General features: G+C 70.4%; 107 protein-coding genes, 1 tRNA gene and 1 other RNA gene (2 of these 109 cut by a window edge). 53 read left to right on the top strand and 56 right to left on the bottom strand.

The annotated features are described in order from the left end of the window. A protein-coding gene (locus V4F39_RS14080) for a hypothetical protein (protein ID WP_332290146.1) crosses the window boundary here: on the top strand, positions 1–401 show its 3' portion. 52 nt of this gene lie to the left of the window's left edge; the window shows 401 of its 453 coding nt (coding positions 53–453); its start codon lies beyond the left edge, outside the window; its stop codon occupies positions 399–401. 456 nt (positions 402–857) lie between these two features. On the opposite strand, the gene V4F39_RS14075 is transcribed toward V4F39_RS14080, so the two are convergent. From V4F39_RS14075 to V4F39_RS14050, 6 genes are all read right to left on the bottom strand, one after another. Then, on the bottom strand, positions 858–1,904 hold the full coding sequence (locus tag V4F39_RS14075; RefSeq protein ID WP_332290145.1) for a transporter: 1,047 nt from the start codon (positions 1,902–1,904) through the stop codon (positions 858–860). Between the two features lie 9 nt (positions 1,905–1,913). Beyond that, positions 1,914–2,405 carry a hypothetical protein gene (locus V4F39_RS14070; RefSeq protein ID WP_332290144.1) on the bottom strand — a complete coding sequence of 164 codons (492 nt, stop codon included), beginning with the start codon at positions 2,403–2,405 and terminating at the stop codon, positions 1,914–1,916. Positions 2,406–2,478: 73 nt separating this feature from the next. Continuing rightward, complete coding sequence (locus tag V4F39_RS14065; protein ID WP_332290143.1) at positions 2,479–3,102, bottom strand: esterase-like activity of phytase family protein; 624 nt, start codon at positions 3,100–3,102, stop codon at positions 2,479–2,481. Beyond that, positions 3,048–3,899 carry an esterase-like activity of phytase family protein gene (locus V4F39_RS14060; RefSeq protein ID WP_332290142.1) on the bottom strand — a complete coding sequence of 284 codons (852 nt, stop codon included), beginning with the start codon at positions 3,897–3,899 and terminating at the stop codon, positions 3,048–3,050. The genes V4F39_RS14065 and V4F39_RS14060 overlap by 55 nt, the downstream gene beginning before the upstream one ends. A gap of 110 nt (positions 3,900–4,009) precedes the next feature. Next, complete coding sequence (gene cphA, locus V4F39_RS14055) at positions 4,010–6,571, bottom strand: cyanophycin synthetase (RefSeq protein WP_332290141.1); 2,562 nt, start codon at positions 6,569–6,571, stop codon at positions 4,010–4,012. Between the two features lie 18 nt (positions 6,572–6,589). Next, positions 6,590–8,794 (bottom strand): cyanophycin synthetase, encoded by a 2,205-nt coding sequence (locus V4F39_RS14050; protein WP_332290140.1) that lies wholly within the window; start codon positions 8,792–8,794, stop codon positions 6,590–6,592. Between the two features lie 150 nt (positions 8,795–8,944). On the opposite strand from V4F39_RS14050, the gene V4F39_RS14045 reads away from it, so the two are divergent. The 3 genes from V4F39_RS14045 (at position 8,945) to htpG (ending at position 13,654) form a co-directional block, all read left to right on the top strand. Next, on the top strand, positions 8,945–11,203 hold the full coding sequence (locus tag V4F39_RS14045) for a cyanophycin metabolism-associated ABC transporter (RefSeq protein ID WP_332290139.1): 2,259 nt from the start codon (positions 8,945–8,947) through the stop codon (positions 11,201–11,203). Further along, entirely contained in the window at positions 11,200–11,676 is a 477-nt protein-coding gene (locus tag V4F39_RS14040; RefSeq protein ID WP_378234959.1) for a cyanophycin metabolism-associated DUF1854 family protein, read from the top strand. Before V4F39_RS14045 ends, V4F39_RS14040 begins: the two co-directional genes overlap by 4 nt. Positions 11,677–11,770: 94 nt before the next feature. Beyond that, positions 11,771–13,654, top strand: a complete 1,884-nt coding sequence (htpG, locus tag V4F39_RS14035) for a molecular chaperone HtpG (RefSeq protein ID WP_332290137.1) — start codon at positions 11,771–11,773, stop codon at positions 13,652–13,654. A gap of 10 nt (positions 13,655–13,664) precedes the next feature. Here the strand turns inward: htpG and V4F39_RS14030 are convergent, their stop codons facing one another. The 3 genes from V4F39_RS14030 to V4F39_RS14020 all read right to left on the bottom strand — a co-directional run bounded on the left by V4F39_RS14030 (position 13,665) and on the right by V4F39_RS14020 (position 16,141). After that, entirely contained in the window at positions 13,665–14,705 is a 1,041-nt protein-coding gene (locus tag V4F39_RS14030) for a serine/threonine protein kinase (protein ID WP_332290136.1), read from the bottom strand. A 3-nt stretch (positions 14,706–14,708) separates the two neighbouring features. Continuing rightward, on the bottom strand, positions 14,709–15,368 hold the full coding sequence (locus tag V4F39_RS14025) for a DUF2726 domain-containing protein (protein ID WP_332290135.1): 660 nt from the start codon (positions 15,366–15,368) through the stop codon (positions 14,709–14,711). Between the two features lie 83 nt (positions 15,369–15,451). Further along, a complete protein-coding gene (locus tag V4F39_RS14020; RefSeq protein ID WP_332290134.1) occupies positions 15,452–16,141 on the bottom strand; it encodes a GNAT family N-acetyltransferase in 690 nt (229 codons plus the stop codon). Between the two features lie 275 nt (positions 16,142–16,416). Here V4F39_RS14020 and rplM point away from each other — a divergent pair, with 275 nt between their 5' ends. The 3 genes from rplM to erpA all read left to right on the top strand — a co-directional run bounded on the left by rplM (position 16,417) and on the right by erpA (position 17,781). Beyond that, positions 16,417–16,845, top strand: coding sequence for a 50S ribosomal protein L13 (gene rplM / locus V4F39_RS14015; protein ID WP_257799581.1), 429 nt, complete (start codon positions 16,417–16,419; stop codon positions 16,843–16,845). 9 nt (positions 16,846–16,854) lie between these two features. Next, positions 16,855–17,247, top strand: a complete 393-nt coding sequence (gene rpsI / locus V4F39_RS14010; RefSeq protein WP_250198710.1) for a 30S ribosomal protein S9 — start codon at positions 16,855–16,857, stop codon at positions 17,245–17,247. A gap of 159 nt (positions 17,248–17,406) precedes the next feature. Continuing rightward, the gene (erpA, locus tag V4F39_RS14005) at positions 17,407–17,781 is read left to right on the top strand and encodes an iron-sulfur cluster insertion protein ErpA (protein WP_332290132.1); all 375 of its coding nucleotides are present in this window, start codon (positions 17,407–17,409) and stop codon (positions 17,779–17,781) included. Positions 17,782–17,791: 10 nt separating this feature from the next. On the opposite strand, the gene V4F39_RS14000 is transcribed toward erpA, so the two are convergent. Together V4F39_RS14000 and V4F39_RS13995 are read right to left on the bottom strand one after the other, a co-directional pair. Beyond that, on the bottom strand, positions 17,792–18,895 hold the full coding sequence (locus V4F39_RS14000; protein ID WP_332290571.1) for an anhydro-N-acetylmuramic acid kinase: 1,104 nt from the start codon (positions 18,893–18,895) through the stop codon (positions 17,792–17,794). A 25-nt stretch (positions 18,896–18,920) separates the two neighbouring features. Then, positions 18,921–20,297 (bottom strand): M23 family metallopeptidase, encoded by a 1,377-nt coding sequence (locus V4F39_RS13995; protein WP_332290131.1) that lies wholly within the window; start codon positions 20,295–20,297, stop codon positions 18,921–18,923. A 220-nt stretch (positions 20,298–20,517) separates the two neighbouring features. On the opposite strand from V4F39_RS13995, the gene tyrS reads away from it, so the two are divergent. Together tyrS and dtd are read left to right on the top strand one after the other, a co-directional pair. Next, positions 20,518–21,738 (top strand): tyrosine--tRNA ligase, encoded by a 1,221-nt coding sequence (gene tyrS, locus V4F39_RS13990; RefSeq protein WP_378234958.1) that lies wholly within the window; start codon positions 20,518–20,520, stop codon positions 21,736–21,738. A 16-nt stretch (positions 21,739–21,754) separates the two neighbouring features. Continuing rightward, positions 21,755–22,198 carry a D-aminoacyl-tRNA deacylase gene (gene dtd / locus V4F39_RS13985; protein ID WP_332290129.1) on the top strand — a complete coding sequence of 148 codons (444 nt, stop codon included), beginning with the start codon at positions 21,755–21,757 and terminating at the stop codon, positions 22,196–22,198. Between the two features lie 59 nt (positions 22,199–22,257). On the opposite strand, the gene V4F39_RS13980 is transcribed toward dtd, so the two are convergent. Together V4F39_RS13980 and V4F39_RS13975 are read right to left on the bottom strand one after the other, a co-directional pair. Beyond that, the gene (locus tag V4F39_RS13980; RefSeq protein ID WP_332290128.1) at positions 22,258–23,184 is read right to left on the bottom strand and encodes an MBL fold metallo-hydrolase; all 927 of its coding nucleotides are present in this window, start codon (positions 23,182–23,184) and stop codon (positions 22,258–22,260) included. Next, positions 23,181–24,851, bottom strand: coding sequence for a long-chain-fatty-acid--CoA ligase (locus V4F39_RS13975; protein WP_332290570.1), 1,671 nt, complete (start codon positions 24,849–24,851; stop codon positions 23,181–23,183). Before V4F39_RS13975 ends, V4F39_RS13980 begins: the two co-directional genes overlap by 4 nt. Before the next feature lie 215 nt (positions 24,852–25,066). On the opposite strand from V4F39_RS13975, the gene V4F39_RS13970 reads away from it, so the two are divergent. Continuing rightward, the gene (locus V4F39_RS13970; RefSeq protein ID WP_332290127.1) at positions 25,067–26,011 is read left to right on the top strand and encodes an esterase/lipase family protein; all 945 of its coding nucleotides are present in this window, start codon (positions 25,067–25,069) and stop codon (positions 26,009–26,011) included. 42 nt (positions 26,012–26,053) lie between these two features. On the opposite strand, the gene hppD is transcribed toward V4F39_RS13970, so the two are convergent. Continuing rightward, on the bottom strand, positions 26,054–27,175 hold the full coding sequence (hppD, locus tag V4F39_RS13965; protein ID WP_332290126.1) for a 4-hydroxyphenylpyruvate dioxygenase: 1,122 nt from the start codon (positions 27,173–27,175) through the stop codon (positions 26,054–26,056). Between the two features lie 138 nt (positions 27,176–27,313). Here hppD and V4F39_RS13960 point away from each other — a divergent pair, with 138 nt between their 5' ends. Continuing rightward, a complete protein-coding gene (locus V4F39_RS13960; RefSeq protein WP_332290124.1) occupies positions 27,314–27,796 on the top strand; it encodes an Lrp/AsnC family transcriptional regulator in 483 nt (160 codons plus the stop codon). Between the two features lie 3 nt (positions 27,797–27,799). Here the strand turns inward: V4F39_RS13960 and V4F39_RS13955 are convergent, their stop codons facing one another. The 4 genes from V4F39_RS13955 to V4F39_RS13940 all read right to left on the bottom strand — a co-directional run bounded on the left by V4F39_RS13955 (position 27,800) and on the right by V4F39_RS13940 (position 30,198). Continuing rightward, the gene (locus V4F39_RS13955; RefSeq protein WP_332290123.1) at positions 27,800–28,624 is read right to left on the bottom strand and encodes an HDOD domain-containing protein; all 825 of its coding nucleotides are present in this window, start codon (positions 28,622–28,624) and stop codon (positions 27,800–27,802) included. 226 nt (positions 28,625–28,850) lie between these two features. Further along, on the bottom strand, positions 28,851–29,114 hold the full coding sequence (locus V4F39_RS13950) for a hypothetical protein (protein ID WP_332290122.1): 264 nt from the start codon (positions 29,112–29,114) through the stop codon (positions 28,851–28,853). Between the two features lie 48 nt (positions 29,115–29,162). Next, entirely contained in the window at positions 29,163–29,324 is a 162-nt protein-coding gene (locus tag V4F39_RS13945; protein WP_332290120.1) for a hypothetical protein, read from the bottom strand. Positions 29,325–29,634: 310 nt separating this feature from the next. Further along, entirely contained in the window at positions 29,635–30,198 is a 564-nt protein-coding gene (locus V4F39_RS13940; RefSeq protein WP_332290119.1) for a hypothetical protein, read from the bottom strand. A gap of 75 nt (positions 30,199–30,273) precedes the next feature. On the opposite strand from V4F39_RS13940, the gene V4F39_RS13935 reads away from it, so the two are divergent. Next, a complete protein-coding gene (locus tag V4F39_RS13935; protein WP_332290118.1) occupies positions 30,274–31,128 on the top strand; it encodes an aldo/keto reductase in 855 nt (284 codons plus the stop codon). 25 nt (positions 31,129–31,153) lie between these two features. Further along, complete coding sequence (gene purT, locus V4F39_RS13930; protein ID WP_332290117.1) at positions 31,154–32,377, top strand: formate-dependent phosphoribosylglycinamide formyltransferase; 1,224 nt, start codon at positions 31,154–31,156, stop codon at positions 32,375–32,377. Here the strand turns inward: purT and fusA are convergent. Next, positions 32,355–34,430, bottom strand: a complete 2,076-nt coding sequence (gene fusA / locus V4F39_RS13925; RefSeq protein WP_332290116.1) for an elongation factor G — start codon at positions 34,428–34,430, stop codon at positions 32,355–32,357. The genes purT and fusA overlap by 23 nt on opposite strands. A gap of 296 nt (positions 34,431–34,726) precedes the next feature. Here fusA and V4F39_RS13920 point away from each other — a divergent pair, with 296 nt between their 5' ends. Together V4F39_RS13920 and V4F39_RS13915 are read left to right on the top strand one after the other, a co-directional pair. Further along, a complete protein-coding gene (locus V4F39_RS13920) occupies positions 34,727–35,416 on the top strand; it encodes a hypothetical protein (protein WP_332290115.1) in 690 nt (229 codons plus the stop codon). Positions 35,417–35,418: 2 nt separating this feature from the next. After that, on the top strand, positions 35,419–35,676 hold the full coding sequence (locus V4F39_RS13915; protein WP_332290113.1) for a hypothetical protein: 258 nt from the start codon (positions 35,419–35,421) through the stop codon (positions 35,674–35,676). 13 nt (positions 35,677–35,689) lie between these two features. Here the strand turns inward: V4F39_RS13915 and V4F39_RS13910 are convergent, their stop codons facing one another. Together V4F39_RS13910 and V4F39_RS13905 are read right to left on the bottom strand one after the other, a co-directional pair. After that, positions 35,690–37,234, bottom strand: coding sequence for an AMP nucleosidase (locus V4F39_RS13910; protein ID WP_332290112.1), 1,545 nt, complete (start codon positions 37,232–37,234; stop codon positions 35,690–35,692). A gap of 139 nt (positions 37,235–37,373) precedes the next feature. Then, on the bottom strand, positions 37,374–37,571 hold the full coding sequence (locus V4F39_RS13905) for a hypothetical protein (protein WP_332290111.1): 198 nt from the start codon (positions 37,569–37,571) through the stop codon (positions 37,374–37,376). A gap of 119 nt (positions 37,572–37,690) precedes the next feature. On the opposite strand from V4F39_RS13905, the gene V4F39_RS13900 reads away from it, so the two are divergent. After that, positions 37,691–38,500: a DUF72 domain-containing protein gene (locus tag V4F39_RS13900; protein ID WP_332290110.1), complete on the top strand. Its 810-nt coding sequence runs from the start codon at positions 37,691–37,693 to the stop codon at positions 38,498–38,500. A 70-nt stretch (positions 38,501–38,570) separates the two neighbouring features. Then, positions 38,571–40,253, top strand: coding sequence for an MBL fold metallo-hydrolase (locus tag V4F39_RS13895; RefSeq protein WP_332290109.1), 1,683 nt, complete (start codon positions 38,571–38,573; stop codon positions 40,251–40,253). A 30-nt stretch (positions 40,254–40,283) separates the two neighbouring features. Here the strand turns inward: V4F39_RS13895 and V4F39_RS13890 are convergent, their stop codons facing one another. Both V4F39_RS13890 and V4F39_RS13885 read right to left on the bottom strand, forming a co-directional pair. Continuing rightward, positions 40,284–41,216, bottom strand: coding sequence for a transglutaminase family protein (locus V4F39_RS13890; protein WP_332290108.1), 933 nt, complete (start codon positions 41,214–41,216; stop codon positions 40,284–40,286). Positions 41,217–41,278: 62 nt separating this feature from the next. Next, a complete protein-coding gene (locus V4F39_RS13885; protein ID WP_332290107.1) occupies positions 41,279–41,983 on the bottom strand; it encodes a PEP-CTERM sorting domain-containing protein in 705 nt (234 codons plus the stop codon). A gap of 208 nt (positions 41,984–42,191) precedes the next feature. Between V4F39_RS13885 and V4F39_RS13880 the strand changes: the two genes are divergently transcribed. The 6 genes from V4F39_RS13880 (at position 42,192) to pyrC (ending at position 47,559) form a co-directional block, all read left to right on the top strand. After that, positions 42,192–43,106, top strand: a complete 915-nt coding sequence (locus V4F39_RS13880; protein WP_332290106.1) for a LysR substrate-binding domain-containing protein — start codon at positions 42,192–42,194, stop codon at positions 43,104–43,106. A gap of 231 nt (positions 43,107–43,337) precedes the next feature. After that, complete coding sequence (locus V4F39_RS13875) at positions 43,338–44,234, top strand: amino acid ABC transporter substrate-binding protein (protein ID WP_332290105.1); 897 nt, start codon at positions 43,338–43,340, stop codon at positions 44,232–44,234. Positions 44,235–44,335: 101 nt separating this feature from the next. Beyond that, a complete protein-coding gene (locus V4F39_RS13870) occupies positions 44,336–45,040 on the top strand; it encodes an amino acid ABC transporter permease (RefSeq protein ID WP_332290104.1) in 705 nt (234 codons plus the stop codon). Between the two features lies 1 nt (position 45,041). Further along, the gene (locus V4F39_RS13865) at positions 45,042–45,710 is read left to right on the top strand and encodes an amino acid ABC transporter permease (protein WP_332290103.1); all 669 of its coding nucleotides are present in this window, start codon (positions 45,042–45,044) and stop codon (positions 45,708–45,710) included. A gap of 18 nt (positions 45,711–45,728) precedes the next feature. Next, a complete protein-coding gene (locus V4F39_RS13860) occupies positions 45,729–46,463 on the top strand; it encodes an amino acid ABC transporter ATP-binding protein (protein WP_332290102.1) in 735 nt (244 codons plus the stop codon). Positions 46,464–46,491: 28 nt separating this feature from the next. Next, positions 46,492–47,559, top strand: coding sequence for a dihydroorotase (pyrC, locus tag V4F39_RS13855; protein ID WP_332290101.1), 1,068 nt, complete (start codon positions 46,492–46,494; stop codon positions 47,557–47,559). Here pyrC and V4F39_RS13850 read toward each other — a convergent pair. Both V4F39_RS13850 and cysK read right to left on the bottom strand, forming a co-directional pair. Further along, the gene (locus V4F39_RS13850) at positions 47,504–49,465 is read right to left on the bottom strand and encodes a serine/threonine protein kinase (protein ID WP_332290100.1); all 1,962 of its coding nucleotides are present in this window, start codon (positions 49,463–49,465) and stop codon (positions 47,504–47,506) included. The genes pyrC and V4F39_RS13850 overlap by 56 nt on opposite strands. Before the next feature lie 8 nt (positions 49,466–49,473). Further along, complete coding sequence (cysK, locus tag V4F39_RS13845; RefSeq protein WP_332290099.1) at positions 49,474–50,394, bottom strand: cysteine synthase A; 921 nt, start codon at positions 50,392–50,394, stop codon at positions 49,474–49,476. A gap of 51 nt (positions 50,395–50,445) precedes the next feature. On the opposite strand from cysK, the gene rnpB reads away from it, so the two are divergent. The 6 genes from rnpB to V4F39_RS13815 all read left to right on the top strand — a co-directional run bounded on the left by rnpB (position 50,446) and on the right by V4F39_RS13815 (position 55,486). Beyond that, an RNA gene (rnpB, locus tag V4F39_RS13840) (RNase P RNA component class A) lies at positions 50,446–50,774 on the top strand. A 45-nt stretch (positions 50,775–50,819) separates the two neighbouring features. Next, positions 50,820–52,025, top strand: coding sequence for a multidrug effflux MFS transporter (locus V4F39_RS13835; protein WP_332290098.1), 1,206 nt, complete (start codon positions 50,820–50,822; stop codon positions 52,023–52,025). Positions 52,026–52,096: 71 nt separating this feature from the next. Beyond that, positions 52,097–53,797, top strand: coding sequence for a response regulator (locus tag V4F39_RS13830; protein ID WP_332290096.1), 1,701 nt, complete (start codon positions 52,097–52,099; stop codon positions 53,795–53,797). A 25-nt stretch (positions 53,798–53,822) separates the two neighbouring features. After that, the gene (gene lhpI, locus V4F39_RS13825) at positions 53,823–54,797 is read left to right on the top strand and encodes a bifunctional Delta(1)-pyrroline-2-carboxylate/Delta(1)-piperideine-2-carboxylate reductase (RefSeq protein WP_332290094.1); all 975 of its coding nucleotides are present in this window, start codon (positions 53,823–53,825) and stop codon (positions 54,795–54,797) included. Next, on the top strand, positions 54,794–55,108 hold the full coding sequence (locus V4F39_RS13820) for a hypothetical protein (RefSeq protein ID WP_332290093.1): 315 nt from the start codon (positions 54,794–54,796) through the stop codon (positions 55,106–55,108). Before lhpI ends, V4F39_RS13820 begins: the two co-directional genes overlap by 4 nt. Before the next feature lie 15 nt (positions 55,109–55,123). Further along, complete coding sequence (locus tag V4F39_RS13815; protein WP_332290092.1) at positions 55,124–55,486, top strand: hypothetical protein; 363 nt, start codon at positions 55,124–55,126, stop codon at positions 55,484–55,486. A 30-nt stretch (positions 55,487–55,516) separates the two neighbouring features. On the opposite strand, the gene V4F39_RS13810 is transcribed toward V4F39_RS13815, so the two are convergent. From V4F39_RS13810 to V4F39_RS13800, 3 genes are all read right to left on the bottom strand, one after another. Further along, positions 55,517–55,918: a VOC family protein gene (locus V4F39_RS13810; protein WP_332290091.1), complete on the bottom strand. Its 402-nt coding sequence runs from the start codon at positions 55,916–55,918 to the stop codon at positions 55,517–55,519. A gap of 28 nt (positions 55,919–55,946) precedes the next feature. Next, positions 55,947–57,065: a M14 family metallopeptidase gene (locus V4F39_RS13805; RefSeq protein ID WP_332290090.1), complete on the bottom strand. Its 1,119-nt coding sequence runs from the start codon at positions 57,063–57,065 to the stop codon at positions 55,947–55,949. A gap of 158 nt (positions 57,066–57,223) precedes the next feature. Then, the gene (locus V4F39_RS13800) at positions 57,224–58,408 is read right to left on the bottom strand and encodes a M20 aminoacylase family protein (protein ID WP_332290089.1); all 1,185 of its coding nucleotides are present in this window, start codon (positions 58,406–58,408) and stop codon (positions 57,224–57,226) included. Between the two features lie 81 nt (positions 58,409–58,489). Between V4F39_RS13800 and V4F39_RS13795 the strand changes: the two genes are divergently transcribed. From V4F39_RS13795 to V4F39_RS13785, 3 genes are read left to right on the top strand one after another with little or no spacing between them, the layout of a single operon-like run. Beyond that, the gene (locus V4F39_RS13795) at positions 58,490–60,577 is read left to right on the top strand and encodes a molybdopterin-containing oxidoreductase family protein (protein ID WP_332290088.1); all 2,088 of its coding nucleotides are present in this window, start codon (positions 58,490–58,492) and stop codon (positions 60,575–60,577) included. Beyond that, entirely contained in the window at positions 60,574–61,656 is a 1,083-nt protein-coding gene (locus V4F39_RS13790) for an aminopeptidase (RefSeq protein ID WP_332290087.1), read from the top strand. The genes V4F39_RS13795 and V4F39_RS13790 overlap by 4 nt, the downstream gene beginning before the upstream one ends. 18 nt (positions 61,657–61,674) lie before the next feature. After that, entirely contained in the window at positions 61,675–61,980 is a 306-nt protein-coding gene (locus V4F39_RS13785; protein ID WP_332290086.1) for a polyhydroxyalkanoic acid system family protein, read from the top strand. 6 nt (positions 61,981–61,986) lie between these two features. On the opposite strand, the gene V4F39_RS13780 is transcribed toward V4F39_RS13785, so the two are convergent. From V4F39_RS13780 to V4F39_RS13710, 15 genes are all read right to left on the bottom strand, one after another. Further along, a complete protein-coding gene (locus V4F39_RS13780) occupies positions 61,987–62,241 on the bottom strand; it encodes an acyl-CoA-binding protein (RefSeq protein ID WP_332290085.1) in 255 nt (84 codons plus the stop codon). A 45-nt stretch (positions 62,242–62,286) separates the two neighbouring features. Next, positions 62,287–63,483 carry a nicotinate phosphoribosyltransferase gene (pncB, locus tag V4F39_RS13775; protein WP_332290084.1) on the bottom strand — a complete coding sequence of 399 codons (1,197 nt, stop codon included), beginning with the start codon at positions 63,481–63,483 and terminating at the stop codon, positions 62,287–62,289. Positions 63,484–63,576: 93 nt separating this feature from the next. After that, a complete protein-coding gene (locus tag V4F39_RS13770) occupies positions 63,577–65,094 on the bottom strand; it encodes a BCCT family transporter (RefSeq protein ID WP_332290083.1) in 1,518 nt (505 codons plus the stop codon). Positions 65,095–65,425: 331 nt separating this feature from the next. Beyond that, positions 65,426–67,165 (bottom strand): tannase/feruloyl esterase family alpha/beta hydrolase, encoded by a 1,740-nt coding sequence (locus V4F39_RS13765; RefSeq protein ID WP_332290082.1) that lies wholly within the window; start codon positions 67,163–67,165, stop codon positions 65,426–65,428. Positions 67,166–67,321: 156 nt separating this feature from the next. Next, positions 67,322–70,945: a molybdopterin cofactor-binding domain-containing protein gene (locus V4F39_RS13760; protein WP_332290081.1), complete on the bottom strand. Its 3,624-nt coding sequence runs from the start codon at positions 70,943–70,945 to the stop codon at positions 67,322–67,324. Further along, a complete protein-coding gene (locus V4F39_RS13755; RefSeq protein WP_332290079.1) occupies positions 70,942–71,487 on the bottom strand; it encodes a (2Fe-2S)-binding protein in 546 nt (181 codons plus the stop codon). Before V4F39_RS13755 ends, V4F39_RS13760 begins: the two co-directional genes overlap by 4 nt. Before the next feature lie 17 nt (positions 71,488–71,504). Next, positions 71,505–72,296, bottom strand: coding sequence for a bifunctional nicotinamidase/pyrazinamidase (gene pncA / locus V4F39_RS13750; protein WP_332290078.1), 792 nt, complete (start codon positions 72,294–72,296; stop codon positions 71,505–71,507). A 31-nt stretch (positions 72,297–72,327) separates the two neighbouring features. Continuing rightward, positions 72,328–73,056, bottom strand: a complete 729-nt coding sequence (locus V4F39_RS13745) for an ABC transporter ATP-binding protein (RefSeq protein ID WP_332290077.1) — start codon at positions 73,054–73,056, stop codon at positions 72,328–72,330. A gap of 349 nt (positions 73,057–73,405) precedes the next feature. After that, complete coding sequence (locus V4F39_RS13740) at positions 73,406–74,170, bottom strand: ABC transporter ATP-binding protein (protein WP_332290076.1); 765 nt, start codon at positions 74,168–74,170, stop codon at positions 73,406–73,408. Next, entirely contained in the window at positions 74,167–76,056 is a 1,890-nt protein-coding gene (locus V4F39_RS13735) for an ABC transporter permease (RefSeq protein WP_332290075.1), read from the bottom strand. The genes V4F39_RS13740 and V4F39_RS13735 overlap by 4 nt, the downstream gene beginning before the upstream one ends. Before the next feature lie 110 nt (positions 76,057–76,166). Beyond that, entirely contained in the window at positions 76,167–77,384 is a 1,218-nt protein-coding gene (locus V4F39_RS13730; RefSeq protein ID WP_332290074.1) for an ABC transporter substrate-binding protein, read from the bottom strand. 61 nt (positions 77,385–77,445) lie between these two features. Then, positions 77,446–78,030 carry an amino acid synthesis family protein gene (locus tag V4F39_RS13725; protein WP_332290073.1) on the bottom strand — a complete coding sequence of 195 codons (585 nt, stop codon included), beginning with the start codon at positions 78,028–78,030 and terminating at the stop codon, positions 77,446–77,448. Positions 78,031–78,050: 20 nt separating this feature from the next. Further along, positions 78,051–78,695: an amino acid synthesis family protein gene (locus tag V4F39_RS13720; RefSeq protein WP_332290569.1), complete on the bottom strand. Its 645-nt coding sequence runs from the start codon at positions 78,693–78,695 to the stop codon at positions 78,051–78,053. A gap of 21 nt (positions 78,696–78,716) precedes the next feature. Beyond that, entirely contained in the window at positions 78,717–79,619 is a 903-nt protein-coding gene (locus V4F39_RS13715; RefSeq protein ID WP_332290071.1) for a UPF0280 family protein, read from the bottom strand. Positions 79,620–79,621: 2 nt separating this feature from the next. After that, positions 79,622–81,226 carry a 6-hydroxynicotinate reductase gene (locus tag V4F39_RS13710; protein ID WP_332290070.1) on the bottom strand — a complete coding sequence of 535 codons (1,605 nt, stop codon included), beginning with the start codon at positions 81,224–81,226 and terminating at the stop codon, positions 79,622–79,624. A gap of 260 nt (positions 81,227–81,486) precedes the next feature. Between V4F39_RS13710 and V4F39_RS13705 the strand changes: the two genes are divergently transcribed. Genes V4F39_RS13705 through V4F39_RS13695 form a run of 3 tightly spaced genes read left to right on the top strand, consistent with a single transcriptional unit; the run spans position 81,487 to position 84,287 of the window. Beyond that, the gene (locus V4F39_RS13705; protein WP_332290069.1) at positions 81,487–82,260 is read left to right on the top strand and encodes a ferredoxin--NADP reductase; all 774 of its coding nucleotides are present in this window, start codon (positions 81,487–81,489) and stop codon (positions 82,258–82,260) included. A 44-nt stretch (positions 82,261–82,304) separates the two neighbouring features. After that, positions 82,305–83,060, top strand: coding sequence for a TetR family transcriptional regulator (locus tag V4F39_RS13700; protein WP_378234956.1), 756 nt, complete (start codon positions 82,305–82,307; stop codon positions 83,058–83,060). Between the two features lie 33 nt (positions 83,061–83,093). Further along, on the top strand, positions 83,094–84,287 hold the full coding sequence (locus tag V4F39_RS13695; RefSeq protein WP_332290068.1) for an amidohydrolase family protein: 1,194 nt from the start codon (positions 83,094–83,096) through the stop codon (positions 84,285–84,287). 14 nt (positions 84,288–84,301) lie between these two features. On the opposite strand, the gene V4F39_RS13690 is transcribed toward V4F39_RS13695, so the two are convergent. Continuing rightward, complete coding sequence (locus V4F39_RS13690; RefSeq protein WP_332290067.1) at positions 84,302–85,069, bottom strand: tetratricopeptide repeat protein; 768 nt, start codon at positions 85,067–85,069, stop codon at positions 84,302–84,304. A 13-nt stretch (positions 85,070–85,082) separates the two neighbouring features. Continuing rightward, a complete protein-coding gene (locus V4F39_RS13685) occupies positions 85,083–85,754 on the bottom strand; it encodes a TetR/AcrR family transcriptional regulator (protein ID WP_332290066.1) in 672 nt (223 codons plus the stop codon). A 119-nt stretch (positions 85,755–85,873) separates the two neighbouring features. On the opposite strand from V4F39_RS13685, the gene V4F39_RS13680 reads away from it, so the two are divergent. The 15 genes from V4F39_RS13680 to V4F39_RS13610 all read left to right on the top strand — a co-directional run bounded on the left by V4F39_RS13680 (position 85,874) and on the right by V4F39_RS13610 (position 97,826). After that, on the top strand, positions 85,874–86,809 hold the full coding sequence (locus V4F39_RS13680) for an ABC transporter ATP-binding protein (protein WP_332290065.1): 936 nt from the start codon (positions 85,874–85,876) through the stop codon (positions 86,807–86,809). After that, positions 86,806–87,576, top strand: a complete 771-nt coding sequence (locus V4F39_RS13675) for an ABC transporter permease (protein ID WP_332290064.1) — start codon at positions 86,806–86,808, stop codon at positions 87,574–87,576. Before V4F39_RS13680 ends, V4F39_RS13675 begins: the two co-directional genes overlap by 4 nt. Then, on the top strand, positions 87,573–88,772 hold the full coding sequence (locus V4F39_RS13670) for a patatin-like phospholipase family protein (protein WP_332290063.1): 1,200 nt from the start codon (positions 87,573–87,575) through the stop codon (positions 88,770–88,772). The genes V4F39_RS13675 and V4F39_RS13670 overlap by 4 nt, the downstream gene beginning before the upstream one ends. Before the next feature lie 11 nt (positions 88,773–88,783). Continuing rightward, on the top strand, positions 88,784–89,059 hold the full coding sequence (locus V4F39_RS13665) for a BolA family protein (protein ID WP_332290062.1): 276 nt from the start codon (positions 88,784–88,786) through the stop codon (positions 89,057–89,059). A gap of 91 nt (positions 89,060–89,150) precedes the next feature. Then, a complete protein-coding gene (gene murA / locus V4F39_RS13660) occupies positions 89,151–90,443 on the top strand; it encodes a UDP-N-acetylglucosamine 1-carboxyvinyltransferase (RefSeq protein ID WP_332290060.1) in 1,293 nt (430 codons plus the stop codon). Continuing rightward, positions 90,440–91,078, top strand: coding sequence for an ATP phosphoribosyltransferase (gene hisG, locus V4F39_RS13655; protein ID WP_332290059.1), 639 nt, complete (start codon positions 90,440–90,442; stop codon positions 91,076–91,078). The genes murA and hisG overlap by 4 nt, the downstream gene beginning before the upstream one ends. Beyond that, complete coding sequence (hisD, locus tag V4F39_RS13650) at positions 91,075–92,418, top strand: histidinol dehydrogenase (RefSeq protein ID WP_332290058.1); 1,344 nt, start codon at positions 91,075–91,077, stop codon at positions 92,416–92,418. The genes hisG and hisD overlap by 4 nt, the downstream gene beginning before the upstream one ends. Positions 92,419–92,467: 49 nt before the next feature. Beyond that, positions 92,468–93,544 carry a histidinol-phosphate transaminase gene (gene hisC / locus V4F39_RS13645; protein ID WP_332290057.1) on the top strand — a complete coding sequence of 359 codons (1,077 nt, stop codon included), beginning with the start codon at positions 92,468–92,470 and terminating at the stop codon, positions 93,542–93,544. A 2-nt stretch (positions 93,545–93,546) separates the two neighbouring features. Beyond that, the gene (gene hisB, locus V4F39_RS13640; RefSeq protein WP_332290056.1) at positions 93,547–94,152 is read left to right on the top strand and encodes an imidazoleglycerol-phosphate dehydratase HisB; all 606 of its coding nucleotides are present in this window, start codon (positions 93,547–93,549) and stop codon (positions 94,150–94,152) included. A 3-nt stretch (positions 94,153–94,155) separates the two neighbouring features. Beyond that, on the top strand, positions 94,156–94,800 hold the full coding sequence (gene hisH, locus V4F39_RS13635) for an imidazole glycerol phosphate synthase subunit HisH (protein WP_332290055.1): 645 nt from the start codon (positions 94,156–94,158) through the stop codon (positions 94,798–94,800). Between the two features lie 64 nt (positions 94,801–94,864). Then, a complete protein-coding gene (hisA, locus tag V4F39_RS13630; RefSeq protein ID WP_332290054.1) occupies positions 94,865–95,605 on the top strand; it encodes a 1-(5-phosphoribosyl)-5-[(5-phosphoribosylamino)methylideneamino]imidazole-4-carboxamide isomerase in 741 nt (246 codons plus the stop codon). A 57-nt stretch (positions 95,606–95,662) separates the two neighbouring features. Continuing rightward, entirely contained in the window at positions 95,663–96,424 is a 762-nt protein-coding gene (hisF, locus tag V4F39_RS13625; protein WP_332290053.1) for an imidazole glycerol phosphate synthase subunit HisF, read from the top strand. Further along, positions 96,421–96,993, top strand: a complete 573-nt coding sequence (gene rsmD, locus V4F39_RS13620; RefSeq protein ID WP_332290052.1) for a 16S rRNA (guanine(966)-N(2))-methyltransferase RsmD — start codon at positions 96,421–96,423, stop codon at positions 96,991–96,993. The genes hisF and rsmD overlap by 4 nt, the downstream gene beginning before the upstream one ends. Before the next feature lie 42 nt (positions 96,994–97,035). Next, complete coding sequence (gene coaD / locus V4F39_RS13615) at positions 97,036–97,539, top strand: pantetheine-phosphate adenylyltransferase (RefSeq protein WP_332290050.1); 504 nt, start codon at positions 97,036–97,038, stop codon at positions 97,537–97,539. A gap of 20 nt (positions 97,540–97,559) precedes the next feature. Next, positions 97,560–97,826 carry a YfhL family 4Fe-4S dicluster ferredoxin gene (locus V4F39_RS13610; RefSeq protein WP_332290049.1) on the top strand — a complete coding sequence of 89 codons (267 nt, stop codon included), beginning with the start codon at positions 97,560–97,562 and terminating at the stop codon, positions 97,824–97,826. A gap of 33 nt (positions 97,827–97,859) precedes the next feature. On the opposite strand, the gene V4F39_RS13605 is transcribed toward V4F39_RS13610, so the two are convergent. The 8 genes from V4F39_RS13605 to V4F39_RS13570 all read right to left on the bottom strand — a co-directional run bounded on the left by V4F39_RS13605 (position 97,860) and on the right by V4F39_RS13570 (position 104,124). After that, positions 97,860–98,300 (bottom strand): hypothetical protein, encoded by a 441-nt coding sequence (locus V4F39_RS13605; RefSeq protein WP_332290048.1) that lies wholly within the window; start codon positions 98,298–98,300, stop codon positions 97,860–97,862. Further along, positions 98,297–98,947 carry an aminoacyl-tRNA hydrolase gene (gene pth, locus V4F39_RS13600; protein ID WP_332290566.1) on the bottom strand — a complete coding sequence of 217 codons (651 nt, stop codon included), beginning with the start codon at positions 98,945–98,947 and terminating at the stop codon, positions 98,297–98,299. Before pth ends, V4F39_RS13605 begins: the two co-directional genes overlap by 4 nt. A gap of 96 nt (positions 98,948–99,043) precedes the next feature. Continuing rightward, the gene (locus tag V4F39_RS13595; RefSeq protein ID WP_332290047.1) at positions 99,044–99,685 is read right to left on the bottom strand and encodes a 50S ribosomal protein L25/general stress protein Ctc; all 642 of its coding nucleotides are present in this window, start codon (positions 99,683–99,685) and stop codon (positions 99,044–99,046) included. A gap of 81 nt (positions 99,686–99,766) precedes the next feature. Then, positions 99,767–100,714 carry a ribose-phosphate pyrophosphokinase gene (locus tag V4F39_RS13590; protein ID WP_332290045.1) on the bottom strand — a complete coding sequence of 316 codons (948 nt, stop codon included), beginning with the start codon at positions 100,712–100,714 and terminating at the stop codon, positions 99,767–99,769. A 73-nt stretch (positions 100,715–100,787) separates the two neighbouring features. Continuing rightward, a tRNA-Gln gene (locus V4F39_RS13585) sits at positions 100,788–100,864 on the bottom strand. A 34-nt stretch (positions 100,865–100,898) separates the two neighbouring features. Beyond that, entirely contained in the window at positions 100,899–101,762 is an 864-nt protein-coding gene (gene ispE, locus V4F39_RS13580; RefSeq protein ID WP_332290042.1) for a 4-(cytidine 5'-diphospho)-2-C-methyl-D-erythritol kinase, read from the bottom strand. After that, positions 101,759–102,298 (bottom strand): outer membrane lipoprotein LolB, encoded by a 540-nt coding sequence (locus tag V4F39_RS13575; protein WP_332290039.1) that lies wholly within the window; start codon positions 102,296–102,298, stop codon positions 101,759–101,761. The genes ispE and V4F39_RS13575 overlap by 4 nt, the downstream gene beginning before the upstream one ends. Further along, positions 102,295–104,124, bottom strand: a complete 1,830-nt coding sequence (locus V4F39_RS13570) for a tetratricopeptide repeat protein (RefSeq protein ID WP_332290037.1) — start codon at positions 104,122–104,124, stop codon at positions 102,295–102,297. The genes V4F39_RS13575 and V4F39_RS13570 overlap by 4 nt, the downstream gene beginning before the upstream one ends. A gap of 79 nt (positions 104,125–104,203) precedes the next feature. Between V4F39_RS13570 and mutM the strand changes: the two genes are divergently transcribed. From mutM to mutY, 3 genes are all read left to right on the top strand, one after another. Continuing rightward, positions 104,204–105,037, top strand: a complete 834-nt coding sequence (gene mutM, locus V4F39_RS13565) for a bifunctional DNA-formamidopyrimidine glycosylase/DNA-(apurinic or apyrimidinic site) lyase (protein ID WP_332290036.1) — start codon at positions 104,204–104,206, stop codon at positions 105,035–105,037. A gap of 136 nt (positions 105,038–105,173) precedes the next feature. Beyond that, positions 105,174–107,201, top strand: a complete 2,028-nt coding sequence (locus V4F39_RS13560) for a dynamin family protein (protein ID WP_332290034.1) — start codon at positions 105,174–105,176, stop codon at positions 107,199–107,201. Then, positions 107,198–108,283, top strand: a complete 1,086-nt coding sequence (gene mutY / locus V4F39_RS13555) for an A/G-specific adenine glycosylase (RefSeq protein WP_378234951.1) — start codon at positions 107,198–107,200, stop codon at positions 108,281–108,283. Before V4F39_RS13560 ends, mutY begins: the two co-directional genes overlap by 4 nt. A gap of 11 nt (positions 108,284–108,294) precedes the next feature. Here the strand turns inward: mutY and V4F39_RS13550 are convergent, their stop codons facing one another. The 3 genes in view from V4F39_RS13550 to recN are tightly spaced (at most 7 nt apart) and all read right to left on the bottom strand, a layout consistent with a single transcriptional unit that may run on beyond the window. Further along, the gene (locus V4F39_RS13550; protein WP_332290033.1) at positions 108,295–108,918 is read right to left on the bottom strand and encodes an LON peptidase substrate-binding domain-containing protein; all 624 of its coding nucleotides are present in this window, start codon (positions 108,916–108,918) and stop codon (positions 108,295–108,297) included. Then, entirely contained in the window at positions 108,915–109,853 is a 939-nt protein-coding gene (gene rapZ / locus V4F39_RS13545; protein ID WP_332290032.1) for an RNase adapter RapZ, read from the bottom strand. Before rapZ ends, V4F39_RS13550 begins: the two co-directional genes overlap by 4 nt. Before the next feature lie 7 nt (positions 109,854–109,860). Further along, positions 109,861–110,368: the 3' portion of a DNA repair protein RecN gene (recN, locus tag V4F39_RS13540; protein WP_332290030.1), read on the bottom strand. 1,250 nt of this gene lie beyond the right edge of the window; only the last 508 of its 1,758 coding nucleotides appear in the window; its start codon lies off the right edge, out of view; it ends in the stop codon at positions 109,861–109,863.

Genomic DNA, 110,368 nt, shown 5'->3' with positions numbered 1-110,368 from the left:
AGTTCGAGGCCTCGGTCAACTTCAAACCAGATGGTGGCTACACGTACAAGTACGGAGGGACTGCCGTCCACTTTCTAGCGGCTGCGGCCATCAAGGAGAAAGGCAGCCTGCCGGCGAAGGACGAGGACGGCTTGAAACGGGAGGCGGAGAAGGCCGCGAAGGCTCCAGGTGTTCGGAGGATGACTTACACGGGCAACGGCCGCTTCGATGTTCAGATCGATGAGGACGTGAAGGCGGGCCGCCAGGTCAGTACCTTGAAGATCTTCAACATCAGGCGCGACAAGGATGGTGTCTTCTTGCTTGCGGTTCCGCCCATGAAGGAGAAAGACCGTGACCAACTACGGTCCTTCGGGATCAAGGTGAACGGCAAGGCAGAGGTCTTCCTGCCTGCGAACACCTAGGTCTTGGAGCACAACGCCACCGGCACGCCTGGCCTACTGTCGAAGTCCTATTCTTGGAAGATCGGTGCCGTGGACGACCGGCCGATGATCAAATTCACGCTGGCGCAGTGAGTGGGGCGAATCGATGAAAGTGATCAAAATTCGCTCTGTCGAGGTAGCAAGCAGTGGCTGATGCACCTGAACGGCGGTGGTGCCGTGGCCGACATTCGGGCGTTCTTTGCCCCGTGAGCCGGCCGCGTCGCCTGTCAACAGGGTGTCAACGGCATAGCAGGACAACGCGCATGTACTGCGGTGGTGCCGTGCCGTAAGTTGTTGATTTGCTTGCTGATGCGGTGCCAATGCCGACCGTTGCGACGGATTGAAAATCCGCGTGTCGGTGGTGCGATTCCGCCCTTGGCCAAAACGGACTGCACAGCGATGTGCAGCCCGTTTTGCTTTTGGGACCTGAAGCCGCCGTCAGTCCCTGCGCCGCGACCGCCACGCCAGCCAGCCCGCCAGCCCGGTGAAGTCCAGCACGATCCCGACGACGATCCAGAAGCCGTGCGGCGCCTCGGCCAGCGGCACGCCACCGACGTTCATGCCCATCAGGCCGGCGATCAGGTTGATCGGCAGCGCCAGCACCGTGACGACGGTCAGCACGAAGAGGCTGCGGTTGTTGTCCTCGTTGACCCGCGCCGCGATCTCTTCCTGCAGCAGCTTGATGCGCTCCTGCAGCGCCGACATGTCGCGCAGCACAACGGAGAACTCCTCGGTCGACTGCCGCAGCGCGAGCACGCCGGCCTCGTCGATCCAGCCGGGCGGGTGCTGCAGCAGCCGGAACAGCGCCGCGGGCTCCGGCGCCAGCAGCCTTTGCAGCCGCACCAGCAGCCGCCGCATCGCGCCCAGGCGCACGCGCCGGTGGTCGAGCCGGTTGGCCAGCAGTTCGTCCTCGATGCCGTCGACGCGCGAGGTCACGTCGCGCACGATGCGCACGAGCACGTCGGCCTGGGCGCGCAGCAGGTGCTCCAGCAGTTCGATCGGCGAGCCGAAGGTGTCGCCGCGCTTGGCCGCGGTGCGCAGCTGGTCGATCGAGCGCAGCGCCTGTCGGCGGGCGGTGACGACGAGGTCGCGGTCGACGTGGATCCACAGCGTCGAGATCTCCGACGGCTCGAACGAAAACGCGAAGTGGACGTCGTTGACCACCGCGATCAGCGAGTGGTGGTCGGTGCGCTCGATGCGCGTGGAGTGCAGGTCTTCCTTCAGCGCGTCGAAGAAGTCGCCGGGCAGGCCCGCGAAGCGCTCGAGCCAGGGCTGGGATCCCGTGTGCGCCAGGTTGAAGTGCAGCCACAGGAAGCCGCCGTCGTTGCCTGCAGGCGCGGCCTGCCGGCGCACGGCGAGCCATTCGGCCGCCGCGGCGGACACCAGTGCCCGGGCGCCACGCCCGGGGCCCAGCACGTAGCCGCAGATGAGGCCGGATTCGTCGGCCCCGTAGGTGCCCGCATGGGCTGGGGTGGATGCGGGCATGCGCGGCGGTCAGCCCTGCTTCTTCGGCCGGCCGGCCTTCAGCGCGGTCAGCCCGGACAACCGGGCCTGCAGCGCCGCGTCGTCCAGCGCGGCCAGCGCCTGCAGGCCGGCGCGCAGCAGTTCGCTCTTCTTGGCCGGGTGCTTGAAGCCCAGCGCACGTTCCTTCAACAGGTCGATCAGGTCGAAGTCGGCTCGCGGCATCGTGAAGCTGTCTCGGACCAGCTTCTCCTTGCCCTTGGGGGCGGCCGCGGCGGCCGTCGGCGCAGGGACGGGCGCGGTCTTGGGTGCCTTGGGCTTGTCCTTCGCCTTGGCTTTTGGCGCGACGGCCTTTGCCGTGGCCTTCGGCGCCTTGCCCGCAGGGGCGGCCGCGCGTGGCGCAGGCCGCTTGCCCTTTGCCGCCGCCGTTGCGGCGGGGGCCGCGGATGCCGCGGGGGCGGCTGCCGCAGCGGGCGCGTCGACGGAAGAGGTGGCGGGCGCGGCCGCGTCGGGGGTGAAGCTCATCGGGCAATCTCCAGAATTGGTATAAACAATTTACACCATATTCTGGAGGGTGCCCGATGGCCGGCGGCAAGGCTCAGCGCGTGCCGCGGCGGCGTGCCACCAGGCCCATGCCGGCCAGGCCCGCGAGCATCAGTGCGTAGGTGCCGGGCTCCGGCACCGGCGACACGTCGAGGGGCGTGTCCAGCCGGATCTGGATGAACTCCGTCGCATCGGGCCCGGCCAGGTTGCGTCCGCCGTTGCCGGGGTAGTTGTTGTCGTTGATCACCAGGAGGGTGTTGGTGTCGAGGATCAGCACGTCCTCGATGGTGACGAAGGGAAAGTCGAACTTCGTCTTGCCGTCGCCGTTCAGGTCGTCCGGGTCGGCGATGTCCATCAGGTCGACGACCAGCGTCTTCTCCGCGAAGCCGTTCGCGTCGACCTTGCTCAGGTCGATCTTGAAGACCTTCTTGAAGATGCCGGGGTTGGCGGCGTCCTGCAGGCCGTTGCGCTCGATCACGAGGAACTCGTGGTCGTTGATGGCCGTCATGTCGCCGATGTTGGTGCCCAACGGATCGAGCTGGTAGCCGAAGGTCCTGCCGGTGTAGCGCTCGGTGTCGATGCTGAACTCGTTGATGATCAGCCGCTTCTGGTCGGCGTCGGGGATCAGCGGGCCTTCGAGCAGCGTGTAAAGCTTGTCGCCGGCCGGGTTGATGGCCATGCCCTCGAAGCCGTTGGAGCCGCGCAGGTTGTGGCCGGCGCCGCCCGGGAGGTAGGGTTCTGAGGCGATTGCACCAGCGGGTTGCCGCCGATGCCCAGCGAGTTGGGCAAGGCCACCTCGTGCTTCAGCACCTTGCCGGTGGCGTCGGTCTTGACGAGGAAGGGCCCGAACTCCTCGCCGAACCAGAGGTTGCCGTTCTTGTCGCGGCGCACCGACTCGATGTCCAGGTCGCCGCCGGTCAGCAGCCGGCCGTTGCGGATGTTCGGGTCGACCGGGATGCCCGCCGAACCGGCGCCGCTGCCGCCGTAGGGGTAGGCGGTGCCCGAGGCGACGATGGGGAAGCCCAGCTTGCCGTCGGGGTCGAGCAGCGTGATGTGCGTGCTGCTGTCGAAGCTGTTGCGCACGGCACCGGTGCCGTAGTCGGCGGCACGCACCAGGCCGCTGCCGCCGGTGGCGGTGCGGAAGTCGGGCGCCACGGCGTACATGCGCAGCAGCGCGTCGACCGAGTTGGTCTTGTTGCCGAAGCCGTTGTCGGGCATCACGTAGAACGTGCCCGCGGTGGGGCCGGCCAGCACGGCGGAGAAGCCCTGTACTGGCTGGAGGCCGACGTAAGGCGGCGTTACGCCGTTGGCGGGGCTCTGGAACTGGCCGGACGTCGGCCCCGGTGAGAAGGTGTCCGCCGCCAGCTGGGCGAAGCCGACGAGCGTGTTGGCCGCATGGGCCGGGGCGGCGCCGATGCCGGCGAGCATCGCGGCCGCCAGGGCGGCCTGGCGCAGGGTGAAGCGGGGCGAGCGCATGTTTTTCCTCCGGGCGTCTTGATGTCGATGGTCCTGCGGGTGCAGGACGCGCGGCATTCTTCGCAGCCCGTGTGACAGCGCGACGACGCCAGGTGGCGGCCGGCCCGGTGTCAGGCGCCCCGGATGCGCCGCTCCAGGTGGGCCAGGGCTTCCTCGACCTGGTCGACGAGCACGAGGCACAGGTCACCCGGCTGCAGGCGGGCGAGCGCGGTGTCGATCGCGAGGAACTCGCCCCGGATCTCCTCGGTGTGGCGTGTGCGGCTCGCGTTGGCCAGGCCCTCGCGCAGCAGCGCCATCACCTCGCCGTCGGCGCGCCCTCGCTGGGCCGCATCCTGGTAGAGGATGACGTCGTCGAACGCGCTGCCCAGGATGACGGTCTGGTCCCGGATGTCCTCGTCGCGGCGGTCGCCCGCCCCGCTGATCACCACGCTGCGTCGCCGGGCCGGCATCGATTCCACCGCCTGCACCAGCGCGCGCATGGCATCCGGGTTGTGGCCGTAGTCGGCGATGACGGTCGCACCGCGGTAGTCCATCACGTTGAACCGCCCCGGCGCGTTGTGCGCATCGTTGATGAAGCTCGCCAGCCCGCTGCGGATCGCCGCCAGGTCCAGCCCCAGCCCCCAGGCCGCGGCCACCGAGGCCAGGACGTTCTCGACCTGGAAGCTGATGCTGCCGTTGCGCGTGAGCGGGATGTCGCGCAGCGGGATGCTCTCGCGCCAGCTGCCTTCGGCGGCGACGAGGGCGCCGTCGTCGACGTACACGGTGCGCCCGCCCTGGGCGCGGTGCGTGGCCATCACGGGATGATGGCGGTCGGCGGTGAAGAAGATCACCTTGCCGGGCGAACTCGCCGCCATCTGCGCGACGATGGGGTCGGCGGCGTTCAGCACCGCATAGCCCGTGGGCGCGACGTTCTGGACGATCACGCGCTTGAGCACGGCCAGGTCTTCGACCGTGGTGATGTAGTTCAGGCCCAGGTGGTCGCCGGCGCCGATGTTGGTGACCACGGCCACCTGGCAGCGGTCGAAGCCCAGGCCTTCGCGCAGCACGCCGCCCCGCGCGGTCTCGAACACCGCGGCATCGACGTCCGGGTGTGCGAGCACGTTGCGGGCGCTCTTGGGGCCGCTGCAGTCGCCGGAGTCGATCTGCCGGCCTTCGACGTACACGCCGTCCGTGTTGGTCATGCCCACGCGGTAGCCGCCGCTGGCCAGCAGGTGGCCGATCAGCCGGGCCGTGGTGGTCTTGCCGTTGGTGCCGGTCACCGCGACCACCGGGATGCGCCCGTCCTGGCCGGGCTCGAACAGGTGGTTCACGATCGCCTCGCCGACCGGGCGGCCCTTGCCGTATGAGGGCGACAGGTGCATGCGCAGCCCCGGCGCGGCGTTCACCTCGACGATGCCGCCGTGCTGGGATTCCAGCGGCTCGAGCACACCCTCGCACACCACGTCGACGCCGCAGATGTCCAGCCCGATCATGCGCGCCGCGGCCACGGCCCGTGCCGCGACGTCGGGGTGCACGTCGTCCGTCACGTCGGTGGCGGTGCCGCCGGTGGAGAGGTTGGCGTTGTTGCGCAGGATCACGCGGTGGCCCTTGTCGGGCACCGATTCGGGCGTCAGCCCCTGGACGGCCAGCCGCGCCACCGCGATCTCGTCGAAGCGGATCTTGGTCAGCGACGTGGCGTGGCCTTCGCCGCGCCGCGGGTCGGCGTTCACCCGCTCGACGAGTTCGCGCACGGTGTGCTCGCCGTCGCCGATCACGTGCGGCGGGTCGCGCCGCGCGGCGGCGACCAGCTGGTCGCCCACCACGAGCATGCGGTAGTCGCTGCCCGGCAGGTACTTCTCGACCATCACCGTGCCGTATTCCTCGGCGGCGCGGTAAGCGATGTCCAGGTGCGGGCGGTCGACGATGTTCACCGTCACGCCCTTGCCCTGGTTGCCGTCCTGCGGCTTGACCACGACGGGCAGGCCGACCTCCTGGGCCACCGCCCAGGCATCGTCGGCGCTCGTCACCGGCCGGCCGATGGGCACCGGCACGCCGGCCGCGCGCAGCAGCGTCTTGGTGAGGTCCTTGTCCTGGGCGATCGCTTCCGACACCGCGCTGGTCGAGTCGACCTCGGCGGCCCAGATGCGGCGCTGCCTTGAGCCCCAGCCCAGCTGCACCAGGCTGCCTTCCGTCAACCGGCGGTACGGGATGCCGCGGGCCAGCGCCGCGTTGACGATGGAGCCGGTGCTCGGTCCCAGCCGCACGTCCTCGTCCTTCTCGCGCAGGCGCGCGATGGCGGCGTCGACGTCGAAGCCGGTGCCGTCGAGCGCGGCCTGCACGAGCAGGTGCGCCTCGTCGAGCGCCATGCGGCCGACGGCCTCCTCGCTGTACTCGACGACGACCTGGTAGACGCCTTCCTCGACCGTGGCGGAGGTGCGGCTGAAGGACACCGGGCAGCCGGCCTCCTTCTGCAGCGCCAGCGCGGCGGCTTCCAGCACGTGCGCGAGCGAGGCGGCGCCGGTGGCCGGCCGCAGTGCGCCGATGGCGGGGAAACGCTGGCGCAGCCGATCCTCGAAGTCGTCCTGCTGCGACTGCGACAGGGCGTTGGCGGAGCACTTGACGATCGCCTCGATGGCCGTGTTGCGGCTCCAGAGGTTGGGGCCGCGGAGGGCGCGAATGCGTGAGACTTGCATGGGCGATGGGGCGGAGGGTCAGGCGGCGACGAGGTCGCTGGCAAAGGTCTCGATGCCGGCGATGATCAGATCGGGGGCCACTTCGAGCGCCCAGGCCGCCGCGACGGCGGCCAGCAGCACTTCGGTGTCGATGGGGCTGTCTGCCGCGCCGCGGCCGGCCGCCAGGCGCTGCAGCGCCGCGAGCCGGGTCTCGGCGCTGCCGGTGGCGAGCACGACGCGGCCGTCGCGCACGAACACCGCGCGGCCGCCGCGGGCGCCGCTGCCGCGGTGCCTGGCGAGCGCGGGCGTCTGCGGATCGATGCCGTAGAGGATGGCCTCGCCGTCGCACAGCTCCGCCATCGCCGCCACCCGCTCGTCGGCCGCGTTCAGCACTGCCACGCCGTGCGGCAGCACCACGTCCACCTGCGTGCGCAGCACCTTGACCAGCTGGTCGGACTCGAAGAAGTCGTGCGCTGCCAGCGGCGCCCGCAGGGTCTCGGGCAGGTCGAGGTCGGTGACGATGCCGACGTCGCAGCGGTCGTAGGCGAGGCCGTCGTTGAGGATCTCGACCGGACCGTTCTCGATCACCGCGGTATCGACGTTGCGGCTCATCAGCAGGCGCTGCGCGGTGTCCCAGCGGGTGGCGTCGCCGGCCTCGACCTGCCGGCGCTCCAGGAACAGGCCCTCGCGGCAGGCGAGGCCCACGTGCCGGCCACTGAGCTGAAGCAGCCAGCCCACCAGCCTCGCCACCGCGGTGGTGTGGCGCGTGCCGGCGACGCCGACGATGGGGATGCGCCCGTCCTCGCCTTCGCGGAACAGGTGGTCGACGATCGCCCGCCCGACCGGCCGCGGCGTGCCGACGGCCGGCTTCAGGTGCATCAGCAGCCCGGGCCCGGCGTTCACCTCGACGATGGCGCCGCCCTGGGTGTGCAGCGGCTGGCGGATGTCTTCCGCCACGAGGTCGATGCCGGCGATGTCGAGCCCGACCACCCGGGCGGCCAGGCCGGCGACCCGCGCGACCTCCGGGTGGACGTCATCCGTGCAGTCGATCGCGACATTGCCGTTGCGCTGCACGAGCACCCGGCGGCCGGCCGCCGGCACCGCGTCGCCGTCGAGGCCCTGGCGCTGCAGCAGCAGGCGGATCACGGGTTCGCGGTCGAGGCGGATGGTCTCGAGCGGGAACTCCTCGGCCTCGCCGCGGCGCGGGTCGGTGTTGAGCTGGCTGTCGATCAGGGCCGCTACGGTGGCCCGGCCGTCGCCGGTGATCCAGAGGCTTTCGCCGCGGGCCGCGGCGACCACTTCGCCGCCGACCACCAGCAGCCGGTGCTCGTCGCCGCGGATGTAGCGCTCGACGATCACGCCGCTGCCCTCCGCGGCGGCGACGGGCCATGCCGCCTCCACCTCTTCGCGCGTGTTCAGGTCGAGGCTGACGCCGCGGCCATGGTTGCCGTCGATCGGCTTGACCACCACCGGCAGGCCGATGTCCTCGGCCGCTTCCCAGGCCGCGGCCGGGCTGTCGACCCTGCTGCCCTCGGGCACCGGCACGCCGCAGGCGGCGATCAGGCGCTTGGTGAGGTCCTTGTCGCCTGCGATGTTCTCGGCGATGGCGCCGGTGAAATCGGTCTCCGCCGTCCAGATGCGGCGCTGGCGTGCGCCATGGCCCATCTGCACGAGGTTGCCCTGGTTGAGCCGCACATGCGGGATGCGGCGGTCGGTGGCGGCCGCCACGATGGCCGCGGTGCTGGGGCCGAAGTAGGTGTCATCGAGCTGGTTGCGCACCTGGGCCACGGCCGCGGCGACGTCGAAGGGCTCGCCGTTGATGGCGGCCATCAGCAGCCGGTGGCCGCAGGCGAGCGCGGTGCGCGAGACGTGCTCGTCCCGGGCGCGGAAGACCATCCGGTACACGCCGGCCTGCGAGGTGCTGCGCGTCTGGCCGAACCCCGTCGGCATGCCCGCGAGGTTGAGCAGCTCGATCACCACGTGCTCCAGCACATGGCCCATCCAGGTGCCTTCGTCGAGCCGCTGCAGGAAGCCGCCCCGCTCACCGACGCCGCAGTGGTGCTCCACCAGCGCCGGCAGCAAGGCCGTCAGCCGGGCGTTGAACCCGGGCAGCAGGTGGGAGGGGTGTTCTTCGAGCTCACCCAGGTCGAGCCAGGTCTCGAGCACGGGCCGGTAGGTCCAGATGCTCGGGCCTCGCAGGTAGCTGATGCGCAGGAGCCGGATGTCTTGGAATGTGCTGCTCATGTACCGCTATCGTGTGGTGTGCCGCGGGGCAGGTGTCACCCGCGGGATTGTGCGCCCGGTCATGCCGGCGGGTGTCGGCGGGGCGCGGGTGCCGTGCGTTGCGGGCATGGTCCAGAATCCGCACCCGTGCCCTGCCGGGGCCGGCCGCCGATGCAACCCTTACACAAAGAACAACCCACCGCCTCCGGTCCTTCCCCTGCTTCCGGCCTGCAGGCCGTCCTGCGCCAGCAACTGGCGAGCGACGAGAACGTGCTGGCCGCGCTGGAGGTTGACCTCGATGCGCGCCAGCGCTTCGCGCCCGGCCTGCTCGTGCTCACCGACCGGCGCCTGCTGGCGGGCGGCGCGGACGGCTGGCGCGGCTGGCCCCTGGCGGCCGACCTGTCGCTGCGCCACACCGACCATGCCGGGGTGGGCGTCATCGAGCTGCTCGACGGCCGGCAGCGGCTCGCGCAGTGGCGCTTCACGCTGGCGGTCAATGTGCAGGCGCTGCGGTGGATGGCGCAGGCCGAGCGGCAGCTGGCGCGGCTGTACCGCGGCGGGGGCGGCGAGCCCGCGCAGGAAGAGGCCGAGGCGGACGACGAGGCGCCCGACGCCGCGCAGCCCCCGTCCACCTGGGTGCTGCTGCGCCTCGGGCGCTTCGCCCGCCCCTACCGCCGGCAGCTGATCGCCGGCTTTGCGCTGACGTTGGCCTCCACCGCCGCCACCCTGGTGCCGCCTTACCTGACGATCCCGCTGATGGACCGGGTGCTGATCCCGTTTCAGAACGGCCAGCAGATCGACCCGTGGCTGGTGGTGGGCCTGCTGGCGGGCTTGCTGGGCTCGGCGCTGCTGGCGTGGGGCCTGGGATGGGCCCGCACTTGGCTGCTGGCGCTGGTGTCCGAGCGCATCGCGGCGGACCTGCGCACCGCGGCCTTCGAACACCTGTTGCGCCTGTCGCTGGACTACTTCGGCGCCAAGCGCACCGGCGACCTGATCGCGCGCATCGGCTCCGAGACCGACCGCATCAGCGTCTTCCTGTCGCTGCACGCACTCGACTTCGCGACCGACGTGCTGATGATCGTGATGACCTCGGCCATCCTGTTCTCCATCAGCCCGTGGCTGGCACTGGTGACCTTGCTGCCCTTGCCGTTCATCGCGTGGATGATCCACATCGTGCGCGACCGCCTGCGCACCGGCTTCGAGAAGATCGACCGGGTGTGGGGCGACGTGACCAACGTGCTGGCCGACACCATTCCCGGCATCCGCGTCGTCAAGGCCTTCGCCCAGGAGCGCCGCGAGGCCGAGCGCTTCCGCGAGGCCAACCGGCAGAACCTCGTGGTCAACGACCGGCTCAACAAGACCTGGTCGCTGTTTTCCCCGACCGTCTCGCTGCTGACCGACATCGGTCTGCTGGTGGTCTGGGCCTTCGGCATCTGGCTGATCGCCGGCGGCCAGATCAGCGTGGGGGTGCTGACGGCGTTCATCGCCTACATCGGGCGCTTCTACACGCGGCTCGACTCGATGAGCCGCATCGTCTCCGTCACGCAGAAGGCGGCCGCGGGGGCCAAGCGCATCTTCGACATCCTGGACCACGTGTCGAACGTGCCGGAGCCCGCGCAGCCGGTGCGCATCGAATCGCCGCGCGGCGGCATCCGCATGCGCGGCCTGGGCTTCCGCTACGGCAGCCGCTCGGTGATCCGCGGGCTGGACCTCGACATCCGGCCCGGCGAGATGATCGGCCTGGTGGGCCACAGCGGCTCGGGCAAGAGCACGCTGGTGAACCTGATCTGCCGGTTCTACGACGTCACCGACGGTGCGATCGAGGTCGACGGCACCGACATCCGCCGCTTCGGCGTGGCCGACTACCGGCGGCACATCGGCCTCGTGCTCCAGGAGCCGTTCCTGTTCTTCGGCACCATCGCCGAGAACATCGCCTACGGCCGGCCCGACGCCACCCGCGAGGAGATCATCGCGGCCGCCCGCGCCGCGCACGCGCACGACTTCATCCTGCGGCTGCCGCACGGCTACGACTCGCTGGTCGGCGAGCGGGGCCAGGGGCTGTCCGGCGGGGAGCGGCAGCGCATCTCGATCGCGCGGGCGCTGCTCATCGATCCGCGCATCCTGATCCTCGACGAGGCGACGTCCGCGGTCGACACCGAGACCGAGGGCGAGATCCAGAAGGCGCTCGACAACCTCGTCCAGGGCCGCACCACCATCGCGATCGCGCACCGCCTCTCGACTTTGCGCAAGGCCGACCGGCTGGTGGTGATGGACCGGGGGCAGGTCGTGGAGGTCGGGCCGCACGACGAATTGATCGCCCGGCAGGGTGCCTACTGGCGCCTCTACGAGGCCCAGGCGCGCCGCGTCGACGGCGGCGATGCCGAGCCGGAGCGCGAGCCCGTGCACGCGGCCCACCCGGCGGGAGCATGACGATGGACGGTGCATTTCACCTCGAGCGCGACGCGTTCGGCCGCCTCGTGCTGACCACGGCCGACGGGCTGCGCCACGAGGGCGTGGTGCCGGTGCGGGCTTTTCCGCTGGCGGCGCCGCAGGAGGGCCTGTCCATGGTCGGCGCCGAAGGGCGCGAGGTGGCCTGGATCGCGCGGCTCGACAGCCTGCCGCCCGCGCTGCGCGCGCTGGTCGACGAGGAGTTGGCGCAGCGCGAGTTCACCCCTGAGATCCTGCGGCTGGTGTCGGTCTCGACCTTCTCGACGCCGAGCGTCTGGGAGGTAGAGACCGACCGCGGCCCGACGCGTTTCGAGCTCAAGGGCGAGGAGGATATCCGGCGCCTCGGCACCGCCGGGGCGCTGTTGGTGGCCAGCAGCCACGGGATCTTCTTCAGCATCCGTGACCGCCGCGCGCTGGACCGCGGCTCACGGCGGCTGCTCGAGCGGTTCCTCTAGGCGGCGGCGGGCGTGCCCCGTTGAAATCGCCGCGAGGTGTCCCAAAATCGCTGATCGCGCCCCGATGGCGCGTTCCGGACATCCTTCGACGACCATGGACAAACAGACCCTCTCATTCCAGGCCGAGGTGCAGCAGATCCTGCACCTGGTGACCCATTCGCTCTACTCGAACAAGGAGATCTTCCTGCGCGAGCTGGTCTCCAATGCGTCCGACGCCTGCGACAAGCTGCGCTTCGAAGCCCTGGACAACAACGCGCTCTACGAGGACGCGCCCAACCTCGAGGTGCGCGTCACCTACGACGCCGAGGCCAAGACGATCACGATCCGCGACAACGGCATCGGCATGAGCGCCGACGAGGCCGTGGCCCACCTCGGCACCATCGCCAAGAGCGGCACGCGCGAGTTCATGAGCAAGCTGCAGGGCGACCAGAAGAAGGACGCGAACCTGATCGGCCAGTTTGGCGTGGGCTTCTATTCCGGTTTCATCGTGGCGGACCGCATCACGGTCGAATCGCGCCGTGCCGGCCTGCCGCCCGACCAGGGCGTGCGCTGGAGCAGCGACGGCTCCGGCCAGTTCGAGGTCGAATCGATCGACCGCCCCGAGCGCGGCACCGACGTGATCCTGCACCTGCGCGACGGCGAGGAGGAGTTCCTCAGCAGCTGGCGCCTGAAGTCGATCATCGGCAAGTACTCCGACCACATCTCGCTGCCCATCCTGATGAAGAAGGAGGAGTGGGACGCAGAGGCGAGCAAGCAGGTGGTGAAGGACGAGTGGGAGACGGTCAACAAGGCCGCGGCGCTGTGGGCGCGTGCCAAGAGCGAGGTGACCGACGCCGAGTACCGCGAGTTCTACAAGCAGATCAGCTACGACCAGGAGGCGCCGCTCGCCTACACGCACAACCGCGTCGAGGGCCGCAGCGAATACACGCAGCTGCTGTACGTGCCGGCCAAGGCGCCGTTCGACCTGTGGAACCGCGACAAGCGCGGCGGCGTGAAGCTGTACGTCAAGCGCGTCTTCATCATGGATGACGCCGAGGCGCTGATGCCGGTGTACCTGCGCTTCGTGAAGGGCGTGATCGACTCGGCCGACCTGCCGCTGAACGTCAGCCGCGAGCTGCTGCAGGAGAGCCGCGACGTCAAGGCGATCCGCGAAGGCTCGACCAAGCGCGTGCTGTCGATGCTGGAGAGCGTTGCCAACAGCGAGGATGCCGGCGAGAAGGAGAAGTACGCGTCCTTCTGGAAGGAGTTCGGCGCGGTGCTGAAGGAAGGCGTGGGCGAGGACCATGCCAACCAGGAGCGGCTGGTGAAGCTCCTGCGCTTCGCCTCCACGCAGGCCGACGAAGGCGTCTCCTTCGCCGACTACATCGGCCGCATGAAGGAAGGCCAGGAGGCGATCTACTACATCACTGCCGACACGCTGGCTGCCGCCAAGAACAGCCCGCAGCTCGAGATCTTCCGCAAGAAGGGCATCGAGGTGCTGCTGCTGACCGACCGGGTCGACGAGTGGATGCTCTCCCACCTCTACGAGGTGGAAGGCAAGCCGCTGCAGAGCGTGGCGAAGGGCGCGGTGGACCTCGGCAAGCTGCAGGACGAGGAAGAGAAGAAGAAGGCCGAAGAGGCGGCCGAGAGCTTCAAGCCCGTGCTGGAGCGCCTGAAAGCCACGCTGAAGGACCGCGCGAAGGACGTGCGCGCCACCAGCCGCCTGGTCGATTCGCCCGCGTGCATCGTCGTGGAAGACGGCGACATGAGCGCGCACCTGGCCCGCATGCTGAAGCAGGCAGGCCAGCAGGCGCCGAAGACGCAGCCGATCCTGGAGGTGAACCCGGAGCACGCGCTGGTCAAGCGCCTGGAAGGCGACGAGGCCCGTTTCGACGACCTGGCCCACCTGCTGTTCGACCAGGCCCTGCTGGCCGAAGGCGGCCAGCTCGAGAACCCGGCCGAGCACGTCCAGCGCGTGACGCGCTTGCTGACGGCCTGAGCGGGCGCCCTCAGGCGGGCGCTTCTTGCTCGCCAGGGCCCTGCATCGCTTCGATCTGCTCGCGCAGCTGGAGCGTCTGCTGCGACCAGTAGGCCGGGGTGCCGAACCACGGGAACGCGGCCGGGAAGGCCGGGTCGGTCCAGCGTTCGGCAATCCATGCGCTGTGGTGGACCATGCGCAGCGTGCGCAGTGGCTCGATCAGCGACAGCTCCCTGCGGTCGAACGGCATGAAGCATTCGTAGCCCTCGAGCAGCGACGCGAGCTGCATGCGCATCGTCGGCCGGTCGCCGGCGAGCAGCATCCACAGGTCCTGCACGGCCGGGCCGTTGCAGGCGTCGTCGAGGTCGACGACGTGCGGGCCCTCGTCGCGCCAGAGCACGTTGCCGGGGTGGCAGTCGCCGTGCAGGCGCAGCACGCGCCGCTCGGGCAGGCGGTCGAAGGCGGCCTGCGCGAGCGAGAGCGCCTGCGTGCACGCGGCGTCCCACGCGGGCCGCTGGTCTTCCGGCACGAAGTGGCCGTCGAGCAGGCGCTGCCGGGCGGCGGTGCCGAAGGTGGCCACGTCCAGCGTGCGGCGGTGTTCGAAGCGCCGGGCGGCGCCCACCGCGTGCAGCCGGCCCAGGAACCGGCCCAGCCACTCCAACACGTCGTGGTCTTCCAGTTCGGGGGCGCGGCCTGCATGCCGGTCGCTCACCGCGAAGCGATACGGCGCCACGCTCGTCTCCGGCGGCGCCAGCGTGGCGAGCGTCGGCGGCTCCCCCTGCAGCGACACGGCGGGGCCGGAGGCCACCGGCGACAGCACGCGGGGCGCGACCACCGGGATCTCCGCGGCGGCGAGTTCCCGCGCGAACGCGTGCTCCTCCAGGATCTGCGCATCGCTCCAGCGGCCGGGCCGGTAGAACTTGGCGACCACCACGTCGCCTTCCTCGAGGAAGACCTGGAAGACGCGGTTTTCGTAGGAGTTGAGCTGCAGCAGCCGGCCGTCGCCGCGCAGGCCCACGGTGTCGAGCGCCTCCAGCACGGTGCGGGGGTCGAGTTCAGCGTAGGCGGGCATGGGTCAGCGTCCTGTGGTGCCGTTGCGTGGCGGCGGGTCGTCCTGCTCGGGCGGCCAGATCGAACGCCGGCGGCCGCAGAGGAATGAATAGGTGAACCCGTGCGACTCGGGCCAGACCGTGTGGCGGGGTTCCGTGGACGACGGACGGGGGGCCGGCGCTGCCGCCGGGGTGCCCGCGGCGGCGGGGACCATCAGCTGCAGTTCCGGGATGGTGGGCAATTCGTCGGGCGCGCAGCGCAGGTAGGGCACCTGGCAGGCCGTCAGCACCGACTCCTTGATGCGCTGCCCGCGGCGCGAGTTCGACGCCGAGGTCTCCAGGTCGATCACGGCGAGGACCCGCCCGCTGGCGCTGCAGATGGCGAACGAGACATGCAACGTCCCCAGGAGGTCGAACCAGTACCGAAGCCGCTGAGGGTCGTTCGGCTGGCAGAAGCGCAGCAGCGGCAGCTTGGACAGCACCACATGGCCGGGAAGGGCTTCGCGCAGCTGCCGGTAGACACGGCGTTCTTCGGCGCTGAAGACGGGCCGCGGCGCGAGCGGCCAATCCGTCGGCAGCGTTTCGCGACGGCGGGCGACCCGGTGCCTGTGCACCGCGACCGCCAACAGCACGATCACGGACAGCACGGCGGTCCAAGCCAAGAACCAGGGGAACGACTGCTCCATCGGTCAAACAGGGCAGGCCAGCCACCTGAACCCGGCGCGGGAAAGCAAACCGCGCATGTTAATGCCCGCTGCCTGCTCGGCGGCTATTCGGTCTCGTTGCGGGCGGTAACGCTAAAAAGCGACCGCACTGCGGAAAGGCCGCTGAGCAGGGCATCCACCTGCCGGGCGTGGACCTTGACGCGGTAGTCGATCTCAGCCGCCTGGTCATCGAACAATTGCTCGACGTTCGAGACCAGGTCTTCGGGTGGCAGCTTCAGCCGGGCTTCGGATTCCGAGCCGCTGCGAACCACCGTCGCGCCCGCATGGCTGGCGATGCGCAGCATCGCGGTGTTTTCGCTGAGGGCGTGGATCACCAGCGTGTCGATGCCCCGGTTGCGGGCGTGCAACACCGCGTGCTCGAACAGGCGCGCGCCGAAGCCGCGGCCGCGGGCCTGCACGCACACCGAGACGCCGAATTCCGCCGCTGAGGCCACCCTGCCGGGAGCGGACGATGGGGGTGTGTAGGCCAGGTGGGCCATCGCCACCAGGTCGAGGCGCCGGTTGAACACGCCGAAGACTTCGTCGCGCAGGAAGTCGATGCCATCGACGTAGCGGCCGATCTGGCTGTCGGAGGCGACATACCCGAATCGGAGATAGCGATCACTTTCGTCAAGTGCGAGCAGATGAGCCAATATCCGCGGGCGATGCCGCTGAGCGAGCGAGCGCACCGGCACCCAGCGGTAGCTCGCCGCCGGCAGAGGCTGGGCAGAGGGTGTCGTGCGGGGCGGGGGCATGGCGGGTTCCGTCAGGGAGACACGTGGATCAGTGTTTACCCTGAATTGTAGGATGACTGATTGAATGGCGCTCCGAGGCACCGGATGACTGCGCGGCGTAGAGAGACGACATTTGCCGCGCAAATCCCATATACTCTTTGGTTCCCTCCAGCGGACGGGACATGGCGCGCGCCTCTGAGAGGCCACCTCGTGAGAGTGGCACCGAAGCGGTCCAGCGCGTGATGGAAGTGCCGCCCCTGGGCGCCGCAGCGCGGCGCCTCAACCGAAAGACCCTCATGAAGACCTTCAGCGCCAAGCCGGCCGAAGTGAAGCACGAGTGGCTTGTGCTCGACGCCACCGACAAGGTGCTCGGACGTGTTGCCAGCGAAGTGGCACTCCGTTTGCGCGGCAAGCACAAGGCCATCTACACGCCTCACGTGGACACCGGCGATTTCATCATCGTCATCAACGCCGACAAGCTCCGTGTCACCGGCAACAAGGCCAACGACAAGGTGTACTACCGGCACTCGGGTTTCCCGGGCGGCATCTACGCGACCAAGTTCAAGGACATGCAGGCCAAGCACCCCGGCCGCGCCCTTGAAAAGGCCGTGAAGGGCATGCTGCCGAAGGGCCCGCTGGGCTACGCGATGGTGAAGAAGCTGAAGGTGTACGCCGGTGATACGCACCCGCACACCGCCCAGCAGCCCAAGACGCTGGAAATCTAAGGAACCGCGATGATCGGCAATTGGAATTACGGTACCGGCCGCCGCAAGTCGTCGGTGGCGCGTGTCTTCATCAAGAAGGGCACGGGTCAGATCACGGTCAACGGCAAGCCGGTGGAGCAGTACTTCGGCCGCCAGACCTCGATCATGATCGTCAAGCAGCCCCTGTTCCTGACGAACAACGTCGAAGCCTTCGACATCAAGGTCAACGTGCACGGCGGCGGCGAGTCCGGCCAGGCCGGTGCGGTGCGCCACGGTGTCACCCGCGCGCTGATCGACTACGATGCGGCGCTGAAGTCGGAATTGAGCAATGCCGGCTTCGTGACGCGTGACGCGCGTGAAGTCGAACGTAAGAAGGTCGGCCTGCACGGCGCCCGTCGCCGCAAGCAGTTCAGCAAGCGCTGATCGCTGCCTGCGAGCCGAACGAAGCCGCCTCCGGGCGGCTTTTTTCTGCTTGAAGGGGCCGGCAAGCCCGCGCTGCGACGGGGGTGAGCGCGAGCCGCGATAATTCCCCCATTGAATGCAAGCGGTTCATCCGCATTTCCTGCTGGAAGGAGTCCTCCCATGAACGCTCTCGCCGAACCGATTGCCCCCGCCGCCGACGACATGCCCGCGCCGCTGATCTTCACCGACAGCGCCGCCGGCAAGGTGAAGGAACTGGTGGACGAAGAAGGCAATCCCGACCTGAAGCTGCGCGTCTTTGTGCAGGGCGGCGGCTGCTCGGGTTTCCAGTACGGCTTCACCTTCGACGAGATCGTCAACGAGGACGACACGCAGATGACGAAGAACGGCGTCACCTTGCTGATCGATGCGATGAGCCTGCAGTACCTCGCGGGCGCAGAGATCGACTACAAGGATGATCTGCAAGGCGCACAGTTCGTCATCAAGAACCCGAACGCCACGACCACCTGTGGTTGCGGTTCGAGCTTCTCGGTCTGACGGCAGCGTTCTAGCGAGCGGGGTAGAGCGCGCCCAGCACGCGCGGCCCCTGCGCCCCGGTCACCTCGGGAAGGTTGCCGGGGCGTTTTTCCAGGAAGGCCTGGGCCAGCCAGGCAAAGGCCGCCGCTTCCACCTGCGTCACCTGCAGGCCGGCCTCATCGGTCAGCCGGATCCGGATGCCGGGCAGCAGGGCGGTGAGCCGCTGCATCACATGCGTGTTGTGCGCGCCTCCGCCACAGACCCAGAGTTGCCTTGAGGCGGGTGCATGACGGACCAGGTCGGCGGCGACGGACCGGGCCGTCAATTCGGCCAGCGTGGCCTGTACGTCGGCCGCATCACGGCTTGTCAACGTCTGGGGATCCAGCCAGTCGAGGCTGAAAAGATCCCGCCCGGTGCTCTTGGGCGGCCGGCGTGCGAAATACGGCTCGGCCAGCCACTGCGCCAGCAGCGCTTCGTCGACCCGGCCGCTCGCGGCCCAGCGGCCGCCTTCGTCGTAGGGCTGGCCGGTATGGCGTTCGCACCATCCGTCGAGCAGGGCGTTGGCGGGGCCGCAGTCAAACCCCAGGACCGGGCCCTCCGCCGGCAGCAAAGTCAGGTTGGCGATGCCGCCCAGGTTGAGGACGGCCGTGGCCATGTCCGGCTGGGCGAAGAGCGCCGCGTGGAATGCCGGCACGAGGGGCGCTCCCTGCCCGTTGGCGGCAACGTCCCGGCTGCGGAAGTCGCATACCACGTCGATCCCGCAGCGTTCAGCGAGCAGCGCGCCGTTGAGCAATTGGCATGTGTAGCCGATGCCGTCGAATGCTCCAGGGCGATGGCGCACGGTCTGCCCATGGGCGCCGATGGCGCGTACCTGCGCACGGGACGTGCCGCCGAGCACGGCCTCGATCCGCTCTTCGCACGCCAGTGCCAGCGCATTGGCGGCCAGTGCGGCGCGGTGCAGTTCGTTGTCGCCGGGCGCGTTGAGCGCCAGCAGCTCGCTGCGCAACTCCGGCGCGAACGGCGCGTGCGAGTGGGCCAGCACCGTCAGCGTCTTGCCGCCTTCGGCCAGATCCACCAGCACCGCGTCGATGCCGTCCAGCGAGGTGCCGGACATCAGGCCGATGTAAAACCCCATCGTCGATGTGCCGGACAAGCGTCTGTCAGTCGTCGACGCCGTGCGCGCCTTCCAGCGTTTCCGCCAACGCCAGCTGAGCCTTGTAGGTGAGGGCCCGGGCAGTGAAGTCCGCCCGTTGCGCGGAAGAGATCGTCACCGCCTCCGAGCCCTTGGCGATCGACAGCGGATCCTGCTGCTGCCCGTTGACCTTGAACTCGAAGTGCAGGTGCGGTCCGGTCGCCCAGCCCGTGGCGCCGACGGCACCGATCGTGTCGCCCTGGCTCACGCGTTCGCCCTTGCGCACGCCGATGCGAGACAGGTGCGCGTACAAGGTGCTGCGCTCGTTGTTGTGGCGGATCTCGATGACGTTGCCATAGCCGTTCTGCACACCGGAGAACGTCACCACGCCGTCGGCGACGCTGCGCACCGCGGTGCCGGTGGGTGCACCGTAGTCGACGCCGCGGTGGGCGCGCCAGCTGCGCTGGATCGGATGGAAGCGCATCGCGAAGCCCGAGGTGATGCGGGAGAACTCCATCGGGCTGGCGAGGAAGCTGCGCCGCTTGCTCTGGCCGTCGAACCCGAAATAGGCGCCCCGGCCACCCGCTTCGCGATACCAGACCGACTGGTACGCCTTGCCTGCGTTGACGAACTCCGCGGCCAGGACCTTGCCCGTGCCCTGGTTCCAGGTGATCGGTTCGCCGTCGGCGGTCAGGGCCTCGTAGACGATGCTGAACGTGTCGCCCTTGCGCAATTCGCGGTGGAAATCGATATCCGCCGCAAACATCTCCGCCATTTGCGCTGCAATGGCGTCGGGAATGCGGGCTTCGTCGCTGGAGGCGAAGAAAGAGGTGCGGATCGTGCCGCTGGCCAGCCGCACCTGCGACTGCAGCGGCGCCACGGCCACCTGGCTGCGCAACGTGCCGCCTTCGCGGGTGATGGACAAGCGGGTGAAGTGGCTGGCCGTCTTGTCGGTGGTCTCTGCGGGATAGCGTGCCACCAGGCTCACCAGCGAGCCGTCGGCGGCCGCGACGACCTGCACCATCTTGCCCGCGCGGCCTTCGAGCAGGCGCCGTGCGGTCGGATCGCGGCGCAGGAAGGCGGCCGCGGCGGCATCGTTCACGCCCAGTCGCTTGAGGAGCGTGTCGGCCGTGTCACTGCCGCGGGTGAGGTCGTTGCGGCTGAGCTCGAGGGCATGTTCGGCCAGCGCCTCGAGCTGCGCGGCCACCGGCTCGTGCACCACGGCCTCGGTGATGATGCGCTGCGGCAGGTCGGATGCGTCGGGCGCCAGCGGGGCGATGCCGAATGCGGTGGCCGACAGGCCTGCGAGGAAGGTGACGACGGCCGCAGCGATGCCGCGGGGGTGGTGTCGGGAGAAATCTTGGACGGCGGTACCTGCACGCGCCAGCGTTCGCAATGGATCCAATTTGCGTTGGCGGGACTCAGGCCCCGAATTCGGTGTGGCGCCGGCGCGGGCGGCGGTGCCACGGGGTCGGAAAAGACGTTCGAGGGGGCTCGCTAGAATTGCGTTCCGCGTCGGACGCCGTCGAGGGGACGTGTTCTCGTAGTCCTACAAGTATATCGGCCGACCCCCCTGAACGCGTAGGCAGATCCACTGCATTTACAAGCCTTCCATGTCAAGAAATGTGAACGACGCTCCCGTGTCCGACCGTGTGCTGGAGGCGCTTGCGATCAGCCGCAGGGGCTGCGACGAACTCCTGCCCGAGGCCGATTGGCTCAGGAAGCTGCAGCGTTCCGACGCCACCGGCCAGCCGCTGCGCATCAAGCTGGGCCTCGACCCGACCGCCCCCGACATCCACATCGGCCACACGGTGGTGCTCAACAAGATGCGCCAGTTGCAGGATCTGGGCCACCAGGTCATCTTCCTGATCGGCGACTTCACCTCGATGATCGGCGACCCGTCGGGCCGCAACGCCACGCGCCCGCCGCTGACGAAGGAGCAGATCGAGCTCAACGCGCAGACGTACTACAAGCAGGCGAGCCTGGTGCTCGACCCCGCGAAGACCGAGATCCGCTACAACTCCGAATGGAGCGACCCGCTGGGCGCGCGCGGCATGATCCAGCTCGCCGCCAAGTACACCGTCGCGCGGATGATGGAACGCGACGATTTCCACAAGCGCTTCCACGCCAACACGCCGATCAGCGTGCACGAGTTCCTGTATCCGCTGATGCAGGGCTACGACTCGGTGGCACTGAAGAGCGACCTGGAGCTCGGCGGCACCGACCAGAAGTTCAACCTGCTCGTGGGCCGCCACCTGCAGCAGGAATACGGCCAGGAGCCGCAGTGCATCCTGACCATGCCCTTGCTCGAAGGGCTCGACGGCGTCGAGAAGATGAGCAAGAGCAAGAACAACTACATCGGCATCACGGAGCCGGCGAACGCGATGTTCGCGAAGCTGCTGTCGATCAGCGACACGCTGATGTGGAAGTACTTCACCCTGCTGAGCTTCCGCTCCGAGGCCGAGATCGCGAAGTTGCGCGCCGAGGTCGAGGGCGGGCGCAACCCGAAGGACGCCAAGGTGCTGCTGGCCAAGGAGATCACCACGCGCTTCCACAACGCGGCCGCGGCCGATGCGGCGGAGCAGGATTTCCAGAACCGCGCGCGCGGCGGCGTGCCCGACGAGATCCCCGAGGTGTCGCTGGCCGGCGGCCCGCTGGCCATCGGCGCGCTGCTGAAGCAGGCCGGCCTGGTGCCCTCGACCAGCGAGGCCGCGCGCATGGTGGAGCAGGGCGGCGTGCGTGTCGACGGTGCGGCCGTCAGCGACAAGGGCCTGAAGCTCGATGCCGGCACCTACGTGGTGCAGGTCGGCAAGCGCAAGTTCGCGCGCGTCACGTTGTCGGCCTGACGGGCCCGTCCGCCGCATGCTGGCGCTGATTCAGCGGGTGGCCGAGGCGTCGGTCGACGTGGGGGGCCGCACGATCGGTGCGATCGGGCCCGGGCTGCTGGTGCTGGTGTGCGCCGAGCCGGCCGACACCGAGGCGCAGGCGGCCAGGCTGGTCGCCAAGCTGCTGAAGCTGCGCATCTTCAGCGACGAGGCCGGCAGGATGAACCGCAGCGTGCAGGACGTGGCCGGCGGGCTGCTGATCGTCTCGCAGTTCACGCTGGCCGCCGACACCCGCGGCGGCAACCGCCCCAGCTTCATGGGCGCCGCGCCGCCCGAACTGGGCCGGCGCCTCTACGAAGCCGTGCTGGCCGAAGCGCGCCGGCACCACCCGGTGGTGGCCACCGGCGAGTTCGGTGCCGACATGCAGGTGCGGCTCGTCAACGACGGGCCGGTGACGATTCCCCTGCAGATCACCGGTTGACGATTTGTCGCCGCTGATGCCGCGGCATCGCGTTTGCAACGGCTTGCCGCATGCCGACGTCAAGCGGCATGGATGTCGTCGCCGCACCCGACCAGGGTGCCGTCGCGCAGCAGCCGGTCGAGGTTCTCTGCCGCGAAGTCTTCCGGCGAGATGCCGGCCGGCAGCCGCCGGCCGAGTTCGCGCAGCAGCGGCGTGGCGGTCATCCAGCGCAGCAGCGCCGCGCGGGGCCGGCTGCGGTGCTCCAGCAGGTTGAACACCACCAGCGCGCGCAGCGCGTAGCGCAGGTGGGCAATCGGCTGTTCGGCGAACAGCGCGATGCGTTGCCGGCTGGCTGCCAGCGCTTCGGCCACGTCGGTGAACGGGGCGCCGTGTCCGGGGATCACGATGCGCGGCGCCAGCGCCTCGATGCGTTGCAGCGCCTGCAGCGCGGGTCCGATGCCGGGCTCGGCCACCAGTTCGGGGAAGAGGATGGCCACCCGCTGCTGCCACAGGGCGTCGCCGGAGATCAGCACGCCGTGCACGGGCTCGAAGAGCATCACCGCGTCCGGATCATGGCCCGGAGCCGCATGCACCTGCCAGGTGGCGCCGCCGAGCACGATGGACCGGCTGTCGTCGAGCCCGCCCGTGGCGCCAAAGCGTGCGCAGCGCTGGTCGGTGGCCTCGAAGCTCAGCGCGCCCGCGGTGTCCCAGCGGTTCACTGCGTCGACCAGCGTCGCGGGCACCCACACCTCCTCGGCGCCCGCGGCCTGCAGCGCGGCATTGCCGCCGCAGTGGTCGGAATGCAAGTGCGTGTTGACGATGCGCCGCACGCCCTGCGGCAGCACCGCGGCCACGAGCGCCTGGGTCTGTTCGGCATGCGACACGTAGCCCGTGTCGACGATCGCCGCCGGCGAGCCGGGCCGCTCGCCGAACACGACGTTGTTCGATGACAGCCAGCCGCGCTCCAGCACGTGGAGGCCGAGCGACTCGAACGCGTCGGCGATCAAGGCTTGCGAAGCTCGCGCCGCAGGATCTTGCCGACGGCGCTCTTGGGCAGGTCGTCCCGGAACTCGATGTACTTCGGCCGCTTGTAGGCGGTGAAGTTCTCCTTGCAGTAGCGCATCACCTCGTTTTCGTCGAGCGTGACCCCCTCCGCACGGACGATGAACAGCTTGACCGCCTCGCCCGACTTCTCGTCGGGCACGCCGACGGCAGCGCACTCGAGCACGCCGGGGTGCAGCCCGACCACCTGCTCGATCTCCGTCGGGTACACGTTGAAGCCGCTGACCAGGATCATGTCCTTCTTGCGATCGACGATGCGGATCTCGCCGGCCGCGTCCATCACGCCGATGTCGCCGGAGCGGAAGTAGCCGTCGCCGGTCATCACGCGCGCGGTCTCGTCGGGCCGGCGCCAGTAGCCGGCCATCACCTGCGGACCGCGGATGCAAATTTCGCCCGGCGTTCCCGGCGGCACGTCACCGCCCTCGTCGTCGCGGATCGCGATGTCGGTCGACGGCAGCGGCAGCCCGATGCTGCCGCTGAAGCCCTCGAGGTCGAAGCGGTTGCAGGTCGCCACCGGCGAAGTCTCCGACAGGCCGTAGCCTTCGACGATCACGCTGCCCGTCACCTCGCGCCAGCGCCGGGCGGTGCCCTGCTGGACGGCCATGCCGCCGCCGCTGGAGACGGCGAGCTGCGAGAAGTCGAGGCGGTGGAACTCGGGGTCGTTCAGCAGCGCATTGAACAGCGTGTTCACGCCGGGGAACATGTGCACGCGGTGCTTGGCGAGCGTCTTGACGAAACCGGGGATGTCGCGCGGGTTCGGGATCAACAGGTTGGTCATCCCGAGCCGCAGCCCGAGGAAGTTGCAGGCCGTCAGCGCATAGATGTGGTACAGCGGCAGCGCGCAGACGATCTTGAGCGGCCGGCCCGCGAAGCGCTTGAAGGCCGGCTGGAACCAGGCTTCGCTCTGCAGGATGTTGGCCACGACGTTGCGGTGCAGCAGCATCGCGCCCTTGGCGGTGCCCGTCGTGCCGCCGGTGTACTGCAGGAAGGCGATGTCGTCGGGGCCTGCGCCCGCGCGCCGCAGAGAGAGGCGGCTGCCCTGCTGCAGCGCGTCGTTGAAGCGGGTGACGCTGTGGTTGTCCTCCAGCGGCAGCCGGTATTCGGGCACCAGCCGCTTGGCGTGCCGGACCGCGAAGTTGACGAGCTGCCCCTTCCAGAAGCCGAGCATGTCGCCCATGGCCGCCAGCACCACATGGCGGACCTCGGTGCGAGCCAGCACCTCCTCGAGCGTCGCGGCGAAGTTCTCCAGCACGACGATGGCTTTGGCGCCGGAGTCCTTCAGCTGGAACTCCAGCTCGCGCGCCGTGTAGAGCGGGTTGACGTTGACGACGACGAAGCCCGCTCGCAGCACCGCGGCGATCGCCACCATGTACTGCGGCAGGTTGGGCATCATCAGCGCCACCCTGGCGCCGCGCTCGAGGCCGAGCGTCTGCAGCCAGGCGCCGAGGGCCAGCGACTGCTCGTCCAGCTCGCGGTAGCTGAGCCGGGCGTCCATGCATATCGACGCATCGCGCGATGCGTGGCGGCGGAAGCAGTCCTCCAGCAGCTCGACCAGAGAGGGATAGGCGTGCGTGGCCACTTCGGCGGGCACGCCGGCGGGGTAGTGCGCCAGCCAGGGCCTCGCTGCGCCGGCCCGGTCGGCGCTGGCGCCGGATGACGAGGCCGGCGCGGGGGCCGGATCGGACGTCACGATTGCATTCACGCTGGACTCCTGTCGTCAGGGCACGCCGGCGCATCTTCGGCGCAGCGCCCGTCCGCCACCACGGTAGTTCTCCCACGCACGCCGCGGGCGGCCCCCATCCGCAGGGCTTCTGCTAGAACCCGGGCATGCTTGCCCGATTGCAACGAGCCATGGTCTTCACGCTGCTGGCGCTGGCCGCGGCCTGGAACGCGTGGTGGCTGCCGCAGGAGCGGTGGCTGCTCGCGCTGGCGGGCAGCCTGCTCATCGCGCTGCCGCATGCGCCTGTACTGGCGCTGGAGTTCCTGCTGCTGCGCCGCGTCCACCGGGATGGCGAGGTGCCGCGTGCCTCGGGCCGGGCGCTGTTCGCGGCCTGGCGGCACGAGGTCGTGGCGGACGTGGTGGTGTTCGGCTGGCGGCAGCCCTTCCGTTCACGCGCCGAGGCCGACCACCTGCCCGCCGATGCGCAGGGCCGGCGCGCCGTGCTGCTGGTGCACGGCTTCATCTGCAACCGGGCGGCCTGGAACCCCTGGATGCGTCGGCTGCGCGCCGCGGGGTGCCCTTTCGTGGCCGTCGACCTGGAGCCTGTCTTCGCGCCGATCGAATCGTACGTGCCGATCATCGAGGCCGCCGTGCAACGCCTGACCCGTGCCACCGGGCGGCGGCCGCTGGTCGTCGCGCACAGCATGGGCGGGCTGGCGGTGCGGGCCTGGCTGGCCGGCGCGGCCCCGGCGCCCGGCGGCGAGGCCGGCGCGGCCATGGACCCGGTCGATGCGCGCACCGCCGGCGTGGTGACGATCGGCTCCCCGCACCACGGCACCTGGCTGGCCCGGTTCGGCACCACCGTGAACACGCGCCAGATGCGCCTGGGGGGCGATTGGGTGGAGGCCTTGCGCCGGCGCGAGCCCGCCGCCCGCTACCGGCGCTTCACCTGCTGGCACAGCCACTGCGACAACGTGGTGTTCCCCGCCTCGACCTCGCGGCTGCCCGGTGCCGACAACCGCCATGTGCCCGGGATGGCGCACCTGCAGATGCTGAGCCATCCGGCCGTGTTTGCCGACGTGCTGCGGCGCCTGCAGGCGCCGGGCGGCTGAGGACGCGGCCGGCAGGCATCGCCGGCGGGCCGTGCCCCGCGTTCAGGCCGCGTTCTTGTCGGCCGTGGCCGGCTCGCTCTTCAGCACGCCGCGGCGCATCTGGTCGAGTTCGATGCTTTCGAACAGCGCCTTGAAGTTGCCTTCGCCGAAGCCCTGGTCGCCCTTGCGCTGGATGAACTCGAAGAAGATCGGGCCGAGCTGGTTCTCGCTGAAGATCTGCAGCAGCAACTCGCCCGGCTTGCCGTCGATCAGGATCTTGCGCTTGTGCAGCTCGGCCACGTTCTCGCCGTGGCCGGGGATGCGCTTGTCGACCAGCTCGTAATAGGTGTCGATGGTGTCGAGCAACTTCACGCCGCTGGCGCGCAGCGCGTCCACGGTCTTGTAGAGGTCGCCCGAACCCATCGCGATGTGCTGGATGCCTTCGCCGCGGTAGCTGTCGAGGTACTCCTGGATCTGCCCCGGCGTGTCGTTGCCTTCCTCGTTGATCGGGATGCGGATCTTCAGGCAGGGGCTGGTCAGTGCCTTGCTCTTCACGCCGGTCACCTGGCCTTCGATGTCGAAGTAGCGGATCTCGCGGAAGCCGAACAGGCGCTCGTAGAACTCGGCCCATTCGTTCATGCGGCCGCGGTGCACGTTGTGCGTCAGGTGGTCGATGTACTGCAGGCCGTGGCCCACGGGGTTGAGCTCGGCGCCGGGCAGCGCTTCGAAGTCGACGTCGAAGAAGCCGATGTTGCCGATGTCGCCGTCCTTCGCGCCGTTCTTGCCGCGCCAGCGGTCGACCAGGTAGATGATCGAATCGCCGATGCCCTTGATGGCCGGGATGTTCAGCTCGCCCGGGCCGGCGTGGCCGGCGTAACCCCAGGCGCCGAGCGACAGCGCGCGCTCGTAGGCGGCCTTGGCGTCCTGCACGCGGAACGCGATAGCGCACACGCTGGGGCCGTGCAGGCGGGCGAAGCGCTGCGCGAACGAATCCGGCTCGGCGTTCAGGATGAAGTTGATCTCGCCCTGGCGATACAGCGTCACGTCCTTGTGGCGGTGCTTCGCGATGGCCTTGAAGCCCATGCGCTCGAACACCGCGCCCATCGCTGCCGGATCGGGTGCGGCGTATTCGATGAACTCGAAACCGTCGGTGCCCATCGGGTTGTCCCAGGGGGTGAACTGCATGGCTCGTCTCCGTTTGGGTGGGGTGGGTTGCCGCAGGGCGGCGCCGTACCTTCACTGTAGGAGCTCCGGCGCGCAGGTTTGCTGCAAACTCCGGCCTGTGAACGAGGATATACGCAACAACACTGCGAGTGCACCGCAATGAACACAGAAGACGCGCTCGATGCCCTGGATCGGCGCATCCTTCGCGCGCTGCAGGACCATGGGCGAACCACCTACGACGAGCTGGCCGCGGCGGTGGGCCTGTCGCCCTCGGCGGCGCTGCGGCGCGTCAAGCGGCTGGAGGAGGCGGGTGTCATCGCCGGCTACGTGGCGTTGGTGCGGCCCGAGCGCGTGGGCCTGGGGCTCACCGCTTACGTGAACGTGCGGCTCGAGAAGCAGTCCGAAAGCTCCAAGCGCAACCCGATGGACCTGTTCCGCGCCGCCGTGCAGACGTGGCCGGAGGTGGTCGAGTGCGTGTCGCTCACCGGCGAGATGGACTACCTGCTGCGCGTGCTGGTGGCCGACATGGCGCATTACGCGCGCTTCATCTCCGACGTGCTGCTGCGCCACCCCAGCGTGCAGGACTGCAAGACCAGCTTCGTGCTCGACCGCGTCAAATCGACGACCGCGGTGCCGGTGTGAGGCTTATGCGTCGATCTCGCGCAGCAGCGCCTGCGTCGCACCGGTGTTCATGCGCAGCAGCTGCGCGATGTCGCAGATGTCGTCGGGCAGCGCGGGGTTGTCCCAGCCGTTCGCCGTGTGCCGCGCCAGCCGCACGGCCAGTTGCACGTTGCGCACCGGGGTCTGGTGGGCCAGCCGGTCGTCGCCGAGGTCGAGCAGCAGCTCCGGCAGCGCCCATGCCTTCATCACGGCCTGCTGCAACTCGTGCAGCGTGATGCCCAGCACCTGCCGCTGCGCCGCCTCCGAGCGCAGCGCCGGGTCGGCCTCCTGGCGGCGGGCGATCTCCAGCGCCAAATCGGGCGCGTGGCACCACAGCAGCATCTCGGCGATGTCGTGCAGCAGCGCGGCCTCGCGGATGACCATGGCGTCGTGGTCCATGCGCTGCACCGCGAAGGCCAGCGCGAACTGGGCGGCGCGGTGGGCGCGGACCATGACCTGCTGCAGGCCGCGCAGCGCGGCGGGCCGCTGCGCCAGGCGGTCGTCGACCGTCGGCAGTCCGGAGAAGGCGCGGAAGAACGGCGGCACGCCCATCAACACCAGCGCGGCGGTGAGTGTCTCGATGCCCGTCTCGCGCCGATGATGCCGGCCCACATGCGCCAGCACCCGCAAGGTCAGCAAGGGATCGTCGCCGAGCGCCTCGGCGAGCGTGTGCGCGTCGACGGCGTCCTCGTTGGCCGACAGTGCCTCGATCGCGTCTGCCGTCTCCGCCAGCACCGGCACCGGGGCGTCACGGAAGTGCGCGACCCAGGCATCCAGGGTCGGCAGGGGGCGTTCGATCAGGGGCGGCATGTCGGGCTGTCCTCGTCCGGGGCGCGAACCACAGTGTCGCCGCCCCGGGGGCGAAGGTCTTTGACCCGTTATCGGCGTCCGGGCCGGGCTTTGAAGCCGGGCATACCCTCGGTGCACGCCGGTGGCGGCCTGCTCGCTCAGGCCAGTGACTGCAGCGCGGCGGCGAGGATGGCGGCGGCCATCACGGCCGCCGTCAGCCACAGCGCATGGCGGTCGGGTTCACCCATCACAGCCTCCTGACGCCGGCGAGCCGGCCCACCAGCTCACCGTCGACAAACAAGGCACCTTCCGGCGCGCCCGCTTCGGCGTAGAACTCGAGCTGGCGTTCGGCCGGGGCGCGCGGCGGCGCGGCCGCGAGTGCGCGGGCGGCGCGGGCGAGCCCACGACTGGCCTGCAGCAGCAGGGCGGCCAGCACACGGCTGGGCAGGGCGGGGCGTTGAAGCAGGTGGCCGGGCTCCGGGGCCGGCCAACGCAGGCTGTGCTGCGGCATGGGGTCTCTCCTTGGCGGTGGCGGCCCGCGGGCCGCTCACCGGACGATTCATGGGCTGGGGGGTCTCAAGCTGTCGAGGTCGCGCCGAAGTTCGCGGCGGGCCTGCTGGCGCACTGCGCCGGTGCCGGGGCGATGCACACCGGCTCGCCGGCGCCGGGCGGCCGTGGCAAAGGGGTTGCGCGGCGGCAGGGAGGGCAGGGTGATCTTCATGGGTCATCTCCTCGCGGGGAATGGACGGGCGCCGCACGAGGCGGCATGGCAAGCAAAACGGCCCGGATGCAGGAGCATTCCGGGCCGTGGCGGGGAGGCGCTGACGAACGCGGGTCGTCTGCTCAGTCCTCTCCAGCCCACGGCAGGGGCGATCGGGCATGCTGCTGCGCAAGGTTTGTTGCCGTTGCGCAAGGCGTCAGCTTGTCGAAAACCATGGCGCTCCTGCCGTCCGGTGGGGAAGGCTCGATGATAAACAATCGATTATCTTGCGCAAGAGTCTTCATCCCAAGATCTAGGGATGGAGCGGCCTTCAGCGCTTTTTCTGTTTCAGCGGCGCCACGCCGCGGCGGGTCTGCAGCCACAGCTTGCTGGCGTCGTCCTGCGGCGGCGGGGGTGCGGCGGGGGCGGCAGGCGGGCCGGCCGCGGGCACCAGCACCTCGCCCAGCAAGTCGAGCAGGCGCGCCCGGGCACGTTGCGGATGGCGCCGGTAGTAGGTGAGCACCAGGCCAACGATGAAGCGTTCGTCGTCGTCCTGCGGCAGCCGGCTTTCGGCGGCGGGGGCCGGCGCCGGCGCAGGGCCGCCCGTGGGGGCGGGCGGCGCGGCGTCTCCGCCATGCGGCTGGTCCATCCACCCCGCGGGCTTGTGGGATAGCTGTTCGAACTGGCGCGCCAGCCGTTCGCCGATTTGGCGCGAGCGGCTCTTGATCTGGCTCCAGTAGCTGGGCTGGATCTGGAGGCGTTCGGCGAAGCGGCGCTCCAGGCCGCGCAGCGTGGCGGCATCGGCGTGGCGCACCGTGGCTCGCACGAACTCGTCGAACAACACCATGGCGTTGTCGAGCCGGATCTGGGCGACATCGCGGGGTTGGTCTGACATGGCCGGATGATAAAGGCACGTTCAGCAGGCCGGCGGCCTACACTGACCGGCCGATTCCCACCGACCGAGAAGTCCATGCGCAAAGTGATGCTGCCGCACGGCGAGGAAGTGCCGGCCCTTGGGCTGGGCACCTGGCGCATGGGCGAGCGGGCCGACCAGCACGGCCGCGAGGTGGCTGCGCTGCGCACGGCGCTCGACCTGGGGTACCGGCTGATCGACACCGCCGAGATGTACGGCGAGGGCGGCGCCGAGCGCGTGATCGGCGAGGCCCTTGCCGGCGCGTTGCGCACCGGCGCCGTGGCGCGCGAGGCGCTTTTCCTGGTCAGCAAGGTGTACCCGCACCACGCCGACGCGCAGGGCGTGCAGGCCGCCTGCGAGCGCAGCCTGCAGCGCCTGGGCGTCGATTCGCTCGACCTCTACCTGCTGCATTGGCGCGGTGGGGTGCCGCTGGCCGAGACCGTGGCCGGCTTCGAGCGCCTGCAGCAGCGGGGGCTGATCCGCCGCTGGGGCGTCAGCAACTTCGACGGCGACGATCTCGCCGAACTGGCCTTGCTGCCCGGCGGTGCGGCTTGCAGCGCGAACCAGGTGTACTACTCGCTGAGCCAGCGGGGCGTGGAGTTCGACGTGGCGCCCTGGCAGCGGGCGCGAGGGATGCCGCTGATCGCCTATTCGCCCATCGACCAGGGTGCGCTGGCCGCCCACCCGTCGCTGCGCGTGCTGGCCGAGCGCCACGGTGCCCAGCCCGCGCAGATCGCGCTCGCGTGGCTGTTCGCCCGGCCCGGCACGATCGCGATCCCGAAGGCCGTGCGCGAGGCCCATCTGCGCGAGAACCTCGCGGCGGCCGACCTCGTGCTGGCGGCCGACGAACTGGCCATGCTCGACCGGCTGTTCCCGCCTCCGCAGCGCAAGCAGCCGCTGGCCATCCTCTGAAAACCACGCAACTTGCAGAAACGATATGACCGTCACACTTGGCACCCCGCTGTCGCCCTCCGCGACCAAAGTCATGCTGCTGGGCTCGGGCGAACTGGGCAAGGAGGTGCTCATCGCGTTGCAGCGACTGGGCGTCGAGACCATCGCGGTCGACCGCTACGACAACGCGCCCGGCCAGCAGGTGGCGCACCACGCCCGCACCATCTCGATGAGCGACCCCGCGCAGCTGCGCACGCTGATCGAGGCCGAGCGGCCGCAGCTCGTCGTGCCCGAAATCGAAGCCATCGCCACGCAGGTGCTGGAGGCGCTCGAGGCCGAGGGCCGCGTGCGGGTGATTCCCACCGCCCGCGCCGCGCGGCTCACGATGGACCGCGAGGGCATCCGCCGCCTGGCGGCCGAGACGCTGGGCCTGCCGACCAGCCCCTACAAGTTCTGCGACTCGCTGGGCGAACTGCAGGCCGCGATCGATGCGGGGATCGGCTACCCCTGCATCGTCAAGCCGGTGATGAGCAGTTCCGGCAAGGGCCAGAGCAAGATCGACGGCCCGGCGGACGTGGCCGCGGCCTGGGCCTACGCCATGGCCGGCGGCCGGGTGAGCCACGGCCGCGTGATCGTCGAGGGCTTCATCGACTTCGACTACGAGATCACGCAGCTCACCGTGCGGGCCCTCGGCGCGGACGGGCGCGTGCAGACGCACTTCTGCGACCCGATCGGGCATGTGCAGGTCGGCGGCGACTACGTCGAGAGCTGGCAGCCCCATCCGATGACGCCGGCGGCGCTCGAGCGTTCGCGGCGCATCGCCCGCGCGGTGACCGACAACCTCGGCGGCCAGGGCCTCTTCGGCGTCGAGCTGTTCGTCAAGGGCGACAACGTATGGTTCAGCGAGGTCAGCCCGCGGCCGCACGACACCGGCATGGTGACGATGATCACGCAGCAGCAGAACGAGTTCGAGTTGCACGCGCGCGCCATCCTCGGGCTGCCCGTGGATACCGCGCTGCGCACCCCGGGTGCCAGCGCGGTGATCTACGGCGGTGTCGACGCCCAGGGCATCGTCTTCGATGGCGTCGACGCCGCGCTGCGGGTGCCGAACACCGAACTGCGCCTGTTCGGCAAGCCCGAAAGCTTCGCCAAGCGGCGCATGGGCGTGGCGCTGGCCCACGACGCCGACGTCGAGCAGGCCCGATCCCGCGCCAAGGAGGCGGCCTCGCTCGTGAGGCCGCGTGCCGTCAGTCCTCGTCCTTCTGCTTGAACTGCGCCGTCAGCGCCTGCTGGGCGTTGGGCGGCACCGTGTCGTAGTGGCTCAGCGCGACGGTGTAGCGGCCCTGGCCGCTCGTCATGGCGTTCAGGCGGGACTGGTAGGCGCTGAGCTCCGACAGCGGCGCCTGCCCGCGCACCACGGCCTGCCCGGCGACACCGGGGTGGGTGCCGCTAATCAGGCCGCGGCGCGATGACAGATCGCCGGTGATGTCGCCCAGCGCCGCTTCGGGCGCCGTGATCTCCAGGTCGACGAAGGGCTCCAGCACGATCGGCCGCGCCTCGCGCACCGCCGCCATGAACGCCTTGCGGCCCGCGGTCGCGAAGGCGATCTCCTTGCTGTCGACGCTGTGCGCCTTGCCGTCGAACACCGTCACCCGCACGTCGACGACCGGGTAGCCGGCGATCACGCCCTGCGCCAGCACCTCGCGCACGCCCTTTTCGACCGCTGGGATGAACTGGCCGGGGATCGCGCCGCCCTTGACCTGGTCGACGAACTCGAAACCGGCCCCGCGGGGCAGGGGCTCGACGCGCAGGAACACCTCACCGAACTGGCCTGCGCCGCCGCTCTGCTTCTTGTGGCGGTGGTGCCCTTCGGCGGGCGCGGTGATGGTCTCCCGGTAGGCGATGCGCGGCGGGCGGGTGTTGACGTCGAACTTGTAGACCTCGCGCAGCCGGTCCAGCAGCACGCGCAGGTGCAACTCGCCCAGGCCGTAGACCACGGTCTCGTTGGTGTGCGTGACGTGCTCGACCTTCAGGCAGGGATCCTCGTCGACCAGCTTGCCGAGGATCTCCCACATGCGCTGCTCGTCGCCCGGCCGCTTCGGCTCGATCGCCAGGCCGTGCACCGGCACCGGGAACGGCAGCGGCTGCAGGTGGATGTGGTCGTCCTCCGCGGCATCGTGCAGCACCGCGTCGAAATGCAGGTCGTCGATCTTCGCGATGGCGACGATGTCGCCGGGCACCGCCTGCGCCACTTCCACGTGCTCCTTCCCCTGCAGCATGAAGAGGTGGTTCACCTTGAAGGGCTTGCGGCCGTCGCCGATGTAGAGCTGGCTGTCGCGTGTCACCGTGCCCTGGTGCACCCGCAGGTAGCCCAGCTTGCCGACGAAGGGGTCGATGCTCACCTTGAACACATGGGCCAGCACGTGCATTCCTGGATCGGGCCGGGCTTCGATCGGCTCGGCCGCGGCCCCTTCGCCCTTCAGGAAGGCGGGCGGGTTGCCCTCGGCCGGGTTCGGCAGCAGCTTGACGATGACGTCGAGCAGTTCCGCCACGCCGGCGCCGGTGCGTGCCGAGACGAAGCACACGGGGATCAGGTGGCCCTCGCGCAGCGCCTGCTCCAGCGGCGCGTGCAGCTCGGCGGGGTCGACGTCGCCGTCGTTCAGGTAGCGCTCGACGAAGTCGCCGTCCACCTCCACGACCTGCTCGACCAGCGCGCGGTGCGCGGCATCCACGCTGGAGAAATCGGCCTGGCCTTCGCGGCGGTAGAAGCAGTCCACCACCGCCGTGCCGCCCTGCGCAGGCAGGTTCAGCGGCAGGCACTCGGTGCCGAACGCGTCGCGCAGGCTGGCCAGCAGCGCCGGCAGGTCGGCGCCGGCATCGACCTTGTTGACGATCACGATGCGGTCGAGGCGCCGCTCGGCGGCGTAGGCCATCATGCGCACCGCCATTGGCTCGATGCCCGTGGCGGCATTGACGACGATCGCCGCCGTTTCCACCGCTTCGAGCGCGGGCAGTGCCTGGCCGATCAGGTCCGGCGCGCCCGGGGTGTCGAGCAGGTGGATGCGCGTGCCGTCGTGCGCCAGGTGCAGCGCCGAGGCGTTCAGCGAATGCTGCATGCGCCGCTCGAGCGGATCGTGGTCGCTGACGGTGGTGCCGCGCTCGAGGCTTCCGGGGGCACCGATCATGCCGGCGCGGTGGAGCAGGGCTTCGGCGAGGCTCGTCTTCCCACTGGCCTGCGGCCCCACCAGCGCCAGCGTTCGCAAGGCGGCGGTGGCGGCCTGGCCGGACGGGGTGCCGGGGGTGCCGTTGGAGGGGCGTGGCATGGCTGTCTCCTTGCGGCCGGGCCGTTGCACAGCCATTGAAGTCAAGGTGCCCGCGGACCGCGGGTGCGGTCCGCGGGGGCCGGAATGCCCGGCCAGCCTACGGGAAGGCCGCCCGGTGCACAAGCGGGGCAATGGCGAGGCGCCGCATGTGCGCTTCCGCTGCGCGCGACAGCGGCCACCGTCCTTGTCCTACAGGATTTGTCCCGCGTGCCCGACAGCGGGATGGGGCGGCTTGACGCAGGATTGCGCCATCGCCGGTGGCGGCGCTACGATGGATCGAAGGTGTCGAGGTTCCCATGCCGACCTGCACTTTTCCCTTGCTTGGCCTTCGGGGCTCGCGCGCGGCGTTGATGGGCCTGGCGGTCGTGGCGGCGCCGGTGTCATGGGCTGCGGACGCGCCATCGTCCGGTGCCTCGGTGGCCATCGCCAACACCCTGCTGGGCCGTGTCAGCGCCACCGGTGGCGTACTGGACGAGGCGGACCCCGCCGTGCACATCACTGCTGAGCAGTCCACCACGCCGGCCCTGGCCGACGAAGCGGGTTCCGATGCACAGGGCCGCGTGTACGGCGAGGTCTCACGCGTCACCGTCACCCGTTGGCGGACGCAGGGGCGGGCGAGCCTGGGGGTGGGCATCGGCGCTGTCGGCTACCGCAGCGTGCAGGGCACCCTCAACGCGGCAGGCGCGCCGGATGCCGCGCTGCTCCATCCTTCTCCCGCCCTCACCGTGGGCCTTCGCCTGGGGCTGTCGCCGCGAGCGACGATGTTCGCGGATGCCTCCGGCACCGTGGGCTGGCCGCCTGCTCGCGACAACGGCTGGTCGTCAGCTTACAACACACGCGTCGGCATGGAATTCAAGAGCGCGCGTGCTGCGCGGAGCTTCGGCTTCGATCGCGGCGCGATCGCCATGCAGCTCGACTCCGGGTATCGGCTCCAGATGAAGCCACGGCGCGGCGGCCTGGCCATCTACCTAAGAGGACAGTTTTGATCATGACCCCTTCACGTCCCACTCCAGACCGCGACGGCCCCCCGGCGCAGCGCAAGCCCCAGGGCACGACGCACACGGCCGACGAGGCGCGTGAGCCGGCGCCCCGCCTGCCGCACGAACACGACGAGTCGGCCGACAGCGCTGCCAAGGCCCCCGATCCCGAAATCCGCCAGGCGCATGACGACCTGGAGCGCGGCCTGGTCGACACGGACCGGGGGCGCCCGATGGACGAGGCCTACCGCAAGCAGAAGCAGCGCTAGCCCCGGCTGGCCGCTACTGGAACGCCACCTCGGCGAAGCTGCGCAGCTTGCGGCTGTGCAGTTCGTCGAGCCGCAGGCGGCGCAGGAGTTCGATGGCGCGCATCCCGATGCGCAAGTGCTGGTCGACCCGCGCGCGATAGAAGTGGTTGGCCATGCCGGGCAGCTTGATTTCCCCATGAAGGGGCTTGTCGCTCACGCACAGCAGCGTGCCGTAGGGCACGCGGAAGCGGAAGCCGTTGGCCGCGATGGTGGCTGACTCCATGTCGAGCGCGATCGCCCGGCTTTGGCTGAAGCGGCGCTCCGGCGTGGTCAGCTGGTGGTGGAACGGTAGCAACTCCCAGTTGCGGTTGTCGGTGGTGGCGACCGTTCCGGTGCGCATCACGCCTTTCAGCTCGTAGCCGGAGAGCTGCGTGATGTCGGCCACCGCAGCCTCGAGCGCCACCTGCACCTCCGCCAGCGGGGGGATGGGCACCCACAGCGGCAGCTCCTCGTCGAGCACGTGGTCCTCGCGGACATAACCGTGGGCCAGCACGTAGTCGCCCAACTGCTGCGTGGTCCGCAGGCCGGCGCAGTGGCCCAGCATGATCCAGGCGTGGGGGCGCAGCACCGCGATGTGGTCGGTGATCGTCTTTGCGTTGGAAGGGCCGACGCCGATGTTGACCATCGTGATGCCGCTGCGGTCGGGGCGCACGAGGTGGTAGGCCGGCATCTGGGGCAGCCTGGGCGGCACCGCGCCGAGCTCGTCGCCCGGCTCGTGGGCGGAGCCGTTGCGGCGCGTGACCACGTTGCCCGGTTCGACGAACATCGTGTAGCCGTCGCTGGCGGCGGGGTCTTCATGCCCGGCCTGGTCGTCGAGCAGGTCGCCCTGACCGAGCGGGGTGGACATGACCTCGTGGCCCAGCCGCACGAATTCGTCGATGTAGAACTGGTAGTTCGTGAACAGCACGAAGTTCTGGAAGTGCTCCGGCGCGGTGCCGGTGTAGTGCCGCAGGCGATGCAGCGAGTAGTCGACGCGGGGAGCCGTGAACAGCGCGAGCGGCTGCGCCTCTCCGAACGCCGCCTCGTGCGTGCCGTTGGCGATCCCGTCGTCCATGGCGCCCAGGTTCGGCAGATCGAACAGGTCGCGCAGCAGCAGCCGGCCCTGGGCCGACAGCGTGCCCTCGACATGGTCGTGCTCGGCGAACGAGAAGTGCACCGGAATGGGCTGGGTGCTCACCCCCACCTCGAGCGGAACGCCATGGTTGCGCACCAGCAGGTGGAACTGCTCGCGGTAGTAGTCGGCGAAGAGCTCGGGCCGCGTCAGGGTCGTTTCGAAAACCCCGGGCCCCGAGACGAAACCATAAGACAGGCGCGAATCGGCGCGTTGCACGGTATCCACCTGCACGCGGACGAACGGGTAGCAGGCGCGCACCCGTGAAGCCGGCACCTGGCCGGTGAGGTACGCATTGAGATGCTGGCGCAGGTGGGCGATACCGGCGTCGTACAGGCCTTTGGCGTGCTCGAACGCCTTGTCGGCATCGGTGAATTGCTGGGCAGGCGGGTTGTCGGGCTCGATCATGCTGCATTGTGGCGCCGGCGCGGTGGAGCGCCCGCTGGCCACGCTGCTTGCAAGCCCCGGGCCGGGATCACGTCGCTTGGCGCCCAGGGCCACGCTGCCTCAGACGCTCAGCGGGCGTCTGAGGCAGGCCGCGGTGTGTTCAGATATCGCCGGGGGAGGCGGTGGGCCGCCGGGCCTCGGCGGCATCGGCCAACAGCGACTGAAGCCCGGGCAGCGCAGCTTCGTATCCGACGTCGTAGTCGTCCGCCGAAGGCGTTTCCGCGGGAGCCGCCGACGCTGCCGACGAAAAATCCCAGCGCCGACCGCTTGACTCCATCCAATCCTGTTCGCTTGACATGGCCTACTCCCTAACGACGAGTGTGATAGTGCGGGCTGGCGGAGGCGGGGGCCATCCGTCAAATGGGGGAACTGGTGTAGTCGGTTTCCTACAAGCCCAACTTGAAGGGAATCTGGACCATGACCCCTCGAATTCGTGTCGGCATCGGCGGCTGGAATTTCGCCCCCTGGCGGAGCAATTTCTATCCCGAGGGCCTGCCTCAGACGCGTGAATTGGGCTATGCCGCCGAGCGGCTGACGGCGATCGAAGTCAACAGCACCTATTACAGCTCTCAGAAGCCTGCGACCTTCGCGAAGTGGCGCGATGCCGCTCCGGAAGGATTCGTGTTTTCCCTCAAGGCGTCGCGCTATGCGACGCAGCGGCGCCACTTGGCCGAAGCGGGCGAATCCGTCGAGCGGTTCGTCGGCAGCGGTATCGCGGAACTGGGCAACAAGCTCGGCCCGATCGTGTGGCAGCTGCCGCCGACAAAGGCCTTCGACCCGGACGACCTGGCGGCGTTTCTGGCGCTGCTGCCCTCGAAGGTGGCCGGCTTGGCGCTGCGGCACGTGCTGGAGGTCCGGCACCCGAGCTTTGCCGTGCCGGCCTACGTCGAGTTGGCGCGCCGGCACCACGTTGCGACCGTGTTCACCGATGCCGCAGACCGTTACCCCTCCCTCGCCGACGCGACGGGCGGCCTGGTCTATGCACGCCTGATGTGCGCGCAAGCGGCGCAGCCGACGGGGTACAGCGCCGCGGCGCTGGCCGCCTGGGCGGACCGGGCCCGGCAGTGGGCGCAGGGAAAGACACCACCGGACCTGCCCGTCGTGTCCGCCGCCGCGCCTGCCAAGGCGAAGCCGCAGGACGTCTTCGTGTTCTTCATCAACGGCGCGAAGGAGCGGGCGCCGGCGGCGGCGATGGCGCTGATCGATCGGCTCGGCGCCGGCGGCTGACGTCGGCGCCGCTGCAGCCGGTTCTGGCGTGGGGCATTATTCGTGTTTGCCCTGCCTGACGCCAAACGCCATGTTCGATGCGCTGAACCGCTCCGCTGCCGACCCCGAGGGACGGCCTCCCCGGCCCTCGGCCACGATCGTCGTGGTGCGCGAGTCGCCCGCCGGGCCCGAGGTGCTGCTGCTGCGCCGCGCGGAGCGGGGCGACCACAACAGCGGCGCCTGGGTGTTCCCCGGCGGGCTGGTCGATGCCGGCGACGCCGGGTGCGCAACCTGCTGCGACGGCGTCGGCGAGGCCACCGCCAACGAGCGCCTCGGCGTCCCGCGTGGGGGTATCGACTATTACGTGGCTGCCGTGCGCGAGTGCTTCGAGGAATGCGGCCTGCTGTTTGCACGTGATGCCAGCGGCGCCATGGTGCGCGAGGACGTGGTGGCCGGCTTGGATGGGTACCGTGCGCCGTTGCACCGCGGCGAGACCAGCCTGCCCGAGCTCTGCAGGGCCCAAGGGCTGGCCCTCGCGCTGGACGCCCTGGCCTATTACGCGCACTGGGTGACGCCGCTGGGCATGCCGAAGCGTTTCGACACGCGCTTTTTTGTCGCCGAGGCGCCGGCCGGCCAGGCCGCGATGCACGATGCGGCCGAAACGGTGGAGCACCGCTGGCTGCGCCCGGCGGACGTGCTGGCCGACCGTGCGGCCTTCAGGATGCTGACGCCCACGTTGACGACCCTGGAACTGATCGCCCGGCACCCGACGGCAGCCGGGTTCCTCGCGTGGGCCCGCGCGCTGCGCGAGGTGCCGACGATCCAGCCGCGGCTCGGCACGGGGCAGCAGGGCCGGCGGCCCGTGACGCCCGACGAGCCGGCATGGGCGGAGATCGGCAGGCTCGACCCGCACGGGCACGGCGTCGCGTGCTACGACATCCAGACCGGTGTGCCCGTGCGGTTGTCGCCGCACCTGATCCGCGTGACGGCCGGCAACGGCAGCGTGATGACGGGCCCCGGCACCAACACCTACCTGGTGGGCGGCGGGCCGCGCAACGAGTGGGCAGTGATCGATCCCGGCCCGTCGTCGGCCGCCCACGTGCAGGCCGTGCTGGCCGCGGCGCCCGGGCCGATCCGCCAGATCCTCGTCACGCACACGCACACCGACCATTCGCCGGCGACGGTCGCGCTGAAGGCGGCGACGCAGGCCACGGTCATGGGCCGCGTGGCCCTGCATCCCATGTGGCAGGACCCCAGCTTCTCGCCGGATCGGGTGTTGGAAGGGGGCGAACGGATCGCCGTCGACGACGGCGTCACGCTGCGGGCGATCCACACGCCCGGCCACGCGTCGAACCACATCTGCTACCTCCTGGAGGAAGAGAAGACGCTCTTCACCGGCGACCACGTGATGCAGTTGTCCACCGTGGTCATCAATCCGCCCGACGGCGACATGCGCGCCTACATCGCCTCGTTGCGCGAGCTGTCCACCGGCGAGGACCTCGACTGGCTCGCACCGGGCCATGGCTTCCTGATGGCCCGTCCGCGCCAGGCCATGGAGGCCATCATCGCCCACCGGCTCCGACGCGAGGCGAAGGTCGTCGAGGCGATGCGCAGGCTCGGGCCGTCCACGGTGGAGCAGTTGCTGCCCGCCGTGTACGACGACGTGCCGCCGCGCCTGCATCCGGTGGCGATGCGCTCGCTGCAGGCCCACCTGCTGAAGCTGCGCGACGATGCAGCCGCCGTGGAGCGAGAGGCGGTCTGGTCCCTGGCCTGACGGCGGGGCGGGCCCCTCGGGCCCGAGGGGTCAGTCGCCCGGCACGACCCGGCGGACGTGCACGGTGACGTCCATGCCGACGTAGGCGTCGGCGTCGCCGTACCAGCTGCCCGTGATCGGCGCGGCCTGGTCCGGATCCCGTGCGACGCCGACGCGGATCAGCTGGTTGCCGCCGAGCAGGTTGTTCGTCGGATCGAACGGCAGCCAGCCGGCGCCGGGCAGGTAGGCCTGCAGCCACGCATGGGTGCTGCCGGCGCCCACCGTGGGCGCAGCGCGCGGCGCTTCGGGCGATGGCGGCCCCATGTCCGCCGGGCTGCCGTTGTCGAGCGCCGGGTCGTACAGGTAGCCCGAGACGAAGCGCGTGGCGATGCCGAGGCGGCGCGCCGCTTCCATCATCAGCAGCGCGAAGTCCCGGCAGGTGCCGCTGGCCAGGGCCAGGGTCTGCAGCGGCGGCTGCGTGCCTTCCTCGTCCCGGCTGACGTAGTCGAAGTGGTCCCGGATGTGCTGGTTCATCTGGACCAGCATGTCCCGCGTCAGGGTCGGACCGTCCGTGCGGAGGAACTGCCGCGCCCAACGCGTCAGTTCTCCCTGCGGATCGTCGTAGTGCGGGCGCAGGTAGTGCTCGAGGTCGAATCGCTCCTCCACGCCGTAGGCGAACGGAAATATCTCGGCGCTGGGCGACAGCGGAAGTTCCAGGTTGTGGCTGTGCGCGTGCTCGATGGTGAACGTGCAGACGATGCGCAGCTCCGTGGCCGGCCCGAGCGGCTGCACCAGGGCAACGGAATTGGAGTGCGGATCCTGGATCAGGCGCACGTCTGCCGCGGGGCTCACCTCCAGGTCGGTGGCGAGCACGCGCAGGTCATGGCTGTCGCGCGGCCGGAACATCACCCGGTGCTCGCCGAAGGTGACCGGCGCGGCGTAGCGGTAGCAGGTGGTGTGGGTGATGTCGTAACGGGTGAACATCGACGGGCATGTGCTGCGGAGACGCCGCGATCATGCCCGTGTCGGATGCCGGGCCGCGCGGATCAGGTACGGCGCCGGGCGCGCAGGCCCAGGCCGGCGAGCCCGGCGATCATCAGCGCGACGGTCGAGGTCTCCGGCACGGCAGAGGTCAGCGTGAGGTCGTCGATGAAGAAGTCGCCCAGCGCCATGCCATCGGGGGCCGGATTGAGCACCGTGCCGTTGAACACGATGGAGTGGCCGATGCCGGCGAAGCTCAGCCTGTAGAAGGCCCACTTGTTGTAGCGACCGTACTCCTGGTCGCTGAAGGCGCCCTTGAAGGGCGCGTCGTCGGAGCCCAGCAACTCGAGCGCCGCCGTGCCGCTGCCGGATTGCGCCAGCACGTTGTTCGAGGCGTCGAGCACCGTCACCGTCGCGCCCGTGTTGATCGTCGAGTACCAGAAAGAGATCTCGTCAACGAAGCCAGGCTCGAAGCTGACCACCGCGCCGACGGTCGATGTCGCCGGCTTGTACAGCATCATCGCGCCGTAGGGGGTGTTGGGCGCGCGGCCGAAGTTGCCGGTGCCGTTGCCGATGTCGGGCCGCCGGTCGTCCGCGTCTTCGTCGACGAACACGATGGCATTGCTGAACGACACGCCAGGGATGGGGGCGTAGTGGCCGTCGTCGAGCCGGCTTTCACGGGTCTCGAAGTCGATGGTGAGCGCCGACGCCAGGGCGGGTGCCAGGACCAACGTGGAGACCAGCCATTTCGGCACGGCAAGCTTTGACATCCCTGTACTCCTGGGCTTGAACGGAGGCTCGGTTTATGGTGCGGGCAAGCAACAAGCCTGCCGCGTGAAGTTATCCTCGAAATGTAACCAGCGAACACACGCTGCAGCGTGACGAAGTGCCCCCTTCGTTCGTGGGGTTCGCACCGTCGCACTCGACCAAGGGGGGTCGTCCATCGGGCCGCTGGACCTGACCCCTACACTCGCCCGCGTGGAAACCAAGTGGTTGGAAGACTTCATCACGCTGGCTGAGACGCGCAGCTTCTCACGCTCCGCGCAGCTCCGGCATGTGACGCAGCCCGCGTTCTCCCGGCGGATCCAGGCGCTCGAGGCCTGGGCCGGCATCGATCTGGTCGACCGGTCGTCGTACCCGACACGCCTCACGCCGGCCGGAGAAACCTTCCATGCCCAGTCGCTGGAGATCATGGGCGCGCTGCAGGCCACTCGGAACATGATGCGCAGCCACCAGGTGAGCGGGCAGGACATGATCGAGTTCGCCGTGCCCCACACGCTGGCGTTCAACTTCTTCCCGCATTGGTTGATGGACCTGCGCCGCCGCTTCGGGGCGATCAAGAGCCGCCTGATCGCTTTGAACGTGCACGATGCGGTGCTGCGCCTGACCGAGGGCACCTGCGACCTGCTGATCGCCTACCACCACACCTCGCAGCCGCTGCAGCTGCCACCGGAACGCTACGAAATGCTGAGTCTGGGGCAGGAAACGCTCGCGCCCTACGCCAAGGCCGATGCAGACGGATTTCCGATGTTTCGGCTGCCGCCGATGACGGCCGACCGTGTGCCGTTCCTCAGTTATGCCTCCGGTGCCTACATGGCGCGCATGGTCGAGCAGATCGTCAAGCTGGCGCCGGAGCCTCCGCCGCTTGAGCCGATCTATGAAACCGACATGGCCGAGGGCCTGAAGGCCATGGCGCTCGAAGGCCATGGCTTGGCCTTCCTGCCGGCCAGTGCCGTGCGCAAAGAGCTCAAGTCGCGCCGGCTGGTCAGCGCGGCTGGCAGCCCCGGCTACGAGCTGACGATGGAAGTGCGCATCTACCGCGAGCGCCCCGACAGCGCGCGCCACGTGAAGCCGCTCGCCGCGGCCGTCTGGGATTTCCTCAGCCGCGGTTGAGGGGCCCCTGCCAGGGACTAACCCTGCCCGCCCATGCCGCTTGTGCATCGCGCGGGGTACAAACAAGTATTGGCGTGCCGAGGCACCACGCCATTACATTCGCGCCCAGTTCCGGTGCGGGGGTGGCCCGAAAGCTGCATACATGCACCGATCTACGCAGATGTCCAGACGGGTTTCACCTGTGCGACACGTTTCTAGAATGCCTTCCTCTCTGTCAAAGGAGCCCGTGCAATGAAAAAAATGATGATGGCGGCAGCCCTCGCCGTCGTGGCTGGCGGCGTGGCCGCGCAGACCACCGACACCCTCAAGAAGATCAAGGACAGCGGGTCCATCACGCTGGGCACCCGTGAATCCTCGGGCGCCCTGGCGTTCACGCTGGGCGACGGCAAGTACACCGGCTTCCATACCGAGATGGCCGAGCGCATCGTCGCCGATCTGCAAAAGCAGCTGGGCACCAAGATCGCCATCAAGTACCAGCCGGTGACTTCGCAGAACCGCATACCGTTGGTGCAGAACGGCACGGTGGACCTGGAATGCGGCTCCACCACGAACAACGCCGCCCGCCAGAAGGATGTCGCCTTCGCGGTGACCACCTACGTCGAGGAAGTGCGCATCGCCGTCAAGGCGAATTCCGGCATCAACTCGATCGCCCAGCTCACCGGCAAGAAGGTCGCCACCACGACCGGCACCACCTCGGTCCAGACCCTGCGCAAGCACGAGCGCGCCGCAGGCGTGAATTTCGAGGAGGTGTACGGCAAGGACCACGCCGACGCGTTCCTGCTGCTGGAATCGGGCCGTGCCGATGCGTTCGTGATGGACGGGCAGATCCTGGCCGGCAACATCTCCAAGTCGAAGAACCCGGCCGACTTCAAGATCGTCGGCGAGGTCCTCTCGGTGGAGCCCATCGCCTGCATGCTGCGCAAGGGCGACACCGCGTTCAAGACCGCGGTCGACGACAGCATCAAGGGCATGATCAAGAGCGGCGACCTGGCCAAGCTCTACGACAAGTGGTTCATGCAGCCCATTCCGCCGAGCAACACCAAGGTCGGGCTGCCGCTGTCGGAGGCCACCAAGGCCGCGTGGGCGAACCCGAACGACAAGCCGATGGAAGACTACGCCAAGAAATAAGGCCGTAGCGACACCGCCCCGGGCCACGGCCCGGGGTTTGCTTTGACCGAGGGGTCCGGCATCGGCGCCGGTGCGGTCGAGAACACTTCAGGAGGCGGCCTTTGGGCACGTGGGATTGGCAATTGTTTCTACAGGACACCGGCGGGGGGGAAACCTACCTCGACTGGATGATGTCCGCATGGGGATGGACCTTGAGCGTGTCCGTCCTGGCCCTGCTGCTGGCGCTGGCCATCGGCTCGTTGATGGGCATCTTTCGCACCACGCCGAGCAAGGCGCTGGTCTTCCTCGGCAACGCATGGACCGAGCTGTTCCGCAACATCCCGTTGCTGGTGCAGATCTTCCTCTGGTACCACGTGCTGCCATCGATCTTCCTGGTGCTGCGCGACGTGCCCAGCTTCCTGCTCGTCGTGTTCGCGCTCGGGTGCTTCACGTCGGCGCGGATCTCCGAGCAGGTGAAGGCCGGCATCCAGAGCCTGCCGCGCGGCCAGCGTTATGCCGGCCTGGCGGTCGGCCTCACGCTGCCGCAGACCTACCGCTACGTCCTGCTGCCGATGGCGTTCCGGATCGTCATCCCTCCGCTCACGTCGGAGTCGATGAACATCGTCAAGAACTCGTCGGTGGCGTTCGCGGTGTCGATCGCCGAACTCACGATGTTCGCGATGCAGGCTTCCGAGGAAACGTCCCGCTTCGAGGAGATCTTCATTCCTGTGACGCTGCTGTACTTCATCTCGGCGTTTGCGATCAACCGCGTTGCGCAGCTCATCGAGAAGCGGCTGCGCATCCCCGGCACGATCGGAGGCAAGTGAGATGGGTGCGCTCGATTTTTCCTTCCTGAACTGGGGCGTCATTCAGAGCTTCGTCCTCAAGGGCTTCCTGTTTTCGATCCAGCTGACGCTGATCGCGATGGTGGGCGGCATCGTGCTCGGCACGCTGCTCGCACTGATGCGCCTCTCCGGCAAGCCGTGGCTCGAGATCCCCGCGGCGGCCTACGTGAACACCATGCGCAGCATCCCGCTGGTGATGGTGATCCTGTGGTTCTTCCTGCTGATCCCGAAGCTGCTCGGCCAGCCGCTGGGCGCCGAGGTGTCGGCCATCATCACGTTCACGCTGTTCGAAGCCGCCTACTATTCCGAGATCATGCGCGCCGGCATCCAGTCGGTGCCGCGAGGCCAGGTGTATGCGGGCTACGCGGTGGGCATGACCTACTCGCAGACCATGCAACTGGTGGTGCTGCCGCAGGCCTTCCGGAACATGCTGCCGGTGCTGCTCACGCAGACCATCATCCTGTTCCAGGACACTTCGCTGGTCTACGCGATCGGCGCCTACGACCTGCTCAAGGGCTTCGAGGTGGCCGGCAAGAACTTCAACCGCCCCGTCGAGACCTACCTGGTCGCCGCGGTCCTCTATTTCGTCATCTGCTTCAGCCTGTCGATGCTCGTGCGCCGGCTGCAGAAGAAGATCGCCATCATCCGTTGAGCCAATAGAAAGCTCGTCATGATCGATATCAAGAACGTCAGCAAGTGGTACGGCAGCTTCCAGGTGCTCACCGACTGCACGACCACCATCAAGAAGGGCGAGGTCGTCGTCGTCTGCGGGCCGTCGGGCTCCGGCAAGAGCACGCTGATCAAGACCGTCAACGCGCTGGAACCGATCCAGAAAGGCGACATCGTCGTCGACGGCACCTCCATCAGCGACCCGAAGACCAACCTGCCCAAGCTGCGCAGCCGCGTGGGCATGGTGTTCCAGCACTTCGAGCTGTTCCCGCACCTGACGGTGACCGAGAACCTGACGCTGGCGCAGATCAAGGTGCTGGGCCGCAACAAGGACGAGAGCACCAAGCGCGGCCTGAAGATGCTCGACCGCGTGGGCCTGATCGCCCACAAGGACAAGTTCCCGGGCCAGCTCTCCGGCGGCCAGCAGCAGCGCGTGGCGATCGCCCGGGCGCTGTCGATGGACCCGATCGTGATGCTCTTCGACGAGCCCACCTCGGCCCTCGACCCCGAGATGGTCGGCGAAGTGCTCGACGTGATGGTGCAGCTCGCCAACGAGGGCATGACGATGATGTGCGTCACCCACGAGATGGGCTTCGCGAAGAAGGTCAGCCACCGCGTGATCTTCATGGACGCCGGCAAGATCATCGAGGATTGCAGCAGCCAGGAGTTCTTCCAGAACCCCGACGCGCGTTCGCCGCGCGCGAAGGACTTCCTCTCCAAGATCCTCCAGCATTGACCGGCCCCGGGGCGGGCAGAATCGGCGCATGAGCCTTCCCGCCCCTCCCGTTGCACCCGGCGGCAGCATCACGCTGGCCCGTCCGGACGATTTCCACCTCCACCTGCGCGACGGCGCCGCGCTCGCCGCGGTGCTTCCGCACAGCGCGCGGCAGTTCGCGCGGGCGGTCGTGATGCCCAACCTGCGCCCGCCCGTCACCACGGCGGCGCAGGCCCAGGCCTACCGCGAGCGCATCCTGGCGGCCCTGCCGGCCGGCGCGCGCTTCGAGCCGCTGATGACGCTGTACCTGACCGACCTGCTGCCGCCCGACGAGATCCGGCGCGCGAAGGAGGCCGGCGTGGTCGCGGTCAAGCTCTACCCAGCGGGGGCGACCACCAACAGCGACGCCGGCGTCACCGACCTGCGCAAGACCTACGCGACCCTGGAAGCGATGCAGCGCGAAGGCCTGCCCTTGCTGATCCACGGCGAAGTGACCGACCCCGACATCGACCTCTTCGATCGCGAGGCCGTGTTCATCGACCGTGTCATGCGCCCGCTGCGCCGCGACATGCCGGAGCTGAAGGTCGTGTTCGAGCACCTGACGACACGCGAGGGCGCGCAGTACGTGGCCGGCAGCGACCGCTTCACCGCCGCCACCCTCACGCCGCAGCACCTGCTGTTCAACCGCAACGCCATCTTCCTCGGCGGCCTGCGCCCGCACTACTACTGCCTGCCTGTGCTCAAGAGCGAGGAGCATCGCCAGGCGCTGGTGGCCGCCGCCACGTCGGGCAGCGACAAGTTCTTCCTCGGCACCGACAGCGCACCGCATGCCGCCCACCTCAAGGAGCATGCGGGCGGCCATGCCGGTTGCTACACCGCGCTGACGGCCTTGGAGCTGTACGCCGAGGCCTTCGATGCCGTGGGCGCCATCGACAAGCTCGAAGGCTTTGCCAGCTTCCACGGCGCCGATTTCTACGGGCTGCCGCGCAACGAGGGCCGCATCACCCTCCGGCGCGAGGAGTGGACGGTGCCCGAGGCCGTGCCGTTCGGCGACGCGCAGCTCAAGCCGCTGCGGGGCGGCGAGACGCTGCGCTGGCGGGCCGTCCCGGAAAGCTGAGCTCAGCGGCACGCCACCCCGCCGCGGAGGGTGCCGAACCGATGGGGCCGGCCGCCGTGGCGTCCTTCCAGGCCGACCAGGCCACCACGGCCATCAGCACCAGGAGCACCACCGCCCCGGCCACGGCGAGCCACAGCCGGCGGGCCGGCGAGGCCGGCTGCAAAGGTGACGGGCGATGCGCGCGGTCTTCGTCGGTGACGGCAGGCTCGGCAGGCGGCACGGGCTCGCTGTCCCGAGGGAACTCGGTGCGCGCGGGCGGCGGCGCTTCCTCCGACGCCCCGGCGCCCCGGCGCGGCGGCGCCGGCGGCAGCGAGCCGATGGCCGCGGCGATGGCCGCGCGCACGGCGTCCTCGTCCGGCTCGCGATCCGGGTCCGTGAGGGTGGGTTCCGCGGGGCCAGGCTTCCCAGCGGGGGCGAAGGATTCGGTCGGCGGCAGCTCGAAGCCGTCCGCCTGGCCTTCGTGCGCGGACAGCGCCGTGGGCGCCGCTGGCGCTTCGCCGAACGCCGGCTCGCCGGCGGCGTGCGCGTCGACGGGGTCCGCCTCCGGCGCGCCGGAGGCCTCCGCGGCTCCGTTGCCATGGCGTGTCCACGCGGCAGGCGCGGCTTCGCTGGCCACGCTGCCACGGAACTCGTAGCTCACCGAGCTTGCCATCAACTGCGGGATCGGATCGTGCTCCGGCGCCTCCGGCGGCTGCCAGGTGTCCACGGGCCGGTGCCAGCCACCCCGGGGATCGAGGAACCGGGGCAGCGGCTCCTCGTCGCCGGCAGCAGGCTGCAGCGCCGCTGGGGCGGCGGACGCCGGCGTGTCGCCCCCTTCTCGCGAAGGCTGCAGCGGCACCGGCATGCCGGGCGGCTCGGTCGTTTCGGGCGCCGCGGCCGGCGGCGGTGCGGGCGCCACCGCCGGGGCAGCCGACCATCGCGAGGTCGCGGTGCCGGCCGACGCCGGACCGGGCCAGGGCCGCGTGGCCGTCATGTCGATCGGTTCGCTGGGCAGCGTGAAGTCCACGTCCCCGGCCGGGGCGCCGCTCGGCCGCAGCCCCATGGCCTGCCGGAAGGCCGAGACGGATTGCGGCCGATCGCCCGGCTGCGGGGAGAGCGCACGCTCCAGCACGTGGGCGAGTGCGTGGCCGATGGGCGCGCGGGCGCGCAGCGCATGGGCGGTGGGTTGCTCGCCCCGGCCGCCGGGCGGTGGCGCAGCCATCGCAAACCGAGCCAGCGCCGCGAGCGCATAGAGGTCGCTCCAGGCGCCGCGCGGCAGGTGCCCGCCGCTGGGCAGCTGTTCCACCGGCGTGTAGGCGGGATCGAGCGCGCCCTGCAATGAACGCCTCACGGTGCCGAAGCCCAGCAGCAGCGCACGCCGCCCCTCCGCCAGCAGCACCTGTTCGGGCTGCAGGTAGCCATGCACGAGGTTGGCGGCGTGCAGCCCTTCCAGCGGCACGAGCAGGTCCGTCAGCAGGCGCCGCAGGGCCCCCTCGTCCATCGAGTCGGTGTAGAGCGCGCGCCAGGAGGCGAGCGTGCGGCCGGGCGCGAACGGCATCACCCGCACGACCGTGCCGCGCTCCTCGAACAGGCCCGTCACCGGCACCAGGCCGGGGATCTCCAGGTGCGCCAGCAGCCGGGCTTCCTCCACGAAGGCCTGGCGGCCGGTGGCGAACAACGCCGCGTCGGCCGGCGTGCGGGGGGCTACCGCGCCATCCTCGCCGCGCGTGCAGAAGGCAGGCGCGAAGTACTCCTTCAGCGCGACGGCGCGCCGCAGCATCGGGTCGACGGCGTGGTAGACGATCGCGAACTCGCCGACGGCGAGCACCGAATCCACCACATGGCCGCCAACACGCGTGCCCAGTGGCAGCGCATGCTCGTGCACGGGGGCCTGGGCGGTGCCGGGGGGCTTGGAAGAGGTCGCCACGGTGCGCTTCACTCGGCGGGCAGGAAGCCTTCCACCGACAGGTACCGCTCGCCGGTGTCGTAGTTGAAGCCGAGCACCCGGGCGCCGGCCGGCAGTTCGGGCAGTTTCTGCGCGATGGCCTGCAGCGTCGCGCCGCTGGAGACGCCCACGAGGAGGCCTTCTTCGCGGGCGCTGCGGCGCGCCATCTCGCGCGCGGCCTCGGCATCGACCTGGATCACGCCGTCGAGCAGCGCGGTGTGCAGGTTCTTCGGGATGAAGCCGGCGCCGATGCCCTGGATCGGATGGGGCGCCGGGGCGCCGCCGCTGATCACCGGCGATGCGGCCGGCTCGACGGCGAAGACCTTGAGCTGCGGCCACTGCGCCTTCAGCACCTGTGCGCAGCCGGTGATGTGGCCGCCGGTGCCCACGCCGGTGATCAGCGCATCCAGGCCCTCGGGGAAGTCGGCCGCGATCTCCTTGGCGGTGGTGCGCACGTGCACGTCGATGTTGGCGGGGTTCTCGAACTGCTGCGGCATCCAGGCGCCGGGCGTCTCCGCCACGATGGCCTGGGCCTTGGCGATGGCGCCCTTCATGCCGTCGGCGCGCGGCGTGAGCACGAACCTGGCGCCGTAGGCCAGCATGAGCCGGCGGCGCTCGATGCTCATGCTGTCGGGCATCACCAGCACCAGCGTGTAGCCCTTGACGGCCGCCACCATCGCCAGCCCGACGCCGGTGTTGCCGGAGGTGGGCTCGACGATGGTGCCGCCCGCCTTCAGCAGGCCGCGGGCCTCGGCGTCCTCGACCATGGACAGCGCGATGCGGTCCTTGATCGAGCCGCCGGGGTTGGCACGTTCCGACTTGATCCAGACGTTGGCCGACGGGCCGAAGATGCGGCTGATGCGGATATGCGGTGTGTTGCCGATGGTGGCAAGGACGTTGTCGGCGCGCATGGGGTCTCCTGCTGAAACGGAAATCGCGATAGACCGCGATAATCGCACGGTGAAGCAAGCCAGACCGCCGCTGGTGCGATCGTGGAAACACGGCACTGGAGGAAGGTCCGGACTGCACAGGGCAGCGCAGGAGCTAACGGCTCTCCACCGCGAGGTGAGGATCAGAGCAACAGAGACGAGCCGATTCAGTTCGGGTGAAACGGGCAATCTCTGCGCGCAGCAACACCAAATAGGCACACGTTGATTCGGCCCGAGGAGTGTGCGGGTAGGTGGCACCGAGCCGTGTGGGCGACCCACGGCCCAGAGGAATGGCGGTCACGCGCCGGCCTTCGCAAGAAGGACGGCGTGCACAGAATCCGGCCTATCGGCTTGCTTCACACTTTTGCCTTCGGGCGCGGCGGGAAGAAAAACAGAATCGAGACGCCTTGAATCCCCGAGCATCCACCTTGTGGCGCGGCCCGCGCTGGACGCTGGCGGTGCTGCTGGCCTGCCTGAGCACCGTCGGCCCGTTCTCGATCGACACCTACCTCCCGGCCTTCTCGGGCATCGCCCGGTCGCTGGGCGCGTCGCCGGCCGCGATGCAGCAGACGCTGTCGGCCTTCCTGTTCGGCTTCGCGCTGATGAACCTCTTCCACGGGGCCCTGGCCGACAGCTTCGGCCGCCGGCCGGTGGTGCTGTGGGGCATGGGGCTCTTCACGCTCGCGTCGCTGGGCTGTGCGCTTTCGCAGAACGTGGGCACGCTGGTGTTCTTCCGGGCGCTGCAGGGCATTTCGTGCGGCGCCGGCGTGGTGGTGTCGCGCGCCATCATCCGCGACATGTTCCCGCCGCACGAGGCGCAACGGGTCATGTCGCAGGTGACGATCTACTTCGGCGTCGCGCCCGCCGTGGCGCCCATGGTCGGCGGCCTGCTCTTCGTCCACCTGGGCTGGCACGCCATCTTCTGGTTCCTCGTGCTGGTCGGCACGGCGCTGTGGGCGATCGCCTGGCGGCTGCTGCCCGAGACGCTCGATCCGGCGCAACGCCAGTCGTTCCACCCGCGCCACCTGTTGGCGGGCTATTGGCAGCTGGGCGCGAGCCCGCGCTTCATGGCGCTGGCGCTGGCCAGCGGCATCCCCTTCAACGGCATGTTCCTGTACGTGCTGTCGACGCCGGTGTTCCTGGGCGACATCCTCCACCTGGCACCCACGCAGTTCTTCTGGTTCTTCTGCATCAGCATCGGCGGCATCATGGCCGGCGCCTGGACCTCGGGCCGGCTCGCGGGGCGCATCAAGCCCCAGCACCAGATCCGCCACGGCTTCCTGATCATGCTGGTGATCTCGGCCGTCAACGTGGTGCTCAACCTGCTGTTCGAGCCGCACCCGGCGTGGGCGTTGCTGCCGATCGGCGTCTTCGCCTTCGGCTGGGCGCTGATGATGCCGGTGGTGACGCTGCTGGTGCTCGACCAGGCGCCCGATCGGCGCGGCATGGCGTCGTCGCTGCAGGCCTGCGTCGGCAGCCTCGCCAACGGGCTGGTGGCGGGCGCCGTGGTGCCGCTGGTGATGCACTCGGCGATCGCGCTGGCCTGCACCTCGGCGGCGATGATGCTGATCGGCGTGCTCGCCTGGGTCTGGGTCAAGCCGCGGGTCACCTGAGCCGAGGGGCTGTTTGAGCGGCGTGGATTGCAGTGGCGGGCGCTATGCTCGCCCGTCACACGCAGTCAGCCATGAAGCCGCCGTCCACCCAGCCTCCCGATCGTCCGCAGTGGCGTCGTTGGTGGCGGCAGTTCCGGGGCCGCCCCGGCCTCGAGCCGTCCGCTGCCCCGGCGCCCGAGGCCCAGGCGGAGGCCGGCACGCTCCGCGCACCCGATGCCGCCGCCGATGCGGCCGCGCTGCGCAGCGCCCTCGCGCTCAGCGAGGCGGCCGGCCGGTCCAAGTCGGAGTTCCTCGCCCAGCTCGGCCACGAGATCCGCACGCCGATGAGCGGCATCACCGGCATGGCCGACCTGCTGGCCGCGACGCAGCTCGACGCGACGCAGCGCGGCTACGTCGAAATGATGCAGCGCTCGGCCGGCAGCCTGCTCGCGCTGGTCGACCGGTTGCTGGACTTCACCCGCCTCGAGGCCGAGCCGCCCGAACTGCGGACCGATCCGGTCGCGTTGCGCGGGTTGCTCGACGCCGCCGTGGCCGAGGTGTGGCCGAGGGCGCAAGGCAAGCGGCTGCTGCTCGAGTGCCTGCTCGCCCCCGACCTGCCTGCCTGGGTGCGCGGCGACGCCTCGCGCCTGAGGCAGGTGGTCGGCCACCTGCTGGACAACGCCCTGGAGTTCACGGCCGTCGGGCAGGTGCTGCTCGCCGCACGGCCGGCGCCGCAGGGGGGGCTGCTCATCGAGGTGAGCGATACCGGCATCGGCATCCCGCCTGCGCTGCAGGCCAGCGTGTTCACCCCCTTCGTGCAGGCGGACGCCAGCCTCGCCCGGCGGCAGGGCGGCATCGGCCTGGGCCTGGCGGTGGTCAGCCTGCTGGTGCATGCGATGGGTGGCACCGTCGTGCTCGACAGCGAGGAAGGCCACGGCGCCGTCTTCCGCATCCATCTGCCGCTGGTTGCCATCGAGGCCCCGCCGGTGCTCGCGGCGGCGCGCGAGACCGGCCAGCCGCTGCGCGTCGGCGTGATCAGCGACGCGCCGGCGAGCCAGCAGGCGTGGCAGGGCCGCCTGCGGCACTTCGGCCACGAGGTGGTGGCCTCCATGACCTGGCGCGAGCTGGCCTTCGAGCCCGAGCGGCTCGCGACCGAAGCGCCCCACGTGGTGCTGTACGACGAGCCCTCGGGCGGCTGGCCGCCCCACGGCCTCGACGACGAGGCCCCGCGCTGGGTGCGGCTGCTGGTGCAGCGCGGCGAGGCCGGCGGGGCGCTGCCCGGCGGCGCCGTGACGCGGCTGCAGCGTCCCGTGGACGACGCGGCGCTCGCCCGCGCGCTCGATGCGGCCAGCCATGGCGCACCGGTGCCGCCCGCGGCGGCGGCCGAGGAGCCCGTGGCGGCCCCGCTGCGCGGCCGCGTGCTGCTGGTGGAGGACCACGAGATCAACCAGGTCGTCGCCCGCTCCTTCCTGGAGCACCTGGGCTTCGAGGTGGATGTCGCGGCCGACGCCCCCGGCGCGCTCGGGGCGCTCGACGCACGCGACTACGCCGCGCTGGTCATGGACTGCCAGATGCCGGGCATGGACGGCTACGAGCTCACCCAGCGCATCCGGGCCGGCGAGGCCGGCTTGCGCGCGCAGCGCACGCCGATCATCGCGCTCACTGCGCACGCCACGCCGGCCGACCGCGAGCGCTGCCTGCAGGCCGGCATGAACGACTACCTCGCCAAGCCGGTGAACGCCCAGCTGCTGGGCAGCACCCTGGAGCGCTGGCTGGCGCCCACCCGCGGCTGATCGCGCATCGCGCATCATCGGCGGCATGCGCACCTTTGATGCCGACGCCACCCGCGAGGCCCTGCCGTTCGACCGCCTGATCCCCGCGCTCGCGCGCCTGTTCGCCGAGGGCTGCGAGGTGCCGCCGCGGCAGGTGCTGGAGGTGCCCGATCCGCAGGGCGCGGAGCCGGCGACGGTGCTGGTCATGCCGGCCTGGGTGCCCGGGCGCTGCTTCGGGTTGAAGACCATCACCATCGCACCCGGCAACCGCCGCCGCGGGCTGCCCGGCCTGCACGCGACCTACCTGCTGAACGATGCGGCGACCGGCGTGCCGCTGGCGCTGATCGACGGCGACGAGCTGACCGCGCGGCGCACCGCGGCGGCCTCGGCATTGGCCGCCAGCCACCTTGCGCGGCTGGATGCGCGGCGGTTGCTGGTGGTGGGGGCGGGCCGCGTCGCGGCATTGCTGGCCGAGGCGCACCGCGCGGTGCGGCCGATCGCCGAGGTCCGCGTGTGGGCCCGGCGCCCCCAGGCCGCAGCAGGGCTCGCCGCGGCGCTGGCCGCGCAGGGCATGCCGGCCGAGCCCGCGGCCGACCTCTCCGCGGCCGCGCACTGGGCCGACATCGTGAGCTGCGCCACGCTGGCGGCCGAGCCGGTCATCCACGGCACCTGGCTGCGGCCGGGCAGCCACCTCGATCTCATCGGCAGCTTCACGCCGCGGATGCGGGAGGCCGACGACGCCTGCTTTGCCGGCGCCGGCCTGTGGATCGACACGGCGGAGGCGCTGCAGAAGAGCGGCGAGCTGCTCGGCCCGATGTCGCGCGGCGTCTTCGGCCCCGGCGACGTGTGCGGCACGCTCGCCCAGCTGTGCCGTGGGGAGCGGCCCGGCCGGGCCGGCCCGGCGCAGCGCACGGTGTTCAAGTCGGTCGGTACCGCGCTCGAAGACCTCGCCGCCGGGATGCTGGTGGCCGGGCATTACCATGCCGGCTCCTCGCAGCCCGTGGGCGGAGGCATGCCATGAACTTGATATCCCAAGCCCTGGCCGGCGTGGTGCTGGCCGCCTGCATCGCCCTGCTGCTGCGCATGCTGATCGGCGAGCGCCGGCGTGCGCGTTTGGACGCCGCCTTGCGGCGCGGTTGGGCTGCCTTGCGCCGCCGCTCCCTGGCGCGCCCGGCCGCCAAGCCGCTGCACCCGCAGGACGCCGCGCGCATGGCCGAGGAGGCCATCCGCCGCGCCGCCCGCCGTGGCCGCTGGGACGGCAACGTCTACAAACCTGACGCCTTCCGCCCGCCCAAGGACGGGCAGGGCCGCGACCGGCGCAAGCCCCACTGATCCTCCTTCCCGACGATGCTGCCTGTTCCGAGCCGACGTCCGCCCGAGCGCTGGGTGGCGGAAACCAGGGGCCGCGAGACGCTGCGGCTCGACATCCCGCCCGATGCGCTGCGCGACCGCACCTTCGAGATCTCCTGCAGCTTGCAGGTGGCCGCCAAGGGTGCGGAGGGCGCCTGGCACGCGCTGAAGGTGCTGGTCGACGGCGCCCAGGAGTGGGCGCGCCGCGTGCCCACCCATGCCGACGGCCGCGACTCGCTCGATGTCCGCTTCCGCAAGACCGTGCCGGCCGGCCGGCCGCTGCGGCTGTCCGCCCTCGGCGAACTGCACCGCGCTGCGGCGGTCAGCCTGCAGCTCGTCGCGGAGGAGGAGGGCGGCTGAACCGGGGCGGGCCTGCGTGCGCGCCGCCCGTCACCACGGGTCGTAGCTGCCCACGCTCCAGAGGTGTCCTTCGAGGTCGCGGCAGCTGAAGCCGCGGCCACCGTAGTCCTCGTCCCGGATGTCGATGACGATCTCGGCCCCGGCTGCCTTGGCGCGGGCGTAGACCGCGTCCGCATCGGCCACCGCCACGTACGCGCTCTGCGTCTCGGCGCCGCCGACCTCGTCCGGCTGGCGGATCAACCGTCCCCAGGCCGTGTCGCCCGCCACCGAGCCCAGCATCACCATGCCCTTGCCGTGGACCAGCTGGGCATGGGCGATCGTGCCGTCGGCGTTCGGGTGGACGGCCTGCCGCTCGAAGCCGAACACCTCGCACAGCCAGTCGATCGCGGCGGCGGCGTCGCGGTAGCGCAGGCAGGGGATGATGGCGGACATCGGGCGCTCCTTCCGGGCGTCGGCGACCTCAGCGCCGGGGCGGGGCCGGCCGAGCGCCCCCGAGGCCGGCCACGGCCTGGTCGGCGGCCTCCCGGCCCTGGACGACGACACGCTCGCGCCAGTCGTCGGTCTCGATGTAGAACGCGGCGCGCATGCGCTGCTCGATCTCGCGGCGCTGCGGTGTGTCGCCGACCTCGGGGTGGTTTTCCAGCCACTGCGCGGCGCGCAGCGATTCGATCATCTCGGTCAGCGGCACCGTGCCGTACTCGAGCGCGATGCCGGTGTACTCGGCCTGCGCGCATTCCTGGTCGACCACGGTCCACATCAAACCGACCAGCAGCGCGGAACTGGAGCTGCCGTCGTAGATCGACGTGACGCCGTCGCCCCACCACGCACGGGCGCGCGCCAGCGCGGCCGCATCGTCGCGGCAGGCGAAGATGCGCTCGCCGTGGCCGGTGGGGCCGAGGCCGGTGTGCAGGTCGATCCAGCCCAGCCGCTCGCAGCGCTGCGCGTGGTCCTGCAGCACGTGGCGCAGCGTCTGCTGGCTCCAGGTGGGGTTCTGCCCGCCGTAGAAGAGGCCTTCCGGGTGGGTGTACTGCCCGCTCGAAATCGCCGTCTGCAGCGCCCGCTCGCCCTGCTGGGCCGCGAAGGCGAGCAGCGCGGCCTGCGCCTGCGGCGGCGGCGGCCAGGTCTCGGGCACCAGCCAGTGCGCCAGCTCGGCGTAGTGCGGGTTCTCGGGCAGCGGGCGGCTGAAGTCGTGGAAGTTGCGGTTGAGGTCGACGTTCTCGTGCGTGGTGCGGCGGCCCCATGAGAAGCCCCAGGGGTTCAGCGCATGGATGTACAGCACGGCCACGCCGGCATCGCGGGCGCGGCGCTGGAAGCCGGCATCGGCCAGCAGGGCGTTCTGCACCGCCGAGCCGCAGTAGCCCTCGATGCCGTGGCAGGCGCTGCTGACGATGAGCAGCGCTTTCGCATCGGCCGGCCCGCTGCGCGCCACGTCCATCGCCAGTGCCTCGCCGTCGCGACCGACGAGCGGGTGCGGATGGCTCTGCACGTCCAGCCCGGCCGCGTCCGCCGCTGCCAGGAACTTGCCGCGCGCCTCGGCGTAGCTGGCCGCGAAGCAGGCGTTCACGGTGTCGGCATCCATCGTCATGTCACCCACTGCGCTGCATGTTGCTCAGGGCATCGACCAAGCCACCCGCGACGGATCCGGCTCCGCCGGTCCGCCCGCGGGGCGGCCCCAAGGGCCACGCGGGGGCCCGTTCCGGTCCCTGGGGGTAGCGAGCGAATGCGAGCTTGGGGGCTTCATCTCAACCAGGCCTCGGCGATCCGCACCCAGGCGGTCGCGCCGAGCGGGATCAGGTCGTCGTTGAAGTCGTAGCTGGGGTTGTGCAGCATGCAGGGCCCCAGGCCGTGGCCGCCGTCGCGGTGCGCGCCTTCGCCGTTGCCGATCATCAGGTAACAGCCGGGCACGTTCTGCAGGAAGAAGCTGAAGTCCTCGGCGCCCATGGTCGGCTCGAACGGCACCACGTTGTCGGCGCCCACCACCCCGGCCAGCACCTGGCGTGCGAAGTCGGTCTCGGCCTCGTGGTTGATGGTGGGCGGGTAGTTGCGCGAGAACTCGAAGTCGGCCGTGCAGCCGAACGCCATCGCGGTGTGCTCGGCCACCTCCTGCATGCGGCGCTCGATCATGTCGAGCACGTCGGTGGTGAAGGTGCGCACGGTGCCCTCCATCACGCAGCTTTCCGGGATGACGTTCGTCGCCTCGCCGGTGTGGATCATCGTCACCGAGATCACGCCGGTGTCGATCGGCCGCTTGTTGCGGCTGATGATGGTCTGGAAGGCCTGCACCATCTGGCACGCGGCCGGCACCGGGTCGGTGCCCAGGTGCGGCATGGCGCCGTGGGCGCCCTTGCCGCGCACGGTGATCTTGAATTCGTTGCTCGACGCGTAGATCGGCCCCGGGCTCAGCGCGAACTGCCCCACCTGCAGGCCCGGCCAGTTGTGGGCGCCGAAGATGGCTTCCATCGGGAACTGCTCGAACAGCCCGTCCTTGATCATCTCGCGAGCACCGCCGCCGCCTTCTTCCGCCGGCTGGAAGACCAGGTAAACCGTGCCGTCGAAGTTGCGGTGCCGGCTGAAATGCTTGGCCGCCGCCAGCAGCATCGCGGTGTGACCGTCGTGGCCGCACGCGTGCATCTTGCCGGGGTGCCTGCTGGCATGGGCGAACTGGTTGTGCTCGGTCATCGGCAGCGCGTCGATGTCGGCCCGGATGCCGATCGCCCGGTGGGAACTGCCGTTCTTCACGATGCCGACCACGCCGGTGGTGCCCATGCCGCGGTGCACGGGAATGCCCCAGTCGTTGAGCGCGTTGGCGATCAGGTCGGCGGTGCGCACCTCCTCGAAGCAGAGCTCGGGGTGCGCATGGATGTCCCGCCGCAGGGTGGCAATGCTGGCAGCGTCTGCCAGGATCGATTCGATCAATCGCATGATGGAACAAGCTCCAAGCAGGGAGCGGGCCAGTTTACGCCTGGGCCTTCACCCGTTCTGCGGCTGTGCCATAGTGTTCCGATGAGCCCCGATGCCACCGCCGAACGGGTCGTGCGCGCCGCCTGCCCGCACGACTGCCCCGACACCTGCGCGATGCGCGTGACCGTCGCCGACGACCGCGTGATCCGCATCCAGGGTGACCCGGAACACCCGCCCACGCACGGCGCGCTCTGCACCAAGGTGTCGCGCTACGCGGAGCGGGTGGAGCACCCCGAGCGCGTGCTGCATCCGCTCAAGCGCGTCGGCCCCAAGGGCAGGGGCGAGTTCGTGCGCGTGGGCTGGGACGAGGCGCTGGCCGACATCGCGCAGCGCCTGGGCGCCATCGCCGCGCGCGATCCGCAGGCCATCCTGCCCTACAGCTACGCGGGGACGATGGGGCTGATCCAGGGCGAATCGATGGCCGCGCGGTTCTTCCACCGACTCGGCGCCTCGCTGCTCGACCGCACCATCTGCGCCAGCGCGGGCGGTGCCGGGCTGCAGGCCACCTACGGCGGCAAGCTCGGCATGCACTTGGAGCACTTTGCCGACAGCCGGCTGATCGTCATCTGGGGCAGCAATTCGATCGCCTCGAACCTGCATTTCTGGACCTTCGCCCAGCAGGCCAAGCGCGGCGGCGCGAAGCTCTGGTGCATCGACCCCCGCCGCACCGAGACGGCCGACAAGTGCCACCGCCACCTGGCGCTGCGGCCCGGCACCGACGGCGCGCTGGCGCTGGCGCTGATGCACGAGCTGATCGCGCACGACTGGCTGGACCCCGACTACATCGCCCGCCACGTCGACGGCTGGGATGAGCTGCGCGAACGCGCGCTGCAGTGGCCGCCCGAGCGCGCCGCGCCCGTGTGCGGCGTGGCGGCGGAAGACATCCGCGAGCTGGCGCGCGACTACGGCAGCACGCAGCCGGCCGCCATCCGCCTCAACTACGGGATGCAGCGCGTGCGCGGCGGGGGCAACGCGGTGCGGCTCGTGGCGCTGCTGCCGTGCCTCACCGGTGCCTGGCGCCACCCGGCCGGCGGCCTGCTGCTCAGCGCGTCGAGCTGGTTCCTGCGCGCGGTGGACCATGCCGCGCTGCAGCGCCCCGACCTGCTGGCCGGCCGCCGCCCGCGCACCGTCAACATGAGCACGATCGGCGACGACCTGCTGCGCGATGGCAGCGCGGCATTCGGCCCGAGGATCGAGGCGGTGGTCGTCTACAACAGCAACCCGGTGGCGGTGGCACCCGAATCGCCCAAGGTGGCGCGCGGCTTCGCCCGGGAGGACCTCTTCACCGTGGTGCTGGAGCACTTCCTGACCGACACGGCCGACCACGCCGACTACGTGCTGCCCGCCACCACCCAGCTCGAGCACCTCGACCTGCACACCAGCTACGGCCACACCTACCTGCAGCTCAACCAGCCGGCGATCACCCCGCGCGGCGAGGCGCGCCCGAACACCCAGGTGTTCCGCGAACTGGCGGTGCGCCTGGGGTTCGACGACGCCTGCTTCGCCGACACCGACGAGGCCATGGCGCGCCAGGCGCTGCGGCCCGAGACCGGCATCACGTTCGAAGGGCTGCAGGCCAGCGGCTGGGCGAAGCTGCCGCTGCCCGAGGCGCCGTTCGCCGACGGCGGCTTCTTCACCGCCAGCGGCAAGGCCGATGCGCGCGGCGCCGACTACGTGCCCAACTACGAGAGCGCCGAATCGAGCCCCGCGCTGGCCGAGCGCTACCCGCTGGCGATGATCTCGCCGCCGGCGCGGCATTTCCTCAATTCCACCTTCGTCAACGTCAAGAGCCTGCGCGGCATCGAGGGGGAGCCGCTGGTGGAGATCCATCCCGACGACGCCGCGCCGCGTGGCATCGAGAGCGGCACGCTGGTGCGCGTGTTCAACGGCCGCGGCAGCTACCGCTGCAAGGCCGAGGTGAGCACCCGGGCGCGGCCCGGCGTGGTCAACGGCCTGGGCATCTGGTGGCGCAAGCTGGGTGTGGACGGCACCAACGTCAACGAACTCACGCACCAGCAGCTCACCGACCTGGGCCGCGCGCCGTCGTTCTACGACTGCCTGGTCGAGGTGGTGGCCGATGCATCCGGCCCGGGGGAGCCGGCAGCGGCCGCTGCCGCCGTGGCGGCGTGACGCGGGGCCGGCGCATCTTGGCCTGGGGCCTGGGCGGTACGGGCGCTGCGCTGCTGCTGGCCGCCGGCCTGGGCGGCTGCGGCACCGCCGGCTACTACGCGCAGGCGGCGCGGGGCCACCTCGACATGCTGGCCCGTGCGAAGCCGGTGCCCGAGTGGCTCGCTGACGGCCACACGCCCGCGGCCTTGCGTGATCGGCTGGCGCTGTCGCAGCGCATCCGCGACTTTGCCGTCAGCGAGCTGCAGCTGCCCGACAACCGCAGCTACCGCAGCTACGTCGACCTGGGCCGCGGCGCGGCGGTGTGGAACGTCGTGGCCACGCCCGAGCTGTCGCTGCAGCTGAAGACCTGGTGCTTCCCGGTGGTGGGCTGCGTCGGCTATCGCGGCTACTACGACCGGTCGGCCGCCGATGCGCTGGCGGCCGAGCTGCGCGCGCAGGGCTGGGAGGCCGGGGTCTACGGCGTGCCCGCGTATTCGACGCTGGGCTGGAGCGAATGGCTGGGCGGCGATCCGCTGCTCAACACCTTCATCCACTACCCGGAGGGCGAGCTGGCGCGCATGGTGTTCCACGAGCTGGCGCACCAGGTGGCCTATGCCGATGACGACACCGCATTCAACGAGTCCTTCGCCACCGCGGTGGAGCGCATCGGCGGGCAGCGGTGGCTGGCGCAGCACGCGAGCGCCGCGGCGCGCGAGGCCTACGCCGCGCTCGATGCGCGGCGGCGGGAGTTCCGCGCGCTGACCTTCGCGGCCCGCACCGACCTCGACACCCTGTTCCGCAGCGACGCGCCCGAGGCCGAGAAGCGCCGGCGCAAGGCCGAGCGCATGGCGCGGCTGCGGGCCGACTACGAGGCGATGAAGCGCGAACGCTGGGGCGGCTTCGCCGGCTACGACGGCTGGTTCGAGCGGGCCAACAATCCGGCGCTCGCGGTGCAGGGGGCCTACAACGACCTGGTGCCGCAGTTCGAGCGCCTGTTCGAGCGCGAGGGCCGCGACTTTGCCCGCTTCTATGCCGAGGTGCGCCGCCTGGCCGCCATGCCCAAGACCGAGCGCCGCGCCGCCCTGGCCGCCGCGCCCTGAACCGCAGGAGACGACGACATGGCCCGCAACCCCGACATCCACATCCAGCGTACCCATGCGCTGGGCCTGCCGCAGGCGCGCACGCTGGCCCGCCGATGGATGGCGCAGGTGGAAGAGAAGTTCGGCCTGCGCTGCAGCCTGGTCGAGGGCGAGGACGGCGACACGGTGCGCTTCGAGCGCACCGGCGTGAAGGGCACCTTGTGCGTCACGCCCGATGGTTTCGACCTGCAGGCCGACCTGGGCTTCCTGTTCAAGCCGATGGGCGCGACGATCGAGGCCGAGATCGCGCGCAAGCTCGATGCGCTGCTGGCCCAGCCGACGTAGGCGGCGCTACTTCAGCGACTCGATCAGGTCGATGTAGTCCTGCATCGCCTGGGCGGGCGGCGTGCCCTGCAGGGCACGCCAGGCGTCCCATTTGGCGCGGCCGACGAAGTCGGTGGCGCCCGGCCGCTCGCCCGCCGCGTCGCCGCCTGCCTGCTTGTACAGCGCGTAGATCCTCAGCAGCGTCAGGTTGCCGGGCTTCTCGGGGAGCTGCGTGCTCTCGGCCACCGCTTGTTCGAAGCGGGCGCGCAGTTCGTCGGACATGGGGTGGATTCTCCGGTCGTGGCCAGGGGCTGCGATGGTAGGCCGTCAGCCGGCCGCCGGCGGCACGTTGAACACCTGGCGCAGGTAGGCCAGGAAGGTCTGGTCGTCGCAGATCGTCTTGCCGGGGCTGTCCGACAGCTTGGCCACCGGCTGGCCGTTGCAGTGCGTGAGCTTCATGACGATGTGCAGCGTCTTGTGCCCCATGTCGTTGGTCAGGTTGGTGCCGATGCCGAAGCCGGTCTGCGTGCGGTCGGCGAAGTGCCGGTACAGCGCCAGCGCCCGCGGCAGGTCGAGGCTGTCGGAGAAGGTCAGCCGCTTGGTGTGCGGGTTGATGCGCAGCTTCTCGTAGTGGGCGATGGCCTTCTCGCCCCAGACGTAGGGGTCGCCGGAATCGTGGCGCAGGCCGTCGAACAGCTTGGCGAAGTACAGGTCGAAGTCGGCGAGGAAGGCGTCCATGCCCACCACGTCGGTCAGCGCCGTGCCGAGGTCGCCGCGGTACTCCTGCACCCAGGATTCGAGCGCGGCCTTCTGGAAGTCGCGCAGCCGCACGCCCAGCGCCTGGTAGGTCTGCAGGTACTCGTGCGCCATCGTGCCGATGGGCACGAGGTCGAGGTCGCGCGCCAGCAGCACGTTGGAGGTGCCCTTGAAGTAGCGGGACGCCTCGCGCTTGAGCGTGGTCACCACCTCGCGCTGCCAGGCGCCGCTGTAGCGGCGGCGCACGCCGAAGTCGAAGAACTCGAAGGGGTGCGTGCGCGCGGGCTCGTGGTCGAAGCGGTTGAGCAGCTCCAGCTTGTCGAGCAGGCGCCGGCGGCCGGTGGCCAGCGCGGTCTCGGCTTCGAAGCGCCGGAAGTACAGCTCGTTGACGATCGCCAGCACGTAGATCTCGAAGGCCATCACGTGCACCTGCGGCCCGTTGGCGACGACCTCCAGCGTGTTGCCGGTGTGGCGCACGCTGACGAAATCGCGCTGGAACTGGAAGATCCGCAGGAAGTCGACGAAGTCGCTCTTGATGTAGCGCAGCCCGGCGATGTACCGCAGCTCGTCGGGCCGGAAGCGCAGCGTGCACAGGTGGTCGAGCTGCTCGCCCAGCTCCTGCTCCAGGTCGGTCAGCGGATAGCCGGGCTCGTGGCGGCACACGAAGCTGTATTCCGCCTGCGTCTGGGGATGGCGATGGAGCATCGCCTGCCACATCGTGAACTTGTAGAGGTCGTTGTCGAGCAGGCTGTGGATGATCGGTTGCACGCGGCGTCTCCGTGCGGCTCTGGCGGCCGCACGCGCCGATTGTCATACCAGGCGGGGCCGCGCGTGCCGGCCCCGCGCGCAAGCCCCGGCTTGCTAGCGGGCCGCCATCTGGCGCAGTTGGCGCTTCAGCGCCCGCTCGCGCCGGTCCTCCTCGTGCCAGTCGTCGCGCACGCCGCGCCAGAGGGCCACCGCCATCAGCAGGATGACGACGGTGAAGGGCAGCGCGAAGACGATGGTGGCCGTCTGCACCGCCTTCAGCCCGCCGCTCAGCAGCAGGCTGCCGGCGATGCCCGCGATCAGCAGGCCCCACAGGATCTTGCTGCGGGCGGACGGGTTGGGGTTGCCACGTGCGCTCATCATGCCCAGCACCAGCGTGGCCGAATCCCCCGAGGTCACGAAGAACACGATCACCAGCACGGTCGCGATGAACGACATCACCGGGCCCATCGGCAGCGCGCTGAACATCGAGAACAGGGCGGTGGAGACGTCGGCCTTCACGGCCTGCGCGATGGGGGCGGCCTGGGCGATCTCGAGCGTCAGCGCGGTGCCACCGAACACGGAGAACCACAGCACGGCGGCGAAGGTGGGCGCGAGCACGGTGCCGATGACGAACTCGCGGATCGTGCGGCCGCGCGACACGCGCGCGATGAACAGGCCGACAAACGGCGACCAGGACACCCACCAGGCCCAGTAGAAGATCGTCCACCCGCTGACCCAGGTGCTGTCGCGGAACGGCGTCATGCGCAGGCTCATGCGGACGAAGTCGCTCAGGTAGCCGCCGAGCGTGTTCGTCATCGTGTCGATGATCGCCACCGTCGGGCCGAGCAGAAAGACCGCCAGCGCCAGCAGCCCGGCGAGGATCAGGTTGGCGTTGGACAGCCACTTGACGCCGCGCTCCACGCCGCTCACCGCGGAGGTGATGAACAGCGCCGTGGTGACGGCGATGATGACGAGCTGCGCCGTGGTGGAGACGGGCACGCCGAACATCGTGCCCAGGCCGCTGTTGATCTGCAGCGCGCCGATGCCGAGCGAGGCCGCGACGCCGAAGGCGGTGGCGATCACGGCCAGCGTATCGACCAGCGGCGCGAGCCGCTGCACGGTGCGCGACGGCAGCGCCGACGTGACCGCGCTGATGAGCGCCGGCTGGCGCCGGCGGAACTGGAAGAACGCGATGGCCAGCGCGACCACGCTGTACACCGCCCACGGATGCAGCCCCCAGTGGAAGAAGCTGTAGCGCATCGCCGCGTTGGCAGCCTCGGGGGTGCCGGCGGTGATGCCCGGCGGCGGCGAGGTGTAGTGCGAGATTGGCTCGGCCACGCCCCAGAACACGAGGCCGATGCCCATGCCGGCGGCGAACAGCATCGCGAACCAGGAGCCCAGCGAGAACTCGGGCTCCTCGTCCTCGGCGCCGAGCTTGAGCGTGCCGTAGCGGCTGAAGGCCAGGATGGCGCACAAAATCACCAGCGCCAGCACCACCCACAGGTAGAACCAGCCGAAGTTGCGGGTGATGGCGGACAGCGCCTGGTCGAAGGTGGCGCCCAGCGAGGCGGGGAACAGCAGCCCCCAGGCGACGACCAGCGCGATCACGCCGGCGGACAGGAACGTTGGCATCGGGAATGAGCCCTCCATGCGGGGTGCCGACCATCGACGGGCCGCCACGGCGGCGGCCTCCGCGGCAGGGCGCAGCGGAGCGGTCGGCACGGGGGGCACGACACGCGGTTCGTCCGGCGTGCGGCCCCGGTTGGCGGGGCGCCGGTGCCAGACACGGCGCCCCAGGAAAGGACCGGCGCGGCCCTCGGGAAGGGGCGCTGCCGGCCGGCGGCCGCAGGCGCCTGGATGCGTGTCGATCAGGGCCTGCGCGGTGCTGCCGCCGGGTCGTTGCCCGGCGGCGAGGCGGCCATTTTAAGAGCGTGGGCTTTTCCCGCGGCGGCGGGGGTTACTTCTACTGGCAGGCGAAGTTCGCCGCGTCCTCGATGCTGCCGCTGCCCTTGTAGATGGCCTCCTTGGGATACGCGCACAGCGGGCGCGTGCGGCCGGGCCAGGCCACGCCGGCCGCGGCGCGGGCGGTGGAGGTCATGGTGTCGGGCGCGGTGCCGGCCTCTACCCAGCGCACCAGCGCGCCGAAGGCGTCGAACTGGTCGGTGCCGTAGGGGCCGCCGCTGCAGTGCGCCATGCCGGGCACCAGGAACACGCGCGCGAAGCCGGCCGCCGCGTCGGCGCCGTAGCGCGAGCGCACCTGCTCGTAGTAGCGCACCAGGTCGTGGTTCGAGAAGGCCAGATCGGCCGCGCCGTTGAACATGATCAGCTTGCCGCCGCGGGCCTTGAATGCATCCATGTCGGGCGAGTCGGCGTTGGTGAACGCGTTGCCCGAGCGCTTGAACAGGCCCGAGATCGCCGAGAGCTTGGCGAACTCCACGTCGATGTTGGCGCCCAGGCTGTAGCCGACGAGATCGGCCGTGAGGGTGGGCGGCGTGGTGTAGATGTGCGAGGCCTCGCCAGCGAAGATGAAGTGGAACGGGTTGGTGGCCTGTGCCGCCATGCCCGGGTCGAACGGCCAGGGCGCGTAGATCTGCTGGCCGGTGGACGTGTAGGCGCCGGCAAAGAGCTTCTTCACGTAGCCGGCCTTCGCGGCGGGCAGGCAGTTCGTGGTTTCGCCCGCGCCGCAGGCCCAGGTGGCCGGGTCGGGCTGGCACGCGCTCATTTTGCTGACCATGCCGTCGACGGCGCCGTCGAGCGCGTCGCAGGCATCCAGGATGCGCTGGCTCACCACCGCGCGTTCGCCGGCCGTCAGCGGCTGAGTGATGTCAGGCCGGCCGTCGGCGCCGCTGGGCGCGATCGTGGCCGCGAGCTGCGCCTGGTACACCGAGCCCTGGATGGACGCCTGCGTGAGCCGGAAGCCGGGCGCCGCGGCGACGATGCCGTCGAAGAGCTGGGGGTAGCGCTGCGCGGCCACCATCGCCTGCCGGCCGCCGTTGGAGCAGCCGACGAAGTAGCTGTGCGAAGGCTCGTCGCCGTAGAAGCGCTTGATCAGCGTCTTGGCGGCCGCGGTGACGAGCGGCAGCTGCGCATCGCCGTATTCGTCGCGCGCCTGCGGGTCGGCGCCGAAGAGGAACATGCCGTTGGCTGCACCGGCTTCGGTGAGGTGGCCGGAGTCGGTGGTGACCACCGCATAGCCGTCGAGCAGCGCGTTGCGCGTGTTGCCGCCGGCCGGGTAGCTGCCGGTGGCGGTGAAAAGCGTGCCGTCGACGCCGCTGCCGCCCTGGTAGTAGAAGCGCGAGTTCCACACCAGCGGCAGGCGCAGCTCGAACTGCAGCGCATAGGGCTTGCCGTCGATGCCGGTGCGCCGGTTCATCGCGCCGCGCACCAGGCAGTGGTCGGGCATCGACGTGGCAGTGAGGGTGCCGCCGGTGGCCGTGGTGAAGGCCGCGGTGTCGACGCTGCCCTTGTCCACGCTGGTGCCGGCCAGTGCCGCGCAGGCCTCGGTGAAGCTGGCGCTGGGTGCCGGGCTGCCGTCGCCGTCGCCGCCGCAGGCGGCGAGCAGCGCGAGGCCGGCGGCCGCGGCGAGCGGCAGGCGGGCAGGGGACGGGCGGAGGGGGTTGCGGATCCCGATGAGACGATCGATCACGTGGTACTCCTGCTGGTGAAGAAGCGCGGCACTGGTGCCGCGGCGGGCTGCATTCATGGAGTGCGCGCTGAATCTCCGTGTAGGGAACACTACATGAACGGAAACCGGCGTTGCAAGATGGATGCCCCGGGAAAAAGAACTGGAAACACGCCGTCCGCGCATGCGGCGGCCGCCCTGTGCGGGGCTTGCCGATGAAGGGCGCGCGGGGGGTGTTCAGTGCGCCGGCAGGGTGCGCAGGCGTGCGGCTTCGGCTTCGAGGTTCCGCCAGGCGGGCCGCCCTGGTGCGTAGCGCGCGCGCATGTACGCCGCGATCTCGGCGACCTGGCGGTCGTCCAGCGCATCGCGGAAGGCCGGCATGAAGCCCACGTCGCGTGTGGGCGGGTGCTGCAGGCCGTCGAGGATCGTGCGCAGCAGGTTGTCGGGGCGGTCGCTGTGCACGTTGGTGTTCAGCGCGAGCGGCAGGTCGAGCCCGAACTGGCCGGGCACCGGCGTGTCGTGGTGGCAGGCGCCGCAGGCGCCTTCGAAGAGGCGCTGGCTGGCGCCGGGCAGCAGGGCGGCGGTTGCCGTGGTGGTGGACGGCGATGCAAGCGCCGGCGCATTGAACGAGGCCAGGTAGGTCGCCATCGCGCGCACGTCGTCGTCGGGCAGCGCCTGCAACTCGTGCACCACCGGTGCCATCGGGCCGCTGGCCACGCCGTGGTTCGGGCTGAAGCCGCGGCGCAGGTAGCTGTAGAAGTCGTCCTCGGTCCACGGCCGCGGCCTGCGGCCCTGCGCGGTGAGCGAAGGGGCCTCCCAGCCGTCGACCACCGCGCCCGAGAGGTAGGCCGGCCCGCCGCGTTCGGCGCCGAAGGCGTTGCGAGGCGTGTGGCAGGCCCCGCAGTGGCCGGCGCCTTCGACGAGGTAGGCGCCGCGGTTCCAGGCCGCGGAGCGCGCCGGGTCGGTCGGCTGCGGGCCGGGCTGCAGGTACAGCGCGTTCCACAACGCCATCAGCGGGCGCACGCCGAACGGGAACGACAGCGCCGTGGCCGGCACCTCGCTGCGCACGGCCGGCTGGGCCATCAGGTAGGCATACAGCGCGGTGAGGTCGTCGTCCGTCATGCGTGTGAACGCGGTGTACGGGAAGGCCGGGTACAGGTGGCGGCCGTCGCGCGAGAGGCCCTCGCGCATCGCCCGCTGGAACGCGGTGAACGACCAGCGGCCGATGCCGGTGTCGGCGTCGGGCGTGAGGTTGGTGGTGTAGACGGTGCCGAAGGGCGTGGCCATCGCGCGGCCGCCCGCATTGGCCATGCCGCCCGGTGCGGTGTGGCACACGATGCAGTCGCCCGCCGCGGCGACGAGGCGCCCGCGTTCGATGGTCTCGGCGGTGTAGACGTGGCCGCTGCCGGGCGTGATCGGGGCGATGACGGGCCGCCAACCCAGTGCCGCACCGCCGAGCCCGACGATGCCGGCCAGGAGCGCGCCGGCCGTGGCCCACAGGCCTTTGCGGCGGCGAGGCTGGACGGCTCCCTTTCCCTGCGGGAGAGGGTCGGGGTGAGGGCTGCTGGAAGGGAGAGGGCGTTGCCCCAACGCCGCGCGCACCACCTCCGGCGTGAACGGCGGGTTGCGGAAACGCACGCCCGTCGCGTCGAAGATCGCGTTCGCGATGGCCGCCGTGCCCGGCACCGAGGCCGATTCGCCGGCGCCCAGCGGCGCCTCGCCGGGCCGTGGCATCAGCATCACCTCGACCACCGGCACTTCGCGGAAGCTGAGGATCGGGTAGCTGCCCCATTCGCGCGTGGCGACGGCGCCGAGGTTCGGGCCGGCCGGCTCGGTGCGCAGCTGCTCCTTCAGCGCGCGGCTGGTGGTCTGCAGCACGTTGCCGTGCACCTGGTGCTGCACCCCGGCGGGGTTGACCATCATCCCGGCGTCGTGGCCGACGACGACGCGGCTCACGTGCACCTCGCCGGTCACGCGGTTCACCTCCACGTCGGCCACCCAGGCGGCCCAGGCGGCGCCGAAGCCGGGGAACTTGCTGTGCACGTAGCGGGCGTACGCGAAGCCCTGGCCCTTCAGCACGTCGCCCACCGGCGCCTGGCCCTGCGGCGCGGCGTGCGGCAGCCAGCCGGCCTTGTCGGCGGTGGCGCGCACCAGCTCGGCGGCGCGTTCGTCCTTCAGGTAGCGCAGCCGGTACGCGACCGGGTCGACGCCGGCCGCGGTGGCCAGCTCGTCGACGTAGGACTCGTGCGCGAACGAGTTGGGCAGCGCCGACACGCCCCGCAGCCAGGAGGCGCGCAGGATCGGCGCCATGTCGTTGGCGGCGACGCGCAGGTTCGCGTAGTCGTAGGGCGGCACCGCGGTGCGGTCGCCCATCTCGTAGGCGGTGGCGGTCGGCTCGATCGTGCGCGTGAGCAGCAGTGCCAGCGTGGGCGCGCCGTTCGAGGGGTACGAGGTCTGGAAGTCGTAGGCCGCGGGCGAGCCGTCGGCATTCAGCCCGCCGTCGACCTGCATGAACTGCGCGGTGCCCTTGGGCTCCCAGGCGTGTTCCTGCTCCCGCGTGAGCTGCACGCGCACCGGCCGGCCGACCGCGCGCGACAGCAGCGCCGCATCGGCAGCCACGTCGTCGGCGCCGTTGCGGCCGTAGCAGCCGGCGGCCTCCATCCGCACCAGGTCCACGGCGGTGTCGGGCAGGCCCATCAGCTTGGCGATGTCGGCGCGCAGCACGTGCGGGTTCTGCGTGCCGGCCCACACGGTGATCGCGCCGTCGCGCCAGTCGGCGAGTGCGCAAGACGGTCCGATCGACGCATGCAGCTGGTACGGCCACAGGTAGGTGCGCGGCATCGGTTGCGCGGCCCCGGCGATGCCGGCCTCCACGTCGCCGCGCTCCAGCAGCAGCCGCCGCGTGGCGGGGTTGTTGCGCACGGCGTTCTCCACGTCGTCGAGCCCCGCGAGGCCCGGCCAGGGCTTCCAGCGGACCTGCAGCGTGCGCATGGCCTCCTCGGCCTGGTCCTCGCGCTCGGCGACGATGCCGACGAAGTCGCCCTGCGTGACCACCCCGACGATGCCGGGGAGGTGGGCGATCGAGGCCTCGTCCACGCCCTCCAGCGTGCGGCCGACGAAGTCGCCCGCGTCGATGCCGGCGTACGGCGGCCGCACGACCCGGCCGTGCAGCATGCCGGGCAGGCGCATGTCGTGCACGAACGTCAGCTCGCCGCTGACCTTGGCCGGGATGTCGACCCGCGCCACCGGCTGGCCGACGATGCGGTGCTCGCCAGCGGGTTTCAGCGGCACGCTGCCGGGCGCCAGCAGCAGCTCGACGTGGCGGCCCTGCAGCAGCGCGCCGTACGTCGTGCGCGCAGGGCTGGCCGTGTCGCCCGCCGCCCCCTCGAAGCGCACCGTGCCGTCGTTGACGCGCACCCGGTCTGCCGGCAGGGCCGCCGCCTCGGCCGCCTGCTGCACGAGCCAGGCGCGGGCCTGGGCCGCCGCCTGCCGCAGCGGCGCGCCGTGGACCTGGATCGAGGCGCTGGCGATCGTCGCGCCCTGGTTGGGCGCGCTGCCGGTGCTGCCCATCACCATCGTCACGCGGTCGAGTGCCACGTCCAGCTCCTCGGCGGCCAGTTGCGCCAGCGAGGTGCGCAGTCCGGTGCCCAGGTCGACATGGCCGTGCAGCGCGGTCACGCTGCCGTCGTCCCACACCGCGATCAGGATCTCGACGCCCTCGGCCGGGTTGGCCGGCACCGCGGCGGGCTGGCCGGGGCTGGGCGGCGCCGGTGGGGGCGGCTCGCGGGTGACGAGCAGCACGCCCGGGGCGGCGTGGTAGCCGGCGCGGTCGAGGTGCTGGTTCTGCCGGGCGCGGGTCATGCAGAGACGGGCCGCTCGCCCGCAGCGTCGCGCAGTGCGATCGCACGGTGCACGGCCGCCAGGATTTCCAGGTGCGTGCCGCAGCGGCACAGGTGGTGCGACAGCGCGCCGCGGATCTCGTCGTCCGACGGGTGCCCGCAGTGCGTGAGCAGCGCCACCGTGGCCATCACCATGCCGTTGAGGCAGTAGCCGCACTGCGCGGCCTGCGTGTCGATGAAGGCCTGCTGCACCCAGTGCGGCGCCGCCCGGCTGCCCAGGCCTTCCAGCGTGGTGACGGCGCGCCCCTCGACGCCGCCGGCCGGGATGCAGCACGAACGCGCCACGCGGCCATCGACCAGCACCGCGCAGGCGCCGCACTGGCCCAGGCCGCAGCCGTACTTGGGACCGTTCAACTGCAGGTCGTTGCGCAGCACCTGCAGCAGCGGTGCGTGGCGCGGCACGGGCAGCGCGCGCGGCGTGCCGTTGACCGTCAACCGCAGCGCACCCGCATCGGGGCGCGGCCCGGCTTGTGCGGCCCCGGCGACGGCGTCGGGTTTCAGCATGCGGCGGCAGTCCCGTGTCAGGCGGCGGCGATGTCGGCCGACTGGATGCGCTTGACGCCCTTGGCCGCCATCTGCTTCCAGGCCGCCGCCAGCGAGCCGTTGAGGTCGATGGCGCGCGTGGCGTCCTCGATCACGTAGGCGTTGAAGCCGGCCTTGCGCGCGTCCATCGCCGTCCAGGCGACGCAAAAGTCGGTCGCCAGCCCGGTGACGTACACCGTCTGGATGCCGCGGGCCTTCAGGTAGCCCGCCAGGCCGGTGACGGTCTTGCGGTCGGCTTCCTCGAAGGCCGAGTAGCTGTCGACGCCCTGGTTGAAGCCCTTGCGGATGATGAGCTGCGCGGTGGGCAGCAACAGGCCCTTGTGCAGCGCGGCGTCTTCCGTGCCCTGCACGCAGTGGTCGGGCCACAGCACCTGGCCGCCGTACTTCAGCACCGTGGTCTCGAACGGCTTCTTGCCGCCGTGGCTGCTGGCGAACGACGCGTGGCCGGGCGTGTGCCAGTCCTGCGTGACGACGATGTTGACGAACGCGGGCGCGATCCGGTTGATGACCGGCACCACCTCGTCGCCGCCCTTCACCGGCAGCGTGCCGCCGGGCACGAAGCAGTTCTGCACGTCGACGACGATCAGCGCCGACTTGCTGTCGGGCTTGATCGGCGGGGCCGCGAAGGTCCAAGGCGCGGCGGCCGAGGCCAGCAGCCCGGCGGACGACTGCAGCAGGAAGCGGCGGCGCGCCGCCGTGCGGCATTCGGCGGAAGGCACGAGGGCCGACGACGCAAGGGAGGACGATTCGGTCGCGGGGGAGGTGGTCATGGCAATGCTCCTGTGAGGCAGGGGACCGCGGTCAGACGCTCAGGTACGCCCGCCGCACCTCTTCGTTCGCCGCCAGCTCGGCCATGCTGCCGCTGAAGCGCATCTGGCCTTTTTCCAGCACGTAGGCGCGGTCGGAGACCAGTTCGGCGAAATGCATGTTCTGTTCCGACAGCAGGATGCTCACGCCCTGCGTCTTCAGCGCCAGGATCATGTGGGCCATCTGCTCGACGATGACGGGCGCAACGCCCTCCGACGGCTCGTCGAGCAGCACCAGGAAGGGGTTGCCCATCAGCGTGCGCGCCACCGTCAGCATTTGCTGCTCGCCGCCGCTCATGCGGCCGCCGGGGCGGTCGGGCATCTCGCCGAGGTTGGGGAAGAGCTTGAAGAGCCGCTCGGGCGTCCACACCGGCGCTTCGGCGCCGTCGGGCCAGCGGCGCGGCGGCTGGCGGCCGACCTCGAAGTTCTCCAGCACGCTCAGGTCGCCGAACACGCGGCGATCTTCCGGGACGAAGCCCATGCCTGCCCGTGCCACCTCGTAGGGCTGGGCGCGGCTGATGTCCTTGCCCATGAAGGCGATCCTGCCGCGGCGCTTGGCGAGCATGCCCATCAACGCCTTCAGCGTGGTGCTCTTGCCGGCGCCGTTGCGGCCCATCAGCGCGACGACCTCGCCGCGTCGCACCTCGAGGCCCACGTCGTAGAGGATCTGCGCGGCGCCGTACCAGGCGCAGAGGTCGTGCGCTTCGAGCAGCACCTGGTTCATATGGGTAGCTCCAGTGGGGGTGGTGTCTGCTGCTTTGCTTGTGTTGGGCAGGGCTTGCGGGGTGTGCGGGCTGCCTGGGGCGTGCGACCGAGGCGGTCGGCGCAAAGCGCCGACTGCCCTGCGTTGCTCGGTCGCCTGGGGTGGCCGCAGAACTCACTTCGCTCACTGCGTTCGCTGCGTTCAAACAGGCTGCGGCCAGTCAGATGACGAAGCGCGCTGCGCGCGCACCCCAGGCGCCCTGCGCTACTCGGCGCCTCACACGCACGCCCCAGCCAGCCCGCCCACCCCGCAGCAGACACCGCCTGCCGCGCCGCCCAGCCCATGCAACAAGCAGCAAAGCCGCACCGACTCACGCCGCCACCTTCTCGAATGTCTTCCCCGTCCCGAAGTACACCTCCTGCACCTTGGGGTGGTCGCGGATCTCCGCCGGCTGGCCCTCTGCAATCAGCCGCCCGCGGGCGAGCACGATCATGCGGTCGGCGTAGGCGAACACCACGTCCATGCTGTGCTCGGTGAACAGCACCGCGATGCCGCGCTCGATCACCAGCCGCTTGGTCAGCGCCATCAGCTCGTTGCGCTCCTTCGGCGCCATGCCGGCGGTGGGCTCGTCCATCAGCAGCAGCTTGGGGGCGTTGGCCATCGCGATGGCCAGTTCCACGCGCTTCACGTCGCCGTAGGCCAGCACGCTGCAGGGGCGGTCGGCCTGCGCGGCCATGCCTACCTGCTGCAGCAGTGCCATCGCCTCGTCGCGCTTGTGCGCGGCGGCGCGGCGGAACATCGAGAAGAGCTTGCTGTCGGCCGAGATCAGCGCCATCTGCACGTTCTCGACCACCGTCAGCGAGCCGAAGGTCTCGGCGATCTGGAAGGTGCGGCCCACGCCCCTGTGCCAGATGTCGCGCGGCTTGCGGCCGATCAGCTCCTGGCCTTCGAGCAGGATCGAGCCGGTGTCGGCCTTCAACTGCCCGTTGACCATGTTGAACGTGGTCGACTTGCCGGCGCCGTTGGGCCCGATCAGCGCCAGCAGCTCGCCCTTGGCCAGCGAGAAGCTCACGCCGTCCACCGCGCGGTTGCCGCCGAACGACTTGCCGAGGTTGCTCACTTCAAGAAGGCTCATGCCACCGTCTCCTTCCTGCGGCTGTCGGCCAGTTGGCGGACGAAGCCCGCGATGCCCTGCGGGAAGGCCAGCACCAGCAGCAGGATGATGCCGCCGAGCAGCGCGCGCCAGTAGTCGGTGCTGCGGGCCACGGTGTCCTGCAGCCAGGTGAAGGTCACGGCGCCGACGATGGGGCCGGAGAGCGTCTGCAGCCCACCGAGCAGCACCATCACCAGCCCGTCGACCGAGCGGCCCACGGCCAGCGCGTCGGGCGAGATGCTGCCCTTGGAGAACGCGTACAGCGCACCCGAGAGCCCGGCGAACAGGCCCGCCACCACGAAGGCCGCCCACTGCATGCGCTTCACGTCGATGCCGATCGCGTCGGCGCGCAGCGGCGAATCGCGGCCCGCGCGCATCGCGTAGCCGAAGGGCGAGAAGAGGATGCGGCGCAGCGCCATCACCGCCGCGGCCACCAGCACCAGCGTCAGGTAGTAGTAGTGCACCTTGTCCGAGAGCCATTCGGCCGGCCACACGCCGGTGAGGCCGTTGCTGCCACCGGTGAAGTCGTCCCACTGGTAGCAGATGGACCAGACGATCTGCGCGAACGCCAGCGTCAGCATCGCGAGGTACACGCCCGACAGCCGCACGCAGAACCAGCCGAAGAGCAGCGCGCCCGCGGCCGCGGCCAGCGGTGCCAGCATGAGCGACAGCTCCATCGGCAGCCCGGCGCTGCGCACCAGCAGCGCGGCGCCGTAGGCCCCGAGGCCGAAGTACGCTGCGTGGCCGAACGAATGCATGCCGGCGGGCCCCATGATGAAGTGCAGGCTGGCCGCGAAGAGTGCCGCCGTCAGCAGGTCGATCGCCAGCACGGTGAGGTAGGGCGAATCGACCGTGGCGGCGGGCATCGCCAGCAGCACGAGCAGCAGCGCCACGCCGGCGATCTTCAGGCCCTGGCCGGCGGGGCGCAGCGGCGCCTCCGGCGGGCCGGCGTTGCGGCTGGATGCCTGCGGGCGGCCGAACAGGCCCCAGGGCCGCACCACCAGCACGATGGCCATCACCAGGAACTCGGCCACCAGCGTGAGCTTGGAGAACGAGAACGCGATGCCGAACAGCTCCACGTTGCCGATGCCGATGCACAGCGCCTTGATCTCGGCGATGAGCAGCGCGGCCACGTAGGCGCCGGGGATCGAGCCCATGCCGCCCACCACCACCACCACGAACGCGTCGCCGATCGTCAGCAGGTCGAGGCCGAGGTTGGCCGGCTCGCGCGGCAGCTGCAGCGCGCCGCCCAGGCCGGCGAGCATCGCGCCGAGCGCGAACACCGCGGTGAAGAGCCAGGCCTGGTTCACGCCGAGCGCGCCGACCATCTCGCGGTCCTGCGTGGCGGCGCGCACCAGCGTGCCGAAGCGCGTGCGTGTGAGCAGCAGCCACAGCAGGCCCAGCACGACCGGGCCGATGACGATGAGGAAGAGGTCGTAGGTGGGGAAGCGCCGGCCCAGGATGTCGATCGAGCCGGTGAGGCCGGGCGCACGCGGGCCGAGCAGGTCTTCCGGGCCCCAGAGCCACAGCGCGGCGTCCTTGATCACCAGCACCAGCGCAAAGGTGGCCAGCAGCTGGAACAGTTCCGGCGCCTTGTAGATGCGGCGCAGCAGCGTGGTTTCCACCAGCGCGCCGATGGCGCCCACCGCCAGCGCGGCCAGCAGCAGCGACGGCCAGAACCACGCGCTGCCGAGCTTGTCGGCCAGGGCATACGCGATGTAGATGCCCAGCATGTAGAACGAGCCGTGCGCGAAATTGACGATGCGCGTGACGCCGAAGATCAGCGACAGCCCCGCGCCGACCAGGAACAGCGACGACGCGCCGGCGAGGCCGTTCAGCAGTTGGACGATGAAGCCGGAAAAATCCATGGCGTGAGGCTGGCAGGCACGGCGGTTGGATGAAGCCATCCGCGCCGCCCGCGGTCAAGGCCCGGGCGGCGTGGCGGCAGGTCAGTGTCAGGCAGGGAGGGTGCGCGCTGTCAGTCGGCCGGGCGCATCTTCTTCACCTCGGCGTCGGACGGCTGGAACTTGGCGCCGTCGAAGTAGGTGTAGTCGACCATCACGCCCTTGCCGTTGTCGTTCTTCGTCTTGCCGACGTAGGCGCCGAGCGTGGACTGCTGGTCGATCGCGCGGTAGTGGAACTTGCCGAACGGGCCGGTGACCTCCAGGCCCTTGAAGGCGGCGATCAGCTTTTCCGTCTCCGTGCTCTTGGCCTTGGTGATGCCGGCGGCCAGCGACTTGATCATCGCGTAGCCCACCACCGAGCCCAGGCGCGGATAGTCCTTGTACTTGCCGTGGTAGGCCAGGAAGAAGGCCTTGTGCTCGGGCGTCTGGATGCCGTACCAGGGGTAGCCGGTCACGATCCAGCCGTTGGGCGTCTCGTCCTTCAGCGGGTCGAGGTACTCCGGCTCGCCGGTGAGCACGCTCACCACCTCGCGGCCCTGGAACAGGCCGCGCGTGTTGCCCTCGCGCACGAACTTCGTCAGGTCGGCGCCGAACAGCACGTTGAAGATCGCGTCGGGCTTGGCGTCGGCCAGCGCCTGCACCACGCTGCCGGCGTCGAGCTTGCCCAGCGGCGGCGCCTGCTCGGCGACGAACTCCACGTCCGGCTGCGCGGCCTTCAGCAGTGCCTTGAAGGTGGCGACCGACGACTGGCCGTACTCGTAGTTGGGGTACACGATGGCCCAGCGCTTCTTCTTCAGCTTGGCGGCCTCGGGCACGAGCATCGCGCTCTGCATGTAGGTGGAAGGGCGCAGGCGGAAGGTGTAGCGGTTGCCGCTCTGCCAGACGATCTTGTCGGTCAGCGGCTCCCCGGCCAGGTAGAAGAACTTCTTCTGCTTCGCGAAGTCGGTCAGCGCCAGGCCGGTGTTCGACAGGAACGAGCCCGACAGCACGTCGACCTTCTCGCGCGAGACCAGTTCCTCGGCCGCGCGCACCGCGTCGCCGGGGCTCGCGTTGTCGTCGCGGGTGATCAGCTCCACCTTCCTGCCCAGCAGGCCGCCGGCGGCGTTGATCTCCTCGACCGCGAGGTCCATGCCTTTCTTGTACGGCTCCAGGAAGGCGGGCTGCGCCTTGTAGCTGTTGATCTCGCCGATCTTGATGGTGGCCTGCGCCTGGGCGGCGGCACTCCACGCGGTGGCGGTGAGGGCGAAGCCGGCCAGCGCGAGGGCGCGGCGGGTCAGGGACGGAAAGGCCATCGGAGGACTCCTTGGTGTTTCGCGGAAGGTGGGTGCAGGAAAGGGCGGCGGGGGCTGCGCGTCAGCGCAATCCGTCGGTGCCCTGGATCTCGCTGGTCTTGAGGCCGCCGATGCGCGGCAGCGGCCGGCCGCCGGCGGTGACGACCACGGCGACGACGATCTCGTTGGCCCGCGGCGCATCGGTCACGCGGGCTTCCATCGCGTCGAAATGGCTGCGCACGTAGGCGGCGTCCTTGTGGCCGAGCGGCACGTCGATCGCGGTGCCGAGGCCGCCGCGCTTCTTGCTCGAAGGCACCAGCGCCGCGCCCTTCTCGACGGCCGCGCGCAGCGGTGCGCCGAGCTTGGGGTGCAGGATCGCGGCGGCGTGCTCCAGCTCGCCGGCCTCGCCGACGATCGCGGCCTTGCCGTAGCTTTCGGCCTGGCCGGGCGCGATGCCCAGCGCCTGCACGCACTTGCTGCCCAGCAGGCCCCCCAGCTCCTCGCCGATGGCCACCAGCTCGTCGAGCGATTCGGCGTAGCGGCCGGCGTAGGGGTTCTCGATCACGGCCATCGCCAGCGCCTTGCGCACCGGCGGCTCGACGGCCTGGCCCATCTCGATGCGGGTCTCGTCGACCTGGACGATCAGCTTGCGGATCTTGGCGGTCATCTCTTGCTCCGTTCGGTTCTTCAGCGCAGCCCGTTCCACTGCGCGATCTCGCTGGCCTTCAGGCCGCCCACGCGGGCATGCACGCGCGGGCCGGTGCTCATCACGAGGATGAACACCAGCTCGTCGGCCAGCGGCGCGCCGGGCACGCGCACTTCCATCGCGTCGAAATGGCTGCGCACGTAGCTGGCGTTGATATGGGTGAGCGGCACGTCGAGCGCGGCGCCGGGCGGGCCGACCTTCTTGGTCGACGGCACGATGGAAAGGCCGTTGGCCGGCTGACCCGTCGGTTTGTCCTGGGGCTTGCCCGCGGCGTAAGCGGCGCGGTCGCCCTTCCAACCGAGCAGCTCGCGCATCGCGTAGCCGCCCGGCACGTGCCACAGCGCGCCGTGCTCCAGCTCGCCGGCGGCACCGACGATGGCGCCCTTGCCGTAGCCCTCGATGCGCTCGGCGGGCACGTCCATCGCCGCACGCAGCTGCTCGGCCATCGAGATGCCGAGCGGCTGCAGCGCATCCATCATCGGCAGGATGTCGGCCACGTAGCGGCCGGCGAAGGGGTTGGTCAACACGGCCGCGATGGCACCCCGCCGCAAGGGCTGGGCGGCCACGGGGCCGAACTCGTGGTGGATGTCTTCCACCTGCGTGAACACGCGCCGGATCTCGATCATCGAAGCTTCCATCTGCGGTCGTTAAGCAAGTACTGAACCTGTGGCCAGCGGCCGCGCCGGCCGGGCCGAATCGTCATTGTCCACACCGACAAACCGGCCCTGGCACACCAGCATCGCGGCGTGGACGAGGCCGCGCGACTGCAGTTGCCGCGCCTTGTGGCGGCCGGCCTGCAGCGCTGCCGCCACCACGGCCGGCGGCAGCGGCGGCACGTCGACCGTGACGGGCCATTCGCCCAGGTCGGTGTCGTCCTTCAGCGTGCAGGCCGGGCGGCGCACGATGCCCGGGTGATCGGCGTTCACCGCGTTGGCGATCACGGTGGCCGCGGCGTCGGCCTCGGCCGCGGTGCCGGCCAGCACGGTCACGCTGTCGGCGATGCCGAGCGAGAAGCTGCGGCCGCGCCAGCCGCTGGTGGCCACGCCGCGCACCGGCATCGCGGCGTCGACAGTGAAGCGGGCGTCGGTTGCCGGCGCCGCGGTCGAGCACACGTCGAAGCGCGCCAGGTCGGCGAACAGGCCGACCCGCGCCTGCGCGCCGGGCGCCAGGTGCAGCGCGATGTCGCCGCCGTTGTTGACCCAGGCGCGCACGATGCCCGGCTGCTGGTAGCAGCCGATCAGCTCCTGCGCCACCGCGCCGGCCACGGCGGCCATCGGCGTGATGAAGCCGGCGCCCAGCGCGGCACAGGCCCGCCACATGCGCCGGGCGACGGGCCGCTGCAGGGGGCAGGGCATGCCGGCCTGCACCGGTTGCCGCAGCAGCGGCAGCTCAGCCACCAGTTCGCCCAGCACGGTGGTGAAGCGCCGCCATGCGGCCTCGTGCGCCGCGGCCACGGCGGCCTCCTCGCCCTCGGCCGCGATGACGAGGTCGATCGGACCATGCTGGTAGTGCAGCCGGCCCCCCGGCAGCACGCTGCGTTGCGCCTGCATCGTCACCCCAGCTGCGGCGGCTGGCCGACCGGCCACACGTTGGCCGGCGCGGGCGCGACGATGCGCCGCTGGGTGGGGGCGCCGTCGTGGTGCCAGGCGCCGCCGGCCAGCGCCTGCGGCAGCGTGCGCACGTGGTCCATGTGGCCGCCGAGCGCCTGGTAGTCGTCGAGCCGCATCGTGAACTCGATCGGCGCGACGATGGCGGGCGTGGGCACGGTGCCGAAGCTGTGGTCGGGCATGCGCATCACGTCGACCATCACCGTGATGCCGCCGCCGGCCCACACGTAGGCGGGTGCGCCGCCGCAGGTCACGTTGACGAGGGCGTTCTTGATCGAGCGCGTGAGCAGCACCGGGTTCTCGGTGACGCCCGCGCGCAGGCTGCCGCCGGCGCCGCCGAGGAAGAGCACCGTGGCCATCGAGGGCTCGCAGTTCTCGCCGATGCGGTCGACCACGCGCTGCACCTCGGCCGGCATCGGGGCCGGCTGCGGCACGAGCTGGTCGTCGAGCACGAACCACGCCGAATGCTCGCCGGTGGTGGAGGTCATCAGCAGCCGCAGGCCGGGCCAGGCGACGCCGGCGTCCCAGGTCTCGATGATGGACAGCGGGTCGGCGATGTCGGTGCCGCCCCAGCCGGTGCCGGGGTTGGCCACCTGGAAGTAGCGGCCCGGCGTGGACTTGCGGCCGCGGATCTTGAGGCCCGAGGCGCGCATGTCGAGGCACTTGCCGGCCTGGTGCTCGGTGAGCACGCCGGTGATGTGGTCGTCGACCACCACCACTTCGTCGCACTGCCCCCAGAACTGCTTGGCGAAGATGCCGATGGTGGCCGAGCCGCAGCCCACGCGCATGCGCTGCTCTTCCACACCGTTGACGATGGGGGCCTTGCCGGCCTGCAGCGTGATCTGCGCGCCGCCGTCGATCGTCAGCTCCACCGGCTGCTTGTTGCCGAGCGCCTGCATCATCTCGACCGTGACGCGGCCTTCCTTCTTGCTGCCGCCGGTGAGGTGGTGCACGCCGCCGAGCGACAGCATCTGCGAGCCGTATTCGGCGGTGGTGACGTGGCCCACCACCTCGCCGCGGCAGCGGATGTTGGCCTGCTCGGGGCCCAGCCAGCGGTCGGTGTCGATCTTCACCTTGAAGCTGCAGTAGCTGAAGATGCCCTCGGTGACGACGGTGACCATGTCGACCCCGTCGGCCTGCGAGGCGACGATGAACGGCGCGGGCTTGTAGTCGGGGTAGGTGGTGGAGGCGCCCACGCCGGTGACGAACAGCTCGTTGCCGGAGGGCGCCGCCTCGCCGGTTTCGGCGGCCTCGGCCGGCGCGCTGCCGTCGAGCGGCAGCGCCGGGGCGGGCGCATCGGCGGGCTGGCCGCGGCGCAGGAACAGCACCGGGTCGATGCGCACCAGCACGCCCTCGGTGTTGGCGTAGCGGTCGCACGCGCCCGTCTTGCCGGGGGAGATCTGGCACAGCACCGGGCAGGCGTTGCACTCGATCTTGCCGGCCGCCATGCGTTCGTTGCGGGGCCGGGCGCGGTCGAGCACCTCGGGCACCTGCGGCACCGCCGGCAGGTCGAGGCCGGGCAAGCCGTCGGTCTTGGTGTGTTCGTTCATGAGCCGTCGTTCGCTGGGTTCGTGGGCCTGGCTGTCACCGTGCATTCAGCGGGCACTGAATGCAAGCCGCGCGCCAGCATGTTTTCCTTGCGGCGCATCATGGGTGTATGTAGTATTCACTGAACATTGATGTAGTGCAGGCTACATCGGGAGCCGGGTTGGTGCAATCGGGCGAAGCGCGCACCGGCAGAGGGCAAAATCCGGGTCAGCCGCCGCTCTCCCACCTTCGAATTCCAACCATCCGAGCAGGATCTCTTGTCATGAGCGCTTTCCTCGAAGAAAAGGTTCTGTCCGTCCACCACTGGACCGACCGCCTCTTCACCTTCACCACCACGCGCGACACGGCGCTGCGGTTCTCCAACGGCCACTTCACGATGATCGGCCTGCGCGTCAACGGCAAGCCGTTGCTGCGCGCGTACAGCATCGTGAGCCCGAACTACGAGGAGCACCTCGAGTTCCTGAGCATCAAGGTGCCCGAAGGCCCGCTGACCTCGAAGCTGCAGCACGTGCAGGTGGGCGACACCATCATCGTCGGCAAGAAGCCCACCGGCACGCTGCTGATCGACTACCTGCTGCCCGGCAAGCGGCTGTACCTCGTGGGCACCGGCACCGGCCTCGCACCGTTCATGAGCATCATCCGCGACCCGGCCACGTACGAGAAGTTCGAGCAGGTCGTGCTGTTCCACGGCGTGCGCCAGAAGGACGAGCTGGCCTACCACGACCTCGTCGTCGACCACCTGCCCAAGCACGAGTTCCTCGGCGAGATGATCAGCCAGCAGCTGCTGTACTACCCCGCCGTCACGCGCGAGAGCTACCGCAACATGGGCCGCATCACCGACCTGATCGCGACCGGCAAGCTCTTCACCGACCTCGGCGTGCCCGACCTGAACCCGGCCGAGGACCGCGTGATGATCTGCGGCAGCCCCTCGATGCTGCGCGACCTGAAGCACCTGCTGGAAGAGCGCAAGTTCAAGGAAGGCAACACCACGACGCCGGGCGACTTCGTCATCGAACGTGCCTTCGCCGAGCAGTGAGCGGCGCGCGCTTGAACGGCTGACGAACGCGGAGCATCGACCGAGTGCCTAGCAAGACACGCCGCTCCGCAGCGCCGCCCGCGCGCCGCACGGCCGCGGGCGCCGAGCGCCCGCCCGGCGTGCGCGAACTGTCGGCCCGGGCCACGCGCGACAGCATCCTGCGGGCCGCCACCAAGGTGTTCGCGAAGCAGGGTTACGACGGCGGGAAGGTCGACCAGATCTCCAAGGCGGCCAAGTCGTACGACCGCATGATCTATTACTACTTCGGCAGCAAGGAAGGGCTCTTCGTCGCCGTGCTGGAGGAGTGCTACCGCCGCTTCAACGAGGCGGAGGAGGCCGAGCTGTCGCTCGACGAGGCGCAGCCGGCCGAGGCGCTGACGGCGGTCATCCGCTTCATGTGGCGCTACTACCTGAAGAACCCCGAGTTCATCGCGCTGCTGAACACCGAGAACCTGCACCGCGGCAAGCACATCGGCAAGTCGCTGCGGGCGCGGGAGTATTCGTCGCCGGCGGTGGACGTGATCGGCCGCGTGCTGGCCGCCGGCGCGCAGCAGGGGCTGTTCCGCGCCGAGCTGATGGCGCGCGACGTATATCTGATGATCGCCGGCATGGCGTACTTCTATTTGTCGAACCGCTACACGCTCTCGGCGTTCCTCGGCGAGGCGCTCGACAGCGCGGACGCGCTGGCGCACTGGGAGCAGTTCCTGATCGATGCCGTGCTGCGCACCGTGGCCGCCGTCGCGCCCGCGGCGCCGGCCGCCCCCGAGCGCGGCCGCGGCAAGCGGCTGGCCGCCGCCTGAAGGCGTTTTCCCCACCCCCAAGGAGTCCCTCGCATGGCAGACGTCGCCGCTGAAGCCCAATCCGGCAAGGTCGTGATCCGCAACATCGGGCTGCTGCTGTCCGGCGACCTCGACCAGCCGATCCTCGATGCCGACACGATCGTGGTCGACGACGGGCTGATCGTCGCGGTCGGCAAGGCCGCCGATTGCGACACCGAGGGCGCGAAGACCGTGATCGACGCGCGCGGCACCTGCGTCGCGCCCGGGCTGATCGACAGCCACGTGCACCCGGTGTTCGGCGACTGGACGCCGCGCCAGGGCCAGCTCGGCTGGATCGACTCGACGATGCACGGCGGCGTGACCACGATGATCTCCGCCGGCGAGGTGCACCTGCCGGGCCGGCCCAAGGACATCGTCGGCCTGAAGGCGCTGGCGATCACCGCGCAGCGGGCGTTCGACAACTTCCGCCCCGGCGGCGTGAAGGTGCTGGCCGGCGCGCCGGTCATCGAGAAGGGCATGACCGAGCAGGACTTCAAGGACCTGGCCGACGCTGGCGTCAAGCTGCTCGGCGAGGTCGGCCTCGGCTCGGTGAAGGCGGGCTACGAGGCCCAGCAGATGGTGGCCTGGGCGCGCAAGCACGGCATCCAGAGCACCATCCACACCGGCGGCCCGTCGATCCCGGGCTCGGGCCTGATCGACAAGGACGTGGTGCTGGAGGCCGACGCCGACATCATCGGCCACATCAACGGCGGCCACACCGCGCTGCCCGAGGCGCACGTGTGCGAGCTGTGCGAGAAGAGCACCCGCGGCATCGAGATCGTGCACAACGGCAACGAGCGCGTCGCGATCGCCGCGGCCAAGGCCGCGATCGAGCTGAAGTGCCCGCACCGGGTGATCCTCGGCACCGACGGGCCGGCCGGCTCGGGCGTTCAGCCGCTGGGCATCCTGCGGATGATCTCGATGCTGTCGAGCCTCGCGAACATCCCGGCCGAGCTGGTGTTCTGCTTCGCCACCGGCAACACCGCGCGCCTGCGCGGGCTGAACTGCGGGCTGGTCGAGCCCGGCCGGGCCGCCGATTTCGTGTTCATGGACCGTGCGCAGCACACCGCCGGCCGCACCCTGCTCGACAGCGTGCAGCTCGGCGACATCCCGGGCGTGGGCATGGTGATGATCGACGGCCTGGTGCGCTGCGGCCGAAGCCGCAACACGCCGCCGGCCACCGAGATCCCCGTCGTCGTCGCGCACTGACGGCGCCGCGCGGCTCAGTCGAGCAGCTCGGCGCGTGCACGCTCCACGTGCAGGCGCTCGATCGCATCGGCCGGCTCGCAGGCGGCGGCCTCCTGGCACAGGCGGTCGGCCTCGGGCAGGTGCTTCTCGCCCTCGAGCATCAACAGCGCCTTGGCGTACTCGAGGCGCGCGAGCGCGCTGTGGGGCGCCAGCTTCAGGGCCTGGCGCAGCAGGCGCAGCCCCGTCTCGATGCTGGCGCCCTGCGTGCGTCCCACCAGGGCGCCGACCTTGTCGATCACCTCCGCATGGAAGGCGCCGAGCACGATGTGCGCCTCGGCGTGGGCGGGCTGCAGGCGGAGCGCGGTCTCGAGGGCGGCCCGCACCTTGATGCCCAGCCCCTGCGCGATCGCCTTGCCGACGCTGATGCTCTGGCCGTAGCGGCCGAGGGCGCAGCCCATGAGGTAGTGCGCGTTGGCGTTGTCCGGCGCGGTCGCGGTCTGGGCTTCCGCGCGTTCGGCCGCCTGCCGGTACAGCGCCATCCGCACGCGCTCGCTGGGCTCCAGGTAGCCGGCGTAGGTGATCTGCGCCTTGTTGGCGGCCGTGATCCCGGCGCCTGCGGCGGCCAGGCCGGCATCGACCGCCTTGCGGAACTCACCGGCATGGAACCAACACCAGGCCTCTAGCACGGCCTCGTCCTGCGGCAGGGGCTCGGCGTCGCCGAGGTGCAGGCGCGGCCATGCGACGCGCAGCGACGCGAGGTCGAACGCGTAGAGGGGGTGGGGGAAGCCTGTCCACGGCGCCATGCGGGTGCTCTCTTCAATGCAGGTCCGCCGTGGGCCGCGGTGCCGCGCGGGCCTGCAGCTGCAGGCGGGCGCCTTCGCTCATGTACGGCTTGAGCAGACTCAGCAGATGGTAGACCGCGCGCGCCAGCGTCGCGTCGGCGCGGCCGGGCTCCAGGGCGCGGCGCGGATCGCGCACGTATTCATGGTCCAGCCAGTGGTTGAGCAGGACCACGGCGCATTGCACGAGCGGCGGCGTGTCCTGCGGCTCGATGTGCAGCGCGCCGGCGCGGACCAGGCCCTCCAGCACCGCCTCAACGGCGCGGGTCTTGTGCTGCAGCGCGGCCTGGAACTCGGCCTCGAGCGTGCGGTTGCGGGACAGCAGGTCGTTCAGGTCGCGGTAGAGGAAGCGGTACTGCCATGCGGTGCCGAAGAGCGCCTGGAAGAAGACCCAGGCCGCGTCCACGGAGTCGACGGCCGCGGCCCGCGGCAGCTGCTGCGCCATCGCGCGCTCGTAGCGGGCGTACAGCGCGTTGATCAGGGCTTCCTTGGCGGGATAGTGGTAGTAAAGGTTGCCCGGGCTGATGCCCAGCTCGGCCGCGATCAGCGTGGTGCTGACGTTGGGCTCGCCGAACCGGTTGAGCAGCTCCAGCGCCGCATCGAGGATGCGCTCGGCGGTGCGCCTCGGCTTCTTGGGGAGGGGCTGCATGGCGGGGCTCGGCGTGTGCGGCACACCCTAGCACCGGCCGGCGGGCTTGTTGATCGGGACAAAACCAGGGCAGCCCGCCGCCGGCAAGGGGATAGGGGGCTGCCTACAATCGCCGGCCCATGCCTGCCGTCTCCTTCCAGCACGTCGCCAAAACATACCAGGGAGCCCGCGGCAGCTTCCGTGCGCTCGACGACGTGAGCTTCGACATCGAGGCCGGCGAGTTCTTCGGCCTGCTCGGCCCGAACGGCGCCGGCAAGACGACGCTGATCAGCATCCTCGCCGGCCTCACGCGCGCCACCTCGGGCCGGGTCACCGTGATGGGCCACGACGTCGTGGCCGACTACGCCGCCGCCCGCAAGGCGCTGGGCATCGTGCCGCAGGAGCTGGTGTTCGACCCGTTCTTCAGCGTTCGCGAAACGCTGCGCATCCAGAGCGGCTACTTCGGCGTGCGCAACAACGACGCCTGGATCGACGAGCTGCTGTCGGGGCTGGGCCTGGCCGACAAGGCCGGCGCCAACATGCGGCAGCTCTCCGGCGGCATGAAGCGCCGCGTGCTGGTCGCGCAGGCGCTGGTGCACCGCCCGCCGGTGATCGTGCTGGACGAGCCGACCGCCGGCGTCGACGTCGAGCTGCGCCAGACGCTGTGGCAGTTCGTCGCACGGCTGAACAAGCAGGGCCACACCGTGCTGCTGACCACCCACTACCTCGAAGAGGCCGAGGCGCTGTGCCAGCGCATCGCGATGCTCAAGCGCGGGCGCATCGTCGCGCTCGACCGCACGGCCAACCTGCTGGCGGGCACCGCCAGCACCATGCTGCGCTTCAAGACCGACGACCCGCTGCCGCCCGACATCGCGTCGCAGGCGCGTGTCACCGGCCGCATCGCGCAGGTCACCGCGCACGACGCCGCGGAAGTCGAGCAGCTGCTGGCGCGGCTGCGGGCGGCCGGCGTCCGGGCCGAAGACCTCGAGATCGGCCGCGCCGACCTGGAAGACGTGTTCCTCGAGATCATGCAGGGCCCCGCGCGCACGGTCGAGCAGGTGGGGGTGGCGGTATGAGTGGAGCCCTTCTCGCGGGCGCGCGCACGCTGCTCTACAAGGAGGTGCTGCGCTTCTGGAAGGTGAGCTTCCAGACCGTCGCCGCGCCGGTGTTGACCGCGGTGCTGTACCTGCTGATCTTCGGCCACGTGCTGGAGGACCATGTGCAGGTCTATCCGGGCGTGGGGTACACCAGCTTCCTGATCCCGGGGCTGGTGATGATGAGCGTGCTGCAGAACGCGTTCGCCAACAGCAGCTCGTCGCTGATCCAGAGCAAGATCACCGGCAACCTGGTGTTCCTGCTGGTCACGCCGCTGTCGCACTGGGCGTGGTTCGCCGCCTATGTGGGGGCCTCGGTGCTGCGCGGGCTGGCGGTGGGCCTGGGGGTGCTGCTGGTGACCGTGTGGTTCGCGCCGCCGGCGTTCGCGCAGCCGGGCTGGATCCTGGTCTTCGCGGTGCTGGGCGCGGGGCTGATGGGCGCGCTGGGGCTGATCGCCGGGCTGTGGGCGGAGAAGTTCGACCAGATGGCGGCTTTCCAGAACTTCATCATCATGCCGATGACCTTCCTCTCCGGCGTGTTCTATTCGGTGCATTCGCTGCCGGGCATGTGGCAGACGGTCAGCCACCTGAACCCGTTCTTCTACATGATCGACGGCTTCCGGCGCGGCTTCTTCGGTGTGGGCGACGCCTCGCCGTGGCTCAGCCTGGGCATCGTCGCCACAAGCTTCGTCGCCGTCAGCGCCGTGGCGCTGCGGCTGCTCGCCACCGGCTACAAGCTGCGCGCATGACGACCGAGCCGATCGCCCTGCGCAAGCTGCCCTACGACCACGTGGCCCTGGTGCTGCAGGGCGGCGGGGCGCTGGGCTCCTACCAGGCGGGGGTGTTCGAGGGCCTCGCCGAGGCTGCCATCCTGCCGAGCTGGGTCGCCGGCATCTCGATCGGCGCGATCAACAGCGCGCTGATCGCGGGCAACGCGCCCGAGCGCCGCGTCGAGCGGCTGCGGGAGTTCTGGCAGACCGTGTGCACACCGGCGTTCGGCGCCCCCAGCGCGGAATGGCTGCAGACGACGGCCGAGCAGGTCGGCGGGCCGCTGCGGCTGGCGTTCAACGCGATGGAGGCCTCGCGCGCGATGCTGGAAGGGCAGCACGGCTTCTTCGTGCCCCGGCTCACGCCGCCGTGGTGGCCGCACCGCCCGTTCGGCGAAATGAGCTGGTACGACGTCTCGCCGCTGAAGTCGACGCTGGAGCGGCTGGTCGACTTCGACCGCATCAATGCCGGCGAGATGCGGGTGACCGTCTCGGCCGTCAACGTGCGCACCGGCAACTTCGAGCGCTTCGACAACACGCGCGGCGCCTGGAAGGGCCGGCTGCGGGCCGAACATTTCATGGCCTCGGGCGCGTTGCCGCCGGGGTTTCCGGCGGTCGAGATCGACGGCGAGTCGTACTGGGACGGCGGCCTGGTCTCCAACACGCCGCTCGCCGAGGTGCTGGCCGAAACGCCGCGCCTGGACACGCTCGCCTTCCAGGTCGACCTCTGGAGCGCGCAGGGGCCGCTGCCGGCGAACCTCTACGACATCGAGGAGCGGCAGAAGGACATCCGCTTCTCCAGCCGCACCCGGGCGGTGACGGACATGCTGGCGCGCGAGCAGAAGCTGCGTTCTCTGCTGCGGGGGGTGCTGGCCAAGGTGCCGCCCGAGGCGCGTGAAGGGTGCGAATGGTGCGAGGAGGCCGCCGCCGAGGCCTGCGACCGCAAGCTCAACATCGTGCAGCTCATCTACCGCGACAAGGAGTGGGACGGCCTCAGCAAGGACTACGAGTTCGGGCCGCTGACCATGCGCGAGCACTGGGCGAGCGGCCTGGACGACGTGCGGCGCACGCTCGCGCACGCCGACTGGCTGAACCCGCCCACGCCGAAGGCCGCCGTCGTCACCCACGACGTGCATCGCGACAACGGCGCCGGCGCGTCCCGCCGCCACAGGCGATAATCCGCACCGCCATGGCCGATCCCACCCCCCAGCAAGTCCGCGAGTTCATCGCCGCCGGCCTCTCCTGCGAACACCTCGACGTCGAAGGCGACGGCCGCCATTTCTTCGCGACCATCGTCTCGGCCGAGTTCGACGGCAAGAGCCGCGTGCAGCGCCACCAGCGGGTGTACGCCGCGCTGGGCGAGCGCATGCGCGAGGAGATCCACGCGCTGTCGATGAAGACCCTGACACCCGCCGAATGGCAGGTGCAGGCCGCCCCGCCCGCCGCCGAGCCCCACCGCCACTGACCTACACCCGCGGCATGCCGCGGGCGGCGGGCTGCGTCACCCCGTGATGGCCCGGCTGCCGGTGGCGGTGCCGCACCGCAAGCCCCTCCTCATGGACAAACTCCTCATCCGCGGCGGCCGCCCCTTGCAGGGCGAAGTGCGCATCTCCGGCGCCAAGAACGCCGCGCTGCCCGAGCTCTGCGCCGCGCTGCTCACCGCCGAGCCGGTGCGGCTGGCCAACGTGCCCAGCCTGCAGGACGTGGCGACGATGCTGAAACTCCTGCGCACCATGGGCGTGCAGGCCGAGCGCAGCGACGCGCAGCCCGGCGAGGTGCTGCTGGACGCCCGCGACGTCGCGACGCCGGTGGCGCCGTACGACCTGGTCAAGACCATGCGGGCGTCGATCCTCGTGCTGGGGCCGCTGCTGGCGCGTTTCGGCACCGCTACCGTGTCGCTGCCCGGCGGCTGCGCGATCGGCTCCCGGCCGGTCGACCAGCACATCAAGGGCCTGCAGGCGATGGGCGCGCAGATCGCCGTCGAGCACGGCAACATCATCGCCACCGCGCCGGCCGGCCGGCTGAAGGGCGCGCGCATCGCGACCGACATGGTCACCGTCACCGGCACCGAGAACCTGCTGATGGCCGCGGTGCTCGCCGATGGCGAAACGGTGCTCGAGAACGCCGCCCAGGAGCCGGAGGTGAGCGACCTGGCCCAGATGCTGGTCGCGATGGGCGCGAAGATCGAGGGCGTCGGCACCAGCCGGCTGCGCATCCAGGGCGTCGAGCGCCTGCATGCCCCGGCCGGCGGCCACCGCATCATCCCTGACCGCATCGAGACCGGGACCTTCCTGTGCGCCGTGCTGGCCACCGGCGGCGACGTGCTGCTGAAGGACACCTGCGCCAGCCACCTCGACGCGGTGATCGACAAGCTGCGCGAGGCGGGCGCCTCGATCGACCTCGGCGACGACTGGATCCGCGTGCGTGCCGGGGGCCGGCCCAGGGCGGTGGGCTTCCGCACCAGCGAGTACCCCGCCTTCCCGACCGACATGCAGGCGCAGTTCATGGCCGTCAACGTGGTGGCCGAAGGCGCCGCGGTGATCACCGAAACGATCTTCGAGAACCGCTTCATGCACGTGAACGAGATGCTGCGCCTGGGCGCACGGATCGAGGTCGACGGCCACACCGCGGTGGTGCAGGGCGTCGAGTCGCTGTCCGGCGCCACCGTGATGGCCACCGACCTGCGCGCGTCGGCCAGCCTGGTCATCGCCGGCCTGGTGGCGCAGGGCGAGACGCTGGTCGACCGCATCTACCACCTCGACCGCGGCTACGACCGCATGGAGCTGAAGCTGCGCAGCCTGGGGGCCGACATCGAGCGCGTCGGCGGGCAGCGGGGGGCGGCGGCATGATCACGCTCGCACTGTCCAAGGGCCGCATCTTCGACGAGACCCTGCCCCTGCTGAAGGCGGCCGGCATCGAGGTCACGGAAGACCCCGAGACCTCGCGCAAGCTGATCCTCGGCACCAACCGGCCCGACGTGCGCGTGGTGCTGGTGCGGGCCACCGACGTGCCCACCTACGTGCAGTACGGCGGTGCCGACCTCGGCGTGGCGGGCAAGGACGTGCTGCTGGAGCACGACGGCAACGGCCTGTACCAGCCGCTCGACCTGAACATCGCCCGCTGTCGCATGAGCGTGGCCACGCGCGCCGACTTCGACTACGCCGCGGCGGTCAAGCAGGGCTCGCGCATCCGCGTGGCCACCAAGTACACCACCGTCGCGAGCCAGCACTTTGCCGACAAGGGCGTGCACGTCGACCTGATCAAGCTCTACGGCTCGATGGAGCTGGCGCCGCTGACCGGCCTGGCCGACGCCATCGTCGACCTCGTCTCCACCGGCAGCACGCTGAAGGCCAACCACCTCGTCGAGGTCGAGCAGATCATGCCGATCTCCTCGCGCCTGGTCGTCAACCAGGCTGCGCTCAAGCTGAAGCGCGAAACCCTTCGTCCGCTCATCGACGCCTTCGAATCCGCCATCCGACCATGACACTCGCCCTGCGCCAGCTCGCCACCGCCGCCGCCGACTTCGAAGCCGAGTTCCAGCGCGTGCTGCACTGGTCGGCCGAGACCGACCATGCGATCGAGGCGCGGGTGGCCGAGATCCTGGCGGACGTGCAGGCGCGCGGCGATGCGGCGGTGCTCGAGTACACCGCACGCTTCGACGGCGTGCAGGCGGACACGGTCGCGGCGCTCGAGATTCCCCGCGGCGAACTGGAGGCGGCGTTCGAGGGCCTGCCCGAGGCCCAGCGCAGCGCGCTGGAGGCCGCGGCGCGCCGGGTGCGCGCCTACCACGAGCGCCAGCTCGAGGCCGGCGGCAGGAGCTGGAGCTACCGCGACGAGGACGGCACGCTGCTGGGCCAGAAGGTCACCCCGCTCGACCGCGTCGGCATCTACGTGCCCGGCGGCAAGGCGGCCTATCCGTCCAGCGTGCTGATGAACGCGATCCCTGCGCAGGTCGCCGGCGTCGGGGAGATCGTCATGGTGGTGCCGACGCCGGCCCGCAAGGACGGCCCCTCCGCCGACGCACGGGGCGAGCGCAACCCGCTGGTGCTGGCCGCCGCCTTCGTGGCCGGCGTGCACCGCGCGTTCACGATCGGCGGCGCCCAGGCGGTGGGCGCGCTCGCCTACGGCACCGCGACGATCCCCGCGGTGCACAAGATCACCGGCCCGGGCAACGCCTACGTGGCCAGCGCCAAGCGGCGCGTGTTCGGCACGGTGGGCATCGACATGATCGCCGGGCCGAGCGAGATCCTGGTGCTGGCCGACGGCACGACGCCGCCGGACTGGGTCGCGATGGACCTGTTCAGCCAGGCCGAGCACGACGAGCTGGCGCAGAGCATCCTGCTGTGCCCGGATGCCGAATACATCGGCCGCGTGCGTGCCGAGATCGAGCGCTTGCTGCCCGGCATGCCGCGCCGGGACGTGATCCGCGCCTCGCTGGAAGGCCGCGGCGCGCTGATCCACACCCGCTCGATGGAAGAGGCCTGCGCCATCAGCAACCGCATCGCGCCGGAGCACCTGGAGGTGAGTTCCTGCGATCCCCACCGGTGGGAGCCGCTGCTGCGGCATGCCGGGGCGATCTTCCTGGGCGCTTTCACCAGCGAGAGCCTGGGCGACTACTGTGCCGGCCCGAACCACGTGCTGCCCACGTCGGGCACCGCGCGCTTCTCCTCGCCGCTGGGCGTCTACGATTTCCAAAAACGCAGCAGCCTGATCGAGGTCAGCGAGGCCGGCGCGCAGACCCTGGGCCGGATCGCCGCGGAGCTGGCCTACGGCGAAGGGCTGCAGGCGCATGCGCAGGCGGCCGAGCTGCGCCTGAAGCGCTGACCGCCGTGCTCCGACCTTCGCCGCCCGCAACGCCTGCCTCCCAGAACGCATGAACACCTTGTCAGACCGCATCGCCCGTGTCCTGCGCCAGGACGTGCAATCGATGCACGCCTATGCCGTGCAGCCCAGCGCCGGCTTCGTCAAGCTCGACGCGATGGAGAACCCTTTCCCGCTGCCGCCGGCGCTGCAGCATGCCCTCGGCGAGCGGCTGGGCCGGGTGGCAATGCACCGCTACCCCGCCGGCCGCGTCGACGACCTGCGCGCGGCCCTGGCCCACCATGCCGGCCTGCCCGACGATTGCGCGCTGATGCTCGGCAACGGCTCCGACGAGCTGATCTCGCTGCTGGCGATGGCCTGCGACGTGCCGGGCGCGACGCTGCTGGCGCCGGTGCCGGGCTTCGTGATGTACGCGATGTCGGCGCAGCTGCAGGGCCTGCGGTTCGTCGGCGTGCCGCTGACGCCCGACTTCGAGCTCGACGAGGCCGCGATGCTCGCCGCGATCGAGCGGCACCAGCCGGCGCTGGTCTACCTGGCCTACCCGAACAACCCGACCGGCAACCTCTGGAACGACGAGGTGATCGAACGCATCATCCAGGCGGCGCCCGGCCTGGTCGTGATGGACGAGGCCTACCAGCCGTTTGCCGCACGCGACTCGATGGCGCGCCTGGCGCGCTGGCCCCACGTGCTGGTGATGCGCACGATGAGCAAGTTCGGCCTGGCCGGCGTGCGCATCGGCTACCTGATGGGGCGCCGCGAGTTGGTCGCCGAGGTCGACAAGCTCCGCCCGCCGTACAACATCAGCGTGCTGAACGCCGAGGCGGCCCTCTTCGCGCTGGAGCACGCCGACGAATACGCGCGCCAGGCCGCCACCATCCGTGCCGAGCGAGAGCGGCTGCTCGCGGCGCTCGCGGACATGCCCGGCGTGCGTGCCTATCCCAGCGAGGCGAACATGATCCTGACCCGCGTGCCGGACGCCGCCGCGGCGTTCGCCGGCATGAAGCGGCAGGGCGTGCTGGTCAAGAATGTCTCCGCGCTGCATCCGCTGCTGGACAACTGCCTGCGCCTGACCGTCGGCACGCCGGACGAGAACCGGCTGATGCTGCAAGCCCTGAAAGCGAGCCTGTAGAGATGAACACGACCCCGGCGCCCCGGGTGGCCGAAGTCACCCGCAACACCAAGGAAACGCGGATCCGCGTGCGCGTCAACCTCGACGGCACCGGCGAGGCCAAGCTCGCCACCGGCATCGGCTTCTTCGACCACATGCTCGACCAGGTGGCCCGCCACGGGCTGGTCGACCTCGACATCGAGTGTGAAGGCGACCTGCACATCGACGGCCACCATACCGTGGAGGACGTCGGCATCACGCTGGGCATGGCGGTGGCGCAGGCCGTGGGCGACAAGAAGGGGCTGGTGCGCTACGGTCACAGCTACGTGCCGCTCGACGAGGCGCTGTCGCGCGTCGTGGTCGATTTTTCCGGCCGGCCCGGGCTGCACCTGCACATCCCGTTCACCGCCGGCGCGATCGGCGGCTTCGACACCCAGCTCACCTACGAGTTCTTCCAGGGCTTCGTGAACCACGCACTGGTGTCGCTGCACATCGACAACCTGAAGGGTATCAACGCGCACCACCAGTGCGAGACGGTGTTCAAGGCCTTCGGCCGTGCGTTGCGCATGGCGATGGCGATCGATCCGCGCTCGGCGGGCGTGATCCCGTCCACCAAGGGGAGCCTGTAAGCCGTGGCCAGACTGATCGCCGTCGTCGACTATGGGATGGGCAACCTGCGCTCGGTGTCGCAGGCCGTCATGCATGTGGCGCAAGGGACCGACGCGAACGTCGTCGTGACCTCGCGGCCGGAGGAGGTGCGTGCCGCCGAGCGCGTCGTGCTGCCCGGCCAGGGCGCGATGCGCGACTGCATGCGCGAGCTGCGTGAGTCGGGGCTGCAGGAGGCCGTGCTGGAGGCGGCCGCCGGCAAGCCGCTGATGGGCGTGTGCGTCGGCATGCAGATGCTGCTCGACCACAGCGAGGAGCAGGATACGCCGGGCCTGGGGCTCTTCCCCGGGAACTGCCTGCGCTTCCGGCTCGATGGGCAGCGTCAGCCCGACGGCAGCCGCTACAAGGTGCCCCAGATGGGCTGGAACCAGGTTTTCCAGAAGCCGCATCCGGTGTGGGCAGGCGTGCCGGACGGGGCGTACTTCTACTTCGTCCACAGCTTCCACGCACGCCCCTCCGATCCGCATCACAGCGTCGGCGAAACCGAGTACGGCATCCGCTTTACCTCGGCGGTAGCGCGCGATAACATTTTTGCCACGCAGTTCCACCCCGAGAAGAGCGCTGCACACGGCCTGGCCCTGTACCGCAACTTCCTCCACTGGAAGCCCTGACACCCTTCTCGCGCAGGCATCCTCTGCGAAGCTCCCCTCCTTTTCATCCTCAGTTGAACCCGTCATGCTGCTCATCCCGGCCATCGACCTGAAAGACGGCAAGTGCGTGCGCCTCAAGCAAGGCGACATGAACGACAGCACCACCTTCGGCGACAACCCCGCCGAGATGGCGCGCCGCTGGCTGGACGCCGGTGCGCGGCGCCTGCACCTGGTCGACCTGAACGGTGCGTTCGCGGGCAAGCCGGTCAACGAGCCGGCGATCAAGGCGATCCTGGCGGAGGTCGGCGACGACATCCCCGTGCAGCTCGGCGGGGGCATCCGCGACCTCGACACCATCGAGCGCTACCTCGACGACGGCCTGTCGTACGTCATCATCGGGACGGCGGCCGTGAAGAGCCCCGGTTTCCTGAAGGACGCCTGCAGCGCCTTCGGCGGCCACATCATCGTTGGCCTTGATGCCAAGGACGGCAAGGTCGCCACCGACGGCTGGAGCAAGCTCACCGGCCACGAGGTGATCGACCTCGCGAAGAAGTTCGAGGACTACGGCGTCGAAGGCATCATCTACACCGACATCGGCCGCGACGGCATGCTCACCGGCGTGAACATCGAGGCCACCGTCAAGCTCGCGCAGGCGCTGACGATCCCCGTGATCGCCTCCGGCGGCCTGTCCGACCTCGCGGACATCGAGCGCCTGTGCGCGGTGGAAGGCGAGGGCGTCGAGGGCGTGATCTGCGGCCGCTCGATCTACACCGGCTCGCTCGATTTCGCCGAGGCGCAGCGGCGCGCCGACGAGCTCGGCGGCTGACGCGGCGCCGGGCCGCGGCGCCCGCCCGATAATCCGCCGCTTCCACTGTCCGCTGCCATGCTTGCCAAACGCATCATTCCCTGCCTCGACGTCACCGGCGGACGGGTCGTCAAGGGCGTCAACTTCGTCGAACTGCGCGACGCGGGTGATCCGGTCGAGATCGCCGCGCGGTACAACGAGCAGGGCGCCGACGAGCTCACCTTCCTCGACATCACCGCGACCTCCGACGGCCGCGACCTGATCCTGCACATCATCGAGGCGGTGGCCTCGCAGGTCTTCATTCCCCTGACGGTCGGCGGCGGCGTGCGCACGGTCGCCGACGTGCGCCGCTTGCTGAACGCGGGGGCGGACAAGGTCAGCTTCAACTCGGCCGCCGTGGCCGATCCCCAGGTGATCCGCGACGCCTCGGACAAGTACGGCTCGCAATGCATCGTCGTCGCGATCGACGCCAAGGCCCGGCCTGACGGCAGCGGCTGGGATGTCTACACCCATGGCGGCCGCAAGAACACCGGCCTCGATGCCGTGGCCTGGGCGAGGCAGATGGCCGACCACGGCGCCGGCGAGATCCTGCTGACCAGCATGGACCGCGATGGGACCAAGATCGGCTTCGACCTGGCCCTGACGCGGGCCGTCAGCGATGCGGTGCCGGTGCCGGTGATCGCCTCGGGCGGCGTGGGCGCGCTGGAGCACCTGGTCGACGGCATCCAGCAGGGCGGCGCCGATGCGGTATTGGCCGCCAGCATCTTCCACTACGGGCAGCACACCGTCGGCGAAGCGAAGGCGCTGATGCGCTCGCGCGGCATCCCGGTTCGCACATGACCGTCCGGCCGGCCGGACGCCGATCGCCGCCGCACGAGGTGCGCATCGTCGGCGGGCAGTGGAAGCGCAGCAAGCTGGCCGTGCTCGACAGGCCCGGCCTGCGGCCGACGCCGGACCGGGTGCGCGAGACGCTGTTCAACTGGTTGGGACAGGACCTCACCGGCTGGCGGGTGCTCGACGCCTTCGCGGGCAGCGGTGCCCTCGGCTTCGAGGCGGCGTCGCGCGGTGCGGCGGAGGTGACGCTGCTGGAGCGGGAGCGTGACCTGGTGCGGCTGCTGCGGCAGGCGCAGCAGCGCCTGGAGGCCGCGGCGCTGCGCATCCAGCAGGCCGATGCGCTCGCCTGGATGGCCCAGGCTGCGAAGGGCAGCTTCCATCTGGTACTGCTGGACCCGCCCTTCGAGGCCGGCCTCAGCGGGCCGGCGCTGGCCGCCGCGGCACCGCTGGTCGCGCCGGGCGGCTGGCTGTACCTCGAGTCGGCCGAAGCTGCGCCGCCACCGCCCGGCTTCAGCCTGCACCGCCAGTTGCGCGCCGGCGCGGTCCATGCCCACCTGATGCTGCGCGACCGCTAAACTGCGCCCCCCGCCGACCCTGCCGACACCGAGGAGTGCAGCGTGACTTCCGCGACCCGCCTGACCGCCGTCTACCCCGGCACCTTCGACCCGATGACGCTGGGGCATGAGGACTTGATGCGCCGCGCCAGCCGGCTGTTCGAGCGGCTCATCCTGGCGGTGGCGGCCGGCCACCACAAGCGCACGATGTTCAGCGTCGACGAGCGGCTGGACATCGCACGCGAGCTGGCCGCGCCGTATCCCAACGTCGAGGTGATCGCCTTCCGCGGCCTGCTGCGAGACTTCGTGGTGGAGAACGGCGGCACCGTGGTGGTGCGAGGCTTGCGCGCGGTGAGCGACTTCGAGTACGAGTTCCAGATGGCCGGCATGAACCGGCAGCTGATGCCCGACGTGGAGACGCTGTTCCTGACGCCCAGCGACCAGTTCCAGTTCGTCAGCGGCACCTTCGTGCGTGAAATTGCCACCCTTGGCGGTGATGTCTCCAAGTTCGTGGCACCCTCCGTGCTCGAGAGGCTCAAGACCCGCGTGGCCCAGCCCCGGGAATAGCGAAGGACAGGCAGGCCGCCATGGCACTGATGATCACCGACGAATGCATCAATTGCGATGTGTGCGAGCCCGAGTGCCCCAACCAGGCCATCTCGATGGGCGAGGCGTTCTATGTGATCGACCCTGGCCGCTGCACGGAGTGCGTGGGCCACTTCGACGAGCCGCAGTGCGTGCAGGTGTGCCCCGTCGAATGCATCCCGGTGAATCCGCAGCACGAGGAGTCGCGCGAGTCGCTGTGGTCCAAGTACCGGCGGCTGCAGGCCGAGGCTGCGGCGGCGGCCGGCTGAGCCGGGCGCATCGGCGCCTCGCGCGCCGCGATCTCAGGCGGCTTCTTCCCGGGCGGCTCGCTTCTTTTTCGAGCCTGTCGGGCGTTTCGGCTTCTTGGGCTTGGCCGAAGGCGACTTGCGCCAGGCGTCGGTGGTCGATGCCGAGGGTTGTGTCTCCGGTACACCCCGGATCGCCACGGCCCGCTGGCCACGCAGTGCGGCGGCGTCCCGGGCCTCGCGTTCCAGGCGCTCATGCCGCAGCTGCTGCGCATGGTCGGCCTCGCGAGCTGCGGTCTGCTCGGCCTCCCGGCGCTGGGTGTCGCTGCGGCGATCGTCCGCCGTGATGGGCACGCCGTCCGCGCAGGGCTGCTGGGCATATACGTTGCGCTCCGGCCCGCAACGGTAGATCGGCTGGGCGCCCACCGGGCCGAGGACACCGACCAGCGCCAGCAGCGCCAGATTCCTGATCCTCGTCGACGGCGGGCTGCAGTTCATGGGGACTCTCCAGGCTCGGGGGCGGGGCCTGCCGCGGGCGCCGGCTTCGGGGGCTTGGGACGCGGCGGCTTGGCGTGGATTTTGATCATTGCGCGCTCCATTTCGCCGGTCACGAGCAGATCGATCGCCTCGATCGATTTCGTGACGCATTGCTCGATCGCCTCGCGGTCCGTGGGTGACGGCTTCTTCAGCACGTAGTTGACGACCTCCGCCTTCACGCCAGGGTGCCCGATGCCCAGCCGCAGTCGCCAGAAGTTGGGGCTGCCCAGCTGCGCGATCATGTCCCGCAGCCCGTTGTGCCCCGCGTGGCTGCCGCCCTGCTTGAGCTTCATCTGTCCCGGCAGCAGGTCGAGTTCGTCATGCGCGACGAGGATCTCTTCCGGCGCGATCTTGAAGAACCGAGCCAGCGCGGCGACCGACTTTCCCGACAGGTTCATGTAGGTCTGCGGCTCGAGCAGCCAGATCGGTCCTTCGACGCCCGGCAGCGGCCGGTTCACGCGTGCTACCAGCCCGTGGTAGCCCCGCTCGGGCTGCAGCGTCGTGTTGAAGCGCCGAGCCACGGCGTCGATCCACCAGAAGCCGGCGTTGTGGCGGGTGGCGTCGTATTCCGGACCTGGATTGCCCAGGCCGACGAGCAGTTTGATCATCGTCATGAAGGAGTTGGAAGGCCGGAATGAAAGAAGCCCCGCGCGGGCGGGGCTTCGAGGCAGAGCAGATGCGCTGGCGACCGCGGCCGCCGCAGCTTACTTCTGGTTCTGCTTTTCGTTCTTCTTGGCCTTGCCCTTGGCGGGCGCGGCCACGACCGGGGCGGCGATGACTTCTTCTTCGACCACCGGCACCGTCACGGCGGCGATCACCGGGTTCTTCTTGCCACGCAGCACGACCTTGACGTTCTTGTCGAGCTTCAGGTCGTTGACGTGCAGCGACTGGCCCTTCTCCAGCGTGCCGAGGTCCACCGTGATGTGCTCGGGCAGCTGGGCGGCCAGGCACTCGATCTCGAGTTCGGTGGCCACGTGGTTGATCAGCAGCTTGTCGGTCTTGATGGCCGGCGAGTTTTCTTCATTGATGAAGTGCAGCGGCACCTTCTTCTTGATGCGGGTGCGCTCGTCGACGCGCTGGAAGTCCACATGCAGCACGATCTGCTTCCAGGGGTGCATCTGGAAGTCGCGCAGCAGCACCTTCTGCGTCTGGCCGCCGAGTTCCATCTCGAGGATCGACGAGTGGAAGGCTTCCTTCTTCAGCGCGAAGAAGAGGGCGTTGTGATCGAGCTCGATCTGCGCCGGTTCACCGGCGCCGTAGACGATGCCCGGCACCTTGCCGGCGGTACGCAGGCGGCGGCTCGCTCCGGTCCCCTGCAGCGTGCGCTCGAAAGCGACGAATTTCATGGTTTCACTCCAGAAAGTGAGGGCGCCCGCGACCAGGCGCCCCGGTTGAGCAGGCCCTGGAGGGCACTGCGGCGAAGCGGATCAGAAGTTGCTGTTCTGTTCCGCGAAAAGCGAGGTGACCGATTCACCGTCGGAGATGCGGCGGATCGTCTCGGCGAACAGGAAGGCCACCGAGAGCTGGCGGATCTTCTTGCAGGCCTGGCCGGCCTCGGACAGCGGGATGGTGTTCGTGATCACCACCTCGTCGAGCTGGGAGTTCTGGATGCGGTCGATCGCCGGGCCGGAGAACACCGCGTGCGTGCAGTAGGCGTAGACGCTCTTGGCGCCGCGCTCCTTCAGCACCTCGGCGGCCTTCACCAGCGTGCCGGCGGTGTCGATCATGTCGTCCATGATCACGCAGTTGCGGCCTTCGATCTCACCGATCACGTGCATGACCTCGGAGACGTTGGCCTTCGGGCGACGCTTGTCGATGATGGCAAGGTCGCAGCCGAGCTGCTTGGCCAGTGCCCGTGCACGCACCACGCCGCCGACGTCCGGCGACACGACCACGAGGTCGGGGTAGCGCTTGGCCTGCACGTCGGCCAGCAGCACCGGCGAGGCGTAGATGTTGTCGACCGGGATGTCGAAAAAGCCCTGGATCTGGTCGGCGTGAAGGTCCATTGTCAGCACACGCTCGACACCCACGGTTTCCAGCAGGTTGGCGACGACCTTCGCGCTGATCGGCACGCGGGTGGAGCGCGGGCGGCGGTCCTGGCGGGCATAGCCGAAGTACGGGATCACGGCGGTGATGCGGCGCGCGCTGGCGCGCTTCAACGCATCCGTCATGATCAGGAGTTCCATCAGGTTCTCGTTCGTCGGGGCGCAGGTGGACTGCACGACGAAAACGTCGCGGGCACGGACGTTCTGCTGGATCTCGACCGTCACTTCCCCGTCGGAGAAGCGGCCGACACTGGCCTTGCCGAGCTCCGTGCCGAGGTGGGTGGCGATTTCCTTGGCCAGCACGGGGTTCGCGTTCCCCGTGAAAAGCATGGTGTTGAAAAGCACGGCGAACCCTGGCGGCGGCGGATGAACAGGACGGCGATCAGTGGATGATCAAATGGTTTGGCAGGGGAGGAAGGACTCGAACCCTCGCATGTCGGAATCAAAATCCGATGCCTTGACCAACTTGGCGACTCCCCTACACAGGAAGCAGCTTGCGCTGCTCCCTTGAAACTCAATCTGCCCAGCCCCGCAGCGGGTGGCTGGCCAGACTTCGGCATTCCCGTCCCACCCAGTCTGCCGGAAGGTCCGTCAGATCGATCGCCAAAGGCGGGGCGTTCTTGCCTGCATCCACCCTCGCAAACACTGCGCTGCCTGAGCCCGTCATCCGGCTGTTGCCGTAGCGGTCTACCAGCCACCGCGCCACCTGGGCCACTTCGGGGCAACGCGCTTCAGCCGGGGGCTGCAGGTCGTTGTGGCCGAAGCCGGTATCTGCAAGAGAGCCTCGGAGTATAGCCAGCTTTGTGTCGCGTGTCAGCAATGGATGCGCAAAGATTTCTGCGGTGGCGATCGAAGCCTGTGGTTTGACCACGACAAAGCGCTGTGCCGGCACGTCGATGGGATGGAGCACCTCCCCGATGCCTTCGACGAGGGCGTTGTCGCCGCCGACGAAGAAGGGCACGTCCGCGCCCAGTTCGGGCGCCAGCGCCAGCAACCGCTCGCGCGGCCAGCCCAGCCCCCAGAGGCGGTTGAGCGCGAGCAGCGTGGTGGCCGCGTCGGAGCTGCCGCCGCCCATGCCCGCACCCCAGGGCACCTGCTTGTCGACCGAGATGTCTGCGCCCAGGGTGCAGCCGCTGCGGGCCTGCAGGAGGCGGGCCGCGCGCAGGCTCAGGTCGTCCGCCGGCAGCGCGGGGCCGAGGTCGTGGCGCTGCAGCCGGCCATCGCTGCGGCGCTCGAAGTGCAGCGTGTCGCACCAGTCGATCAGCACGAAGACCGACTGCAGCAGGTGGTAGCCGTCGGCGCGGCGGCCGGTGATGTGCAGGAAGAGGTTGAGCTTGGCCGGGGCCGGAACGTCCAGCAGGGAGGCGGGCACGCTCATGGCACGGCGGCGCTGCGATCGAGCCTCACGCGCACGGTGGTGGCCGGCGGCTGGGCGCGGCGCGCGGTCAGCCAGCCTTCGGCGTAGCGGCTCAGGTCGATCTGCCAGCCGAGCTGCTCGAAGCCGGCGTCGTTGGCGTGGCTGACGGCGGCGGCCCAGGGCCGACCTCGCAGCCATTCGATCAGTGCCGCCAGCGGCAGGGGTTCGCCCAGCATCTCCTGCGACATCGCGTCCAGGCTGTCGAAGCGCCGCGTGCCCTGGGTGGTCAGCAGTTCGGCCTGCCCCTGCTGCCAGCGCGCCTGCGCGAGCGTGTTGCCCAGCGGGCCGCTGAGGTTGAGTTCGCCGAGCGCGGCGTCTCCGCGCAATTCGAACTGCGCGCTGACGTTGCGGGCGTCGCCGGGCCGGTCCGCGGGCTCGGCGATCTGCACCGCCAGCCGGCCGCTGATCGAGCCGTCGCTGCCTGCGTCGTCGCGCAAGGTGGCGCAGCCGGCCAGCCAGGCCAGGGCGAGCAGGCCAAAAGCCGCCCGCGCCTTCAAAGGTCCACCTTCAGCCGCGCCAGCGTCTCGCGCAGGACTTCGTTGTCCGCATCGCGCGCCTGCGCCTCGCGCCACAGGCGGCGGGCTTCTTCCTGCTCGCCCTGCGACCACAGCACTTCGCCGAGGTGGGTGGCGATCTCGGGGTCGGGGCGGGCGCTGAACGCCGCGCGCAGCAGGCGCAGCGCCTCGGCGCGGTTGCCCAGCCGGTACTCGACCCAGCCGAGGCTGTCGGTGATGAAGGGGTCGCCGGGCGACAGCGACAGTGCCTTCGCGATCAGGTCACGCGCCTCGGGCAGGCGCTGGTTGCGGTCGGCCAGCGAGTAGCCGAGCGCGTTGTACGCGTGTGCATGGTCGGGCTTCAGGTCGATGACCCTGCGCAGCAGCTGCTCCATCTCGTCGGTGCGGCCGACCTTCTCGGCCATCATCGCCTGCTCGTACAGCAGCGTGACGTCGTCGGGCTGGCGCACGTTCGCCGCCGCCAGCACCTCATGGGCCTCGCGCCAGAGCTTCAGTTCGCGCAGCATGTGCGATTCCGCCAGCACCTTGGCGCGCGCGTCGTCCGGCTGGCGTTCGGGGGTGGCGCGGATCATTGCGCGCGCCTCGGCCACGCGGCCCTGGCGCGCGACGAGCATCGCGCGGCGTGCCTGCACCTCCAGCGCACGCTGCGGGCTGTCGGCCTTCGACAGCCAGGCCTCGGCCGCCTGCAGGTCGCCTCGCTGCTCCGCCACCTGCGCGAGCAGCAGCCACGCCTGCACGAGGTCGCCGTCTTCCCCCGCCGTCGCCGGATCCTCGTCGGTCTCGATGACGGACGGATCGTGGACCTCGGGCGCCTTGGCGGCGTCCGGCGGCGGCGCCGCCTGCCGCAGCGCGACGAAGCGCTCCAGCGCTTCCTGGGCCTGCTGCGGGTGGCGCAGCTCGAGGTGCAGCGCACCCAGCGTCAGCCAGGGCGCCGCCACCTCGGGCTGCGCGCGGGTGACGATCTCGAGTTGCGCCACGGCGTCGGCGTAGCGCTGCGCGCCGCTGAGCACCCGCACGTAGGCCAGCCGCACGGCGGGCTCCGCCTTCGGCTGCTGCAGGTAGTTCTCGACGATGCGCTGCGCATCGGGCTGGCCGGGCAGCAGCTCGAGCGCGAGCAGCGCGGGGCCGGGCAGGGTCGGGTCGTCGACCTGGGCCCGGCGCGCCAGCGTCAGGGCGCGGGGGGCATCGCCGGCGGCGAGCCAGGCGCGGCCGAGTGCGACGCGGGCTGCGCTGCGCGTGCCGACGGCATCCAGGTAGGGCGGCAGGATCTGCTCGAAGAGCTCCACGACCTGCTTGCGGTCGGGTGCGCGCTGGAAAAAGCGCGGCATCGACGCGATCATCCCCGGCTGCTCGACGACGGGCGTCTGCGCCAGCAGGGTGCGCAGCGGCTCGGCCACCTCCGCCTGCCGGTTCATCGCCATCAGCAACTGGATCTGGTAGCGCAAGGCCTCCGCGGATTCGGGCAACGCGGTGTTCCAGGCCTTGGCGGCCGTCAGCGCCTGGTCGCCCGCACGGGCCTGCAGCGCAATTTCGACCGCGCGGCGGAACAGCTGCTCGTCCCGCGAGCGACGCGCGGCATCGAGCAGCACCTGGTAGGCCGTGCCGGCCTGGCCGCTGCGCAGTTCGATCTCGCCGACCAGCAGCTGATAGAACAGCGGCGCATCCAGCGTCGAATTGACCGGTGGCGCGGAGGCTGCGGCGGCAGGGGGGGCGGGAACCGTCTGGGCCTGTACGGCACCGGCGGCGAGCAGCGCGGCGACGAGGGCGTGGCGGGTTGCGGCACGCCACCGCGGTGAGAGGGCAAGCATCGCAACTCCTTGAGCGGGCGGATTCTAGACATGCGCGTGTCAACGCTCGGTGAAGGGCGGGGCGCTCCACAATTCCGGCATGCCTGAAATGCCGGAAGTCGAAGTCACCCGCCGCAGCTTCGCGCAGCGCATCGCCGGCGCCCGCGTGCAATCGCTGCGCCTGGGGGCGCCGCTGCGCTGGCCTCTGGGGCGTGAACCCGCCGAACTCGTCGGCGCCACCGTGGGCGAGACCCTGCGGCGAGGCAAGTACCTGTGGCTGCCGCTGGCGCTGCCGGAGGAGCCGGCGGGGGGGCTGCTGCTGCACCTCGGCATGTCGGGCTCGCTCGCGTTCACCGCGGGCGAACCGGCTGCGGCGGGGCGGCACGACCACTTCGATCTGCACACCTCGCTGGGCCTGCTGAGGCTGACCGATCCCCGGCGGTTCGGCGCCGTCGTCTGGGCGCCCGCGCTCGACGGCGGCATGGCCGCGCGGCTGCTGGCCGGCCTCGGGCACGAGCCGTTTGACGAGGCGCTGACGCCGGAGCGCTTCCATGCGGCGCTGCAACGCCGCCGCACGCCGATCAAGGCGGTGCTGCTCGCAGGCGAGGTGATCGTCGGTGCCGGCAACATCTACGCGTGCGAGGCGCTCTTCGAGGCCGGCATCGATCCCCGGCTGCCTGCCGATCGCATCAGCCGTCCGCGGGCGGCGCGGCTGCTGGCGGCCGTGCGCCAGACGCTGGCCAGCGCGTTGGCGCTGGGCGGCTCGACGCTGCGGGACTTCCGCGATGCCCACGGCATGGACGGCCAGTTTCAGTTGCAAGCGCGTGTGTACGGGCGCGAGGCCCAGCCCTGCCCCCGTTGCGCAGCGCCGGTCCGGCGGCTGGTGCAAGCCCAGCGCTCGACCTTCTTCTGCGCCGCGTGTCAAAAGCGGTAGCACGTGGGCGGCCGTGGCGCCGCAGGCGGCGTTCGGCCATGCGCTAGCATCGACCGATGCCTGCTGCCCGGCCGTCCGGGCCGCGCCAGCCGGCCCTTCCCCCGCTTGCCAGCCCGTTCGCACTGCCCCACGCCGCATGGAATTCACCTTTGCCCGCCACCTCGATGCCCAGGCCGATTGGCGGCAGGGCCTGGAGCAGCAGGCGGTCGCCTTCCAGGAAGCGCTGGCCGCGGACGGCCTGCTCGATGCCAGCCTGTCGCAGGTGCTGGCCACCCTGCGGGCGCGCTTGGCCGGCGAGCAGCTGGTGGTGGCGTTCGTGGCCGAGTTCTCCCGGGGCAAGTCGGAACTGATCAACGCCATCTTCTTCGCGGACACCGGCCGCCGGATCCTGCCGGCGTCGCCCGGCCGCACGACGATGTGCCCGGTCGAGCTGGGCCACGACGCAGCGCTGCCGCCGCTGCTGGCGCTGCTGCCGATCGAGACGCGCGGCGACGCCACGCCGCTGTCGGAGCTGCGCGCGCAACCCGCGCTGTGGCAGCGCATGCGCCTGGATGCCGACGCGCCGGAGCGCATGGCCGAGGCGCTGCAGGAACTCACCCGGACCAAGGCCGTGCCGCTCGCCGAGGCAAGGGCGCTGGGCCTGGTGCCGCACGAGGAGGATGCGCAGGAGGGCAGCGGGCTGCCGACGCGGGCCGACGGCCTCGTCGAGATCCCCGCGTGGCGGCATGCGGTCGTCAACTACCCGCATCCGCTGCTGCGCCGCGGACTGATCGTGCTAGACACGCCCGGCCTGAATGCCGTGGGCGCGGAGCCGGAACTCACGCTCTCCCTGCTGCCCAGCGCCCATGCGGTGGTGTTCGTGCTGAGTGCCGACACCGGCGTCACGCAGTCCGAGCTGGCTGTCTGGCGCGATCACCTCGGGGGGCTGGGCGCGGCGCGCTACGTCGTGCTCAACAAGATAGATACGCTGGCCGATCCGCTGCTGCCGCCGGATGCGGTGCAGGCGCAGATCGACCGCCAGTGCGCCACCGTCGCGCAGACCCTCGACGTGCCGGTGTCGGGCGTCTTCCCGCTGTCGGCCCGCCAGGCGCTGACCAGCCGCATCGAGCCAGCGCAGGCCGACGATGCCGCGGGCGGCCTGCCGGCGCTGGAGGAGGCGCTGGTCGACCGGCTGCTGCCGCGCCGGCACGAGGTACTGGCCGGACTGGTCTGCGATGGCTGCACCACCGTCGAGACGCAGGCCCTGCGGCGGGTGGCCGACCAGCGCCGCCAGCTCCACGAGCAGCTCCAGGAGTTGCGCGACGTTCGCGGCAAGAGCGCGGCCAAGGTCCAGTGGACGATCGACCGCCTCGACGCCGAAGCACAGGAGTTCGAGCGCTGCACCTCGCGCCTGGCCGCGCTGCGCTCGGTGCAGGGCCGGCTGGTCGGCGATGTGGCGCGGCTGCTGTCGGCCGAGCGGCTGCGCGAGGAGGTTACCCGCATGCAGTCGGAGGCCACGGGGCGGCTACTGAACCTCCATGCCCGCAAGGCGTTCGCCGCGCTGTGCGTACGGCTGCGCATGCTGCTGCACCGGGCCGCGGACCAGGGCGCCGAGATGCAGGCCATGCTCACCGCCAGCTACCAGCAGCTCAACAGCGAATTCGGCTTCGCGCTGGCGCCGGGCGCGGCACCCTCGCAGGGCCAGGCGCTGGCGGAGATCGACCTGATCGAGCGCAACTACGGCCGCTACCTGGGCCTGCCCTATGCGTTGCGGCTGGGCGACGGCCGGCAGATGGACCAGTTCCGCCGCATGCTGCTGTCCAAGCTGGAGGTGATCCTCGAACAGGCCGTCGGCGATCTGCAGCGCTGGAGCCACACCGCGACGACGCAGGTCGATGTCCAACTGCGCGACCGGCGCCGGGCGTTCCAGCGCCGCCGCGAGACGCTGGAGCGTGCGCACGGCGCGGCCGGCGAACTGGCGCAGCGGATCACCGAGCTGGAGGCACAGGATCTGCATTGGCAGGCGGTGGGCGAGCATGTGCAGGCCCAGGCGGCGTTGCTGCGCGAGCGGGCGCGGCACCTGTCGGCGCCGGTCGACATCCCGCTGGCCTTCGCCGACGAGAGCCCGCCGCCGGCCCGCATGCCCCCGGTGCGCAGCGAACACAGCCAAGCGGTCGCCGGGTGAGCGCCGTCGTCGACCCCGCCGCCGCCGGCGCGCTGCCGCCGGGCGGCATCGCCGAGCGGGTGGTCGCTTGGCAGCGCGCCCATGGCCGCCATGGCCTGCCCTGGCAGGGCACCCGCGACCCCTACCGCGTGTGGCTCTCGGAAATCATGCTGCAGCAGACGCAGGTCAGCACGGTGCTGGCCTACTACCCCCGGTTCCTGGACCGGTTCCCGGACGTCCGGGCGCTGGCGGCCGCGCCGCTGGACGACGTGCTCGCGTTGTGGAGCGGGCTGGGCTACTACAGCCGCGCCCGCAACCTGCACCGTTGCGCGCAGGCGGTGGTGGCGGTGCACGGCGGCGCATTCCCCGCCAGCAGCGCGTTGCTGGCGACCTTGCCCGGCATCGGCCGGTCGACCGCGGCCGCCATCGCCGCCTTCTGCTTCGGGGAACGCGCGGCCATCCTCGACGGCAACGTCAAGCGGGTGCTGTCGAGGGCCCTGGGTTTTGGCGGTGACCTGGCGCTCGCCGCCGAGGAGCGCGCGCTGTGGCGCGAGGCCGAGGCGCTGTTGCCGGCCACCGGCGTCGAGGCCTACACGCAGGGCCTGATGGACCTCGGCGCGGGCGTGTGCAGCGTGCGCCGGCCGCAGTGCCTGCTGTGCCCGCTGCAGCCGGTGTGCGTGGCGCAGCGCGAAGGCCTGCCCGAGCGCTATCCGGTCAAGACACGCAAGCTCAAGCGCGGCCGGCGCAGCAACGCGCTGCTGTGGCTGCAGCAGGGCGAGCGGGTGTGGCTGGTCCAGCGCCCCGCGACCGGCGTGTGGGCCGGGCTGTGGAGCCTGCCGCTGTACGACGAGCTTGCGCTGCCGATGGCGCACAGCCGGTCCTGGCCAGGCCAGGGTACGGCGCTGCCGGCCTTCGAGCATGTGCTGACGCATTTCGACTGGGCACTGCAGCCGTGGCAGCACGTGCTGCCCGCGGCACTGCAGGGGCCGGCGCTGGCGGAGATCGAGTCGGCCTTGCCGGCGGGCCGGTGGTTCACGCGGGCCGAGGCGCTGGGGCTGGGGCTGCCGGCACCGATCCGCAAGCTGCTCGCCGCGGCGGCGTAGCCGCGCCATTGTCAGCCGTCGACCACGCCCTGGTTGCGCAGGAACTCGTCGACCAGCCGCAGCCGCGCGAGCGGGTCGTCGAGCACCATCAGGCGCTGCTTGGCCGCCAGCGAGACCGGCAGGATCTCGCACCACCGGTTGGCGACCCAGCCGGCCTCGTCGAAGCGATAGGGCGGAATGAAGGGCTCCGCCCCTTGCCGGCGCATCGCGTCGATCGCCTCGCGCAGCGATTTCACGCTGGCCTGCAGGTCATCGGGCGGCGGCAGCCGCTCGTCGTCGGGCAGCGGCGAGACGTCCGCGAGCCACAGCCCGTCGGCCTGCTGGCTGCGCTCGCCGAGCGAAAACCGCTGCAGTCCGCTGCAGCGGATGTGGAGGATGCCGGCCTGGTCCGCATCCACCTCATCGATGCGGGCCAGGACGCCGGTGTCCTCGAAGCGCACGCGCCCACCCTCGGCGGCCTTTTCCTTGCGGTGCACTTCGCCCCCGGCCGTCAGGCACACGACGCCGAACGGGCAGGCCTGCCGCAGGCAGTTGCCCACCATATCGAGGTACCGCGCCTCGAAGACCTTGAGGTTGAGCCGCCCGCCGGGGAACAGCACCGTCTGCAGCGGAAACAGCGGGATGGCGTCGTTCACTCGCGTGCGTCCAGTTCGCGGTGGCGCAGCAGCGTGGCGCTGCGTGCGGCGAATCGGCGGGAGAGCTGTTCCGCCAGATAGACCGAGCGGTGCTGGCCGCCGGTGCAGCCGATGGCCACCGTGAGGTAGCTGCGCTGGTCGTCCTCAAAGGCCGGCAGCCAGCGCTCGATGAAGTCGCCGATCTGCTGCAGCATCTCGGGCACTTCGGGCTGTGCCTCGAGGTAGGCCGCGACACCGGCGTCGCGGCCCGTCAGCGGGCGCAGCTCGCGGATGTAGAAAGGATTCGGCAGCACCCGCACGTCGAACACATAGTCCGCATCGAGCGGCACGCCGTGCTTGAAAGCGAAGGACTCGAACACCAGCGTCAGCCCGCCGCGCTGCGCGCCGACCAGGTCGCGCAGCCACTGGCGCAGCTGCGCGGGCCGCAGCTGGCTGGTGTCGATGACCGTCGACACCTCGCGCAGCTCGGCCAGCAGCTCGCGCTCGAGCTCGATCGCGTCGACGAGCGCCCGCCGGCCGTCGCTGGCCGGGTCGGTGCCGGCCGGCAGCGAGGCCGCCGGCAGCGTCGACAGGGGGTGCGGCCGGCGGCTTTCGGAGAAGCGGCGCACCAGCGCGTCGGTGCTGGCGTCGAGAAACAGCGCGCGGATCGCCACGCCCTCGCCGCGCAGGCGGTCGAGCAGCGGCAGCAGGTGCGGCAGGGAGCCCGCGCTGCGCACGTCGACGGCGATCGCCACCCGGCGGTCGAAGCGGTTGCGTTCGATGCTCAGGAAGGCCGGCAGCAGTTCGGGCGGCAGGTTGTCGATGCAGAAGTAGCCGGCGTCTTCCAGCGCATGCAGCGCCACCGACTTGCCCGAGCCGGAGATGCCGGTGACGAGCACCACCTCGCGCATCGCGCTGGGCGTGTCGGCGGTGTCGGGCACGGCGGATGGGCTCATGGTGGACTCAGGCGCGTGAGCGGTTGCGGGACGAGGCGGTGGCGGACTTGCGCGCCGGCTTGCGGCGCAGCGGGCTGGCGGGAGCGTCGGGCGCCGCGGCGGGTGCCAGGCCCGCGTGGGCCAGCAGCTGCTCTGCATGGGCCAGGCTGGTGGCGAGGCGGTCGCCACCCAGCATGCGTGCTACCTCGGACACACGGGCTTCGCCGGCCACGGGCTGCACGTCGCTCGTCGTGATGCCGCGCTGCGCGGCCTTGGACACGACGAAGTGGCGGTCGGCGCAGGCGGCGACCTGCGCCAGGTGCGTCACGGCCATCACCTGGCGGCGCCGGCCGAGCTGCTTCATCAGCCGGCCCACGGTGTCGGCAACCGCGCCCCCGACTCCTGCGTCGATCTCGTCGAAGATCAAGGTGCCGGCGCCCTCGTCGTCCTGCGCCGCCGTGGTCACTGCGATCGCCAGCGCGAGCCGCGAGAGCTCGCCGCCCGAGGCCACTTTTGCCAGTGCGCGCGGGGTGCTG

It is taken from the genome of Aquincola agrisoli, from assembly GCF_036621135.1.
In the GTDB taxonomy this organism is placed as follows: domain Bacteria; phylum Pseudomonadota; class Gammaproteobacteria; order Burkholderiales; family Burkholderiaceae_C; genus Aquincola; species Aquincola agrisoli.
This window is presented reverse-complemented; position numbering and strand designations above follow the sequence as displayed.

Coding starts and splice junctions, on each gene's coding strand:
- V4F39_RS13590 (WP_332290045.1), bottom strand. CDS start 100,714: ATGCTTTTCACGGGGAACGCGAACCCCGTGCTGGCCAAGGAAATCGCC.
- V4F39_RS13735 (WP_332290075.1), bottom strand. CDS start 76,056: ATGGATTTTTCCGGCTTCATCGTCCAACTGCTGAACGGCCTCGCCGGC.
- V4F39_RS13670 (WP_332290063.1), top strand. CDS start 87,573: ATGACGACCGAGCCGATCGCCCTGCGCAAGCTGCCCTACGACCACGTG.
- V4F39_RS13605 (WP_332290048.1), bottom strand. CDS start 98,300: ATGAACTGCAGCCCGCCGTCGACGAGGATCAGGAATCTGGCGCTGCTG.
- V4F39_RS13890 (WP_332290108.1), bottom strand. CDS start 41,216: ATGTTCACCCGTTACGACATCACCCACACCACCTGCTACCGCTACGCC.
- V4F39_RS13710 (WP_332290070.1), bottom strand. CDS start 81,226: ATGAACGAACACACCAAGACCGACGGCTTGCCCGGCCTCGACCTGCCG.
- pncA (WP_332290078.1), bottom strand. CDS start 72,296: ATGACCACCTCCCCCGCGACCGAATCGTCCTCCCTTGCGTCGTCGGCC.
- V4F39_RS13950 (WP_332290122.1), bottom strand. CDS start 29,114: ATGCCGCAGCACAGCCTGCGTTGGCCGGCCCCGGAGCCCGGCCACCTG.
- V4F39_RS13705 (WP_332290069.1), top strand. CDS start 81,487: ATGAGCGCTTTCCTCGAAGAAAAGGTTCTGTCCGTCCACCACTGGACC.
- V4F39_RS13800 (WP_332290089.1), bottom strand. CDS start 58,408: ATGCGATTGATCGAATCGATCCTGGCAGACGCTGCCAGCATTGCCACC.
- V4F39_RS13665 (WP_332290062.1), top strand. CDS start 88,784: ATGGCCGATCCCACCCCCCAGCAAGTCCGCGAGTTCATCGCCGCCGGC.
- V4F39_RS13730 (WP_332290074.1), bottom strand. CDS start 77,384: ATGGCCTTTCCGTCCCTGACCCGCCGCGCCCTCGCGCTGGCCGGCTTC.
- V4F39_RS13805 (WP_332290090.1), bottom strand. CDS start 57,065: ATGGATGCCGACACCGTGAACGCCTGCTTCGCGGCCAGCTACGCCGAG.
- V4F39_RS13720 (WP_332290569.1), bottom strand. CDS start 78,695: ATGATCGAGATCCGGCGCGTGTTCACGCAGGTGGAAGACATCCACCAC.
- V4F39_RS13810 (WP_332290091.1), bottom strand. CDS start 55,918: ATGTCCGCCATCATCCCCTGCCTGCGCTACCGCGACGCCGCCGCCGCG.
- lhpI (WP_332290094.1), top strand. CDS start 53,823: ATGCGCACCTTTGATGCCGACGCCACCCGCGAGGCCCTGCCGTTCGAC.
- dtd (WP_332290129.1), top strand. CDS start 21,755: ATGCTGGCGCTGATTCAGCGGGTGGCCGAGGCGTCGGTCGACGTGGGG.
- V4F39_RS14040 (WP_378234959.1), top strand. CDS start 11,200: ATGACGATGGACGGTGCATTTCACCTCGAGCGCGACGCGTTCGGCCGC.
- V4F39_RS13935 (WP_332290118.1), top strand. CDS start 30,274: ATGCGCAAAGTGATGCTGCCGCACGGCGAGGAAGTGCCGGCCCTTGGG.
- V4F39_RS13945 (WP_332290120.1), bottom strand. CDS start 29,324: ATGAAGATCACCCTGCCCTCCCTGCCGCCGCGCAACCCCTTTGCCACG.
- V4F39_RS13910 (WP_332290112.1), bottom strand. CDS start 37,234: ATGATCGAGCCCGACAACCCGCCTGCCCAGCAATTCACCGATGCCGAC.
- V4F39_RS13970 (WP_332290127.1), top strand. CDS start 25,067: ATGCTTGCCCGATTGCAACGAGCCATGGTCTTCACGCTGCTGGCGCTG.
- rapZ (WP_332290032.1), bottom strand. CDS start 109,853: ATGAGCCCATCCGCCGTGCCCGACACCGCCGACACGCCCAGCGCGATG.
- V4F39_RS13780 (WP_332290085.1), bottom strand. CDS start 62,241: ATGTCCGACGAACTGCGCGCCCGCTTCGAACAAGCGGTGGCCGAGAGC.
- cysK (WP_332290099.1), bottom strand. CDS start 50,394: ATGCGCGCCGACAACGTCCTTGCCACCATCGGCAACACACCGCATATC.
- V4F39_RS13960 (WP_332290124.1), top strand. CDS start 27,314: ATGAACACAGAAGACGCGCTCGATGCCCTGGATCGGCGCATCCTTCGC.
- V4F39_RS14020 (WP_332290134.1), bottom strand. CDS start 16,141: ATGCCCCCGCCCCGCACGACACCCTCTGCCCAGCCTCTGCCGGCGGCG.
- V4F39_RS14045 (WP_332290139.1), top strand. CDS start 8,945: ATGCAACCCTTACACAAAGAACAACCCACCGCCTCCGGTCCTTCCCCT.
- V4F39_RS13715 (WP_332290071.1), bottom strand. CDS start 79,619: ATGCAGGCGCAACGCAGCGTGCTGCCGGGGGGCCGGCTGCACTACCAG.
- pyrC (WP_332290101.1), top strand. CDS start 46,492: ATGAGCCTTCCCGCCCCTCCCGTTGCACCCGGCGGCAGCATCACGCTG.
- V4F39_RS14030 (WP_332290136.1), bottom strand. CDS start 14,705: ATGCCCGCCTACGCTGAACTCGACCCCCGCACCGTGCTGGAGGCGCTC.
- V4F39_RS13955 (WP_332290123.1), bottom strand. CDS start 28,624: ATGCCGCCCCTGATCGAACGCCCCCTGCCGACCCTGGATGCCTGGGTC.
- V4F39_RS13725 (WP_332290073.1), bottom strand. CDS start 78,030: ATGACCGCCAAGATCCGCAAGCTGATCGTCCAGGTCGACGAGACCCGC.
- V4F39_RS14065 (WP_332290143.1), bottom strand. CDS start 3,102: ATGGCCATCAACCCGGCCGGCGACAAGCTTTACACGCTGCTCGAAGGC.
- htpG (WP_332290137.1), top strand. CDS start 11,771: ATGGACAAACAGACCCTCTCATTCCAGGCCGAGGTGCAGCAGATCCTG.
- purT (WP_332290117.1), top strand. CDS start 31,154: ATGACCGTCACACTTGGCACCCCGCTGTCGCCCTCCGCGACCAAAGTC.
- hppD (WP_332290126.1), bottom strand. CDS start 27,175: ATGCAGTTCACCCCCTGGGACAACCCGATGGGCACCGACGGTTTCGAG.
- V4F39_RS13795 (WP_332290088.1), top strand. CDS start 58,490: ATGAGCCCCGATGCCACCGCCGAACGGGTCGTGCGCGCCGCCTGCCCG.
- V4F39_RS14050 (WP_332290140.1), bottom strand. CDS start 8,794: ATGAGCAGCACATTCCAAGACATCCGGCTCCTGCGCATCAGCTACCTG.
- erpA (WP_332290132.1), top strand. CDS start 17,407: ATGAACGCTCTCGCCGAACCGATTGCCCCCGCCGCCGACGACATGCCC.
- V4F39_RS13745 (WP_332290077.1), bottom strand. CDS start 73,056: ATGAACCAGGTGCTGCTCGAAGCGCACGACCTCTGCGCCTGGTACGGC.
- V4F39_RS14060 (WP_332290142.1), bottom strand. CDS start 3,899: ATGCGCTCGCCCCGCTTCACCCTGCGCCAGGCCGCCCTGGCGGCCGCG.
- V4F39_RS13830 (WP_332290096.1), top strand. CDS start 52,097: ATGAAGCCGCCGTCCACCCAGCCTCCCGATCGTCCGCAGTGGCGTCGT.
- V4F39_RS13675 (WP_332290064.1), top strand. CDS start 86,806: ATGAGTGGAGCCCTTCTCGCGGGCGCGCGCACGCTGCTCTACAAGGAG.
- V4F39_RS13895 (WP_332290109.1), top strand. CDS start 38,571: ATGTTCGATGCGCTGAACCGCTCCGCTGCCGACCCCGAGGGACGGCCT.
- V4F39_RS13760 (WP_332290081.1), bottom strand. CDS start 70,945: ATGACCCGCGCCCGGCAGAACCAGCACCTCGACCGCGCCGGCTACCAC.
- V4F39_RS13570 (WP_332290037.1), bottom strand. CDS start 104,124: ATGCTTGCCCTCTCACCGCGGTGGCGTGCCGCAACCCGCCACGCCCTC.
- V4F39_RS13875 (WP_332290105.1), top strand. CDS start 43,338: ATGAAAAAAATGATGATGGCGGCAGCCCTCGCCGTCGTGGCTGGCGGC.
- pth (WP_332290566.1), bottom strand. CDS start 98,947: ATGATCAAACTGCTCGTCGGCCTGGGCAATCCAGGTCCGGAATACGAC.
- hisB (WP_332290056.1), top strand. CDS start 93,547: ATGAACACGACCCCGGCGCCCCGGGTGGCCGAAGTCACCCGCAACACC.
- V4F39_RS13940 (WP_332290119.1), bottom strand. CDS start 30,198: ATGTCAGACCAACCCCGCGATGTCGCCCAGATCCGGCTCGACAACGCC.
- V4F39_RS14025 (WP_332290135.1), bottom strand. CDS start 15,368: ATGGAGCAGTCGTTCCCCTGGTTCTTGGCTTGGACCGCCGTGCTGTCC.
- V4F39_RS13765 (WP_332290082.1), bottom strand. CDS start 67,165: ATGAATGCAGCCCGCCGCGGCACCAGTGCCGCGCTTCTTCACCAGCAG.
- hisA (WP_332290054.1), top strand. CDS start 94,865: ATGCTGCTCATCCCGGCCATCGACCTGAAAGACGGCAAGTGCGTGCGC.
- hisC (WP_332290057.1), top strand. CDS start 92,468: ATGAACACCTTGTCAGACCGCATCGCCCGTGTCCTGCGCCAGGACGTG.
- V4F39_RS13885 (WP_332290107.1), bottom strand. CDS start 41,983: ATGTCAAAGCTTGCCGTGCCGAAATGGCTGGTCTCCACGTTGGTCCTG.
- V4F39_RS13860 (WP_332290102.1), top strand. CDS start 45,729: ATGATCGATATCAAGAACGTCAGCAAGTGGTACGGCAGCTTCCAGGTG.
- V4F39_RS13680 (WP_332290065.1), top strand. CDS start 85,874: ATGCCTGCCGTCTCCTTCCAGCACGTCGCCAAAACATACCAGGGAGCC.
- V4F39_RS14070 (WP_332290144.1), bottom strand. CDS start 2,405: ATGAGCTTCACCCCCGACGCGGCCGCGCCCGCCACCTCTTCCGTCGAC.
- V4F39_RS13905 (WP_332290111.1), bottom strand. CDS start 37,571: ATGTCAAGCGAACAGGATTGGATGGAGTCAAGCGGTCGGCGCTGGGAT.
- V4F39_RS13560 (WP_332290034.1), top strand. CDS start 105,174: ATGGAATTCACCTTTGCCCGCCACCTCGATGCCCAGGCCGATTGGCGG.
- V4F39_RS13695 (WP_332290068.1), top strand. CDS start 83,094: ATGGCAGACGTCGCCGCTGAAGCCCAATCCGGCAAGGTCGTGATCCGC.
- fusA (WP_332290116.1), bottom strand. CDS start 34,430: ATGCCACGCCCCTCCAACGGCACCCCCGGCACCCCGTCCGGCCAGGCC.
- V4F39_RS14000 (WP_332290571.1), bottom strand. CDS start 18,895: ATGGGGTTTTACATCGGCCTGATGTCCGGCACCTCGCTGGACGGCATC.
- mutM (WP_332290036.1), top strand. CDS start 104,204: ATGCCTGAAATGCCGGAAGTCGAAGTCACCCGCCGCAGCTTCGCGCAG.
- V4F39_RS13690 (WP_332290067.1), bottom strand. CDS start 85,069: ATGGCGCCGTGGACAGGCTTCCCCCACCCCCTCTACGCGTTCGACCTC.
- V4F39_RS13920 (WP_332290115.1), top strand. CDS start 34,727: ATGCCGACCTGCACTTTTCCCTTGCTTGGCCTTCGGGGCTCGCGCGCG.
- V4F39_RS13900 (WP_332290110.1), top strand. CDS start 37,691: ATGACCCCTCGAATTCGTGTCGGCATCGGCGGCTGGAATTTCGCCCCC.
- hisD (WP_332290058.1), top strand. CDS start 91,075: ATGACACTCGCCCTGCGCCAGCTCGCCACCGCCGCCGCCGACTTCGAA.
- V4F39_RS13770 (WP_332290083.1), bottom strand. CDS start 65,094: ATGCCAACGTTCCTGTCCGCCGGCGTGATCGCGCTGGTCGTCGCCTGG.
- murA (WP_332290060.1), top strand. CDS start 89,151: ATGGACAAACTCCTCATCCGCGGCGGCCGCCCCTTGCAGGGCGAAGTG.
- ispE (WP_332290042.1), bottom strand. CDS start 101,762: ATGAGCGTGCCCGCCTCCCTGCTGGACGTTCCGGCCCCGGCCAAGCTC.
- V4F39_RS13755 (WP_332290079.1), bottom strand. CDS start 71,487: ATGCTGAAACCCGACGCCGTCGCCGGGGCCGCACAAGCCGGGCCGCGC.
- V4F39_RS13610 (WP_332290049.1), top strand. CDS start 97,560: ATGGCACTGATGATCACCGACGAATGCATCAATTGCGATGTGTGCGAG.
- rpsI (WP_250198710.1), top strand. CDS start 16,855: ATGATCGGCAATTGGAATTACGGTACCGGCCGCCGCAAGTCGTCGGTG.
- V4F39_RS13915 (WP_332290113.1), top strand. CDS start 35,419: ATGACCCCTTCACGTCCCACTCCAGACCGCGACGGCCCCCCGGCGCAG.
- V4F39_RS14075 (WP_332290145.1), bottom strand. CDS start 1,904: ATGCCCGCATCCACCCCAGCCCATGCGGGCACCTACGGGGCCGACGAA.
- V4F39_RS13865 (WP_332290103.1), top strand. CDS start 45,042: ATGGGTGCGCTCGATTTTTCCTTCCTGAACTGGGGCGTCATTCAGAGC.
- hisG (WP_332290059.1), top strand. CDS start 90,440: ATGATCACGCTCGCACTGTCCAAGGGCCGCATCTTCGACGAGACCCTG.
- V4F39_RS13820 (WP_332290093.1), top strand. CDS start 54,794: ATGAACTTGATATCCCAAGCCCTGGCCGGCGTGGTGCTGGCCGCCTGC.
- hisF (WP_332290053.1), top strand. CDS start 95,663: ATGCTTGCCAAACGCATCATTCCCTGCCTCGACGTCACCGGCGGACGG.
- V4F39_RS13685 (WP_332290066.1), bottom strand. CDS start 85,754: ATGCAGCCCCTCCCCAAGAAGCCGAGGCGCACCGCCGAGCGCATCCTC.
- rplM (WP_257799581.1), top strand. CDS start 16,417: ATGAAGACCTTCAGCGCCAAGCCGGCCGAAGTGAAGCACGAGTGGCTT.
- V4F39_RS13595 (WP_332290047.1), bottom strand. CDS start 99,685: ATGAAATTCGTCGCTTTCGAGCGCACGCTGCAGGGGACCGGAGCGAGC.
- cphA (WP_332290141.1), bottom strand. CDS start 6,571: ATGCAAGTCTCACGCATTCGCGCCCTCCGCGGCCCCAACCTCTGGAGC.
- V4F39_RS13785 (WP_332290086.1), top strand. CDS start 61,675: ATGGCCCGCAACCCCGACATCCACATCCAGCGTACCCATGCGCTGGGC.
- V4F39_RS13815 (WP_332290092.1), top strand. CDS start 55,124: ATGCTGCCTGTTCCGAGCCGACGTCCGCCCGAGCGCTGGGTGGCGGAA.
- V4F39_RS13740 (WP_332290076.1), bottom strand. CDS start 74,170: ATGAGCCTTCTTGAAGTGAGCAACCTCGGCAAGTCGTTCGGCGGCAAC.
- rsmD (WP_332290052.1), top strand. CDS start 96,421: ATGACCGTCCGGCCGGCCGGACGCCGATCGCCGCCGCACGAGGTGCGC.